General features: G+C 55.1%; 109 protein-coding genes and 2 tRNA genes (1 of these 111 running past the window's edge). 79 read left to right on the top strand and 32 right to left on the bottom strand.

Translation table 11 applies throughout. The features are described from left to right. Positions 1-103 precede the first annotated feature (103 nt). Positions 104-1393 carry an EAL domain-containing protein gene (locus tag GQE98_RS15895; RefSeq protein WP_161316690.1) on the top strand — a complete coding sequence of 430 codons (1290 nt, stop codon included), beginning with the start codon at positions 104-106 and terminating at the stop codon, positions 1391-1393. A gap of 4 nt (positions 1394-1397) precedes the next feature. Here the strand turns inward: GQE98_RS15895 and rlmD are convergent, their stop codons facing one another. The 6 genes from rlmD to GQE98_RS15865 are packed head-to-tail and all read right to left on the bottom strand — an operon-like array spanning position 1398 to position 7485. Then, positions 1398-2657 carry a 23S rRNA (uracil(1939)-C(5))-methyltransferase RlmD gene (gene rlmD, locus GQE98_RS15890; RefSeq protein WP_161316689.1) on the bottom strand — a complete coding sequence of 420 codons (1260 nt, stop codon included), beginning with the start codon at positions 2655-2657 and terminating at the stop codon, positions 1398-1400. Beyond that, positions 2647-3393 carry a TlyA family RNA methyltransferase gene (locus GQE98_RS15885; protein ID WP_161316688.1) on the bottom strand — a complete coding sequence of 249 codons (747 nt, stop codon included), beginning with the start codon at positions 3391-3393 and terminating at the stop codon, positions 2647-2649. The genes rlmD and GQE98_RS15885 overlap by 11 nt, the downstream gene beginning before the upstream one ends. Before the next feature lie 9 nt (positions 3394-3402). After that, on the bottom strand, positions 3403-5328 hold the full coding sequence (gene dxs, locus GQE98_RS15880; RefSeq protein WP_161316687.1) for a 1-deoxy-D-xylulose-5-phosphate synthase: 1926 nt from the start codon (positions 5326-5328) through the stop codon (positions 3403-3405). Between the two features lie 15 nt (positions 5329-5343). Next, positions 5344-6234 (bottom strand): polyprenyl synthetase family protein, encoded by an 891-nt coding sequence (locus GQE98_RS15875; RefSeq protein ID WP_161316686.1) that lies wholly within the window; start codon positions 6232-6234, stop codon positions 5344-5346. A 35-nt stretch (positions 6235-6269) separates the two neighbouring features. Further along, positions 6270-6527 (bottom strand): exodeoxyribonuclease VII small subunit, encoded by a 258-nt coding sequence (locus tag GQE98_RS15870; protein ID WP_161316685.1) that lies wholly within the window; start codon positions 6525-6527, stop codon positions 6270-6272. Positions 6528-6558: 31 nt separating this feature from the next. Next, on the bottom strand, positions 6559-7485 hold the full coding sequence (locus tag GQE98_RS15865) for a histone deacetylase family protein (protein ID WP_161316684.1): 927 nt from the start codon (positions 7483-7485) through the stop codon (positions 6559-6561). A 121-nt stretch (positions 7486-7606) separates the two neighbouring features. Here GQE98_RS15865 and GQE98_RS15860 point away from each other — a divergent pair, with 121 nt between their 5' ends. From GQE98_RS15860 to GQE98_RS15845, 4 genes are all read left to right on the top strand, one after another. Then, positions 7607-8704, top strand: a complete 1098-nt coding sequence (locus tag GQE98_RS15860) for an efflux RND transporter periplasmic adaptor subunit (RefSeq protein ID WP_161316683.1) — start codon at positions 7607-7609, stop codon at positions 8702-8704. Then, entirely contained in the window at positions 8704-11814 is a 3111-nt protein-coding gene (locus GQE98_RS15855) for an efflux RND transporter permease subunit (RefSeq protein ID WP_161316682.1), read from the top strand. The genes GQE98_RS15860 and GQE98_RS15855 overlap by 1 nt, the downstream gene beginning before the upstream one ends. A 127-nt stretch (positions 11815-11941) precedes the next feature. After that, positions 11942-12679: an SDR family NAD(P)-dependent oxidoreductase gene (locus GQE98_RS15850; RefSeq protein WP_161316681.1), complete on the top strand. Its 738-nt coding sequence runs from the start codon at positions 11942-11944 to the stop codon at positions 12677-12679. A gap of 12 nt (positions 12680-12691) precedes the next feature. Continuing rightward, on the top strand, positions 12692-13126 hold the full coding sequence (locus GQE98_RS15845) for an ester cyclase (RefSeq protein WP_161316680.1): 435 nt from the start codon (positions 12692-12694) through the stop codon (positions 13124-13126). Between the two features lie 23 nt (positions 13127-13149). On the opposite strand, the gene GQE98_RS15840 is transcribed toward GQE98_RS15845, so the two are convergent. From GQE98_RS15840 to GQE98_RS15830, 3 genes are all read right to left on the bottom strand, one after another. Further along, the gene (locus tag GQE98_RS15840) at positions 13150-13560 is read right to left on the bottom strand and encodes a BLUF domain-containing protein (RefSeq protein ID WP_161316679.1); all 411 of its coding nucleotides are present in this window, start codon (positions 13558-13560) and stop codon (positions 13150-13152) included. A gap of 113 nt (positions 13561-13673) precedes the next feature. Further along, positions 13674-14522, bottom strand: coding sequence for a DMT family transporter (locus tag GQE98_RS15835; RefSeq protein WP_161316678.1), 849 nt, complete (start codon positions 14520-14522; stop codon positions 13674-13676). Positions 14523-14611: 89 nt separating this feature from the next. Next, a complete protein-coding gene (locus tag GQE98_RS15830) occupies positions 14612-16015 on the bottom strand; it encodes an aspartate aminotransferase family protein (RefSeq protein ID WP_161316677.1) in 1404 nt (467 codons plus the stop codon). A gap of 142 nt (positions 16016-16157) precedes the next feature. Between GQE98_RS15830 and GQE98_RS15825 the strand changes: the two genes are divergently transcribed. Together GQE98_RS15825 and GQE98_RS15820 are read left to right on the top strand one after the other, a co-directional pair. Next, on the top strand, positions 16158-17081 hold the full coding sequence (locus tag GQE98_RS15825) for an alpha/beta hydrolase (RefSeq protein WP_202526348.1): 924 nt from the start codon (positions 16158-16160) through the stop codon (positions 17079-17081). A 94-nt stretch (positions 17082-17175) separates the two neighbouring features. Continuing rightward, positions 17176-18189 (top strand): glutathione S-transferase N-terminal domain-containing protein, encoded by a 1014-nt coding sequence (locus GQE98_RS15820; protein ID WP_161316676.1) that lies wholly within the window; start codon positions 17176-17178, stop codon positions 18187-18189. A gap of 3 nt (positions 18190-18192) precedes the next feature. On the opposite strand, the gene GQE98_RS15815 is transcribed toward GQE98_RS15820, so the two are convergent. The 3 genes from GQE98_RS15815 to GQE98_RS15805 all read right to left on the bottom strand — a co-directional run bounded on the left by GQE98_RS15815 (position 18193) and on the right by GQE98_RS15805 (position 21031). Further along, entirely contained in the window at positions 18193-19620 is a 1428-nt protein-coding gene (locus GQE98_RS15815; protein WP_161316675.1) for an NAD-dependent succinate-semialdehyde dehydrogenase, read from the bottom strand. 84 nt (positions 19621-19704) lie between these two features. Beyond that, entirely contained in the window at positions 19705-20616 is a 912-nt protein-coding gene (locus GQE98_RS15810; RefSeq protein ID WP_202526347.1) for a sterol desaturase family protein, read from the bottom strand. Next, positions 20603-21031 carry a hypothetical protein gene (locus tag GQE98_RS15805; protein WP_161316674.1) on the bottom strand — a complete coding sequence of 143 codons (429 nt, stop codon included), beginning with the start codon at positions 21029-21031 and terminating at the stop codon, positions 20603-20605. Before GQE98_RS15805 ends, GQE98_RS15810 begins: the two co-directional genes overlap by 14 nt. Before the next feature lie 224 nt (positions 21032-21255). On the opposite strand from GQE98_RS15805, the gene GQE98_RS15800 reads away from it, so the two are divergent. The 8 genes from GQE98_RS15800 (at position 21256) to GQE98_RS15765 (ending at position 30557) form a co-directional block, all read left to right on the top strand. Next, positions 21256-22884 (top strand): 3-(methylthio)propionyl-CoA ligase, encoded by a 1629-nt coding sequence (locus GQE98_RS15800; RefSeq protein ID WP_161316673.1) that lies wholly within the window; start codon positions 21256-21258, stop codon positions 22882-22884. Between the two features lie 144 nt (positions 22885-23028). Then, on the top strand, positions 23029-24096 hold the full coding sequence (locus GQE98_RS15795) for a hypothetical protein (protein ID WP_161316672.1): 1068 nt from the start codon (positions 23029-23031) through the stop codon (positions 24094-24096). Further along, complete coding sequence (locus tag GQE98_RS15790; RefSeq protein ID WP_161316671.1) at positions 24093-25259, top strand: M48 family metallopeptidase; 1167 nt, start codon at positions 24093-24095, stop codon at positions 25257-25259. The genes GQE98_RS15795 and GQE98_RS15790 overlap by 4 nt, the downstream gene beginning before the upstream one ends. Further along, positions 25256-25831, top strand: a complete 576-nt coding sequence (locus GQE98_RS15785; RefSeq protein WP_161316670.1) for a hypothetical protein — start codon at positions 25256-25258, stop codon at positions 25829-25831. Before GQE98_RS15790 ends, GQE98_RS15785 begins: the two co-directional genes overlap by 4 nt. Before the next feature lie 138 nt (positions 25832-25969). Next, the gene (locus GQE98_RS15780) at positions 25970-26980 is read left to right on the top strand and encodes an NADP-dependent oxidoreductase (RefSeq protein WP_161316669.1); all 1011 of its coding nucleotides are present in this window, start codon (positions 25970-25972) and stop codon (positions 26978-26980) included. A 103-nt stretch (positions 26981-27083) separates the two neighbouring features. Then, the gene (locus tag GQE98_RS15775) at positions 27084-28352 is read left to right on the top strand and encodes a potassium/proton antiporter (RefSeq protein ID WP_161316668.1); all 1269 of its coding nucleotides are present in this window, start codon (positions 27084-27086) and stop codon (positions 28350-28352) included. 113 nt (positions 28353-28465) lie between these two features. Beyond that, a complete protein-coding gene (locus tag GQE98_RS15770) occupies positions 28466-30055 on the top strand; it encodes a peptide chain release factor 3 (protein WP_161316667.1) in 1590 nt (529 codons plus the stop codon). Positions 30056-30071: 16 nt separating this feature from the next. Continuing rightward, positions 30072-30557: a YajQ family cyclic di-GMP-binding protein gene (locus GQE98_RS15765; RefSeq protein WP_161316666.1), complete on the top strand. Its 486-nt coding sequence runs from the start codon at positions 30072-30074 to the stop codon at positions 30555-30557. Between the two features lie 11 nt (positions 30558-30568). Here the strand turns inward: GQE98_RS15765 and GQE98_RS15760 are convergent, their stop codons facing one another. Beyond that, positions 30569-31084, bottom strand: a complete 516-nt coding sequence (locus GQE98_RS15760; RefSeq protein WP_161316665.1) for a histidine phosphatase family protein — start codon at positions 31082-31084, stop codon at positions 30569-30571. A 163-nt stretch (positions 31085-31247) separates the two neighbouring features. Here GQE98_RS15760 and GQE98_RS15755 point away from each other — a divergent pair, with 163 nt between their 5' ends. Continuing rightward, positions 31248-31868, top strand: coding sequence for a hypothetical protein (locus GQE98_RS15755; RefSeq protein ID WP_161316664.1), 621 nt, complete (start codon positions 31248-31250; stop codon positions 31866-31868). Between the two features lie 63 nt (positions 31869-31931). Here GQE98_RS15755 and GQE98_RS15750 read toward each other — a convergent pair whose 3' ends face one another. Further along, positions 31932-32828: an MBL fold metallo-hydrolase gene (locus GQE98_RS15750; protein ID WP_161316663.1), complete on the bottom strand. Its 897-nt coding sequence runs from the start codon at positions 32826-32828 to the stop codon at positions 31932-31934. A 412-nt stretch (positions 32829-33240) separates the two neighbouring features. Next, positions 33241-33678, bottom strand: coding sequence for a hypothetical protein (locus GQE98_RS15745; protein WP_161316662.1), 438 nt, complete (start codon positions 33676-33678; stop codon positions 33241-33243). Between the two features lie 312 nt (positions 33679-33990). On the opposite strand from GQE98_RS15745, the gene GQE98_RS15740 reads away from it, so the two are divergent. Genes GQE98_RS15740 through GQE98_RS15715 form a run of 6 tightly spaced genes read left to right on the top strand, consistent with a single transcriptional unit; the run spans position 33991 to position 41034 of the window. Next, positions 33991-34755: a Tll0287-like domain-containing protein gene (locus tag GQE98_RS15740; RefSeq protein WP_202526346.1), complete on the top strand. Its 765-nt coding sequence runs from the start codon at positions 33991-33993 to the stop codon at positions 34753-34755. 28 nt (positions 34756-34783) lie between these two features. Then, a complete protein-coding gene (locus tag GQE98_RS15735) occupies positions 34784-37534 on the top strand; it encodes an ATP-binding response regulator (RefSeq protein ID WP_161316661.1) in 2751 nt (916 codons plus the stop codon). Continuing rightward, entirely contained in the window at positions 37531-37908 is a 378-nt protein-coding gene (locus tag GQE98_RS15730) for a response regulator (protein ID WP_161316660.1), read from the top strand. The genes GQE98_RS15735 and GQE98_RS15730 overlap by 4 nt, the downstream gene beginning before the upstream one ends. Then, complete coding sequence (locus GQE98_RS15725; RefSeq protein WP_202526345.1) at positions 37905-38951, top strand: adenylate/guanylate cyclase domain-containing protein; 1047 nt, start codon at positions 37905-37907, stop codon at positions 38949-38951. Before GQE98_RS15730 ends, GQE98_RS15725 begins: the two co-directional genes overlap by 4 nt. Positions 38952-38997: 46 nt before the next feature. Continuing rightward, positions 38998-39417 (top strand): desulfoferrodoxin family protein, encoded by a 420-nt coding sequence (locus GQE98_RS15720; protein WP_161316659.1) that lies wholly within the window; start codon positions 38998-39000, stop codon positions 39415-39417. Positions 39418-39477: 60 nt separating this feature from the next. Continuing rightward, entirely contained in the window at positions 39478-41034 is a 1557-nt protein-coding gene (locus GQE98_RS15715) for a CYTH and CHAD domain-containing protein (RefSeq protein WP_161316658.1), read from the top strand. A gap of 44 nt (positions 41035-41078) precedes the next feature. On the opposite strand, the gene GQE98_RS15710 is transcribed toward GQE98_RS15715, so the two are convergent. The 5 genes from GQE98_RS15710 to GQE98_RS15690 form a co-directional block, all read right to left on the bottom strand. Continuing rightward, positions 41079-42398, bottom strand: coding sequence for a GAF domain-containing sensor histidine kinase (locus tag GQE98_RS15710; protein ID WP_161316657.1), 1320 nt, complete (start codon positions 42396-42398; stop codon positions 41079-41081). A gap of 281 nt (positions 42399-42679) precedes the next feature. Next, on the bottom strand, positions 42680-43657 hold the full coding sequence (locus tag GQE98_RS15705; protein WP_161316656.1) for a hypothetical protein: 978 nt from the start codon (positions 43655-43657) through the stop codon (positions 42680-42682). Between the two features lie 12 nt (positions 43658-43669). Further along, the gene (locus GQE98_RS15700) at positions 43670-44266 is read right to left on the bottom strand and encodes a hypothetical protein (protein ID WP_161316655.1); all 597 of its coding nucleotides are present in this window, start codon (positions 44264-44266) and stop codon (positions 43670-43672) included. Positions 44267-44576: 310 nt separating this feature from the next. Next, positions 44577-44653 (bottom strand) — tRNA-Pro (locus GQE98_RS15695). A gap of 112 nt (positions 44654-44765) precedes the next feature. Beyond that, a complete protein-coding gene (locus GQE98_RS15690; RefSeq protein WP_161316654.1) occupies positions 44766-45788 on the bottom strand; it encodes a polyprenyl synthetase family protein in 1023 nt (340 codons plus the stop codon). A gap of 116 nt (positions 45789-45904) precedes the next feature. Between GQE98_RS15690 and GQE98_RS15685 the strand changes: the two genes are divergently transcribed. The 7 genes from GQE98_RS15685 (at position 45905) to ppdK (ending at position 53893) form a co-directional block, all read left to right on the top strand. Next, positions 45905-46123: a putative signal transducing protein gene (locus tag GQE98_RS15685; RefSeq protein WP_161316653.1), complete on the top strand. Its 219-nt coding sequence runs from the start codon at positions 45905-45907 to the stop codon at positions 46121-46123. Then, a complete protein-coding gene (locus GQE98_RS15680; protein ID WP_161316652.1) occupies positions 46123-46935 on the top strand; it encodes a tRNA1(Val) (adenine(37)-N6)-methyltransferase in 813 nt (270 codons plus the stop codon). Before GQE98_RS15685 ends, GQE98_RS15680 begins: the two co-directional genes overlap by 1 nt. A gap of 44 nt (positions 46936-46979) precedes the next feature. Continuing rightward, positions 46980-47843: a S49 family peptidase gene (locus tag GQE98_RS15675; protein ID WP_161316651.1), complete on the top strand. Its 864-nt coding sequence runs from the start codon at positions 46980-46982 to the stop codon at positions 47841-47843. Positions 47844-47875: 32 nt separating this feature from the next. Then, on the top strand, positions 47876-48097 hold the full coding sequence (locus GQE98_RS15670) for a hypothetical protein (protein ID WP_161316650.1): 222 nt from the start codon (positions 47876-47878) through the stop codon (positions 48095-48097). 87 nt (positions 48098-48184) lie between these two features. After that, positions 48185-49078, top strand: coding sequence for a glycine--tRNA ligase subunit alpha (locus GQE98_RS15665; RefSeq protein ID WP_161316649.1), 894 nt, complete (start codon positions 48185-48187; stop codon positions 49076-49078). Beyond that, positions 49079-51136: a glycine--tRNA ligase subunit beta gene (gene glyS / locus GQE98_RS15660; RefSeq protein ID WP_161316648.1), complete on the top strand. Its 2058-nt coding sequence runs from the start codon at positions 49079-49081 to the stop codon at positions 51134-51136. Between the two features lie 78 nt (positions 51137-51214). Beyond that, positions 51215-53893 carry a pyruvate, phosphate dikinase gene (ppdK, locus tag GQE98_RS15655; RefSeq protein ID WP_161316647.1) on the top strand — a complete coding sequence of 893 codons (2679 nt, stop codon included), beginning with the start codon at positions 51215-51217 and terminating at the stop codon, positions 53891-53893. 51 nt (positions 53894-53944) lie between these two features. On the opposite strand, the gene apbC is transcribed toward ppdK, so the two are convergent. Further along, entirely contained in the window at positions 53945-55063 is a 1119-nt protein-coding gene (apbC, locus tag GQE98_RS15650) for an iron-sulfur cluster carrier protein ApbC (RefSeq protein WP_161316646.1), read from the bottom strand. Positions 55064-55253: 190 nt separating this feature from the next. Between apbC and hflK the strand changes: the two genes are divergently transcribed. The 4 genes from hflK (at position 55254) to GQE98_RS15630 (ending at position 59228) form a co-directional block, all read left to right on the top strand. Then, the gene (hflK, locus tag GQE98_RS15645; protein ID WP_161316645.1) at positions 55254-56348 is read left to right on the top strand and encodes an FtsH protease activity modulator HflK; all 1095 of its coding nucleotides are present in this window, start codon (positions 55254-55256) and stop codon (positions 56346-56348) included. After that, positions 56345-57229, top strand: a complete 885-nt coding sequence (hflC, locus tag GQE98_RS15640; RefSeq protein ID WP_161316644.1) for a protease modulator HflC — start codon at positions 56345-56347, stop codon at positions 57227-57229. Before hflK ends, hflC begins: the two co-directional genes overlap by 4 nt. A 55-nt stretch (positions 57230-57284) precedes the next feature. Beyond that, on the top strand, positions 57285-57473 hold the full coding sequence (locus tag GQE98_RS15635; protein WP_161316643.1) for a DUF2065 family protein: 189 nt from the start codon (positions 57285-57287) through the stop codon (positions 57471-57473). 354 nt (positions 57474-57827) lie between these two features. Then, the gene (locus tag GQE98_RS15630; protein ID WP_425501143.1) at positions 57828-59228 is read left to right on the top strand and encodes a DegQ family serine endoprotease; all 1401 of its coding nucleotides are present in this window, start codon (positions 57828-57830) and stop codon (positions 59226-59228) included. A gap of 55 nt (positions 59229-59283) precedes the next feature. On the opposite strand, the gene serB is transcribed toward GQE98_RS15630, so the two are convergent. After that, complete coding sequence (gene serB / locus GQE98_RS15625) at positions 59284-60192, bottom strand: phosphoserine phosphatase SerB (protein WP_161316641.1); 909 nt, start codon at positions 60190-60192, stop codon at positions 59284-59286. 18 nt (positions 60193-60210) lie between these two features. Between serB and miaA the strand changes: the two genes are divergently transcribed. The 10 genes from miaA to GQE98_RS15575 all read left to right on the top strand — a co-directional run bounded on the left by miaA (position 60211) and on the right by GQE98_RS15575 (position 70939). After that, positions 60211-61188 carry a tRNA (adenosine(37)-N6)-dimethylallyltransferase MiaA gene (miaA, locus tag GQE98_RS15620; RefSeq protein ID WP_202526344.1) on the top strand — a complete coding sequence of 326 codons (978 nt, stop codon included), beginning with the start codon at positions 60211-60213 and terminating at the stop codon, positions 61186-61188. A 127-nt stretch (positions 61189-61315) separates the two neighbouring features. After that, positions 61316-63079 (top strand): acetolactate synthase 3 large subunit, encoded by a 1764-nt coding sequence (locus GQE98_RS15615; protein WP_161316640.1) that lies wholly within the window; start codon positions 61316-61318, stop codon positions 63077-63079. 89 nt (positions 63080-63168) lie between these two features. After that, positions 63169-63681 carry an acetolactate synthase small subunit gene (ilvN, locus tag GQE98_RS15610; RefSeq protein WP_161316639.1) on the top strand — a complete coding sequence of 171 codons (513 nt, stop codon included), beginning with the start codon at positions 63169-63171 and terminating at the stop codon, positions 63679-63681. Positions 63682-63741: 60 nt separating this feature from the next. After that, complete coding sequence (gene ilvC / locus GQE98_RS15605; RefSeq protein ID WP_161316638.1) at positions 63742-64761, top strand: ketol-acid reductoisomerase; 1020 nt, start codon at positions 63742-63744, stop codon at positions 64759-64761. A 421-nt stretch (positions 64762-65182) separates the two neighbouring features. Beyond that, complete coding sequence (locus GQE98_RS15600; protein ID WP_161316637.1) at positions 65183-66223, top strand: rod shape-determining protein; 1041 nt, start codon at positions 65183-65185, stop codon at positions 66221-66223. 40 nt (positions 66224-66263) lie between these two features. After that, complete coding sequence (gene mreC, locus GQE98_RS15595) at positions 66264-67157, top strand: rod shape-determining protein MreC (RefSeq protein ID WP_161316636.1); 894 nt, start codon at positions 66264-66266, stop codon at positions 67155-67157. After that, on the top strand, positions 67154-67669 hold the full coding sequence (gene mreD / locus GQE98_RS15590; protein ID WP_161316635.1) for a rod shape-determining protein MreD: 516 nt from the start codon (positions 67154-67156) through the stop codon (positions 67667-67669). Before mreC ends, mreD begins: the two co-directional genes overlap by 4 nt. Then, positions 67669-69582, top strand: coding sequence for a penicillin-binding protein 2 (gene mrdA, locus GQE98_RS15585; RefSeq protein ID WP_161316634.1), 1914 nt, complete (start codon positions 67669-67671; stop codon positions 69580-69582). The genes mreD and mrdA overlap by 1 nt, the downstream gene beginning before the upstream one ends. Then, entirely contained in the window at positions 69575-70711 is a 1137-nt protein-coding gene (gene rodA / locus GQE98_RS15580) for a rod shape-determining protein RodA (protein WP_161316633.1), read from the top strand. Before mrdA ends, rodA begins: the two co-directional genes overlap by 8 nt. A gap of 152 nt (positions 70712-70863) precedes the next feature. Then, positions 70864-70939, top strand: a tRNA-Lys gene (locus GQE98_RS15575). 45 nt (positions 70940-70984) lie between these two features. Here the strand turns inward: GQE98_RS15575 and GQE98_RS15570 are convergent. Together GQE98_RS15570 and GQE98_RS15565 are read right to left on the bottom strand one after the other, a co-directional pair. Then, positions 70985-71293: a tyrosine-type recombinase/integrase gene (locus GQE98_RS15570; RefSeq protein WP_161316632.1), complete on the bottom strand. Its 309-nt coding sequence runs from the start codon at positions 71291-71293 to the stop codon at positions 70985-70987. Positions 71294-71361: 68 nt separating this feature from the next. Continuing rightward, the gene (locus GQE98_RS15565) at positions 71362-72207 is read right to left on the bottom strand and encodes a LysR family transcriptional regulator (RefSeq protein ID WP_161316631.1); all 846 of its coding nucleotides are present in this window, start codon (positions 72205-72207) and stop codon (positions 71362-71364) included. A 317-nt stretch (positions 72208-72524) separates the two neighbouring features. On the opposite strand from GQE98_RS15565, the gene GQE98_RS15560 reads away from it, so the two are divergent. The 15 genes from GQE98_RS15560 (at position 72525) to GQE98_RS15490 (ending at position 83518) form a co-directional block, all read left to right on the top strand. After that, the gene (locus tag GQE98_RS15560; RefSeq protein WP_161316630.1) at positions 72525-73034 is read left to right on the top strand and encodes a DUF6306 domain-containing protein; all 510 of its coding nucleotides are present in this window, start codon (positions 72525-72527) and stop codon (positions 73032-73034) included. A gap of 129 nt (positions 73035-73163) precedes the next feature. Next, the gene (locus GQE98_RS15555; RefSeq protein ID WP_161316629.1) at positions 73164-73382 is read left to right on the top strand and encodes a hypothetical protein; all 219 of its coding nucleotides are present in this window, start codon (positions 73164-73166) and stop codon (positions 73380-73382) included. A gap of 80 nt (positions 73383-73462) precedes the next feature. Continuing rightward, on the top strand, positions 73463-74209 hold the full coding sequence (locus GQE98_RS15550; protein ID WP_161316628.1) for a sulfite exporter TauE/SafE family protein: 747 nt from the start codon (positions 73463-73465) through the stop codon (positions 74207-74209). Between the two features lie 286 nt (positions 74210-74495). Beyond that, a complete protein-coding gene (gene ric / locus GQE98_RS15545) occupies positions 74496-75173 on the top strand; it encodes an iron-sulfur cluster repair di-iron protein (protein WP_202526343.1) in 678 nt (225 codons plus the stop codon). 65 nt (positions 75174-75238) lie between these two features. Next, positions 75239-75664 (top strand): RrF2 family transcriptional regulator, encoded by a 426-nt coding sequence (locus GQE98_RS15540; RefSeq protein WP_161316627.1) that lies wholly within the window; start codon positions 75239-75241, stop codon positions 75662-75664. A 32-nt stretch (positions 75665-75696) separates the two neighbouring features. After that, the gene (locus tag GQE98_RS15535; protein WP_161316626.1) at positions 75697-75984 is read left to right on the top strand and encodes a DUF6522 family protein; all 288 of its coding nucleotides are present in this window, start codon (positions 75697-75699) and stop codon (positions 75982-75984) included. A gap of 69 nt (positions 75985-76053) precedes the next feature. Continuing rightward, complete coding sequence (gene ccoN, locus GQE98_RS15530) at positions 76054-77712, top strand: cytochrome-c oxidase, cbb3-type subunit I (RefSeq protein WP_161316625.1); 1659 nt, start codon at positions 76054-76056, stop codon at positions 77710-77712. A 3-nt stretch (positions 77713-77715) separates the two neighbouring features. Then, the gene (ccoO, locus tag GQE98_RS15525; RefSeq protein ID WP_161316624.1) at positions 77716-78459 is read left to right on the top strand and encodes a cytochrome-c oxidase, cbb3-type subunit II; all 744 of its coding nucleotides are present in this window, start codon (positions 77716-77718) and stop codon (positions 78457-78459) included. Next, entirely contained in the window at positions 78456-78626 is a 171-nt protein-coding gene (locus GQE98_RS15520) for a cbb3-type cytochrome c oxidase subunit 3 (RefSeq protein WP_161316623.1), read from the top strand. The genes ccoO and GQE98_RS15520 overlap by 4 nt, the downstream gene beginning before the upstream one ends. Further along, positions 78617-79498, top strand: a complete 882-nt coding sequence (gene ccoP / locus GQE98_RS15515; RefSeq protein ID WP_161316622.1) for a cytochrome-c oxidase, cbb3-type subunit III — start codon at positions 78617-78619, stop codon at positions 79496-79498. The genes GQE98_RS15520 and ccoP overlap by 10 nt, the downstream gene beginning before the upstream one ends. After that, positions 79498-79713, top strand: a complete 216-nt coding sequence (locus GQE98_RS15510) for a hypothetical protein (protein WP_161316621.1) — start codon at positions 79498-79500, stop codon at positions 79711-79713. The genes ccoP and GQE98_RS15510 overlap by 1 nt, the downstream gene beginning before the upstream one ends. A 46-nt stretch (positions 79714-79759) precedes the next feature. After that, positions 79760-80539 (top strand): DUF2189 domain-containing protein, encoded by a 780-nt coding sequence (locus GQE98_RS15505; RefSeq protein ID WP_161316620.1) that lies wholly within the window; start codon positions 79760-79762, stop codon positions 80537-80539. A 72-nt stretch (positions 80540-80611) separates the two neighbouring features. After that, positions 80612-81793 (top strand): NnrS family protein, encoded by a 1182-nt coding sequence (locus tag GQE98_RS15500; RefSeq protein WP_161316619.1) that lies wholly within the window; start codon positions 80612-80614, stop codon positions 81791-81793. 353 nt (positions 81794-82146) lie between these two features. Further along, positions 82147-82683: a GTP cyclohydrolase I FolE gene (gene folE, locus GQE98_RS15495; protein WP_202526342.1), complete on the top strand. Its 537-nt coding sequence runs from the start codon at positions 82147-82149 to the stop codon at positions 82681-82683. Positions 82684-82726: 43 nt separating this feature from the next. Next, entirely contained in the window at positions 82727-83518 is a 792-nt protein-coding gene (locus GQE98_RS15490; RefSeq protein WP_161316617.1) for a metallophosphoesterase, read from the top strand. Between the two features lie 13 nt (positions 83519-83531). Here the strand turns inward: GQE98_RS15490 and GQE98_RS15485 are convergent, their stop codons facing one another. Further along, positions 83532-83975 (bottom strand): hypothetical protein, encoded by a 444-nt coding sequence (locus GQE98_RS15485; RefSeq protein ID WP_161316616.1) that lies wholly within the window; start codon positions 83973-83975, stop codon positions 83532-83534. Positions 83976-84238: 263 nt separating this feature from the next. Here GQE98_RS15485 and GQE98_RS15480 point away from each other — a divergent pair, with 263 nt between their 5' ends. Continuing rightward, positions 84239-85537 (top strand): DUF2254 domain-containing protein, encoded by a 1299-nt coding sequence (locus GQE98_RS15480; protein WP_161316615.1) that lies wholly within the window; start codon positions 84239-84241, stop codon positions 85535-85537. Positions 85538-85661: 124 nt separating this feature from the next. Then, positions 85662-86579 carry a ketopantoate reductase family protein gene (locus GQE98_RS15475; RefSeq protein ID WP_161316614.1) on the top strand — a complete coding sequence of 306 codons (918 nt, stop codon included), beginning with the start codon at positions 85662-85664 and terminating at the stop codon, positions 86577-86579. A gap of 54 nt (positions 86580-86633) precedes the next feature. Here the strand turns inward: GQE98_RS15475 and GQE98_RS15470 are convergent, their stop codons facing one another. Beyond that, the gene (locus GQE98_RS15470; protein ID WP_161316613.1) at positions 86634-87578 is read right to left on the bottom strand and encodes a cyclase family protein; all 945 of its coding nucleotides are present in this window, start codon (positions 87576-87578) and stop codon (positions 86634-86636) included. 160 nt (positions 87579-87738) lie between these two features. Between GQE98_RS15470 and GQE98_RS15465 the strand changes: the two genes are divergently transcribed. Further along, entirely contained in the window at positions 87739-88938 is a 1200-nt protein-coding gene (locus tag GQE98_RS15465) for an MFS transporter (protein WP_161316612.1), read from the top strand. Then, entirely contained in the window at positions 88938-90002 is a 1065-nt protein-coding gene (locus GQE98_RS15460) for a DUF2332 domain-containing protein (protein WP_161316611.1), read from the top strand. Before GQE98_RS15465 ends, GQE98_RS15460 begins: the two co-directional genes overlap by 1 nt. Here the strand turns inward: GQE98_RS15460 and GQE98_RS15455 are convergent. Then, positions 89999-90733 (bottom strand): SDR family oxidoreductase, encoded by a 735-nt coding sequence (locus GQE98_RS15455; RefSeq protein ID WP_161316610.1) that lies wholly within the window; start codon positions 90731-90733, stop codon positions 89999-90001. The genes GQE98_RS15460 and GQE98_RS15455 overlap by 4 nt on opposite strands. Before the next feature lie 154 nt (positions 90734-90887). Here GQE98_RS15455 and GQE98_RS15450 point away from each other — a divergent pair, with 154 nt between their 5' ends. Continuing rightward, positions 90888-93254, top strand: coding sequence for a glycine cleavage T C-terminal barrel domain-containing protein (locus GQE98_RS15450; protein ID WP_161316609.1), 2367 nt, complete (start codon positions 90888-90890; stop codon positions 93252-93254). Continuing rightward, on the top strand, positions 93247-93831 hold the full coding sequence (locus tag GQE98_RS15445) for an aminomethyltransferase family protein (protein ID WP_161316608.1): 585 nt from the start codon (positions 93247-93249) through the stop codon (positions 93829-93831). Before GQE98_RS15450 ends, GQE98_RS15445 begins: the two co-directional genes overlap by 8 nt. On the opposite strand, the gene GQE98_RS15440 is transcribed toward GQE98_RS15445, so the two are convergent. Beyond that, complete coding sequence (locus GQE98_RS15440) at positions 93826-94233, bottom strand: HIT domain-containing protein (protein WP_161316607.1); 408 nt, start codon at positions 94231-94233, stop codon at positions 93826-93828. The two genes, GQE98_RS15445 and GQE98_RS15440, sit on opposite strands and share 6 nt — an antisense overlap. A 59-nt stretch (positions 94234-94292) precedes the next feature. On the opposite strand from GQE98_RS15440, the gene GQE98_RS15435 reads away from it, so the two are divergent. From GQE98_RS15435 to GQE98_RS15400, 8 genes are all read left to right on the top strand, one after another. Beyond that, entirely contained in the window at positions 94293-95810 is a 1518-nt protein-coding gene (locus tag GQE98_RS15435) for a bifunctional metallophosphatase/5'-nucleotidase (RefSeq protein ID WP_161316606.1), read from the top strand. A 124-nt stretch (positions 95811-95934) separates the two neighbouring features. After that, positions 95935-97524 (top strand): class I adenylate-forming enzyme family protein, encoded by a 1590-nt coding sequence (locus tag GQE98_RS15430; RefSeq protein ID WP_161316605.1) that lies wholly within the window; start codon positions 95935-95937, stop codon positions 97522-97524. A 135-nt stretch (positions 97525-97659) separates the two neighbouring features. Then, positions 97660-98607 (top strand): class I SAM-dependent methyltransferase, encoded by a 948-nt coding sequence (locus tag GQE98_RS15425; protein WP_161316604.1) that lies wholly within the window; start codon positions 97660-97662, stop codon positions 98605-98607. A gap of 123 nt (positions 98608-98730) precedes the next feature. Beyond that, positions 98731-98856 (top strand): type B 50S ribosomal protein L36, encoded by a 126-nt coding sequence (ykgO, locus tag GQE98_RS15420; protein WP_161316603.1) that lies wholly within the window; start codon positions 98731-98733, stop codon positions 98854-98856. A 137-nt stretch (positions 98857-98993) separates the two neighbouring features. Then, positions 98994-100484 (top strand): FAD-linked oxidase C-terminal domain-containing protein, encoded by a 1491-nt coding sequence (locus GQE98_RS15415; RefSeq protein ID WP_161316602.1) that lies wholly within the window; start codon positions 98994-98996, stop codon positions 100482-100484. Positions 100485-100490: 6 nt separating this feature from the next. Beyond that, positions 100491-101729 carry an FAD-binding protein gene (locus tag GQE98_RS15410; RefSeq protein WP_161316601.1) on the top strand — a complete coding sequence of 413 codons (1239 nt, stop codon included), beginning with the start codon at positions 100491-100493 and terminating at the stop codon, positions 101727-101729. Between the two features lies 1 nt (position 101730). Continuing rightward, positions 101731-103032, top strand: coding sequence for a glycolate oxidase subunit GlcF (gene glcF / locus GQE98_RS15405; RefSeq protein WP_161316600.1), 1302 nt, complete (start codon positions 101731-101733; stop codon positions 103030-103032). Between the two features lie 69 nt (positions 103033-103101). Beyond that, the gene (locus GQE98_RS15400) at positions 103102-103659 is read left to right on the top strand and encodes a tetratricopeptide repeat protein (protein ID WP_161316599.1); all 558 of its coding nucleotides are present in this window, start codon (positions 103102-103104) and stop codon (positions 103657-103659) included. A gap of 15 nt (positions 103660-103674) precedes the next feature. Here GQE98_RS15400 and pyk read toward each other — a convergent pair whose 3' ends face one another. Beyond that, positions 103675-105096: a pyruvate kinase gene (pyk, locus tag GQE98_RS15395; protein WP_161316598.1), complete on the bottom strand. Its 1422-nt coding sequence runs from the start codon at positions 105094-105096 to the stop codon at positions 103675-103677. Positions 105097-105374: 278 nt separating this feature from the next. On the opposite strand from pyk, the gene GQE98_RS15390 reads away from it, so the two are divergent. The 4 genes from GQE98_RS15390 (at position 105375) to GQE98_RS15375 (ending at position 108042) form a co-directional block, all read left to right on the top strand. After that, positions 105375-106151 carry an N-formylglutamate amidohydrolase gene (locus GQE98_RS15390; protein WP_161316597.1) on the top strand — a complete coding sequence of 259 codons (777 nt, stop codon included), beginning with the start codon at positions 105375-105377 and terminating at the stop codon, positions 106149-106151. Positions 106152-106153: 2 nt separating this feature from the next. Continuing rightward, positions 106154-107293, top strand: a complete 1140-nt coding sequence (locus tag GQE98_RS15385; protein WP_161317362.1) for a carboxylate-amine ligase — start codon at positions 106154-106156, stop codon at positions 107291-107293. A 30-nt stretch (positions 107294-107323) separates the two neighbouring features. After that, positions 107324-107617 carry a DUF1244 domain-containing protein gene (locus GQE98_RS15380; RefSeq protein ID WP_161316596.1) on the top strand — a complete coding sequence of 98 codons (294 nt, stop codon included), beginning with the start codon at positions 107324-107326 and terminating at the stop codon, positions 107615-107617. Positions 107618-107739: 122 nt separating this feature from the next. After that, positions 107740-108042 (top strand): DUF2312 domain-containing protein, encoded by a 303-nt coding sequence (locus GQE98_RS15375; protein WP_161316595.1) that lies wholly within the window; start codon positions 107740-107742, stop codon positions 108040-108042. Positions 108043-108134: 92 nt separating this feature from the next. On the opposite strand, the gene GQE98_RS15370 is transcribed toward GQE98_RS15375, so the two are convergent. Further along, the gene (locus GQE98_RS15370; RefSeq protein WP_202526339.1) at positions 108135-108731 is read right to left on the bottom strand and encodes a HupE/UreJ family protein; all 597 of its coding nucleotides are present in this window, start codon (positions 108729-108731) and stop codon (positions 108135-108137) included. A 230-nt stretch (positions 108732-108961) separates the two neighbouring features. On the opposite strand from GQE98_RS15370, the gene GQE98_RS15365 reads away from it, so the two are divergent. Further along, positions 108962-109282, top strand: coding sequence for a hypothetical protein (locus GQE98_RS15365; RefSeq protein ID WP_161316594.1), 321 nt, complete (start codon positions 108962-108964; stop codon positions 109280-109282). Here the strand turns inward: GQE98_RS15365 and GQE98_RS18490 are convergent, their stop codons facing one another. Both GQE98_RS18490 and GQE98_RS15355 read right to left on the bottom strand, forming a co-directional pair. Next, positions 109283-109513 carry a DUF1272 domain-containing protein gene (locus tag GQE98_RS18490; protein WP_161316593.1) on the bottom strand — a complete coding sequence of 77 codons (231 nt, stop codon included), beginning with the start codon at positions 109511-109513 and terminating at the stop codon, positions 109283-109285. It abuts the gene before it with no gap. Positions 109514-109529: 16 nt separating this feature from the next. Beyond that, the gene (locus GQE98_RS15355; RefSeq protein ID WP_161316592.1) at positions 109530-113000 is read right to left on the bottom strand and encodes an indolepyruvate ferredoxin oxidoreductase family protein; all 3471 of its coding nucleotides are present in this window, start codon (positions 112998-113000) and stop codon (positions 109530-109532) included. Between the two features lie 197 nt (positions 113001-113197). Between GQE98_RS15355 and GQE98_RS15350 the strand changes: the two genes are divergently transcribed. After that, positions 113198-114178: an NAD-dependent epimerase/dehydratase family protein gene (locus tag GQE98_RS15350; RefSeq protein WP_161316591.1), complete on the top strand. Its 981-nt coding sequence runs from the start codon at positions 113198-113200 to the stop codon at positions 114176-114178. 6 nt (positions 114179-114184) lie between these two features. Next, a protein-coding gene (locus tag GQE98_RS15345; protein ID WP_161316590.1) for a PaaI family thioesterase crosses the window boundary here: on the top strand, positions 114185-114229 show its 5' portion. It continues 429 nt past the right edge of the window; only the first 45 of its 474 coding nucleotides appear in the window; it begins with the start codon at positions 114185-114187; the stop codon falls past the right edge of the window.

Raw genomic sequence — 114229 nt, 5'->3', positions numbered from 1 at the left:
CGGAATTAACCCTTTGTACACTCTATTTTGGCAGAATTAGGCACTTGGAGTGCACCCAGATAATTATTAGAAATCTAGTATTGTTGTTTAAGATAGAGTTGTGATGCGAATTCAGAACGGGCATCAGTCGGACAAAAAATCCGACTACTTTAACCAGGGAAGAACGGTGGAGATTAAAAAGCCGAATTCTGCCGCTGGAGAAGTAAAACATTATGAAATTGGGGAGGCGACAAGCTTCCTCAAGCCGTTTGGGAGTACTTATCAAGAAGCCCTGGAAAATCTGGTTACCGGCAGCATTCAAATTATTGGCCTTGATGAAGTCAAAGCGCAGTATGCCGAGCAATGGGGCAACATCAAGAAAAACGTCATGCAGATCACCGAGGCGTATATCAGCCGCAAGCTTGATCGCCACGATATTTTCGTTCCCCTTGATGAGGGGCAATTTGCCCTGTTGTTTGCCGACGCATCGCGACAGGAGGCGTTGGAACGGTCCAAAATAATTTCCAAGGATCTCGTCAACAAGCTGTTCGGTGAATTGCCGGGCGGGGAGCTGATTTCCGTCGAAGCTGCCATGCTGAAGGTTGAGGATTTTGACGGTTTAGGCAAAATCCGGTCTCTTGAAGGATTGGTTAAATGTTTTCGTGAGGCTATCGTCAAGGCGCAGACGCGTGAAAGTCGCGATTTCAAGGAGCGAGAAACCGAGCTAAGCGTTCGCTTTCGCCCGATGATTAACCGTCAGAAGGGCTTTGTTGGCATTTATGAGGCCGTGAGCATATCCGAGGCAAATGGTGCTCAGGCTGACATTGATGCCGATGATCCGCTTTTCAACGGCTCGCCCCGTCTTCGCGCCGAGATGGATTGCGTGATTTTGCGTGAAGCTGGCAAACTTATTGAAAATCTGGGTGATACGGGGAATAAGCCAGCAATTTTACTTTCTGTTCATTTCGAGACACTGGCGAACAGCTATTTCAGAAGCAAGTATGCTCGCCAACTCGCGGCCCTGCCGAAATATACCGAGCGTCGTCTGATCCTTAATGTTCAGGAGGTCACCACTGGGGTTCCAAACAGTCGCTATCGACAGATATTCACAGCAATGCGCCGCCTGGTTCTGGGCTTCACTTTCGAGGTTGGGCCGCATTGGTCGGACTTTGCGGCCATTCGTGATCTTCCCATTCTGGCGATCGTGCTCGCCGGGCATGAGAACCTGCATCTCAGGGAGGTTGAAGCGCTGTTCAATCGGGTCAAGAAAAATGGCAGAAAATGCATCTGGCGGTCTGTCGATAATGATACATTGGCGCGGGCAGCATTCAAAATGAAGATCGACTACGTAAGCGGGCCGATTTTCGGTGCCGTTCAGGCCGCTCCCGCCAAGCCTTTTTCCCTGCCGAAATAACCCGTCAATTCTGCCTGAGTACTGCCGCCATCTCGATATGTGGCGAGAAAAGAAACTGATCCACAGGCAAAACCTCGTCTAATCGGTATCCCCCATCTGTCAATATTCTGACATCCCGCGCGAAGGTGACCGGGTTGCAGGAGATTGCCACAACAACCGGAATATTGGATTTAGCAATTTCCTCAGCCTGTGCCTTGGCGCCGGCGCGCGGCGGATCGAAAAGGAGGCCGTCATAGCTGTTCAGCTCTGCCGTCAACAGCGGGCGTTGAAAAAGATCCCGCGTTTCGGAGGTAACAGGAAGGATAGCGCGGTTCGCTGCATTTTGCAGGCCGTTTACCAATTCCGCATCCCCTTCAACCGCATGCACAGGCGCATTGGCCGCAAGTGGAAAGGTGAAGCTGCCGACCCCGGCAAAGAGATCGGCGATATTTCGGGCATCGCCAAGAGCGCTTCGGGCAAAATCCGCCAACGCGGTCTCTCCTGCCTTGCTTGCCTGCAGAAAACTTCCGGGCGGCAGGGTGACGGGGACATTATTAAGCTTAACCTCAGCCAGTAAACGAGCGGCGATAACTTCTGGCGTCTCTTTGGCATTTTGTCGCCAGGCGATCCGGGCGAGGGCTTGCTCTGTAGCGAAGTTTGCCAGAGTTTCGCGGACCTCGAGATCAAGCTCCTTCTTCGCCGTGATCAGGATATCCGGCCCATTTTCCGTGACCGTCGCCAGGATCCTGGCTTCGCTGTTGCGAGGTAGAAGGGATGGTAGCAGGGCCCGAAGAGGTTTCACCAGGCCAAGCAACTGCGGATCAATCACGGGACAGTCGCCAACGTCGAATATCTGGTGACTGCGGCGCTGGTGAAAGCCGATCATCACGCCTTTCTTGCGCTTTGATGCGATAAACTCAACGCGCCGTCGGCTTCCGGGGGGGCAGGATATCGTCTTCAGAACCTCCGCCTTCTCAATTCCCGCCATCGACAGGCAGTCCACAATACGCTGGCGTTTCCAGGCTGCGGTGGTCGTAGGATCGAGATGTTGTAAACTACACCCGCCGCAAGTCCCGAAATGTCGGCAGGCGGGGGCGGTGCGGTCGGGGCCGGGGGTCATAATCTCCTCAACAGCCATGAGGAAACCATTCCCGTGCTCTTCCACGAGGGATGCTTTTACGCGATCTCCCGGGACGGTGAAGGGGATATAATAGCGCTTCCCGTCTTTTTCCGCGATGCCGTCCCCAGACGATCCGATGTGATCGATTGTTAAATCAACTGTCATGGCGCGCTCCCAGTAAAAATTCCTTGTTGCCGTCGCTGCCAAAAATAGGACTGTCTATCGTGCCAAGAGCTGTCCAGCCGGGCAGGGAGTTGATCCAGTTTTCGATTTTAACCGGAACGGCCGCGACTAACGCTTCGTCCCGAACGATGCCACCCTTACCGACATTGCCCTTGCCCACCTCAAACTGTGGCTTCACCAGCGCGAGGAGATACGCCCCGGGGGCCGCAAGGGCAAGCGCAGCGGGCAGCGCTTTTTGAAGCGAGATAAAGCTTACATCCGCGACGATGAGATCGAGCGGGTCGGGGATCAGGTCCGTATCCAGATCGCGGGAATTCGTCTTTTCAAGGTTGATAACACGATCATCCCCGGCAATTAGGGGGTCAAGCTGACCATGACCCACATCGACGGCATAGAGACGTGTGGCGCCGCGTTCCAGCAATACCTGGCAAAAGCCACCCGTTGAAGCGCCGATATCGGCGGCAATTCTGCCTTTTGGGTCAATTGCAAAATGGTCGAGTGCATGAAGGAGCTTATGCGCGCCGCGCCCGACCCAGTCGGTGTCCGGTATCGCAACAGTGAGTTCCATATCGGCAGTGACCTTCCGGGTTGGCTTTGTGGTGACGGTGCCATCGACGGAGACACGCCCCTCCGCAATCAGGCTCTGCGCTTTTGCACGGCTTTTCACCAAATCGCGGGCGACCAGCGCGAGATCAAGTCTTTGTCGGGATTCTGTCATTATTCCGGCCTAAAGGGCGGAGATAATATGCCGCTTCGCCTTGGGGGCGCCCAGCGCGGAAAGGGCCGCGTCGACAATTTGCCCGTGGTTAATCCCCGCCTCTTCATACATATCTTCAATTTTTTTCTGATCTATGTAAGCGTCTTTCATGCACAGCGGCCGGACCTTCAGCCCGTCATCAAGAAGGCCGTTCATGGCGAGGAACTGCATCACATGGCTGCCGAAACCGCCGATCGAGCCTTCTTCCACGGTAATCAGAACTTCATGGCGGTTGGCAAGGTCGCGGATCATTTCTTCATCCAGCGGTTTGCAGAAACGCGCATCGGCGACCGACGTGGAAATTCCCTTGGCGTCCAACTCTTCTGCTGCGATTACTGCCTCTTTCAGGCGTGTGCCGAAGGAAAGGATGGCGACCTTATCGCCTTGCTTGATCATCCGGCCCTTGCCGATTTCAAGAACTTCACCTTTTTCCGGCATTTCCACACCGACACCTTCACCGCGCGGATATCGGAAAGCACAGGGACCGTCATCATAGGCGGCGGCGGTCGCCACCATATGTTTCAGCTCCGCCTCGTCCGCCGGGGCCATGACCATCATGTTGGGCAGAGTGGCGAGATAGGTAATATCGAAGGAGCCCGCATGGGTCGCGCCATCCGCACCAACGAGCCCGGCTCTGTCCATGGCGAACCGAACCGGCAGGTTCTGGATCGAGACATCATGCACGACCTGGTCATAGGCGCGTTGGAGGAAGGTTGAGTAAATCGCCACGAAAGGTTTTAGTCCCTCCGTTGCCATTCCGGCGGCGAAGGTCACCGCATGTTGCTCGGCGATGCCCACATCGAAGCAACGACCTGCAAATTCCTTGGCAAACTGGTCAAGGCCCGTGCCGTCCGGCATTGCGGCGGTCACCGCGACGATTTTGTCATCCTGTTTTGCCTCCTCGATCAGGCTTTGGGCGAAGACCTTGGTGTAGGAGGGCGCGTTCGGTTTTGCTTTTGCTTGCGCGCCGGTGACGACATCGAATTTTGACACGCCATGATATTTGTCCGGCGCGGCCTCGGCGGGGGGATAACCCTTGCCCTTTTGTGTCACGCAATGAATCAGGATTGGCCCGTATTTTGATTCCCGCGCGTTTTTCAGGACCGGGATCAGATGTTCGAGATTATGCCCGTCAATCGGCCCGACATAATAAAAGCCGAGTTCCTCGAACAATGTGCCTCCGGTGACCATACCCCGCGCGAATTCCTCTGCGCGTCGCGCCGTCCGCTCCAGCGGGTCGGGGAGGAGGGAGGCAACCTGTTTCGCAAGTTCGCGCAAGTTGCGGTATGGCTTGCCCGACAGCAGCCGGGAGAGATAGGCACTCATCGCACCGACCGGTGGGGCAATGGACATGTCATTATCATTGAGGATAACGATCTGCCGTGCGTCCATGGCGCCAGCGTTGTTCATCGCCTCATAGGCCATGCCGGCGCTCAAGGCGCCATCGCCGATCACGGAGATAACATTGTTATGCCGCCCCTGGAGATCGCGTCCGACAGCCATGCCGAGTCCGGCGGAAATTGATGTTGAGGAATGGGCGGCACCGAAAGGATCATATTCGCTTTCCGCCCGTTTGGTGAAGCCGGAAAGGCCTTCCGGCTGGCGCAGGGTGCGGATACGATCGCGTCGCCCAGTCAGGATCTTGTGCGGATAGCATTGATGGCCAACATCCCAGATCAGGCGGTCCGTCGGGGTGTTGAAGACATGATGAAGCGCCACCGTCAGTTCGACAACACCGAGACCTGCCCCCAGATGGCCGCCGGTTACGGAAACGGCGCTGACTGTTTCCTGGCGCAGCTCATCGGCCAGTTGCTCCAGTTCCGGCAGGGTCAAATCCCGCATATCCCGAGGATACTCGATGGTGTCCAGTAATGGTGTTTCCGGTCTTGTCGTCAATATATTCACCCGTCTTCAGTTACGGCGCTCAATCGCGAAGCGCGCCGCATGTCTTAACAGATCAGCCTTCGGTCCGAAAGGCTCCAGATGCTCAATTGCCTGATCAACCAGCATACGGGCATGGATCTTGGCTTCATCAAGGCCCATGAGCGAGACAAAGGTGGCCTTGCCTGCGGCGTCATCCTTACCGGTCGCCTTGCCCAATTCTTCCGCGCTGCCTTCGGTATCCAATATGTCATCGGCGATCTGAAAGGCCAGCCCTAAATCATGTGCATAGGCTTTAAGGGCTTGCTGCTGTGGCGGAGATGCATGCCCGAGGATCGCACCCGCCTCGCAGGCGAAGGTGATGAGTGCGCCGGTTTTTAACTGTTGCAGCCGGGTAATGGTAACAATATCGATATCATCCCCTTCAGCATATATATCCATCGTCTGCCCGCCGACCATGCCGCGAACGCCGATGGCATAGGCAAGCTTTGAGACAAGCTGAACGCGCACCTCGGCCGAAGAATGGGTTTTTGCATCGCCGATAATCTCGAAAGCAAGGGATTGCAGGGCATCCCCCGCAAGCACGGCGGTTGCCTCATCAAATTCCTTATGCACCGTCGGTATTCCCCGGCGCAAATCATCATCGTCCATGCAAGGGAGATCATCATGGATAAGGGAATAGCTGTGGATAATCTCAAGCGCCGAGGCGACCCGCGTCGAATGCAGGCGCGGCACCCCAAAAAGATCCGCAGCCTGGATCACAAGAAACGCGCGCAATCGCTTGCCACCGGAGAGAACCGAATAGCGCATCGCGTTATAGAGTTGCTTTTCAAGTCCGTTATTGTCAGGCAGGAACTCGCGAAGCTCCCGGTCCATCAATTCCGCAGTCTGACGGAGGGCCTTGCCGAAATCATCTTCCATCTGAATGTCTCAACCCGTTACGTATACGTAAATGTCTATTCGACATTTGCCGGTTCGACCGATAGGTTGCCGTTCTTGCCGACGATCTTGTCGACCCGTTCTTGCGCATTCCTGAGCTTGGCATCGCAATGCTGCTTCAACAGGGAACCGCGTGTATAGATATCGATCGACTGATCAAGATCGACTTGGCCGGAATCGAGTTTTTCGACAATTTTTTCCAGCTCCTGCAAAGCCTCTTCGAAGCTCATCTTGGCGATATCTGCAGGGATTTCTTGGCTATTCGGATCAGACATGGTTTCTCCTTTGCCGTCTTATACCCTTCTCTTATGTCCGGAGCAATGCTTTCACATGGGCATCGACCCCTTCAGCCAAACCTTCGAGGTCATAGCCGCCTTCGAGGGCGGAGACAATGCGTCCGCCTGACTGACTGTCGGCAATTGCCACCAGTTTCTTCGTTATCCATCCAAAATCTGCAGCGGTTAGATTGAGGTTGGCGAGAGGGTCTTTTTCATGGCCATCAAACCCGGCAGAAATAATAATTAATTCCGGCCGGAAGGCTTCCAAGGCGGGGAGTATAACATTGTCGTAAGCCTCCCGAAAGGCGCGCGAACCCGATCCGGCCACGAGGGGAACATTCACGATATTACCGACGCCCGTTTCGCTGGCATCGCCTGTACCGGGATAAAAGTGCGCCTGATGGGTTGAGGCATAGAACATGCCCGGATCCCGCTCGAATATTGCCTGTGTCCCGTTTCCGTGATGGACGTCAAAATCGACAACTGCAATGCGTTCCAGGTTATACTTCTTTCGGGCGTAATAGGCGCCGATGGCAACATTGTTATAGAGGCAGAACCCCATGGCATGATCTGCTTCGGCGTGATGACCCGGCGGACGGATAGCGCAAAAGGCGTTGGTTTTTGCCTCGTCCATCACCACATCAATAGCAGCGATGACGGCACCGGCTGCGTACTGGGCCGCTGTCTGGGATCCCGGTGACATCTTCGTGTCGGGGTCAAGTTCGATTATACCGACCGAGGGCGCCCGCGTTACCAGATAATCCAAATGGGCTTTGTCATGCGCAAGCGCAAGTTGTTCTTGCGAGGCGAGGGGAGCGTCCCGCCGTTCCAGCATTGGGAAGTTTTCGAGATCAAGCTTGTGGAGTACAGCGCGTAAACGATCGGCACGCTCCGGGTGCCCGGTACCGGTATCATGAAAAAGACAATCACGATGGGTAAAAAGATAGGTTGTCATACGCGGTCAATCCAAGTTTTCCAGTTTGTTCAATTTTTAGTATGTGCTAATTTTTTTGTTGCTTTTCAAGCGATCCATCCTCAATCCTGTTAAAGTAGTTGCAGAACGAAATGTAAATCAAATGAATAAAACAGCACAATTGGCCATCATAGTGGTAATTGCCGCGTTGAGCTATGGTGTCTGGCACTATCAGGACCAGCTTCCCTTTATCGGAGGCGGTAACGGGGAAGCGCAGGACACCAAGAAGCCCCAGCGGCCGCCGCAGAATGTTATTGTTTCTGCCGTTATGAACATGGCTTTACCCCGCACCATTACGGCGATTGGCACGGCGAAGGCTAATGAATCTGTCGTGATTACGTCGAAGGTTTCCGGTAAAATCAGCAATCTGGATTTTGGCGAAGGGCAGAAAGTTAAGGTCGGCAAGCTGTTAGTGCAACTTGACGATACGGAACTTCGGGCCAATTTGACCGAATCGGAAGCCGCACGAGATAACGCGCAGAAGCTTTATGATCGCGCGCTTAAGCTTTACGCCACACGCAATGTAGCGAAGGCCCAGGTTGATTTGCTTCTTTCCGAATTGCAGGCGTCGGAGGCCGCAGTCTCGGCGAATAAGGCGCGGATCAGTGATTACCGGATCGTCGCACCCTTTTCCGGCGTTCTGGGATTTCGTGAAGTGAGTGTCGGCTCTCTTGTGCAGCCCGGGGACGTTATTACGACGCTCGACGATATGGATACAATTAAGGTCGATTTCGACTTGCCGGAGAGTTATATTGCCGATGCCAGCCCGGGGCAGAAGTTCTCGGCGAAAAATGTCGCCTATCGCGATCGGGTCTTTGAAGGCGTGGTCAATACAATTTCTACCCGGGTGAATGAATCCACACGCACCGTTCGTGTGCGCGGTGCTGTTCCTAATGACAAAGGTTTGCTCAAACCGGGCATGTTTCTCTCGGTTGAGCTGCAGGTCAGCGTCGATGAGGATGCGCTGGTGGTTTCCGAAGAAGCTATTACACTGACCATTTCCGGTCCGATTGTGTATCGGGTAGTTGATGGAAAGGCGGTGCGGACTCCTGTTGAAATTGGTCGGCGCATCAGAGGGTTTGCCGAAATTCTTAATGGCCTGGATGAAGGAAACGAGGTTATTGTTGAGGGGCTCCAGAAAGTTAAGGATGGTGCGCCGGTTCAAACCAGTGCTTCAATTAAAACTTCTGAGGCCTCGTAATGCGGTTACCTGATCTCGCCATCAAGCGTCCGGTTCTAGCGATCGTTTTTTCGGCGGTGCTGGTCCTCTTCGGTTTGTTTTCCTATCAGTCCCTGAGCGTGCGGGAATATCCGGATATCGACAAGCCGAATGTGTCAATTCAGACGGCTTACCGCGGGGCATCCGCGGAGATCATAGAAAGCCAGATCACCCAGGTTATCGAGGATGCGGTCGCCGGTATCAGCGGCGTGGAGCGGATTTCCTCAACCAGTCGCGAGGAGTTTTCGACAGTCAACGTGGAGTTCTCGCTGAGCCGGGATATTGAGTCAGCGACAAATGATGTGCGGGACCGTGTATCCCGCGTTGTCAACCAGCTCCCTGAGGAGGCGGATTCGCCCCGAATCTCCAAATCTGAAAGTGACGCGCGGCCGATCCTCTGGTTGTCGTTGACCAGCGATCTATACAACCAGCTGGAATTGACCGACTATGCAGAGCGGAACCTTGTCGACCCGCTGTCAACTGTGGATGGTGTGGCGCAAGTGCGTATCGGGGGCGCTCGTCGTTATGCCATGCGGATCTGGCTTAATACGCCAGCCATGGCCGCGCGGGGCATAACCATTTCCGATATCGAGTATGCCATCCGCGAGCAGAATGTCCAGATTCCATCCGGCCGGATCGAATCGAACATGCGTGAATTCAGTATCAAGACTCAATCCGACCTGAAGACGGCTGAGGATTTCCGCCAAATTATCGTTTACGATTATATTGATGGCCGGATCCGGCTCGGGGATGTGGCCGAAGTTGAAATAGCACCCGAAAATGACCGTACCAGTCTCCGCGTCAATGGACAGACGGCCATCGGCCTCGGTATCGTCCGGCAATCCGGTGCCAATGTGCTGGAAGTTGCTAATGGCGCCAAGGAGATTGTCGAGCGGCTTAAGACCAATCTTCCGCCCGGACTTAACATACGAGTTTCCTATGACCAGTCGGTCTTTATTAGCCAGTCAATCAAGGAGGTGTTCTTTGCCCTCGGCATTGCCATGGTGCTGGTTATTCTGGTTATTTTCTTCTTTCTGCGCTCCATTGCAGCGACATTCATTCCCGCCGTCGCCATACCGGTGTCGATCATCTCAACGCTTACGATCCTTGGGGCGCTTGACTATTCCGTGAACGTACTGACTTTGCTGGCGCTGGTGCTGGCAATCGGTCTTGTCGTGGATGACGCGATTGTCGTGCTGGAGAATATCCACCGGCGAATAGAGGAGGGGGAGCCGCCGCTTCTCGCCGCGAGCCGGGGGGCCAAGCAGGTTGGTTTCGCAGTTGTGGCGACGACGATTGTGCTGATCGCCGTCTTTATCCCGATTTCATTTCTGGAAGGCACGACGGGTCGTCTGTTCCGGGAGTTTGGCGTTGCTGTTGCCGCGGCCGTGATGTTCTCCTCCTTTGTTGCGCTGACATTGACGCCGATGCTCTGCTCGAAGCTACTGGTCGAGGCGAACAAGGAAGGTTGGTTCTATAGATCAACCGAACGGCTGTTTACCGGGCTTGCCTCCCTTTACGGGCGCGCGCTGAAATGGACGCTGAAGATCCCCTTGGTGGTCGTGGCGATTGCCATCGGCTTCTCGGCGCTGGCGTTTAATTTTTATGAGATTATCCCCAAGGAGTTTGCGCCAACGGAGGACCGTGGCGTCTTTTACATGCCGGTAAAAGGCCCTGAAGGGGCGACCTTGGATTATACGCGCAATAATGTCGACAAGGTTGAGAAGGTTCTGAAACCCCTTGAAGAAAGCGGGGAGGCGTCGCGGATCTTTGCTTTTCTCGGTACTTTCCGTCAGCCGGGACCAGTGAATGAAGCTTTCATGCTGGTCGGTCTTGTTCCGTGGGAGGAGCGGACACGCTCACAGCAGGAAATTGTCGATGAGGTGTTTCCCAAGCTGATCGCCATCCCAGGCGCCCGGGTTTTCGCGATAAATCCTGCCAGCCTCGGCCAGCGTGGATTTTCCGCACCGGTCCGGGTTATTGTGGGCGGCCCGTCCTATGACGTGATCAATGAATGGGTCGACCGGGTCATTGCGCGGGCACAGGAAAATCCGCAATTGCTTAACGTTGACAAGGATTTTCAGGAAACCCAGCCGCAGATCCATGTGGATATCGACCGGGCTCGTGCGTCCAATCTTGGCGTCACGATTGAAACCATTGGCCGGACACTGGAAACTTTGATGGGCGCGCGTAATGTCACTACCTATGATCAGGGTGGCAAGCAGTATGAGGTGATCGTACAGGCCCGAAAAGAGGATCGCAGCAGCCGTGACGACCTGTCGAATGTTTATGTGCGCTCTGAAATCGCCAACCAGCTCATTCCGATTTCGGGTTTCGTGACCTTGAGGGAAGAGGCTGGACCCGGCGAACTTAACCGTACAGATCGATTGCGCTCGGTTGAGATTTCCGCGTCGCTCGGGCCTGACTATACCCTGGAAGAGGCGCTTAATTATCTTGAGACGATTATTGCGGAGGAAGCGGGAGACGAGGCAAAAATCTCCTATGGCGGCCTCAGCCGGTCCTACAAGGATTCCAATCAGGCGCTTATCTTCACATTTGTTACCGCGCTGTTAGTGGTATTTCTCGCCCTTGCGGCACAGTTTGAAAGTTTCATCCATCCGATGATCATCATGACGACGGTGCCGCTGGCCATTACCGGGGCACTGGGCTCCATCCTGCTGGCCGGGCTGACGCTCAATATCTACAGCCAGATCGGGATGATCATGCTGATCGGGCTGACGGCGAAGAATGCCATTCTGATCGTGGAATTTGCGAACCAGCTACGGGATGAAGGCGCCGATATCCTCACCGCTATTCAGGACGCGGCGATTATCCGTCTTCGCCCAATTTTGATGACGACGATCTCAACCGCGCTGGGCGCCGTACCGCTGGCCATTGCGACGGGCGCCGGTGCGGAAAGCCGCGAGGCTATCGGGATCGTGATAATCGGCGGCATGATTTTCTCGACCATTCTATCACTGTTCGTGGTGCCGGTCGTTTATATCCTGCTGGCTCGGTTTAGCCGCCCCTCCGGTTATCTCGCGGCGAAACTGAATGAACTCGAGAACACGCATGTGAAAGTACATGAATAGGGCCCGAAAACGGGGCGGAAAATTCTTTTTTAGGGCTGACAGCAATCACTGTTCCATCATAGGGTTGGCGGGGCTATGATAGGCGCTGCTTTGAAATGAAAAGCTTTTTTTACAGGGAACAGGGGAAATGCCGGACAAAGGAAAGGTTCTTTTGCTGACGGGGGCAAGCCGGGGAATTGGGCATGCAACGGTCAAGCGGTTTAGCGCGGCGGGCTGGCGGGTGCTGACAGTCTCGCGGCAGGCTTTCTCCGAATATTGCCCCTGGGAGGGGGGCGAGAAGGACCATCTGCAGATTGATCTTTCGGATATCGAAAAGCTGCCAAAGGCCATTGATCATATACGTGAGAAGTTGGAAGGCGCTCCGCTGCATGCGTTGGTGAATAACGCTGGCGTTTCACCCAAGGGCCCGGACGGGGAGCGGTTCAGTACCCTTAATTCCAGTTATGCCGACTGGCTGCATGTCTATAATGTCAATCTTTTTGCGCCGTTGATGCTGGCACAAGGATTGTTCGCGGAACTGGTTGCGGCCAAGGGGGCAATCGTCAATGTCACCTCAATTGCCGGGGGGCGGGTGCATCCGTTTGCGGGCTCAGCTTATGGTACTTCGAAGGCCGCACTTTCCGCCCTCACGCGGGAGATGGCGGCGGATTTTGGCCCCCATGGTGTGCGGGTCAATGCCATCGCACCCGGCGAGATTGACACGTCGATCCTGTCTCCCGGCACGGAAGACATGATTCAGGATATTCCTCTTCGTCGTCTGGGAAAACCGGAGGAAGTCGCGTCCACCATTTATTTTCTTTGCGATGCACCATCGTCCTATGTGACGGGCGCGGAAGTCCATATCAACGGCGGCCAGCATGTGTAGTTGGATCGTGAAGTGAATGGTTCCGATAAATATCTGACGCGGCTGATTGAGCGGTTCTATCATGAGGCGTGGAACGCGAAGGATGAGGCCTGTGCCCGCGAGATTTTGCACAAGGATTTTGATTTCCGCGGGTCTCTGGGTCCGGTCCGGACCGGGCCGGAGGGGTTTATCCAGTATATGCGGGAGCTCTGGGTCGGTCTTCCCGATTTTCGGTGCGATATTGTGGAAGTGGTGGACACAGGCGACAGCGCTGCCGCAAGGATGAAATTTTCCGGTACCCACAAGGGCCTGTTCTATGGCGTCCCCGGCACAGGCAAGATGATTGAATGGGCAGGAGGGGCCTTCTTCAAGGGCGATGGCCGCCAGATTACCGAACTTTGGGTGCTGGGCGATATCGATGCCGTGAAGCGGCAACTTGGGCCTTCGGCAAGGTCCGATTTCGTCTGATCACCATGCGCCTGATGGCCGCGTTAATCGTTGAAGGCTTTCAAGGCGGTCATCGCGATATGGGGGTTGTCAACGATGGCTGGGTCCGTGAAGCGGCCGTCTTTTATATTCTGGAAACCTGGAATATTTTTCAAATCCTCGGCGTTTACAGAACGAAACCCCATGGACCAGCCGGGAAAGTAACGCTTTTCCGTTTTTCCCTTGCGGAGCAGGATAAGCCCTTCATGGCGCCGGTCCTTCGCAATCCGGGCATAGGTTCGCTCAATCGTGCTTTCCTCCCCCTCCAGCACCTGCATGAAGCTACCATCCTTATAAAGCAGCATTCCGGTGATATAATCATTGGTGTTGCTGGAACGGCTCGTCTCCAGGATTGCTAATAATTCCTCTTCATCCATGAGGTGTCGAGCCGAACTGACATATACGAGATAGTGCATGATAAACGCCCCTCCCGTGGCGGATTGAAATAACGGAAAATGTCGTCCCTTCAATCCGGTTTAGTTTAATCCAAAGCGATTTGGGCAGCAACAATCAAGCGGAATAGCCTGCTTCAGGATCTGTTCAGTTTCAGCAGCACGGTTCCAAGCATAGTGGTGAAAATCGCGAAATACTGCATCAGGCTCAGTCTTTCTTTCAGCAGTAATACACCGAACAGCAGCGCGAAAATGATACTCGTTTCCCGGACCGCCGCGACGAGGGCAATGGGGGCAACTGTCATCGCCCAGATTACCGCCCAGTAAGCCGCAAGACTCAGCATTCCGCCGAGAAATGCCGTTTTCAAGAGAGGGCGGGACTGAGAGAAGATTTTCGATCCCCGTTTCACGAAGAGATAGGCCAGTATGGGATAACCATCCAGAGCCATCATCCAGGCAGCATAGCTATGGGCACTTCCGGCAAGGCGCGCGCCCACACCGTCTGTTACCGTATAGCCCGCGATGAATAGCCCGGTCCCGATTGCAAAAAATACAGCGGTTGGGTTTCGAAGTTTCTGGGTATTGCGGGTGATGGACAGGCTCATTATCCCGATCGCCATGATGACAATGGCGATCCAGGCAATCTGGCTGAGTTGTTCTCCGATCAAAAGGATTGAAAGGAGGGCCACGATTAAAGGCGCGGAACCTCTGGATAGCGGATAAACATGGCTTAAATCCCCGTATTTATAGGCGGAGAGGAAAAACACCAGATAACCGATATGAATGAGGACGGACAGAGCAAGATAAGGCCAGCTTTCCGGCGCTGGGAAATCAAAAAATGGCAGGGTAACCAACGCACCGGTCGCACTTGAAGCCATCAACAACGCCATGAACAGGACACGGTCTTCATTTTTTTTAACAAATGTATTCCAGGCAGCATGAAATAACGCCGCAATCAGGACGATACCAAATACAGATAACTCCAACTCACTCTCCGTCGTTGATGGAAATCAACAGACTTGCGACTGCAGGAAGGTTGTTTGTTTCCTGCAGTCGCAGGCAGCTGATGGGTTGCTTAGTCTTCGCGCCAGTTTTCCCTGAATGCCATCGCGGCGACGTCGTCCAGACCCTTGGTAAAGCGATCAAACATCTCGTCGATCTCGCTTTCCGTAATGATCAGTGGCGGACAGAGCGCGAGATTATCACCGGCGACCGCCCGGCTGATAACGCCGGCGTCTTGCATGGCCTGCGCCGTTTTCGGCCCCGCCTTGAATTTAGGATCGAAGGAACGTTTTGTTTTCTTGTCGGCCACCAGCTCGATCGCGCCAATCAATCCCATCGTCCGGACTTCGCCGACAAGGGGATGATCGGCGAGAGCATTGAACCGTTCGTTAAAGCGTTTGGAAACATGGCGCACATGGCCAAGGATATTGCGTTCCTCCATGAGCTCCATTGTTCGCATGCCGACGGCCGCCGGCACCGGATGGCCGGAGTAGGTGAAGCCATGAGCAAAGGCGCCATGCTTCTCGCTCTGTTTAACCATTCCATCGAATATATCTTGTGACACCATCACTGCCGAGATTGGCAGGTAAGCACTGGAAAGGGCCTTTGCGCAGGACAGGATATCCGGCTGGATATCAAAGGTCTGCGATCCCCACATCTGTCCTGTCCGGCCAAAGCCGCAGATCACTTCATCGGCGATCATCAGGACGTCATACTTCCGGAGAACAGCTTGTATCTTCTCGAAATAGGTGGCGGGCGGGATGATCACGCCACCCGCGCCCATGATCGGCTCGGCGATAAAGGCGGCAACTGTGTCCGGCCCTTCCTTCAGGATCAGTTTCTCCAGATCATCGGCGCAACGGGCGGCAAACTCCTCCTCCGTCTCGCCATCCTTGCTATAGCGGTAGTAATGCGGGCAGGAGGTATGCAGGATATTCTGGATTGGCAGGTCAAAGTCATTATGCAGCGGTGGCAGACCGGTGAGGCTCGCCGCGGCGACCGTGACACCGTGATAGGCTTTCTGGCGGGAGATGATCTTCTTTTTCTCCGGCCGGCCAAGGCTGTTGTTGTAATACCAGACCAGCTTGACGACCGTATCGTTTGCTTCCGATCCGGAATTGGCGAAGAACACCTTGGAGAAGGGCGCCGGGGCGATTTCGAGCAGCTTTTCTGCAAGACGGATACCCGGTTCTGTAGATTTGCTGGCGAAGGAATGGTAGAAGGGCAGCTTGCGCATCTGGTCAATTGCGGCCTCGATCAGTTCCTCCTCGCCGAAGCCGAAGGAGGCGCACCACAGGCCGGCCAGCCCCTCGATATATTCCTTACCATTTTCATCAAAGACATTGATGCCCTTGCCGGTCTCTATAATCAGTGGACCCTCGGTCAGATGGGTTGAAAGGTTGGTATAGGCATGTATCACGCTTTTTGCATCGCGTGCGGCAAGGGAATTTCCCTGAAGTAGGCTCGGGCTGGTCATCGCAAATTCCTTGGTTAAGAATTGGGAACGTTTCTTTATTAGTAGAGCGAAAATCAAGCTGCTGTCAAAGCCCGTTTATAACTATCTTGTCTGACCTCTCAGTTCATGGCTAAATAGCTGAAATAATCGGGGAAGTGGTCGTATGAGTGAGTGTTTTACCTATTCCGGCGCCGATAGTATGGCAATCCATCTTTACCAGTGGCTTGGCGAGAAGAAACCCAAGGCGATTATACAGATCACACATGGTATGGCCGAACATGCAGCCCGCTATGACCGCTTCGCACAAACCCTGAATGAGTTTGGCTATATTGTTTATGCCAATGACCATCGCGGGCATGGCCAGACAATCCCTGCGGGTGAGGTTCCCGGCCATATGGGGGATCGCGATGGCTGGAATAAGGCGGTCGAGGATCTCTATCTGCTTAATCGGGAAATTGCGGTGGAGCATCCGGGTTTGCCAATCCTCATGCTCGGTCATTCGATGGGCTCCTTCATGGTGCAGCAATATATGGCGCGGCATGGTGAGACAATTGCTGGCGCCGCGCTCTCCGCCACCAACGGGCCGCCGGGCACGCTGGGACGGATCGGTCAGCTCATGATCCGCTTTGAAAAGCTGCGCTTCGGGGCTAAGGGGCATAGCCCGCTGATCGCCGGCATGACGTTCAAGACCTTCAACAAGCAGTTCGCCCCCAACAGGACGGAATTCGACTGGCTTTCCCGGGACGAAGCAGAGGTGGACAAATATGTCGCCGATCCGCTTTGCGGGTTCGACTGTTCCGTCGCCACCTGGACCGGATTGCTGGACGCCTTACCAAAAATCGCGAGTCGGTCAGCGCTCAAGAAGATGAACAAGCAGATGCCGATTTTTATCTTCAGCGGAACTGAGGATCCGGTAGGCGAAAATACCAAGGGCGTCAAGCGACTGCTCGCCGCCTATCATCGCCATCACTTCACGCGGGTCACCCATAAATTCTATATTGGCGGGCGGCATGAGATGTTGAACGAGATCAACTGTGACGAGGTCACGACGGATTTTATTGCCTGGGCTAACAGCGTCATCGGCTAGGATTACTGGTCTTCTTCGATTGGTTGCTTGTGCTGGACAAGCTATTGTTGTTGCCATAATGTTTTTCCGCTCTCAATAAACAAGGAAAAACAATATGAGCGGACAGGCACAGGATCGATACACCCTCATTGGCGGCAACGCCTCTCCCTATTCGCTGAAAATGCGCTCCCATATGCATTACCGGCGGTTGCCCTATAACTGGATCCTTCGTTCAGAAGCGAATGATCATCTGCTGGCGGTATTGCGGCCGGTTCTGGTGCCAGTTTTAAAACTTCCTGAAGACGGCAGCCTACATATCGACAGCACACGGCTGATCTACATGCTGGAGGAGCGGCATCCGGATGGCCGCTCGGTCATTCCCGATCATCCTGCCCATGCCTTCCTTGCGCATCTGGTCGAGGATATGGCCGACGAATGGGTCACCAAGATGATGTTCCATTACCGCTGGACCTATGACGCGGATATCCATTACGCCAGCCGCTGGATCGCCGATGATCGTTCGTCTGATGCCACGGATGAGGAACGCGAGAAATTTGCCCAGTATTTCGCCGACCGCCAGATCGGTCGTATGCCGCTTGTCGGCTGCACCCCGGAAAATGCCCCGGTCATCGAGGCGGGCTTCCGTCATATCCTGGCGCTGCTGCATGCGGATGTGGGCCAGTATAAATATTTGTTCGGGACGCGGCCTTCCATTGCCGATTTCGGGCTCTATGGGCAGCTAAGAACCCTTTCCATCGATCCGACGCCTATGTCGATCATGCGAAAAGAGGCACAGCGCGCGGAAAGCTGGCTCCGGCAGCTTGATGATGCGTCGGGCATTGAAGGGGACTGGTATGCTGTCGGGGACCTGCCGCCGATGACGAAGGGGCTGATCACTTGTAGCGCGGAGGTTTATCTTCCGTTCCTTGCGGCCAATGCGGCGGCGGTCGAAAACGGAGAGGAGACCTTTTCCGTCGAACTTGACGGCAGGGCATACTCGCAAGGGGTCTTCAGGTATCAGGTCAAATGCCTGGGCGAATTGAAGGCACGCTATAAAGCGCTCCCCGAGGAGGCCAAAGACATTGTGGGTGACCTGATCGGGGAGGCGGGAGTTAAAATCCTCAGCTAGGCTCTAGATCGAGAAGCCGCCGAGCTTGGTTTCAAGATATTCCATGATCCCTTCCTTGGCGCCTTCACGGCCGAGACCGCTGTCCTTCATGCCGCCGAAGGGGGCGGCGGCGCTGGTCGGGTTGATATCATTGATGCCGATGATGCCGAAGCGAAGCCCTTCAAACATCCGCATGGCGCGGGAGATATCGCGGGTATAGACATAGGCCGCGAGGCCATATTCTGTATCATTCGCTTTTTCCAGCACTTCGGCCTCATTGTCGAAGCGGATGACCGGGGCGACGGGACCGAAGGTTTCCTCGCGATAGATCAGCATGTCCTCCGTAACATTGGCGAGCACGGTGGGTGCGTAGAAATAGCCCTTGTCGAGCCCGTTGGATTTAAGCGCAACGCCGCCGGTCACCAGTTCCGCGCCCTTGGAGAGAGCGTCCTGAACCTGCCGGTCCACCTTGTCGATGGCGGCCTGATTGACGAGCGGGCCGATGGCGACGCCGTCCTCAAACCCGCTGCCCGCCTTCATTTTGGAGACGCGCTCCTCGAATGTGGCGACGAACTGATCGTAGGAACCATTCTGCACGAAGAAGCGGTTTGGGCTGATGCAGGCCTGACCGGTGTTGAGGAACTTGACGAGCGATCCGCCCTTGGCCGCATGGGCCGGATCCACATCCTCGAACACCACGAAGGGCGCATGGCCGCCAAGCTCCGCCGAGACGCGCTTCATATTGGCGCTGGCCTGCCCGGCGAGCATCTTGCCGACATTGGTGGAACCGGTAAAGGTAAGCTTGCGGACGGACGGATGGCTGGTGAACACTTCGCCAACCGGTTTCGGGTCCGCTGCCGTGACCATATTGACGACCCCCGGCGGGATGCCCGCGGCCTCGAAAATCTCGAACATGGCGACGGCGCAGAGCGGTGTCGCTTCGGCAGGCTTCAGCACGACCGTGCAGCCGGCGGCAAGCGCCGGGCCGACTTTCCGCGTGATCATCGAGATCGGATAGTTCCAGGGGGTAACCGCCGCGACCACACCGACGGGCTGATGTAGCACCATGAACCGCTGATCCCCGCGACCGGAGGGGAGGATTTCCCCGTTTATGCGTTTCGCTTCCTCCGCATACCAGAGCAGGAAGTCTGCGCCGTACTGCACCTCATTGCGGGCGGCTTTCAGTGGCTTGCCCTGTTCCTCGGTCATGGTGCGGGCGAGATCCTCTTTCCGCTCGATCATGATCTGGTATGCTTTATAGAGATAGGCGCTGCGCTGATAAGCGGTAGTTTTCGACCAATCGCGGAAGGCGGCATCGGCGGCCTCGATCGCGCGGGTAGCCTCTGCTGCGCCGCCATCGGCAACGGATTTGATCACATCTCCCGTTGCTGGATTGAGAACATCGAAGCTGTTGCCGCTATCCGCAGCAATCCATTTTCCGTCAATATACATTTTTTGAAACCTTTCGCGTCGGCGGGAAGTCTATATTCTTGATTTTCGCGCAGTCTAATGATTTATCCGCGCCAGTAAAGCATATCAATCTGCGGCATCTGCGGTCTGGCCCGCAAGACGTGTCCGTTCCCGCTCCTTGATCATCCGGGAGGTGAGGCGGGAGCCATCCTCGCTCCAGCCGGGCGGACCAAAGATATACATGAAGGCTGCCTTGAAGCTCTTTGCATGGAAAAGATCAGTAAAGATCCCGGCCCATTCATGAAAGGCGATGATCAGTGGATTAAAGCTCGCGATCTGCTTGACGATACCATAGCGGCAGGGCTCGGCCTTGTCTTCGGGGACGAAGGTGCCGAACAGCTTGTCCCAGATGATAAAAATCCCGGCGTAGTTGGCATCGAGATATCTGGGGTTGGTCGCATGATGCACCCGGTGATGGGACGGGGTGTTCATCACCGCCTCAACCGGTTTCCACATTCTGTCGATGGCCTCGGTATGGATCCAGAACTGGTAGACGAGGCTGACCCCCTTCTGGAAAAGGATCAGCGCAAGTGGAAAGCCGATGAAGGATAGCAGCAGCCAGGGTATCCAGGTGCCGATAAATGCGCCGGTCCAAGTCTGGCGTAGTGCGGTGGTCAGGTTATAATATTGCGAGGAGTGATGATTGATATGCGCCGCCCACCAGATGCGATGCTCATGGCTGAGGCGGTGGAACCAGTAATAGACGAAATCCTCGGCGAACAGGATCAGGACAAAGGCCCACCATGTGTAGCCGATGTCAAACAGGCGGTACTGATAAACCCAGAGAGAGACCCCGCCGACAATCCCGAAATTGATCAGGCCGATGGCAAAATTACCAAGCCCCATCAACAGGGAGGCGGCGCTGTCCCGCATCTCGTAATTGGATTTCTTCGGCGCATAGCGGCCGATAACCGCCTCGATCAGGATCAAAAGGACAAAGGCCGGGATAGCGAAAGTGACCGGATCAGGTAGCTGCATTATTCTCTCCGTCCAGATACTGTTCCAGTGTTCCCAGATCTGACGGATCACAGGCGAACTTGACGGCCGGGAAGGCGAACCCCTGACGCGGGATATAGAGGACAGTAGCGTTATCGCGCCATGTACATTTTTCCAGCATCTCTCTTCCCAGCATTTGCAGCACCAACTTGTTCCCGAAACTCCGCACCAGTCCGATCCCTTTACCGTTCTGCCAGTGGACCAGAGCATATCTTTTATCGCCGCTGATGACGGAACTGACGATTTTGTCGTCCGGCTCCTGATCGCTCAGGAATGCAGCCAGCCTCTCCGGTGTAAGGTATGCCTCGCGCGGGCCAGCAACCAGCCGGATAAAAAGGATCACAAACAGCACTGCGAGCGCGGACGCGGGCAGGAGGATCAGCGGATCAATAGCCATTCCCGGTGTTCCTTGATTCTTTGTTTTCTGCGCTATTGATACAAAAATTACCGCGGTTTAACAAATTTCAGGGTATTCAATCGCGTTAACTTCGCCAATCCCCTACGTAAAGGTCTTGATCGCGCAGTAAATTATCACGAATCTCAAAGGGTCTTTACGTGACGCGAGTGCAGTTTTATGCTGACTTTAATAGTCTAACAAATAACCAAAATGGGATGAACTTAATGCTAGGTCTTATGCAGGATCGGCCGTTGCTGATCTCTTCTTTAATCGAATATTCTGGTCTTAATCATGGCGATGTGGAGATTGTCTCGCGCACCGTTGAGGGGCCAATCCACCGTACTAATTATCGCAACGTAAACTTGCGTGCGAAAAAGCTGGCGCAGGCACTGGGCAGGCTTGGCGTTGAGTTGGGCGACCGGATCGGCACGATTGCGTGGAACGGTTACCGGCATATGGAGATTTATTTCGGTGTGTCTGGCATGGGCGCCGTCTGCCATACAATCAACCCGCGGCTTTTCCCTGAGCAGATCGCCTACATCGTCAATCACGCTGAAGATAAGTACATCTTTGTTGATCTGACATTTGTGCCACTGATCGAGGCATTGAAGGATCACCTCACGAATGTGAAGGGCTTTATCATCATGACGGATGAGGCCCATATGCCCGACAGCAGCCTTGACAATCTGCTCTGCTACGAAACCCTGGTGGAGGCGGAAGATGGCGATTATGCCTGGCCGCAGTTCGATGAAATGACGGCCTGCTCCCTCTGTTATACCTCCGGTACGACGGGCAACCCAAAGGGCGTGCTCTATGCCAACCGTTCAACGGTCCTGCATAGTTTCTGCGTCTGCACCAATGACGGCCTTGGCGTAAGCAACCGGGATTCCATCCTTGCTGTGGTGCCGATGTTCCATGCCAATGCCTGGGGCCTGCCTTACGCAGCCGCTATGTGTGGTGCGAAAATGGTGATGCCGGGCGCGGCAATGGACGGTGCCTCGCTCTATGAACTGATGGAAGCAGAAGGCGTGACGCTCTCTGCCGGTGTGCCAACAATCTGGATGATGCTGCTTGGCTATGTGAAGGAGAATAACCTTAAATTCTCAACCATGCAGCGGACAGTGATTGGCGGCTCCGCGGCGCCACGTTCGATGATTGATACCTTTGTCGAGGGACATGGGGTTGAGGTGATCCACGCCTGGGGCATGACGGAGACCAGTCCCCTTGGCACCACCGGCAACCTCCTCAAAAAGCACGAAAACCTTTCCGAGAAGCAAAGAACAGATATCCGTGTCAAACAGGGACGGACTGTTTACGGGGTTGAACTAAAAATCACCGGGGATGATGGAAAGGAACTGCCACGCGACGGTGTTGCCTTTGGCGACCTGAAGGTCCGGGGTCCCTGGATTACTAACGGTTATTTCAAGGGTGAGGGCGGTGAGGTTCTGGATGAAGATGGCTGGTTCACCACCGGAGATGTGGGCACCATAGATCCGGACGGTTATATGCAGATCACCGACCGTTCCAAGGATGTGATCAAGTCCGGCGGTGAATGGATCTCCTCCATTGATGTCGAGAACGAGGCTTTGGGTTGCCCCGGTATAGTCGAGGCCGCCGTAATTGCCATTCCTCATCCGAAATGGGATGAACGGCCACTTGTCATAGCGGTGAAGGAAAAGGACCATTCTGTATCCCGCGACGACGTGATCAAGCATCTGGAAAGCACACTCGCCAAATGGCAGCTCCCGGATGATGTCGTCTTCGTTGAAGAGCTCCCGCATACGGCGACAGGCAAGCTCTTGAAGACCAAGCTCCGTGAGGACTTCAAGGACTACAAACTGCCAACAGCCTGATCGGGCATTAACTGCAAGGAAAGCCGGGTCCAGCCCGGCTTTCTTTTCTACTCAATGGCCACGAGAAAATTCACACATTCAAAGTGTTGATTGTTTACGCAGGACGTTTTAAAATCCCTAAAAAATAGATTTAGGTGTCGTCCAATGTTACTTTCTCGGGTTTCCTCTCTTTTTACAATTTCCACTCTTCTAGTCATGTTATCCGCTTGCGCGCCTACCTTTACCGAAAGCATGACCGCGAATAGCGGTGGTGCAGGTAAGGTCGCCACGTCGTCCGGTGGAGAAACGCTGACCCTCTCTGAGGTTCGGGATATGAATGAAGGCTCCGCACCAACAAATCGGCCTGTAAAAGAAGTGACGGAAGGTGAAATAGGAGCCGGAAACGAAGTTCGCATCAAGATGCTGCCAGGATTTGGTAAAGAGATCTGGCTATGTGAAACGGACACAGACTGTGTTCCGGTTCGTATAAATGCTGCGACAAATGCCAATAACATATCTGGTGAAAGCAGGCCCGGGACCAGTGCCAGTCCAGCAGAAAATATTATTGGGGAAGTAGAACTTAGCGATGAGACATTAAAGCTTGTTGGCAAAAAGATAGACGGCGGGTTAGACGGGAAAAAGATCCTGATCATGACGCCGGATGTGGAGTTGAGTCTGCTTACAGCCGGCGGGCTGACGGAGCCGAATGCCCTTTGGACATCGACGGCCAAGGGCTACGTCACCGAATTCATGGCGCAGTACTTCACGGATATGGGCTATGGCGTGGCCATCCACTCCGACGACGCGCAACTTGTCCCGACAGAGACAGCGCAGGATCTGATAGATCTGCATGAGGATGTTGGAAAATCAATCTTTCTGTATCAGTACAACACGCTCTTTCAACTGCCGACAAAAAAGGACGGTAGTTTTAACTGGAAGCTGGGTAAAACGGCGCAGGACCTGAAAAAGGCGTATGGGGCAGATCTTGGGGTCTTCGTTTATATGCGCGATTCCTATTCAAGCGGATCGCGCGTTGCTGCCCAGTTTCTGGCTGCCGCAATTCTGGGGGTTGGAATACCGGGCGGTCAACAGGTCGGATTTATCTCGCTGGTAGATCTCGAGACCGGGAATATCCTGTGGTATAACCGTCTGGTCTCGGGCGGCGGTGATCTTCGCACCTTTGAGCCCGCTTTCGATGCAACAGAAAATCTATTGGAAGATATTCCTTTATGAAGCTTGGCAAGGCCGTCATTGGGTTGGGTTTACTGGTTTCGGCCTGTGCGGGCACTGGTCCGATCGGTGATGTGAAGCCGGGTGACGAACCGGAGCTGAACACCGTAGAGGCCGGCCTGCGCATGAAGATGGACGAGGCGGAACGAAGTTTCGCCGCCAGCGCCTTGATTATCAAGGATCCTGAACTGCATGACTATCTTGATGGTATTGTCTGCCGCCTGGCAGAGAAAATATGCCCGGATATACGTCTCTATATTGTCAAAATCCCCCATTTCAACGCATCCATGGCGCCGAATGGTGTTATGCAGGTCTGGACGGGATTATTGTTGCGGGTGGAGAACGAGGCGCAACTCGCAACGGTCCTCGCGCATGAGTTGGCCCATTACAAGAAACGCCATTCCATCAAGATGTGGAACAGCGCGCGGAATACAACAGATTTTCTAGCCTTTTTCTCGATCGCCACGGGCGGTATCGGATATGGCTTTGTTGGCCTTGCTGCGGGTCTTAGCGCCGCGGGCTCCATTCAGGCATATTCGCGAGAACTGGAAAATGAAGCAGATGAAATCGGGCAGGATTACATTTATGGCGCCGGTTATGATCCGGCGGAGGCCGGGCGGCTTTGGGAGAAGATAAAAGGCGAGGCGGAAGCGGGAGATCGTGAGTCTACGGCCATCTTTTTTGCGTCACACCCGCCGGCCGAGGATCGGGTTGAGAACCTGAAGTCAAGAGCGGAAGCCTATCCGGAACGCACGCTTCAGGCGCAGCAAAGAGGTGACGAAAAATTTCGCGAACTTGTTGATGCCCGATGGCAAGGCTGGGTTGAGGACCTGATCGATACAGGATCATATGAAGAGACGCTATTTGTCATCGACAACCTGGAAAAGCGGGAGTTTAACCCGGCGGCACTCGATTTTTATCGCGGCGATGTATACCGGAGACGAAGCAAAGAGGGCGATCTCGATAAGGCAAAGGACGCCTATCTCAAGGCGGCGGAGTCCGCGGGGGCGCCCGCCAGAACATATAAGAACCTTGGTCTTGTCGCCAAGCGCCAGAAAGAAGACGACAAGGCTATTGAGTATTTCGAAATTTACCTCGCTCGCTATCCGGAGGCGTCAGATCGTTTCCTGGTCGAGTCCTACATCAAGCAATTGAGGCAATCATGAGACATATTATCATCCTGCTGCTTACCCTGACGATAGCCAGCTGTGCACCGACCTTCCAGCTTAAGCAAACGGGTCATAGCTCTATGTGGAACAGCTATTCGGTGGTGACATCGGAATATATCAATGAGTTGAAGACCGATAAATCCGTCATGTGGACGCAGGACGGGCCCATACTGGAAAGAGTGGAGTTCTGGGCCCCGATATCGGATGGGGAGAAATTGCCATTCGTCTTTCCTGCCGGGAATGAGGAACGCGCGGGAACTTTCCGTTCCGACATGACACCGGAAGAAATTGTCGAGTTGGTTCGGAACGGCTTCTCCCTGACGCCGGCAACGCCGACTTTCATCGGTAATCTCCAACCGGCGTCGTTTGGCAATAGGGAGGGATATCTGATTGATCTCAATCTGTCGTCCAAAGAAGGATCGGATTTCAAGGGCAATCTCCTGTTCGCGACCATAAACGGCAAGTTAATGGCGGTCTTTTTCGCGGCCCGGGAAACTCATTACTATGAAGAACGGCGGCCTTATTTTGACAGCGTTGTCCAATCCATAAAAGTTAGCGGCGACGCTTAACCATCCAGATGCGGTCAAGCAAGAAAGCCGGGTTCAGCCCGGCTTTTCTTTTTCGGGGCGACGTTGCTTGTTTTCCGTGGTTGTATCCATATCTGTTAGAGGCGCAGATTACACATACAGAGAATGACGGAAAATGACATGTCAACTATGAACAAGCAATATCGTCTTGCCGCCCGCCCGGTTGGTGTGCCGAAAGATAGCGACTGGGAGTTTACGACCGAAGCGCTGCCGGAAATCGGTGCCGATGAAGTACTTGTGAAAATTCACTATGCCTCCCTCGATCCCGCCATGCGCGGCTGGATGAACGAAGGGCGGTCCTATATCCCGCCGGTCAAGATCGGCGAGGTGATGCGCGCCGGCACGGTGGGCGAGGTGGTTGCCTCTAACAGCCCCGACTTCAAAGCCGGTGATTTCGTGAGTGGCATGCTCGGTATTCAACAATATGGCAAGGCGCTTGCCAAGGACCTGACCAAGGTCGATCCAAAGCTGGCACCGATTGAAACTTATCTGGGCGGCCTTGGCATGCCGGGTCTCACTGCCTATTTCGGCTTGCTCGACGTCGGTGCGGTGAAGGAAGGGGACACGGTCCTTGTCTCTGGTGCCGCCGGTGCCGTTGGCTCTCTTGTCGGTCAGATCGCCAAGATCAAGGGCGCACGCGCTGTCGGTATCGCGGGCGGGCCAGATAAATGCGCCTATGTCGTCGATGAACTCGGCTTCGATGCCTGTCTCGATTACAAGTCGGACAGTTTCCTGCAGGATTTGAAAGAGCCGCTTAAAGCCGGTGTTGATGTCTATTTCGATAATGTGGGTGGCGAAATTCTCGATATAGCGCTCGCCCGGATCAACCGCCATGCCCGAATCGTTATATGCGGCGCCATTTCGCAGTATAACAACACGACACCAATGCGCGGGCCGCAGAATTATATCAACCTCCTGGTCCATCATGCCCGCATGGAAGGCTTCGTCGTCTTTGACTATGTCACGCGTTATGGCGAGGGTGTAAAGGAACTGGCGACCTGGTATGGGCAAGGCAACCTTAAGTTCCGTACGCAGGTGGAAACAGGCATAGAGAATTTTCCCGCGGTCCTGCTCAAGCTTTTCAAGGGAGAGAATACCGGGAAATTGGTCCTAAAAATCATTGAAGACTAGATTTTATAATAAATACTGACATTTAGAGGGCGTCGCTGATTTACGGCGGCGCCTTTTTTCTGTAATCTGCTATTATCGGATTTTTCTAAGAAATGGAGTGTTAATGGAGTTACTCACGTCGATTGAGGTAATACTGGTATTTGTCTCTTTTCTCTTTCTTGTTGGGTGCCTGTTAACTCCTGTCGCCGATCGGTTAGGGGCACCGTTTTTGCTCCTCTTCCTCTTCATTGGAATGATGATGGGGGAGAACGGAATTGGTGGAGTTCAGTTCGATGATTTCACTTTTGCCTATGACATCGGGTCGATCGCGCTGGCTCTGATCCTGTTTTCCGGCGGACTGGATACCACGCGGGCAAGTTTCAAGAAGGCGGGGATGCCCTCCCTGATGCTGGCAGTCGTTGGGGTGATTGCCACAACCTTTATCGTTGGCCTGTTGATTAACTTCCTGTTTTCTGTACCGCTCGCCCTCAGTCTGCTGCTCGGGGCGGTTGTTGGCTCCACCGATGCCGCGGCAACCTTTTTGCTACTGCGCCAGCGTAATATCCAATTGAAGGACGGGCTTGGCGAGACGTTGATGGTTGAGGCGGGGATCAATGATCCCATGGCCATTTTCCTGACCATAACAATGGTAACGATTGTCGACAATGAACTGGCGATGGATGCGGCGACCTTTATTTCCTTCCTGCCGCAGTTGGCGCAGCAGCTGGGCCTTGGGTTGGTGGCCGGTATCCTGGGTGGCTTTATCACGGCACTGCTGATCAATCGGGTTAAAATGCCGGTCAGCCTTTTTGCACCTTTCGCCATGGCAGCTTGCTTGCTGATATTTAACCTGACCGCCCTGAGCGGTGGAAGTGGCTTTCTCGCGGTCTTTATCGGCGGGGCCATCCTCCGTGATCGCATGACACACCAGACCGAGCGGGTCAGCCAGTTTCATGACGGCCTTTCCTGGATCAGTCAGATTGTGCTTTTCCTGATGCTTGGCCTTCTGGTCACGCCGCAGGAACTTCTAAATCATGTGCCTCTTGGTCTCGGGGTTGCGGCAGTCCTGATCTTTATCGCGCGCCCTTTGGCCACTGTTATATCTCTTGCCCCCTTCGGTATCGGCTGGCGGCAACAGGCGTTTATCGGCTGGGTGGGTTTGCGCGGGGCGGTGCCAATTTTCCTCGCCATCATCCCGGTGATCAGTCCGGGGCCGGTCTCCAGTGGGTTTTTTGACGTTGTCTTTGTTGTGGTTGTCGCCTCCCTTTTGCTGCAAGGCTGGACTATCTCGCTTGCGGCGCGGTGGCTCAGGTTGATTGCCGACCCGGAAGACGGGCCGAAGCTACCGCTTGGCAAAGGTAAGGCTAAGGCGCGTGCCAAAGGCAAGGATTGATTTTTACCCGAAAAAGCCTTATTTAAGCGCGAGCCCGCGATGGGAAAATTCCCTTCAGCTGGCTCTTTTTTAATCCCGCTGCGGACAAATCCGGACGGGGATCAGGACATACCATGACGATGCTGGAAGAACGGGTTGCCAACCGGCGGACCTTCGCGATTATTGCCCATCCGGACGCGGGCAAGACAACACTGACCGAGAAGCTGCTGTTGTTCGGCGGCGCCATTCAGCTTGCCGGCGCGGTAAAGACGCGCGGAGAGCAGCGGCGTGCGCATTCGGACTGGATGAAGGTGGAGCGGGAAAGGGGTATCTCCGTTGCTTCCTCCGTCATGACGTTTGACTACCGGGAGAAAACCTTCAACCTGCTCGATACCCCGGGCCATGAGGATTTCAGCGAGGATACCTACCGCACGCTGACCGCGGTAGACAGCGCCGTTATGGTGCTCGACGGGGCGAAGGGTATTGAAAGCCAGACCCGAAAACTATTCGAGGTGTGCCGCCTGCGCGACATGCCCATCACCACCTTTATCAATAAATTCGACCGGGAGGCGCTGGATCCGTTTGACCTCCTTGATGATATTGAGCAGACCCTCGCGCTCGACGTGGTGCCGGCAAGTTGGCCGATTGGCATGGGACGGAACTTTCTCGGTTGCTATGACTTGTTCAATGATAAGCTGGTGCTGGTTTCCAAGGGTAAGAACAATCATATGGATGAGGGTGTCACCTGCGACGGTCTGGATGATCCGAAGCTCGATGAACTCTTGCCTGCCGATGCGGTGCAGAAACTCCGCGAGGATGTGGAGATGGCGCGTGGCCTCTGCCCCGAATTTGACATGCAGGCCTTTCTTGAAGGCACCATGACCCCGGTCTATTTTGGCAGTGCGATTAATAATTTCGGTGTGGAAACCCTGCTGAACGGCTTGACAGAAGCAGCTCCATCCCCGCGTGCAGCCCCGGCTGCCGGGCGTGAGATTTCCCCATTTGAAAGCAAGGTCAGCGGCTTTATCTTCAAGATACAGGCCAACATGGACCCGAAACACCGTGACCGCATTGCGTTCATGCGCCTTGTTTCCGGCCATTTCAAGCGCGGCGCCAAGCTGAAACATGTGCGCAGCGAGAAAACGTTGAATATCCATAATCCGGTACTTTTCCTTGCGCAGGATCGTGAACTGGCGGAGGAGGCTTGGCCCGGCGATATCATTGGTATTCCCAACCATGGCAACCTGCGCATTGGCGACGCCCTGACGGAAGGGGAGGAAATTCGCTTTACCGGTATTCCGAGCTTTGCGCCGGAACTTCTGCAGAAGGTACGGCCCGTCGATCCGATGCGGGCGAAGCATCTCGGTCGCGCGCTAATCCAGCTTGCGGAGGAGGGGGCAGCCCGAACTTTCAAGACACGCATGGGCTCCGACTGGGTGGTCGGGGTTGTCGGTGCGCTGCAGTTCGAGGTCTTGGCGGACCGTATCCGCACGGAATATGATATCCCGGTCAATTTTGAGCAGACGGAGCTTTATACTGCCCGCTGGGTTGAATGCGAGGATACGCGGGAGATGAAGAAATTTCTCGATGCCAACCAGGCTTCTCTCGCCGAGGATCATGACGACGCGCCGGTATTCCTTGCGCGTAATAGCTGGCATTTGGAGCGGGCTGAAAAAGATTGGCCGAATATCACATTCCTTAAAACAAAAGAACAATCATCTTGAATAGAGGAGAAACCCCATGCCCTCATTTGACATAGTCTCAAAAACCGAAATGGCCGAAGTTGATAACGCGCTGAATAACATCCGCCGTGAAATCGAGACGCGTTACGACTTCAAGGGCAGCAACTGCACGCTCGAACGCGCTGAGCAGGCCATCACCATCCATGCGGATGACGATTTGAAGCTCAAGCAGATGCATGAATTGCTGGCGACGCATTTTACCCGCCGCAAGATCGATGCGGGTGTTCTCGATTACCAGACGCCAGAAAAGTCAGCCGGCCAGAGCGTCCGGCAGGTGGTTGTTGTTCGTGAGGGCATTGACAAGGACCTTGCGAAAAAGCTGGTGAAGGAAATCAAGGGCTCCAAGATCAAGGTGCAGGTATCGATTCAGGGTGATGAGCTACGTGTGACCGGCAAGAAGCGCGACGACCTGCAGGAAACCATTGCCTTCTGCAAGGGGCTAAAGCAGGACCTGCCGCTGCAATATGTGAATTTCCGCGACTAGGCCAGGGGCGCTTACAGCGTCCCCTTACCGCCGAAATTGCGAAGCTCGATATCCGGCGGCCCGCTGTCATGGATACGCATGATGGCAATCTCGCCATATATATTAGGTTCACGGTCACGGCCGCCAAGCTGCCCGTAGATGCTCTGCAGGTTATCCGTATTGCCGACCCACATCACCGTCTTGCCGGGATTTTCCGTTATCAGTCGTTCGGCGACATTGCTGACATCAATTACCCGAAGCTCGATCCCGCGCTGCTCAATCAGCGGCTTGACCGTATCGAGATTGCGCTTCTTGTCGGGGCTGTAGATCACGTCGATATCAAGGTCGGCGACCGCGGCGGGCAGGGCCTGGGCCCGCGCCTTGCCCTTTTCATTGAGCTCGGTATGAAGCGGCGTCCGATCCGCATGGCGGAGGAGGATAACCGTCGTTGTCGTGCCTGGCGGTGAATTGTAGGTACTGCAGGCTGTCAGCAGTAAAACTCCAATAAACGCGACCAGCGCCCCGCGTACAAATCCTCTTTGTTGCATGACAACCCCTCTCCCATAAATTCTAGTTCTCACGATAATACTCAATATCCCTCCGAAATGGCAAATAAAGGTCATTTTGCGGCGACCACATTACCGCCAGATTGTGTCTTTAGGGCTGTATTTTTTCAATAATAGACTCTCTTACTTGAACGGGACGATTGTTATGATTGATTTACTGCATACTATTTTAAAGTTTACTCATATAGGAAGCCTTGCACTTGGAGTAGGCGGAGCGATTATTTCCGATCTGTTTGTTCTTGGGATACTCAACAAAGCTATTACAAAAGGTGACCTCAGGCTGCTGGAGAATCTGGAAAAAATTATTTTTCTTGGACTGATGATGCTGTGGATTTCGGGAGTCGGCTTTTTTGTCGAGTATCAGCTGTTTTCACCGGAAAAGCTGGGTAACCCGAAGATCATGGCGAAACTGACTATTGTCATGATTGTGACTTTGAACGGACTGCTGTTTCACATGTTTTTTCACAACCGGGTTTTCCGGGAGGGGATGGTTATCATCAAGCTGCCGGTGGTGACCTATTACTCTTTGATCCTTTTTGGCACGCTTAGCTGCTTTAGCTGGATCGGCGCGATGACCCTTGGTGCAGTCTCGCAGCTCAACTATACGTTTCCATATCTGCATATCATGGCGGGATATCTTGCCATTGTTGCCTTTGGTATGGCGTGCGGATGTGCTTTCGCCTCTTTCAAGCGCTGGAATGCAAGGCGCAAGCCCGAGTTCCTGCGGGGTGATGTCACGGAGACGCTCTTCCAGAAACCCGCGTAACTCTTCCGAATGTATGAGGGGTAAAAGCCGATCTGGAAATTTTCTTTCCGGGTCGGCTGATTTTTACACCAGCCTATAGAGGTCCAGCACATCACCATTGCCATCCGCGCGAAGTTCTCCCGTATCCAGCATATGCAGGATATGGGCATAGACCGAGCGGGCCGCCGCCGGATGCAGGTTCTCCGGCACATCCACATACATCCGCTTCACCATATCCTTGATGGTCATGGGGCCGGAGCCCAGGCAGCTGCGGATCTGGTCCATGCGTTCCTGGCGATGGGCAATCAGGGCCTCGACAAAGGGTTTGGTTTCCGTGATTGCGGGGCCATGCGTCGGCCAGTAGGTGTGGTAATCAAAGCCCAGCAGTTTCTCGAGGCTCTGCATGTAGGAACTCATGTTCCCGTCCGGAGGGGAGACGACGGTCGTTGACCAGCCCATAACATGATCGCCGGTAAAGAGGGTATTTTCCTCCCGCAGGCCAAAGCAGACATGATTGGAAAGATGTCCCGGAGTGTGAATCGCATCGACGGTCCATCCGTTTCCGAGGATCACATCGCCGTCCTCCAGCTTTACATCGGGCATAAAGTCGGTATCGCCACCTTCCTCAATTTTGAAGTCGGATACACCGCCGCCATGCGGACCAAAGCCATAGGTTTTTGCTCCGGTCAGCTGCTTCAAGGGTTCTGCGGCGGGGGAGTGATCATGATGGGTGTGAGTGATCAGGATATGGGTGACCATTTCGCCCTTCAGCGCCGCCATCAGCGCGCCGACATGCGCGCCGTCGAGCGGGCCCGGATCAACAACCGCCACTTCTCCCTTGCCGATGATATAGGTGCCGGTGCCGTGAAAGGTGAAGGCGCTCGGGTTTTGGGCAATCACCCGCCGGATCAGCGGGCTAAGCTCCTCTGATACGCCATATTCAAACTCCAAGTCTCTTTTGAAGGGGACTTTAACTGCCATGTTTCTACTTTCCGGTTTTTGGCAATTGTACTGATAAGAACTGAGGCGGCAACAGGAATGTGTCTTTACATACGATTCAACTGGCATCTTTTAAAATAAGAATACACTAATATGGAAAGCATGCGAGTTCTTCAATTTATACGCTCCGTCCGGGATCTGGAGGCAAGACAAAACAGGGGTTTCATCTGGGATAACGAAGGCCGGTTCAAGATGACCCTATTGCAAATGGTCTTCTATTCAATCTGTTTGTGAACAGGATACCTAGAATTCCCCCTCATCTTGCAAGGTAGAAAAGTTTTCCGATACTCCCGCAATCCATGCTTATTATAACGGATTATGCGGAGATCGCAAAAGAGAGCCAAGTCGATCTCAGCAATGCACAGGCCCGGGAAGGTCCAAAGTCCGTGACCGGTTAGCTTGCATTTACAAAATTTTTCATCCGCGTCAGCATAAAACTCTCCGCAGTTGCGAAATCGGCGGTCGACATTGCTTCAACCTCCATATCTTTTGTGATCGCGATCGCTTTAATCAACTTGATGATTTTATCATAGGCAGGATCGTTGGTTACGACCGCATAGAAAAACCGCTTGATTCCTTTATCAATGAGTCGGTCTGCAAAATAGGACATATCTGCTATGGAAAGGAAGCTTTCCTTTCCTTTGCGATTATCCAGAATGCAGAAATAATTTTCTGATTTATTAAGGTCCAGTGTTTCCTTCAGGATCGGCGCGCGATCTTCTAAGTCTAAAGTGCCGACCTGCGTTACAATATGCAGGAATTCGCCGCCATATTCCTTCGTTTCAAAACGAATGTTCGTGAAAGAGCCGGACGATACTTGGCGCCACTTCATACTTCAACTCCGCTCAGTACTAAATTGCCGCCTTCCAGCAACTTTAATAAACTTCAACCTATATGCTCCGAACTTAACGGCAATATGAAGGAGTATCAAGCATTCTGAAGAAACTCTTTTTGCAGATTTCCCCTTTTCAGGGACAGTTATTTTTGCTTTTTCAGGAATGGTTTACCCCATACATGCGAAGTGAAGCTTTACGGATTGCTTGTGACTCGCTAGGATCGAATATGAAGACTTCTGCATATATGGCTGCAGTTGGTAGTCTGGAGATTTCTTTTACAAAATTGACTTCAAAATAGGGAGAGCGGGATGGCTCGGATAGGACAGCTGATACAGTTAGCGATCCTGATGTGCGGCTTGTCTCTTGTAGTGCCCCCGTCTTCAGTCCTTGCTGATGAAACAGTCAGTGAGTATGACATTGCGATAGACCTAGCAACAATGCTGCAATCCGCCCGGTCAATTATTGGCGGAAATCAAGATCTTATCAATGACCCTACTCTTGGTGACAAGGGGCTGAGCGCTGCGGTCGTCCGAGAGCGGGCACTCGAGAAATTCAGTGCGGCCAAAGGGGGCGCAATGCCGGATTTATCGGGGGACAGCCTTAAAAGCCGTCTTTTAAAAGCACAGGTTGATGCTATTTCCAAGGTTATGACCGAGCATCAGGAGACGATTAACCAGCCCGGTATTGCCTTTAAGGGATTCGTACCAGCGGTTTTCGCTCGGCTGGTGAATGAAGAATTCAAGCGGACAATGGGCGAAGAGGCGGAGGTCAAGGTTACCGCGCCGCCCGAACTGATCCGCAACCGCAAGGCCCGCCCCGATGAATGGGAGGTTGAGGCCATTCGGAACAAGCTCTCTGCGCCGGATTGGGAAAAAGGCGCAATATTCTCCGCCGAAGCGACTGGCAACGGTCGCCCGGCCTTTCGTGTTCTCGTACCGGAATATTACAGTCAGGGATGTCTCGCCTGTCATGGATCGCCGAAAGGCGAGCTTGATATAACGGGCTACCCGAAAGAGGGCGGCAACCTGGGTGATCTTGGCGGCGTTATCAGCGTAACGCTGTTTCGCAAATAACGGTGTTACGCTATAGGCGGATATCGCGATGAGTAACTTTTCCATCCTTACACGGTTATCGATCCTGAGTGTGGCACTGCTGGCTATTCTAATTGGATCTAATCTGTTTCTTGATAACCGCCTGACGCAAAATGCCAATACGATTGCCAATGAAGCGGCGCTTGTCAGCCGAATAACGACGGCCAATGCCGCCAGTAAATCCTTCGGGGATTTGAAATTCTGGCTTGCCGATCTTGCCGTTAGTCTGCTTACCCTGTCGGAGCGGAACGCGGATGCGGCGTTGAAGACCCTGAACGCCAGGCTTGACGAAATGAAAGAATACGACCCTGAGCGGGTGGCTGTGATCAATCAGGAGCTTGACCTGCTGATGAACGAGGCCCTGCTCGCTGTCGATGCCTATACGGATGAGCGGCGCGTGATCGGCAATTCCCTGATGGCCAAGGCGCGTGTGCATATCCAAATGATTGATGAACAGCTCTCCAGTATCGTTGATGAGCTGGAGGAGGAATCGCGGGTGCGCAGCAGTGCCGGCCTTGCCTCGGCGCGAGAGGCGGTTAGTCTCTCCCATATCATTATTATCGTTGGCGCGTTTATCGGACTGTTGCTGACGATCCTCGTCCTGCGTTCGATCCGCACGCCGCTGTCGCGACTCGTGACGGCCATGCGCTCGATCTCCAAGGGCGATCTGACAGTAGAGATTCCGGCCGCCGGACGTGATGAAATCGGAGAGATGACACGCACCCTGACCCTGTTTCGCGACAGCCTGATCGAGCGGGACCGTCTCGCCCAGGAGCGGGAGGAAGCACAAGCTGAGGCGAGGGGGGCACAGGAAAAGCTGCTTGAAGCGATTGAGGCCGTGACCGATGCGTTCGCCCTCTATGACGCGGAGGACCGGCTCGTCATCAGTAACAGTAAATACCGGGAAATGTATGAACACCTCGGGTTGCCCATTGAACCGGGCATCAGCTACGAGGAAATTATCTCGGAGGCGGTTGATAAGAAAATGATTGTCGCCGCGCAGGACAATTCAGAGCAGTGGCTGAAAGAACGGATCATCCGCCACCGAAACCCGACCGGACCATATGAGCATCTTCGCGCTGATGGAAAATGGCTCCGTATTAACGAACAGAAAACGGCTGATGGCGGTATTGTTGGTGTCTTTACCGACATTACCGAAGCCAAGGCGCGCGAGACGGAACTGGGTGAAATGGTGGACCGACTGGCAGAGGCACGGGATGTCGCGATGAAGGCGACACGCACCAAGAGCCAGTTTCTGGCCAATATGAGTCATGAACTCCGGACTCCGCTCAACGCCGTGATCGGCATAACTGAGATGCTGGAAGAGGATGCAATTGAGGATGGCGATGAAGACCTGATTGAACCCTTGCAACGTATCAGCCGGGCGGGCAAGCATCTTCTCAAGCTGATTAATGATATTCTGGATCTCTCCAAGATCGAGGCCGGGAAGATGGAACTGCATGTGGAGAGTTTCGACCTGGCGACTGTTATTCGCGATTGCGTGGATATGGCCGGACCACTTGCAACGCCCAATAACAATAACATCGATATCAAGCTACCAGAGAACCTGCCGCCGATGACGTCCGATGTCACGCGGGTGCGACAGGTTATTTTCAACCTTCTCAGTAATGCCTGTAAATTCACGGAGAACGGTACGGTCGGCATAGCTGTGACGCATACAGACCGGGATATTATAGAAATCGATGTGACCGACACAGGGATCGGCATGTCCCCCGAGCAGCTCGATCGTCTTTTCAGTGATTTCTCACAGGCCGATTCATCGACGACCCGCAAATATGGCGGCACCGGGTTGGGTCTGGCAATTTCCCAGCGGTTCTGCCGAATGATGGGTGGGGATGTCACGGTGCAAAGCACGCCCGGAACGGGATCTGTTTTCCACGTCAGCCTGCCGCGTGAAATCCCCGCGGAGCATGAGGTCGAGCCGATGGAACCGGCGGCGATTTCGCCGGTCGCCGTGGATGGGAGGCCGGGAGGAAACGTCGTGCTGGTCGTGGATGACGATCCGGTCGCCCGCGATATCCTGCGCCGCTTTCTTGGCGCCGAAGGCTATGAGGTGGTGACCGCTATCAATGGGGAGGAGGGGCTTCAGCAGGCCCGCGCCCTCCGGCCTGCCGTTATCACGCTGGATGTGGTGATGCCGGGAATGGATGGCTGGACACTGTTGCAGGCACTTAAAGATGACCCTGATCTCAAGGATATTCCGGTGCTGATGGTCTCCATTGTTGATGACAAGCACAAGGGCTTTTCGCTTGGGGTTGCCGACTATATGACCAAGCCGGTTGATCGCAAGCGCCTGTTGACCCTGCTGGAGCGGTATAAGCTTAATGGCAGCGGCGGCAATGTCCTTATTGTTGAAGATGACGGCGCCACCCGCCAGCAGATGCGCCGGGTTTTTGTGAGTGAAGGCTGGCGTGTGCGTGAGGCCGTGAACGGACGGGCCGGGCTGCAACTCGTACAGGACGCCATTCCCGACCTGATCCTGCTCGATCTGATCATGCCGGAAATGGATGGCTTCGAATTTGTCGACTCCCTGAAAACGCTCCCCGAGGCAAAGGGCGTGCCGGTCGTGGTGATAACCGGCGCCGATCTCACTGATGACGACCGTAAACGTCTTAATGGTGGGGTTGAGCAAATTATCAAGAAATCCGCTGACGGGACGCCGGCATTCCTGGAGGAGGTCCGCCACTATGTCGGCCAGCATTTGGCCGTCCGTGCCGAAACATCTGGAGAATCTGAATGACAAAAATCCTCTATGTCGAAGACAATGAGGACAATATCTATATGTTGTCTCGCCGCCTCAAGCGCAAAGGCTTCGAGGTATTGATCGCGGGGGACGGTGTTGCCGGAGTTGATACCGCGCGCCGTGAGCAGCCCGCCTTGATCCTGATGGATCTCAGTCTGCCGAAGATGGATGGCTGGGAGGCGACCCGGCAGCTCAAGGCAGCGGAGGAAACGAAAGCCATTCCGATTATCGCGCTGTCGGCCCACGCCCTGGAAGGGGAGAGGGAGAAGGCGATGGAGGCCGGCTGTAATGATTTTGACACCAAGCCGGTCGAATTTACGCGCCTGATGGCCAAGATAGAAGGCTTTCTGAAGACGGGAGAGGCACCGTGAATCTGGAAGACGCCCGCATTCTGGTCGTCGATGATAATGAGGATAACCGCTTTACACTGGTGCGGCGGCTAAAAAAGCTCGGCTACCAGAAGCCGGAAATTGCGGTCAATGGGCGCGATGCATTGGAGAAATTGGCGGCGCAGCCCTTCGACCTCGTGCTGCTTGATATCATGATGCCCGAAATGGATGGATATGAGGTGCTGGAAACGGTCAAGAAGGACATGCGGCTCCGTCATATCCCGATCATCATGATCTCGGCGGCTGACCAGCTTGAAAGTGTCGTTAAATGTATCGAGCTGGGCGCAGAGGATTTTCTGCCCAAACCCTTTAACGCGACGCTGTTGCGCGCGCGCGTTTCCGCCTCGCTTGAAAAAAAGACGCTACGGGATCAGGAAACGGCTTACCGCGCCCAGATCGTCGCCGAGAAAAAGCGCACCGATGATCTGCTGCATGCGATCATTCCGGCACTGGCTGTGCAAGAACTAAAGCAAACCGGCGTGGTGCGCCCGCGCACGTTTAATGCTGTCGGGATCCTGTTCTGCGATATCGTGGGATTTACGGCCTATTGCGACCGTAATTTGCCTGAAACGGTTGTTGCGCATCTGCAGGCGCTCATAGAGGCGTTTGAGAAGATTGTCGATAATCATCAGATGGAGAAAATCAAGACTATCGGAGATGCCTTCATGGCGACGAGCGGCCTGCTGCGACCGGTGGATGCACCGCTTTTGACAGCGGTACGTTGCGGGCTGGAGATGTCCCGTGCCGCCCGGGAAATGGAGCCGAACTGGGAGGTGCGCATTGGCCTGCATTTCGGCCCTGTTGTTGCGGGCATTGTCGGTAAGCAGCAATTCCTTTTTGATGTCTGGGGGGATACGGTGAACATTGCGGCGCGGCTTGTGGAACATAGCTCGCCCGGAGCGGTCGCCATGACCGCCGCGGCCTGGCAGGAAATCCAGGATGAATGCGACGCCCGTTCCCTCGGCATCATCGATATCAAGGGCAAGGGAAAGCTGGATATTGTTGAGGCGTATGCGCTCAGATAAGGGACGGGCGGACTGGTCCTGATATAACGCATGGAAGGATGGCAGAATGCAGAGACGTTTATTTATAAAGGGCCTGGTTGGCATTGCGGCGTCATTGAGCAGCCCGGGGATCGCCATGGCGGGCGGCAAGCTTGAGCCAATGCAGTCAAGATTTGCAGGATCGTTATTTTATACGATGGAGGCGCCGGGCCGCTGGGCCGGGAAAGAAGCCGGCCACGTCCCCATGATCGAGCGGAGCGGAAATATGATCGAGGTGACAACCGGCCACGAAATGGACGGTTACACACATTACATCGTCAAGCATATCCTGCTCGATGAAAATCTCGACTTTGTTGCCGAGACGATGTTTAACCCCGAGACCGACGCGCCGATCTCCACATATGATATCTCCGGCATGACAAGTGTTCTTTATGCTGTATCCTTGTGCAACAAGCATGACGCCTGGCTGAACAGGTTGGTGCTTTAAGGATTGGTCACCGCGGTTAAAAGAACGGGCGCGGCATCGATGAGTATGAGATAAAGTCTTATGTCTGCACAAGAAATTGAATTGAAACTGACCCTGTCGGAAGAGGACATTCGCAGGCTGGCGTCAAGTCCGGAATTTACCGACCTGACTGGTGGTATCGCATCGACCCGGCTGTTACGTTCCGTCTATTACGATACGCCTGATGCCGCTCTTGGCCGTGAGAAAATATCCTTGCGCATTCGGGATAATGGCAAGACCCGGGTCCAGACGGCCAAGCTGGATGGTGGTTTGAATAAAGGGCTTTCACAGACGCTGGAATATGAAGATGAGATTACCACAGAGGTGCCGGATATTGGCCTGATCAAGGATGAAACAGCGAGACGCCGAATTGAAATTGCTCTTGCTGATCAGCTTCTTGTCCCGCTTTTTGAGACATATATCAACCGCACCGCCGCCCTTATTGACATTGCCGGTGAGGGGACGGTTGAACTTGCCCTTGATATAGGCGAGGTCCGGGCTGGAGATAAACGCGCGCCATTGAGTGAAGTGGAGCTGGAGCTTAAATCAGGCGCCCCATACACTATGCTAAGCGCGGCAGAGAAACTCTTTGCGGGTGTGGTGGTTGCGCCGGGCACACTGCACAAGGCGAGGCGGGGTTTTATCCTGATTGGGCTTGCCGATGCGGAGGAAGAGAAGCAGGCCACTCTTACATCCTCTGGGAAAACGGAAATCACCCATGGCATGTCGGGGGCGGAGGCACTTCGATTTGTGGGGAACGAGGCAACAGAGCAGATCTTAAAAAACTGGGAGCTCATGCTCAAGAGTCCGTCAGCCGAGGGGGCGCATCACTTGCGCATCGGGTTGCGGCGCCTGCGCATTGCCCTGCATATGCTGAGCGCGAAGAAACTGGGACCAGAGTTTGCGGTGCTGGAAAAAAGGGCGCAAGGACTGGCCCGGATAGTTGGCGAATTGCGTGACGCAGATGTCTTGCTCAGCGATATTTTCAACTCCGCCGCCAATCATCTTGAGGGGATTCCCGAAGGCGGCGCATTTCGCGATGTTCTCAACGCTCATATTGAGGAGAAAAGACGCCTTGTGCAGGATAGCCTGCAAAGTGCCGACTGGGCAGAGCTGAAGCTACACTGTTTGTTCTTTGATTTCCTGATGGATCGGGCAATCGCACGGGCGGGTAGCGATTTGAAGGATGCCAATGTCCTGAAATATGCGAATAAGGCCCTTAAAAAGGCATGGCGCCGCGTGAATAAATGGGGGAAGCGGATAGATGAGCTAAGCCCTGAAGAGCGCCATAGCATGCGCAAGAAACTGAAATCGCTTCGCTATGTTACTGAATTTTTCCTGCCCCTCTATTCGGCAAAGACGGCGAAACCGTTCCTGAAGAAGCTGCAACGCCTGCAGGATGTCTTTGGTTATCTCAACGATGTCGAAACAAGTCGAAAGCTGTTTGCGATCGTCGCAAAAAGCAAGGACACGGGAGAGGATATCACCTCCCAGGCCACTCTTATCTACAACTGGCATCAAGGCCGTGCCGACGTTGCCTGGCAGGATGCCAGAAAACGTTGGCAAAAGCTCCAGAAGACGGACCGCTTCTGGGAATGATCCGGCTTGAACGGTCGCGAGGCTCAGGTCGGGTGGAAAATGGCTCAGGCTGCAATTGGCAGGGTAAAGTGAAAAGTCGTCCCTTTTTCCTTTTCAGTTTCCAGCCGGATGTTGCCCCGATTAAGCTCAACCATCTCCTTGCAAAGCGGCAGGCCAAGGCCTGTTCCGATCTCTCCTTCAGTGCCGGGGGTAGTTGTTTTCTTGTCGATGGCAAAGCTATCCGTTGCGATATGTGGCGCGATGCCCACACCGGTATCCGAGACCGAGATTTCGACCATATCGTTCTGGAGCTCCGCACTCACCTCGATGCGCCCGCCCGCGGGCGTGAACTTGATGGCATTGGATAATAAGTTCCGGATTACCAGAAGGATCATGTTGCGATCGGCAACGACAGTCAGTTCGGGAATTTTGCTGGAGAACGTAATATTCTTGTCGTCCGCGCAGGTTCGCAGGGGAGACATGCTTTCCTCAACCAATTCTGGAAGGCTGAGTGAAACGGGCTGGTGATTGCCTTTTTCCATCTGAAAGCGTCCCCACTCAAGAAGATTTTCCAACAAGGTAAAGAGGGTTTGGCTGGAGATATTAATCATCGAGGCATACTCGATGATCTCTTCCGGCGTTAGTTTGTCGGCCCGTTTAGACAGAAAATCGGAAAACCCCAGAAGGGAGTTGAACGGGCTTTTTAGATCATGGGCGATAATGGAAAAGAATCGATCCTTAATAGCGATTTCTTTCGTCAGCTTGGTTTTCAGCCGGGCTTCATTTTCCGCAAGGTCGACCAGTACAGTGCTCTGGGTTTCCAGTCGTTCCTGTGTATCCATCAACTCCGCAATCTTGTTTTGCAGATCCTCGTTAATACGAAGGGCATCCTCACGGGTTTTGCGCAATTCCAACTCGTCAATGACGATGCCGGCAAGCTCTGTCAGCAGCTGCTGGTGATCTTCGCTCAATTCCCGTGGCTTGCGGTCAATGGCGCAGAGAGTGCCGATCTTGAATCCATCAGGTGTGATCAGCGGTGCCCCTGCATAGAAGCGAAAGGACGGGCCAGCCGCGACAATCGGATTGTCATGGAAGCGTATATCCTCCAGGGCATTATTAACGACAAAAACTTCCTCTTGGAGAATGGCATGGGCGCAGAACGCCATGTCGCGCGGTGTTTCCCGGACATTTATACCATAATGTGATTTGAACCATTGGCGATGTTCGTCGATCAGGCTGACAAGGGAAATGGGAACCCCGATGGTTTTGGAAATTATCCGGGTTATACTGTCGAAGCTGGTTTCAGTCTCTGTATCGAGGATGTTATATCCCCGTAAACGCTCAAGCCGATTTGCCTCGTCTGCTGGCAGTTTGGCAATTTCCATGGAGCCTCCTTGTGCCGATCTCCCACGAGCAGGATCAATTAAATCTGCTCGCCCTGTTGTCCCTAAAGATTCCGAGCAAAGTGACTGTTCGGAGATCATTTATGTTGCGATCGATTCTATTGCCGGAAAGGCTAATTTTTCGTTAATTTTTGGTTTCAAAAACAGCGGACAACCGCAGATTATATAGGGTTTCAGGCTCTTCTATGCGGGGCTGGTCGAAGCTATGCCCGGGCGGAAATTCCGATTTTTCCAGGATAGTTTGCCTGCTCGCCAAGACAGAGTTAACTCGCTGACTCTGAAAGGTTTGCCGTATTATAAAGCCCGATCAGCCTTTCATTCGTCAGCAGTTTTCCGAAAAATCCGCCATCCTCCTCCTCTTTTGGGGTGTAAACTGCCTTCACCCAGAAAGACTTCTCGCCGGCAAGGGAAAACCTGCCCGGGACAATGCCGGTAACCCACCCGTTATCATGAAGGATATAGCGGCTTGCATCGGGAAAACCCTCGGTTCCGTCCTTAACAGCGCTGAGGCGGACTTCAAATTTGTCACCGTCAAGAATACGGTCCATGACGAAAGTGACAACCGTATAGTCGGCTATATCCGCCGAGGCCGTTGGATCGCCGGTCGGCGCGGCATTTGAAAGGATATGGCTCCGGAATGTTTGATAGTCGCGCACACTCGCTTCATCGAGTTCCTCGATTGCCGCCGTACGGACAATATAGGTCTCCACCGCGGGGGTTTCGGCGCGGCTATATCCCCACTGATGACCCTTGAGAATGACCTGGTCCTCGGCCAGTTCATAATCGGCCACGAAGGATACGCCGAGACGCCGTCCGGTCGGGTCCACAAGGATTAGCCGTGCCCCGAGACGGTTAATCTCCGGAGCTTCCTGAGGGCGAAAGAAGTCATTAATCTGGACATTTTCAACGCCGAAACCTGCAAGACTGCTGTTCTCGTCAGTCGCTATCCCGCCGCTGCCGACAAGGCTGAATTTCTCGTCTATGGCATCTGGATCCTCATCCTTGAGCCGTAACACCGTTGCGGCAACGGTTGCCTGTATGTGCCAGGGGACTTCTTGTGGAGTGAGAGCAACAACGTTAATGACTTCTTCCTCTTCGTCACTCGAACCGAAGGGGTTTGTCAGGAGATCACCAACCGTCTCGGATACATTTCCCTGACAGCCCGCCAGCAACAACGACAGTGACAAGGCTGCAGCACTAAGGAAGCGGCTAATGGTGATGGATTGCAGTGTCTTTTTCATATCATTGCCCCCTTAAAAACGCGCCCGGTCGGCGGCCTGATTTTCAAGCGCCTTGGTAACGGCTGCCTTCACCTCCGGTGTTGAGTATTCCAGATATTTCCGGGCAATTTCCGGATCGCGCAGGGCGGCCTGGACCGCCTTATTGATCAGTTCCTGTTTTTCCTTTTCCTCATTCTGTGCAACGGCATTTGTCATCACGTCTGGATTGGAGGCACTCCAAAGCCCTTCTTGGGCCTTCTCAGGCGTAGCCACAGAACGGCTGTCAGGATTTTCTTGAAAATAGAATCCGGGGGAAAACAGGGCATAGAGGAAGTAGCGGGTAAATTCCAGCATAGCATATCTAAAATAATTCAGGGTCAATACGGCTGTTAACGTCAACGCATACTTACTCCGCACCGCTGGCGGTAACTGGGAAATTATCGGTGAGAAAGCAGTGTTGACGATGAAAAAATTGGTCAAGACAACCAACGTAAAAACCTCTGGTTTTGCAAAGGCTGAAATTGTATTGAGGATTACCATCCCGCCGCCGTCACCGCCACTTGCCGCAGCAAATCTTGCTGGCATGGAAAGCATTATAAATATCAACAAGACAGTAACAAATTTTTGCATTTGTAACCCCTCTCTATGATGCATTTATAATATAAGTCAGAGAGAGAATTAGAGTCAAACTTTCATATTAGTATTATTAAATTTTATAATAGAAATGATTCTCTACTGATTATTGGAAATATAATACTTCCTAAGCGGGAATTATAACGGGAAATATTCTAGAAAGTTCGCTTCGATGCTGAAACTATTTTATAGGAAATGATAGGTTTTGCCGCTGGTAAATGGGGTGATAATATTGGCGCCGAAGGAAGAAGGGCACGCTTCTTCTCGAGATCTCATGCTCGCCGAAAAATCAATATCTTAGAAGAAATGGTCGGGGTGAGAGGATTCGAACCTCCGACCCCGTCGTCCCGAACGACGTGCGCTACCAGGCTGCGCCACACCCCGACCGTGCCGGCCCGTGGTAAGTTGGGCTCGGCGAGAGCAGAAGCGTTATAATCGGGTTTGGACGGGTTCCGCAAGGACGAAATGAGCCCGTCGCCAATTTTCCCTTAAATAATCAGAACGCCCGCTCGATAGAGAAATCAACGGCCTCCAGAAGGGACTCCTTGATCTCGCTGTCCTCAAAAATGCCGAGCGCATCTTTCGCCATCGCGCCATAATGGCGGGCTCGCTCGATTGTGTCCTCAAGCGCGGAATGTTTGCCGATGATCTCGAGCGCCTGCTCCAGGTCGCCGTCCTGCTGATCCCCGTCCTCAACCACCCGTTTCCAGAAGGCGCGCTCTTCCGCATTGCCGCGGCGGAAGGCGAGGAGGATGGGCAGCGTCACTTTCCCTTCGCGGAAATCATCGCCGATGGCCTTGCCGAGCGCTTGCTGTTCCGCAGAATAGTCAAGCGCGTCATCGACAAGCTGGAAGGCGATGCCGAGATTGCGGCCATAGCTCTCGAGCGCCTGCGCCTCCGCTTTCGGACGTTCAGCAACCACGGCGCCCACCTCGCAGGCCGCCGCAAAAAGCGCCGCCGTCTTGGAGGCGATCACCTGAAGATAGCTGTCTTCGGTGGTATTGGTATTGCCCACATTCATGAGCTGCATGACTTCGCCCTCCGCAATCACGGCGGAGGCGTTGGACAGGATCGCCAGAACCTCAAGTGAGCCATCCTCGACCATCAGCTGGAAGGAGCGGCTAAACAGGAAGTCCCCGACCAGCACGCTCGCCTGATTACCCCAGAGGACGTTCGCCGTTTCATTGCCGCGGCGCAGATCGCTCTCGTCCACCACATCATCATGCAACAGGGTGGCGGTATGGATGAACTCGACACAGGCTGCGAGCTTCTTCGCGCGGTCGCCTTCATAGCCGCAGAGCTTTGCCGCCCCTAGGGTCAGAACCGGGCGCAATCGCTTGCCGCCCGCTGCGATCAGGTGACGCGCCAGGGTCGGGATCAACTCCACCTCGCTATGCATCCGTTCCAGAATGATATCGTTGGTGTCGGCCAGATCCGCTTCGACGATATTCAACAGGCGTTTCAGGGTTGCTTTTGCGGGCTGTTCTTTTCTTTTATCCAGGTTTACGATGATGGCCAATGGTGCCTCGTTTAAAGGGTGGCGGGATCGTTCAAATATTTCGCCTGAGCATAGCTTAAGATGGCGACGGGTCAAGTGACGGCGGTCATATCCGGGTAAGGAACAAGGGGAATTTTGTGAAAGAGCTGATTAGGTGTAATGATCCGGTGCTGATCTCCTATATTCTGGCCTTGTTGGAGGATGAACGGATTGAGGCAATCGTGCTTGATGAGCATACCTCGATTCTGGAAGGGAGTATCGGTGCGATCCCGCGCCGGATCATGGTGACCGAAGAAGATCATGACCGGGCAAAGCAGATTCTGGTGGATATCGGTGAGGGGGAGACACAGGCCTGATGGTGGGGACGCGGCAATTAAATGTTTCCGCCGGGGATGAGACACCCTGCACGGAAGACCAGTTTCTGGGCAGTGCCCTCAAGATTACTCAGCCAAAGGATGGTTTTCGCGCTGGCTCCGATGCGGTATTGCTTGGCGCGGCGGTCGATGCCAAGGCGGGGGAGACACTTCTTGACGTTGGCGCGGGGGTTGGAACGGCAGGCCTCTGTGCGTTGCACCGGATACCGGACTGCCAGCTTTGGGGGATTGAACTGCAACCGGAACTGGCCGCGCTCGCCCGCCTGAATGCGGAAAAGAATGGTTTCGCCGAGCAGACGTCAATAATAGAAGCGGATATCGGCATGCGGGCATCTTTTGCGGGGGAGGTGGGGCCAAAGAAAAAACCATTTTTGGAGGCCGGCTTCGATCATGTCTTCACCAATCCGCCCTTTTACGGAAAGGGCCGGGCGCGAGTCGCCAAGTCGGACATTAAGACGCTCGCCCATATCGAGGGAAGCGTCGCATTACCCGAATGGTTGCTGTTTTGTGTTGCGCGGGCGAAATCGAAGGGAACCGTCACGGTCATTCATCGTGCGGACCGGCTGGGTGATATCCTTGCCGTTCTTCAGAAAGGCTGCGGCCGACTGAAGGTCATTCCTCTCTGGCCTGCTCAGGACCAGTCGGCGAAGCGCGTTATCGTGCAGGGAATCAAGGGGGATAAAGGCCCGCTGGAGCTCACACGTGGTCTGGTGTTACATGAAAAAGACGGCAGGCCCACGGCCGTTGCCAATACCATCGCCCGGGAGGGAGCCGCCCTCAAATCCGTGATGTAACAAAAAGACTTGTACAGAGCGGTTAAATCCTTACCTTTACGCCCATGAAAATAGTAAATCTTCTCAAGAAAACACCGCTTAAGCGGTTTCTGGAAAAATCGCCGCAAGTGGCTGTATTGCCGCTTTACGGTGTCATCGCGCCGGGGGGCAACAAGCTCCGCGGCGAGCATCTCAATCTGGCAAATCTTGCAAGCCAGATTGAATCTGCTTTCGAAACCAAGAATTTAAGTGCTGTGGCACTGGCCATTAACTCGCCGGGCGGGTCGCCGGTGCAGTCATCGTTGATCTTTGACCGTATCCGTCAGCTCGCCGATGAGAAGGAAATTCCCGTTTATGCCTTTGCCGAGGATGTAATGGCCTCGGGCGGATATTGGCTCGGCCTCTGTGCAGATGAGATCTATATAAACAAGAACACTGTCGTTGGTTCCATCGGCGTTGTGTCCGCGGGTTTTGGCTTTCCGGGACTTCTTGAGAAACTCGGCGTCGACCGGCGGCTTTATTCGGCGGGAGAGAATAAGGTCAAGCTAGACCCGTTCAGCGCCGAAAAAGAGGATGATATTCTCTGGCTCAAAAAAATTCAGGGCGATATTCATGACAATTTCAAGGAATTGGTGAAGACCCGGCGCGGCGAGCGACTTAAAAAACGCAAAGACAAGGAACTGTTTTCCGGCGATGTCTGGATCGGGGAAAAAGCCGTTGATCTCGGCCTTGTCGATGGCATCGCGGATTTGCGCTCCTTCTGTCGTGAAAAATACGGCGACAAGGTTAAATTCAAGCAGATCGAGGGGCGGCAGGGCTTCCTTGCCAAGAAGCTGGGTCTCGGGCAACAGATAATCGGCGCCGATGCGGTTGAGGCCCTGATCACGACAATCCGCAATCGGTCCGTCTGGGGCCGATTTGGCCTGTGATTCGGGCGCGATGGAAAGGGTAGGACCACAGGATGTTCTCGCCAGTTAAAATCATTCTGATCGTGCTTGTGCTGGTTGGTGTCTTCTTCGCCCATCGCTTTTATCGCAACACCATTGCCCCGTCTCTTGATAAAGCAAGGAAGAACGGGGAATTCAAGGGACAGTCGTCCGATAAAATGCTGGATCTTGAGGAATGTCCGCGCTGTGGTGCGTTCGTTGCTGACCTCAATGAGCATAGCTGCAAGGATAAATAGCGCAAAGCTGGCTGAGGCCGGTTGACCCATCCGGTGCGGCGCTTTATGTTGCACCGCGAATTCTCTCAAGCAGTGTGGTCTGTAATTATGGCGGGTAACCTGGCCTCCGCGCCGTCCAACTCCTTTCAGGACTTGATCCTGACCCTACAACATTTCTGGTCTTCGAAAGGCTGCGTGATTTTGCAGCCCTATGATATGGAAGTAGGTGCCGGTACGTTTCACCCGGCGACGACCCTGCGCGCGCTCGGTCCGGAGCCATGGAAAGCCGCCTATGTGCAGCCCTCGCGCCGCCCGACCGACGGCCGCTATGGCGAGAACCCCAACCGCACGCAGCATTACTATCAGTTTCAGGTTCTTTTGAAGCCATCCCCGGAAAATATTCAGGAACTTTACCTTGAGAGCATCTATGCCCTCGGAATTGACCCTAAAAATCACGACATCCGCTTTGTCGAGGATGACTGGGAAAGCCCGACGCTGGGCGCCTGGGGCCTTGGCTGGGAAGTCTGGTGCGACGGGATGGAAGTGAGCCAGTTCACCTTCTTCCAGCAAGTCGGCGGCTATGAATGCAGCCCGGTTTCGGGTGAGCTGACCTACGGGCTTGAACGTCTCGCCATGTATGTGCAGGGCGTCGATCGCATGTTTGACCTGAAATGGAACAGCGAAGGCGTCACCTATGGCGATGTCTTCCTGCAGAACGAGAAGGAATTCTCCGCCTATAACTTTGAACATTCGAATGTGGATATCCTGCTGCGTCATTTCGAGGATGCGGAAATCCAGTGTCAGGAGATTCTGGCCGAGGGGCTTGCGCTTCCGGCCTATGACCAATGCATGAAGGCGAGCCATCTGTTTAACCTTCTCGATGCCCGCGGCGTCATCAGCGTGACGGAGCGCGCCGCCTATATCGGGCGCGTGCGGGCGCTGGCCAAGGGCTGTGCGACGGCGTGGCTCAAGAGTCGCGGACATTTGGCGGAGGAAGCGTAAATGGCAGAACTGTTGCTGGAGCTTTTCTCCGAGGAAATCCCTGCGCGTATGCAAAACAAGGCGGCGGATGATCTGGTCCGGCTGGTCAGTGCCGGACTGAAAGACGCCGGGCTCGCATTCGAAAGCGCCCGTGGCTTTGCGACGGCGCGGCGCCTTGCGCTGGTCATCGACGGCTTGCCGGTGGCGCAAGAGGACACATCGGAGGAACGGCGTGGCCCCCGTGTTGGCGCGCCGGACAAGGCGGTGGAAGGGTTCCTGAAATCCGCCGGGCTCTCCCGCGACCAACTGGAGGAACGGGAAACCGAGAAGGGCAGCTTTTACTACGCCGTGATCGAGTCCAAGGGCCGCCCGACGATTGAGGTCTTGCCGGCGCTTCTGAATGCGGCAATCTCCGCCGTGCCCTGGCCAAAGCCGATGAAATGGGGCAGCTATTCCGCGCGCTGGGTGCGTCCGCTCCACAATATTCTCTGCCTGTTTGACGGCAAGACAGTCCCCATGAGCTGGGAGCATCTGACGGCGAATGACCAGACCTTCGGTCATCGTTTTATGGCGCCGGAGGCGATAACGGTGAAAGATTTCGCTGATTATCAGGCGCGTCTTAAAACCGCCCTTGTCGTGCTGGATGCGACAGAGCGAGAGAGAATTATCGCGGCAGATGCCGGTCGACTCGCAGAAAACGAGGGGCTGACGCTCATTGATGATCCGGCATTGCTCACGGAAGTGGCCGGTCTTGTTGAATGGCCGGAAAGCCTGATCGGCTCGATCGATACCAGCTTCCTTGAGGTGCCGCAGGAGGCCCTGATCTCCGCTATGCGCAGCCACCAGAAATATTTCTCGCTGGCTGGGAAAGACGGCAAGATGGCGCCGCGCTTTATCGTGGTTGCAAACCTTCGCGCCGAGGATGGTGGCAAGCTGATCACCGCCGGGAACGAGCGGGTGCTGAGCGCGCGTCTTTCGGACGCCAAGTTCTTCTGGGACAAGGACCGGGAGAAAACCCTCGAAAGCCGTGTGCCGGATCTCGAAAAAATCATCTTCCATGCCAAGCTCGGCACCGTCCGCGAGAAAGTGGAGCGGGTTATCAAGCTGACCGCTGAGATTGCGCCCTTTGTGCCGAATGCCGATGCCGATCTGGCAGCGCGGGCAGCCTTGCTTGCAAAAGCCGACCTGACCACCGAGATGGTCGGTGAGTTTGCCGATCTGCAAGGGCTGATGGGCCGCTATTACGCATCGCATGACGGGGAGAATGCCGCCGTCGCCACAGCGATTGAGGAGCATTATTCCCCCCTCGGACCGAAGGATACCTGCCCGTCCGAACCGACAAGCGTTATCGTCGCGCTCGCCGACAAGATTGATACCCTGACGGGATTCTATGCGATCAACGAAAAGCCGACGGGATCGAAAGACCCTTATGCGCTTCGTCGCGCGGCGCTGGGTGTAATCCGGCTGGTGCTGGAGAATAATCTCCGCCTGCCGCTTCTGGAGATTTTCGAAAAGGCCGGCGCGTTGCAATCGGTGTCCGAAATACTGGATGCCAACGAGCTGCTTGATTTCTTTGCCGACCGGTTGAAAGTCCACTTGAAGGAACAGAACGTCCGCCATGATTATATCAGTGCCGCGTTTGGGCAGGGCGGGGAGGATGACCTTGTCCGTCTGATGGCGCGGGTTGGGGCTTTGTCTAACTTCCTCGGTTCCGATGACGGGGCGAACCTTTTGATCGCATACCGTCGCGCCGCCAACATCCTCCGGATTGAGGAGAAGAAGGACGGCGTTTCCTACGGCCAGCCAGTGGAGGAGGGGCTTCTTGACAATGCTGCCGAGACTGCGCTTCACGAGCGGATCACGGAAGTTTCCGGCCTTGTTTCCGGCGCACTCGCCCATGACGGGTTTGAGGCAGCGGGAACGGCTGCGGCGACATTGCGAAAGCCTGTTGATGCGTTCTTTGACAAGGTCACCGTGAATGCCGAAGACGCGGCACTCCGGGCCAATCGACTACGGCTTCTCTCCACCATCCGTAACCTGTTGGACCAATTCGCGGATTTTTCGAAAATAGAAGGCTAATTTTTACTTTTTGCAGGTATGAGCATCTGTATGACACTGAAAAGTGAAAGAATTTAACATCAGAAGGGCGATATCGAGATGACGAAGTGGGTATATTCTTTTGGCGATGGCAAGGCGGATGGTACTGCGGATATGCGCAATCTGCTGGGCGGCAAGGGCGCGAACCTGGCGGAGATGAGCAATCTCGGCCTGCCGGTGCCATCGGGCTTTACCATCACCACGGAAGTCTGTACGGAATATCTTGAGAATAACGAGACGTATCCGGATACCCTTGCAGCGCAGGTCGATGCGGCGATTGCCGATATTGAAGTCTCCGTCGGTGGCGGCTTCGGCAGTGCGGATAAACCGCTTCTTGTGTCGGTACGTTCCGGCGCGCGGGCCTCGATGCCGGGCATGATGGACACCGTCCTCAACCTCGGCCTCAATGATGAAACCGTAAAAGGGCTGGAGGCCCAGAGCGGCGACAAGCGTTTCGCCTATGACAGCTACCGCCGTTTTATCCAGATGTATTCCGATGTCGTGCTCGGCGTCGATCATTACCATTTCGAGGAACTGCTCGAAATCCTGAAAGAGGAAAACGGGTATCATCTTGATACCGATCTTTCCGCCGACGATTGGGAAAATCTCGTCGGGCAGTATAAGGAAAAGGTCCAGGAAGAACTCGGTCGGCCCTTCCCGCAGGATGTGCAGGATCAGCTCTGGGGCGCCATCGGCGCGGTGTTCAGTTCCTGGACAAACCAGCGAGCCATCACCTACCGCCGCCTGCATGATATCCCGGCCAGCTGGGGCACGGCGGTTAATGTTCAGGCCATGGTGTTCGGCAATATGGGCGATGATAGCGCGACCGGCGTTGCCTTCACCCGTGACCCCTCTACGGGTCAGAAGATTTTCTATGGTGAGTTCCTGGTGAATGCACAGGGTGAGGACGTGGTGGCCGGTATTCGCACGCCGCAGAACCTGACAAAGCAGTCTCGCCTTGACGCGGGCTCTGAGGCTCCCTCAATGGAGGAAGTCTTCCCGGATGTCTTCGCCCAGCTTGTCGAGGTCTATAAAAAGCTCGAAGCCCATTACCGCGATATGCAGGATATCGAGTTCACTGTCCAGCAGGGCAAACTCTGGATGCTGCAAACCCGCTCCGGCAAGCGTACGGCAAAGGCCGCCCTTAAAATTGCCATCGATATGGTGAATGAAGGGCTGATCGACAAGAATGAGGCGATCAAGCGTATCGATCCTGCCTCTCTTGACCAGCTTCTGCATCCGACCCTTGATCCCGCCGCCGAGCGAAATGTCATCGCTCGTGGTCTGCCGGCAAGTCCCGGTGCGGCCTCTGGCCAGATCGTCTTCAACAGTGACGAGGCGGAAACGCTTGCTGGCGAGGGGAAATCGGTCATTCTGGTCCGTGTTGAAACCAGCCCCGAGGATATCCACGGCATGCATGCGGCGAAGGGCATTCTGACCAGCCGCGGCGGCATGACCAGTCATGCGGCCGTTGTTGCGCGCGGCATGGGTCGGGCCTGTGTGTCCGGTGCCGGATCTCTCAATATTGATTACAAGAATGAAACCCTCAGTGTGCTGGGCGAGACCTACAAGAAGGGCGAGACTGTTACCATCGATGGCGGCAGCGGCGAGGTGATGCACGGCGCGGTCGACATGATTATGCCGGAACTCTCCGGCGAATTTGGCGAGTTGATGTCCTGGGCCGATGAAATCCGGCGGATGAAGGTGCGCGCCAATGCAGAAACACCGCTCGATGCGGAAACCGCACGGAAATTCGGCGCGGAAGGCGTCGGCCTCTGCCGGACCGAGCATATGTTCTTTGATGCGGAGAGGATTGTCTCCGTACGCCAGATGATTTTGGCCGAAACCAGCGAGGAGCGGCGCGAGGCTCTGGCCAAGCTGCTGCCCTATCAGCGTGGCGACTTTATCGAGCTGTTCCGCATCATGGCGGGCCTGCCGGTCACTATCCGGCTGCTTGATCCGCCGCTGCATGAGTTCCTCCCCAAGACGGATGAGGAAATTGACGAGCTTGCCGAGGCACTCGGCGCGGAACCGGCAAAGTTGCGTCACCGCGCATTGCAGCTCCATGAGTTTAACCCGATGCTTGGTCATCGCGGCTGTCGTCTCGGCATTTCCTTCCCGGAAATTTACGAGATGCAGGCACGTGCCATTCTGGAAGCGGCCGCTGAGGTCAGCAAGGAGCTTGGTGACACCGTGATCCCCGAGATCATGATCCCGCTGGTTGCAACAGACCGGGAACTGGAAATCCTGAAAGACAAGATCAAGGCCGTTGCAAGCGCGATCCATGACGAGACCGGCAAGGATATCGAGTATCTGATCGGTACGATGATCGAGCTGCCGCGCGCCGCCCTTCGGGCCGGTGACATCGCGCGGGAGGCGGAGTTCTTCTCCTTCGGCACCAACGACCTGACCCAGACGACCTACGGCATCAGCCGGGACGACAGCGGCTCCTTCCTGGAGGATTATGTCGGACAGGGCATCTATGAAACAGACCCCTTTGTCTCCCTCGATCAGGAAGGGGTGGGCGAACTGGTGCAGATTGCCGCTGACCGTGGCCGCGAAACCCGCGCCGATATCAAGCTCGGGATCTGCGGTGAGCATGGCGGCGACCCGTCCAGTATCGATTTCTGCGAGCGGGTCGGCCTCGATTACGTTTCCTGCTCACCTTACCGCGTGCCGATCGCCCGACTTGCGGCGGCACAGGCCGCCCTCGGCCTGAAACGGGTCTCCGAAGCCTGAACGGCAGCTTGAAACAATAAAAGAAAAGCCCGGATCGCTCCGGGCTTTTTTTTACTCGATGATGATCTTGGGGCCGGAGGCGCCGAGATTAGCCTCGATCTTGTCCTGCACCTTCGCGGCAAGATCGCGATAGATTTTGGCGTGGGCGCTGTCCGGCTCGGTGGCGGTGATCGGCGTTCCCGCATCTGAGGTTTTGCGGATATCCATATGCAGCGGCACTTCACCGAGGAAATCGACCCCCAGTTCATTGGCTGTTTCATGCGCGCCGCCATGACCGAAAATATCTGATCGGTCGCCACAGGACGGGCAGAGGAAGTAGCTCATATTCTCGATAATGCCAAATACCGGCACATCGACTTTCCGGAACATATTCAATCCCTTACGGGCATCAATTAAGGCGATATCCTGCGGTGTCGAAACGATCACCGCGCCGGTCAGCGGGACCCGCTGCGCCAGCGTCAATTGGGCATCGCCGGTGCCGGGCGGCATGTCGACGACAAGCACGTCCAATTCTCCCCAATCTACATCGAACACCATCTGCTGTAGCGCACTCATGATCATCGGACCGCGCCAGATCATTGGCGTGTCCTCCTCAACCAGGAAGCCCATGGACATGACCTTGAGGCCCCATTTCTCCATCGGGATCAGCTTCTTGCCATCTTTGGAGTCAGGTTTGCCTTTCAGACCCAGCATCCGCGGGAGGGAAGGGCCATACACATCCGCGTCCAGCATCCCGACTTTAAGGCCAAGAGCGGAAAGACCGAGCGCGAGATTAACGGCGCAGGTTGATTTGCCAACGCCGCCCTTGCCGGAGGCAACGGCGACAATGGCGGCAACGCCCGGTACGTCGGGCTTTTGTGCCGGCTGTTGCTGCTGCTGTTGTGGCTGGGCGCGGGACGGTGCCTGCGTCTGCGCTTGGGCCTGTTCGGCCGTGAGCACAACGCTGGCCGACTTGACGCCGGGCAGGGCAAAGACAGCGTCCTCGCATTTTTTACGCAGAATTTCCATCTCGCCCGCGTCTTTTGGATTGATTTCAAGCGCGAAACCAACATTCCCGTCCTTGATCATCAGGCCGGCAACCAGGCCGAGCGTTACCACGCTTTTGCCCGACTTTTCGTCAATGATCTGCTCGAGACAATTGAGGATGGTTTGCTCATTTATCGATGACATGCTTGAAAACTCCGCTTTCGACACAAAATGGTAGGCATAGACTAAAAAATCTGCCGGATCGCGGAATAAGAGAAATAAAGCCGTTCTCTAGTCCGTGTTCCGTTGCAGAATGTTGCAGGGTGTCATATAACGCGACTAGTTGAAGTTAGCAAACGCGCAAAATAGCGCATGAATGAAGGAGAGGCGATCAATGCCTTGGAGTAATCAGGGTGGTAATGACGGAGGCTGGCAAGGCGGCGGTGGAAATCGTGGGCCTTGGGGGCAGGGACCAAGTGGTCAACAGCCCCCCAACCTCGAAGACATTATCAAAAAGGGCCAGGACCGGCTGAAAGATATCATCCCCGGCGGCGGTGGCGGTCGGATTGGACTCATTATACTAATACTGGTTATTCTGGTAGCGTGGCTGATCAGTGGCTTTTACAAGGTTGAGACCACGGAACAGGGCGTCGTGCTTCGCTTCGGTAAATGGTCGGAAACGACCCAGCCGGGCCTGAACTATCATTTGCCCTATCCGATTGAAACCGTGTTGACGCCTGAAGTCACCAAGGTCAACAGTGTCGAAATTGGTTTCCGGCCAACGCGCGGCGGCGGCTCTACCCCGGTAGAGGCGGAAAGCCTGATGTTGACCGGGGACGAGAATATCGTCGATGTTGGTTTTACGGTGCTATGGCGTATCAATGATGCGGGCAAGTACCTGTTTAATGTTGATCAGCCGGAATTGACCATCAAGGCAGTCGCCGAGAGCGCGATGCGTGAAGTGATCGGTCGTACGGACCTGACGGCAGCGATTACGGAAGGTCGTTTGCTGGTTGAGACGGAAGTTTTGAAACGTCTTCAGCAAGTGCTTGATGAATATAGCGCGGGCGTCAGTATCCTGCAGGTGCAGCTGAAGAATGCGGAACCGCCAAGTCAGGTTATCGCGGCTTTCCGGGATGTGCAGGCGGCGGAAGCCGACAAGGAACGGGCACAGAACGAGGCCTTGTCCTATTCAAATGACATTATTCCCCGGGCTCGTGGCCAGGCGGAAATGATCCGTCAGGAGGCCGAAGGCTACAAGCAGAGAGTCATTGCAGAAGCCGAGGGTGAAGCCGCGCGCTTTCTCTCCATCTATAACGAATATGCGAAGGCACCTTACGTGACGCGTCAACGCATCTATCTCGAAACCCTGCAGGAAGTCTTCGCCGGAAAGAACAAGGTCATCATTGATGGCGGGAAGGACGGTACGCAAGGTGTCGTTCCCTACCTGCCACTTAATGAACTGCAGAAAGGGGCGACCAACAAATGAATAAAACATTCCTGACAGTTATCGCCGTTATTCTGGTGGCCGCCGGTGTCGTCGCCTCCAGTGCACTTTTCACTGTTTACCAGACAGAGCAGGCTATCGTCATGCAGTTTGGTAAGCCGCAGAAGGTTATCCAGGAGCCGGGACTTAATGTTAAGCTGCCGTTTGTGCAGGATGTTGTCTATGTGGACAAGCGTGTCCTCTCCGTCAGCACCCAGCGTGAAGAGGTTGTTACTCTCGACCAGAAACGTTTGATGGTGGACAGCTTTGCCCGTTTCCGCATCGCCAACCCACTGCAATATTATCAGTCTTATGGTAATATTCAGATCGCCTATGCGCGTCTTGAAACGATCCTGAACTCGCAGCTCCGGCAAAATCTTGGCCGACAGATCCTGAATAACATTGTCTCCGGTGAACGTTCAAATCTCATGAACTCGATCCGGGAACAGGTGAACAAGGAAGCCAAGGCCTCCGGTATCGACGTGATCGATGTGCGCATCGTCCGCGCGGACCTGCCAACAGAAAACAGTGAAAAGGTTTTTGATCGTATGCGGTCGCAGCGTGAGCAGGAAGCAAAGGAAATCCGGGCAACGGGTGCAGAAATCGCCCAGCGTATCCGGGCCAATGCGGACAAGGAACGTACGGTGCTTATCGCCAATGCGCAGAAGGATTCTGAAATCCTCCGCGGTGAAGGCGACGGGGAAAAGAACCGTATCTTCGCCGAGGCTTTCGGCAAGGATGAAGATTTCTTTTCCTTTTACCGGTCCATGCAGGCGTATCGGGAATCCATGTCGGATACTGATACCTCCATGGTGCTGTCCCCGACATCGGAATTCTTCCGCTTTTTCAATCAGCAGGATGTCCAGTCGAAACAAGGTAACTAAAAACACAGACGGCCCGTATATTACTTACGGGCCGTTTTCGTAAGAGGCGATAGTTGTGGTAACTGATTTCCTGCTGGCGGCTGCGCTGGTTTTGTTTTTTGAAGGTGCGCTTTATGCCCTGTTCCCTGACGGCATGAAGCGAATGATGGTTTCGGCGCTCAATACACCAAGCCATATTCTGCGCATTTTTGGTTTGGTGTTCGCGATCCTTGGTGTCATTTTTGTTTGGCTGATCCGGATATAACGGGAAGTTGCGCATTGAAGTTAAAGGAATTTTGTCTTAACCAACAAAATTTATAAAACGGGTTTCATTTGCACATTTCTGCCTTAATTGATTTCTAGGTACATACAGCGCAATGCATCTTTCGGTATCTCGGTGGATGTATACAAGAGGGGAAAATATAGTCAGTTGATCCTCTGCTCGCGATCTTTGGACCCCGGCAGAGAATCGAATTATAGAAGGAAGATGGACTTGTATAACCGATACTCAGCACTGCCAAAATCGGCGGAGATTATTGCTCAGCCAAAGGTAAATTCTGCGGCGAGCACACGTAAATTTGGCGTAATCGCCATTTCAACCCTGACGGTTTTTACACTGATGATGGTTTTTGCGGTGGGTGCAAAGGCACGGGGTGCTCCCGATAGCTTTGCCGATCTCGTGGAGACACTCTCTCCGGCGGTTGTCAATATCTCGACAACCCAGACCGTCAAAAGTCCGAGCGGCGGATTCCCGAAACTTCCCGAAGGCCATCCTTTCGAGGATTTCTTCAAGGAATTCGGCAATCGTGACAAGAATGGCGAGCAGCGCGAACGCAAGGCGACATCGCTTGGCTCCGGTTTCGTGATCGATGCCAAGGATGGTTATGTGATTACCAATAATCACGTGATTGACGGCGCCGAAGAAATCAAGGTTATCTTCAAGGATGGCGAGAGCGTGGCGGCGACTCTGGTTGGAACCGACCCGAAAACAGATATTGCCGTTCTGAAAGTCGACCCTGAGGAATATCCACTGGTTGATGTTGGCTGGGGCGATAGCGACAAATCCCGCGTCGGTGACTGGGTGCTCGCGATCGGGAACCCGTATGGTCTTGGTGGCACGGTAACGGCGGGCATTATCTCGGCGCGCGGCCGCGATATCCGTTCTGGCCCCTATGATGATTACATCCAGACAGACGCCTCCATCAACAAGGGTAACTCAGGCGGTCCATTGTTTAACATGGACGGCGAAGTTATCGGCATCAACACTGCGATCTTCTCGCAGTCAGGTGGCAGCATCGGCATTGGTTTCTCGGTTCCTTCCGAGCTGGCGATACCGGTCGTTGAGCAGCTGATTGAATTCGGCAAGACCAGCCGTGGCTGGCTCGGCGTCGTTATTCAGCCGGTCACCGAAGAAATTGCCGAGGGGCTTGACCTGAAAGATACTGACGGCGTTCTTGTTGCGGGCGTTCCTGAAGATGGCCCTGCGTTCAAGGCCGGGATCAAGGCTGGTGACGTTATCCTGAAATTCAACGGCGAAACGGTAAGTGAGCCGCGTGAACTGTCCCGTCTGGTGGCGGAATCAAAGGTTGGTTCCAAGGTAACCGTTGATCTGTGGCGGAGTGGTAAGACCGTGACCAAGGAAGTCACCCTGGGCGAGCTTGAAAAAGCGGAAACCGCCATGGCCAATGGGTCATCGACACCAAGCAGCACGGACAAGGTGGAACTGTTGGGGATGGAACTGGCCTTAGTCAATGATCGCATGCGGGAGCAATTCAACATGGGGCCGGATGCCAGCGGTGTTGTGGTGACGGATGTTGATCCAAACTCCGAAGCGGCGGAGAAGGGGATCCGTCCCGGCGATATCGTAGCCGAGGCACAGCTTGAACCCGTTAGCAGCCCGGAACAGATGAAGGACCGTATTGCGGAAATTCAGGAGACGGACAAGAAATCGGTCCTGCTGCTTCTGAAGCGTGGCGATAATTCCCGCTTTATCGCCTTGAAGCTGAACAAGGAAAGCTAACTTTTAGCTGCTCTGACAGAATGATGGCGCCCCTCGGATGAGGTGGCGCCATTTTTTATGCCTGGACGAACTCGCTTTCTCGATAGCCTTGATAGTAGAGCAGGGTCGTCAGGTCGCCGAAGCGGATCGTCGCATCCGCCGCTGCCGCAGCTTTCTCCTTGGCGTGATAGGCGACACCAAGGCCCGCCGCCTCAATCATCGGGATGTCATTGGCGCCGTCGCCAATTGCTGCCGTTTCCTCCCGCCGCAGGGAATATTCATGACGCAAGGATTCCAACGTATTCAGCTTGGCGCTTGAATTCAGTATTGGCTCTGCCGCGACACCGGTCAGCGCGCCATTCTCGAACAACAACTCGTTGCTCATATCCATATGAAAACCAACCACTTCGCGGACCCGGTTAGTGAAAAAGGTGAAGCCACCGGAGACAAGAGCCGTATAAGTACCGCCTGCCCGCATGGTCTGGACCAGGGTGCGCGCGCCGGGGGTGAGGGTGACATGTTCGTCAAACACCTGCTGCAGAATTTCCTCTCGCAGGCCCTTCAGCATTCCGACACGGGCGCGGAACGCCTCGTTGAAGTCCAGTTCCCCGTTCATCGCCCGTTCGGTGATTGCCGAGACTTCCTCGCGAAAGCCTGCGAAATCGGCTAGCTCATCAATGCACTCGACGGTGATGATGGTACTATCCATGTCCGCGAGGAACAGCTTCTTGCGGCGGAAGTCCGCCGGTTGCAGGCAGTAGTCGATTGCCGACAGGAGGCCGGCCGCCTCAAGCCGCATTTTCGCCGCGTCCCGTGCCAGCTTGCTGAAGGGGATATCGACGGCGTGCTCCTCGCTGAGCCAGTCTGGTTCGGCGCAGTCGGCACCGGCCTCGACCAGGACCTTTCGGGCGGCGTCGGCGATATTGCGAATTGAACCATGCGCTGTATGATCAGCGACGAGAGTAAGAACAGAATTTTCTATCATCGTTAGGGGCAACATTCCTTGAAGGACGAAAATGCATCGCCGATCCAACGCCAAACGGGGGCGATCCTTTTGGCCGGACCGACCGCCAGCGGTAAATCCGCGTTGGCCATTGCCATAGCAGAGGAATTTGATGGTGTCATCATCAATGCAGACAGCATGCAGGTTTATGACGGCCTGCGTGTGCTGACCGCCCGCCCGAGCGCAGAGGAGGAAGCCCGTGCTCCACATCGGCTCTATGGGGTGCTTGACCCGACCGACTATTGTAATGCCGCGCGCTGGAGGGATATGGCGCTCGCGGAGATCGAACGCGTGCGCGCTGATGGCAAGTTGCCCATCGTTGTCGGCGGGACCGGCCTTTATTTCGATATCCTGACCAAGGGCATCGCCGATATCCCGCCTATCTCCGACGCCGTGCGGGATCGTCTTCGTGACCTTCACAAGCGAGAGGGGAACGCTGTCATCCACAAGATGCTGGCAGCGAAGGACCCGGACATGGCCGCCCGCCTCAATGAAGGGGATAGTCAGCGGCTTCTCCGGGCGCTGGAGGTGGTGGAGGAAACGGGCGTTCCGCTTGGGGACTGGCAGAAACGGAGCCCCTCGGGCGCTATTTTGCAAGGGCCTCGGCTCTGGCTCGCCCTTACACCGGATCGCGCCTGGTTGTATGAGCGTTGCGACCGTCGTCTTGACTGGATGGTGGCAGAGGGCGGTGCGCTGGAGGAAGTGAAATCGCTTATGAAGCGCAACCTTGATCCCGCACTTCCTGTGATGAAAGCCCTCGGTGTACCGGAACTCATGGCGGTACTGAATGGCACGATGGAGCGGGATATGGCACTGGCGCGAATCAAAATGCTCACCCGGCGCTATGCGAAACGGCAATTGACATGGGTGCGGAATAAGATGTGCGAAGCAAATCGATCTTCTGCGCAAGATTTGGAAAGTTTAAAGTCCGATTTCTTTCCATTTATTCGCCGATTTTTGTTGACGGCAGAGGCCTGAAGGTCTAGTTTTCACCGCTGTAGCCATGGGTTCATGGCATGAAAGTGACGCCCGGTATTGCGCCGGGCGCTTTTTTTCTATTGGAACGAAACATAGACGGCCAAGCAAAAAGATTAGGATTAGGCAAATGGCGAACCAGGAGATGACAGGAGCAGGAATTGTAATCAAAGCGCTCAAGGATCAGGGCGTGGAGGTGATTTTCGGGTATCCTGGGGGCGCTGTGCTTCCGCTTTATGATGAAATTTTCAAGCAGAACAGCATTCGTCATATTCTTGTCCGTCAGGAAGGCGGCGCGGTGCATGCGGCGGAGGGCTATGCGCGCTCGACCGGCAAGCCCGGCGTTGTTCTGGTGACATCAGGTCCCGGCGCGACCAATGCGGTAACCGGCCTGGCCGACGCGCTTATGGACAGTATCCCCATTATCTGCCTGACCGGGCAGGTGGCCACCCATATGATCGGCAACGACGCATTTCAGGAGGCGGATACCGTCGGCATCACGCGCCCCGTCACCAAGCATAACTACCTGGTGAAGGATGTGAATGATCTGGCCCGCACCATGCATGAGGCCTTTCATGTCGCAACAAATGGCCGTCCCGGCCCAATCGTGATCGACCTCCCGAAGGATGTTCAACTGGCGTCGGGTAAATATATCCCGCCGTCGATGGTCAAGCACAAGAGCTACCAGCCGCAGGTCAAGGGCGACCTGAAGGCGATCAAGGCAGCAATCAAGCTGATCGCGAACGCCAAGCGGCCGATCTTCTATACCGGCGGCGGTGTCATCAACTCGGGCCCGAAGGCGTCGAAACTGTTGACGCAGCTGGTCCGGCTGACCGGCTATCCGATCACCAATACCCTGATGGGGCTCGGTGCCTATCCGGCGTCTGACAAGCAGTTCCTCGGAATGCTCGGGATGCATGGCACTTATGAAGCCAACAACGCCATGCATGACTGCGATGTGATGGTTTGTATCGGCGCGCGTTTCGATGACCGGATTACGGGGCGGCTCGATGCCTTCTCGCCGAATTCAAAGAAAATTCATGTCGATATCGATCCGTCCTCGATCAACAAGAACATACGGGTGGATATCCCGATTGTCGGCGACGTTGCCCATGTGCTTGAAGACATGATCAAGGTCTGGAAAACAGAAGTTCACAAGCCTGACAATCCGGCCCTCAAGAAATGGTGGGCAAAAATTGGCGAATGGCGCAAGAGAGACTGCCTCAAGTTTGAACAGAAGGGCAAGGCGATCAAGCCGCAATACGCGCTTGAGAGACTGAACGAACTGACCAAGGGCATGGATCGCTATTTCACCACCGAGGTGGGGCAGCACCAGATGTGGGCGGCGCAGTATCTTCAGTTTGAGGAACCGAACCGCTGGCTGACCTCGGGAGGGCTTGGCACCATGGGTTACGGCCTGCCAGCCGCCATGGGCGTACAGATCGGCCATCCCGACTCGCTGGTGATCGATGTCGCCGGTGAAGCCTCGACCATGATGAATATCCAGGAACTTTCCACCATCCTGCAATACCGCCTGCCGGTGAAGGTGTTTATCCTCAATAACGAGTATATGGGGATGGTGCGCCAGTGGCAGGAGCTGCTGCATGGCGGCCGCTATTCCGAGAGCTATATGGAGAGCCTGCCTGATTTCGTGAAACTGGCGGAAGCGTTCGGTTCAACGGGTCTTCGTTGTTCTGATCCGGACAAGGTTGACGATTGCATCAAGGAGATGCTCTCCATCAAGGGGCCGGTCGTTGTCGACATGATCGTTGATAAGTCGGAAAATGTCTTCCCGATGGTGCCCTCTGGCGCAGCACATAATGAAATGCTGCTTGGGGATGAAACGGAAGGCAGCGGACCGAAAGTCACCTCCGACGGTTTGTCGCTGGTCTAGTTCCTGCCGAATTTCATTCGAAAAGCTATGGATTTAACGCTTATGCTGGTTTACAAGAGACCCGCGCTTGCAAAGGGGTTGTCTGAACAATGACTGAAGATACCGAAATATTCCGCCATACCATCTCCGTTCTCGTCGATAATGAGTTCGGTGTACTGGCGCGCGTGGTCGGCCTGTTCTCCGGTCGCGGGTATAATATCGAAAGCCTGACAGTGGCCCGCGTGGATGAGTCGGAAAACCTTTCGCGGATTACCATAGTCACAACCGGCACGCTTATGGTTATTGAGCAAATCAAGGCGCAATTGGGCCGTCTGGTGCCGGTTCACAAGATTGCCGACCTGACCATCGACGGACCAAGCGTTGAACGTGAAATGGCCCTCGTGAAGGTTGTCAGCAAGGGGGAGAAGCGGGTTGAAGCTCTCCGCATGGCGGATATTTTTCGCGCCCGCGCTGTCGACACGACAGAGGATTCCTTTGTCTTCGAGGTGACAGGGGTTCCCGAGAAGGTGAAGGCATTTATCGGGCTGATGGAACCGCTCGGTAAGGCCGAGGTTTGCCGGACAGGTGTTGTCGCGGTGCATCGCGGCACCGAGGTCATCTAGGGCGGGTTACCACAGAATTAGAATGAATACGGAAGTTTATAATCGAGAAGGAATGATATAATGCGCGTTTACTACGACAGCGATGCCGATGTTAATCTGATCAAAGGCAAAAAAGTTGTCATCGTCGGCTATGGCAGCCAGGGTCATGCCCATGCCAATAACCTGAAAGATTCCGGTGCCAAGGAAATCGCTGTCGCGCTTCGCGCGGGCTCCAGTTCCGCTTCTAAGGCGGAAGGGGCTGGCCTTAAGGTCATGACACCGGCTGATGCTGCCAAATGGGGCGACGTGATTATGATGCTGACGCCGGACGAGCTGCAGGCGGACATCTATGAAGAAGAGCTGGCATCGAACATGAAGGAAGGCGCGGCGCTTGTCTTCGCCCATGGCCTGAATGTTCATTTCAACCTGATCGTTCCGCGCGCCGACATGGACGTTTTCATGATTGCACCGAAGGGCCCTGGCCATACGGTTCGCTCTGAATATCAGCGTGGCGGCGGCGTACCTTGCCTTGTTGCTGTTCATCAGGACGCCTCTGGTAACGCGCTTGATATCGCGCTCTCCTACGCCTCTGCGATTGGCGGCGGCCGTGCGGGTATCATCGAGACGACCTTCAAGGAAGAATGCGAAACTGACCTCTTCGGTGAACAGGCTGTTCTCTGCGGTGGCCTTGTTGAGCTGATCCGCGCGGGCTTCGAAACACTGGTCGAGGGCGGCTATGCGCCGGAAATGGCCTATTTCGAGTGCCTGCATGAAGTGAAGCTGATTGTTGACCTGATCTATGAAGGCGGCATCGCCAACATGAACTACTCCATCTCCAATACGGCGGAATATGGCGAGTATGTCACCGGTCCGCGCATTGTAACATCGGAAACCAAGGCGGAAATGAAACGTGTTCTGGATGATATCCAGACCGGTAAATTTACCCGCGACTGGATGCTGGAGAACAAGGCACGCCAGACCAGCTTCAAGGCAATCCGTGCCCGCAACGACGCCCACCAGATCGAGGAAGTCGGCGAGCGTCTGCGCGCCATGATGCCCTGGATCGCGGAAGGCCGTCTGGTCGACAAATCAAAGAACTAGAGGCTCTTTACAGCCTAAGAGTGAAAAGCCGGCCTTCGTGCCGGCTTTTTTTATTTGGCTATGGATGGGCCGGATGTGGGGCAAACGATAAAATTTTTCGAATATCCTGCCGGTAATATGGTTAATGTCGTTTGCGTAATTTTATCATCTGCTTTACAAATCAGTTGCCGGAAAGCGTGAAGAAATCATATTTGTCTGCGTATGGTGGGAAAAAATTAACTATCTTCTGCAATAATTGTCCTGTGCTACCAATATCTGTCTCAACAGGCTTCATTGGGGGCGCATGGGCGCGGGTGTCGGCACCGCAGGCAGGAGATTGTTTGGATTGGTCTGCGGCTGGTATGGGATGTTGGTACGCGTTGTGTGGTAATTGCGGGGCCCGAAGGCCGGGCTTCATGAAATGAGTGTGTGAGGCAGCTTAATGTTAAACGGATTACTCGGCTGGATGTCAGCTGATATGGCCATCGATCTAGGAACCGCGAATACGCTGGTTTATGTCAAGGGCCGCGGTATCGTACTGAATGAGCCTTCAGTAGTGGCAATCCTGCATACCAAGGGTAAGAAACAGGTTCTGGCCGTTGGGGATGAAGCGAAAATGATGTTGGGCCGGACGCCGGGCAATATCGAGGCCATTCGTCCACTTCGCGATGGGGTCATCGCTGACTTCGAGATTGCCGAGGAAATGATCCGGCATTTTATTCAGAAAGTTCATCACCGCCGCAGCTTTGCGCGCCCGCTGATCATTATCTGTGTCCCGTCGGGGTCCACTGCTGTTGAACGCAAGGCGATCAAGGAAGCCGCGGAGAATGCCGGCGCACGCCAGGCGATCCTGATTGACGAGCCGATGGCTGCCGCAATTGGCGCCGGGCTCCCCGTGACCGAGCCGACCGGCTCCATGGTGGTTGATATCGGGGGCGGGACGACAGAAGTTGCCGTTCTCTCCCTTGGCGGTATTGTCTATTCGAAAAGTGTCCGCGTTGGCGGCGACAAGATGGATGAGGCGATCATCGCCTATATCCGCCGCAATCATAACCTGCTCGTCGGTGAAAGCTCGGCGGAGCGGATCAAGAAACTGATCGGATCGGCTTGCGCGCCAGAGGACGGCGAAGGCGAGACCATGGAAATCCGCGGCCGCGACCTGATGAACGGCGTACCAAAGGAACTGGTCATCAGCCAGCGGCAGATTGCCGAAAGCCTCGCCGAACCGGTGGGCGCGATTATCGAGGCGGTGAAGGTCGCCCTTGAACATACCGCGCCGGAACTGGCGGCGGATATTGTCGATAAGGGCATTATCCTGACGGGTGGCGGCTCGCTTCTTGGTAATTTTGATCATGTACTACGTCAGGCGACGGGTCTTCCCGTTTCCATTGCGGAAGAGCCGCTTTCCTGCGTCGCAATCGGTACAGGCCGCGCACTGGAGGAAATTAAAACGCTACGTCACGTACTTAGCGGAGAAAACTAAACTCTTGGGCAAACGTAATTTTGGTCCGGAGGGCAGATAGATGGCACCTCGACAGGGTAAGGTATTCAAGCTTGCATGGCCGCTGAAGACAATTATTCAGCGTTCAGCTTTTCTTGCGCTGATTTCCCTCGCCATCGCGCTTCTTTTTATCGGCAAGGCCAATATCGGCGTTGTAGAGAAAATGCGCACGTCAGCGACCGACTTTCTTGCCCCGATCCTAGCAACAATCTCCGAGCCAGTGGACGCCTTTCACAAGGGCGTCGCCCGTGTTCAGAAGTTCACCAGCCTGATCGAGGAAAATGAACGCCTGCGAGAAGAGAACGCACGCTTGTTGAAATGGCAGGCTGCGGGCCGCACGCTGGAGCAGGAAAACGAGAATTTCCGTCAGCTCCTGAATGCCCTTTCCGATCCGCTGGTACTGCCGATCACGGCGCGTGTGGTTGGGGACGCCGGCGGACCCTTTGTTCGCACGTTGCTTTTGAATTCCGGACGGCGGGACGGGGTCCGGGTCGGGCAGGCGGTCGTCGCGCCGCTTGGTCTTGTCGGTCGTATCGCCGACGTGGGGGAACGTTCGGCGCGGGTCCTGCTGCTGACCGACCTCAACTCCCGCATTCCCGTGGTGATGGAAAAATCGCGCCATAAAGGCATCCTGATCGGGGATAACTCCTCTATGCCGCTACTCGACTTCCTGCCAACCAATGCGAAAGTTGCGCCGGGCGATCGCGTGGTGACGTCTGGCGATGGCGGTATGTTACCGGCCGGGCGGCCTATCGGTTTTGTCTCCTCAATCAGTGACCGGGGTATCCGGGTGCAGGCGTTCGCCGACTGGACCCGTCTGGAATATGTCAGCGTATTGCGCTATGATCTGCCGGGGATGAGCAGCCCGGATATGAATCCCGGCGATCTTGGCGAAAGCAGATTGGATGCAAAGTGAGCCCGACACTCGCCTACCAGTTTAACCGGTTACTCCGCGGCAGTGTGCCGTTTGCGATAACGGTATTGCTGGCGTTGATGAGTGTGGTCCCTATCGGGATTGCGGGCTATGCCATTGTGACGCCATCCTTTGTGGCCATATCCGTTTTTTACTGGAGCATTCACCGGCCCTATCTGATGGCGCCGCCGATTTGCTTTGTGCTGGGCCTTCTGTCCGATTGCCTGACTGGTGCGCCGCTCGGCCTCTCTTCATTCCTGTATCTGATGATCCATGCTATCGCGGTATCACAGCGACGAATCTTTATCGGCAAAGCCTTTGTTCTCACCTGGTTTGGTTTTTTCCTGATCGGCTTTCTCATCGCCATACTGAGCTGGATCATCGTCTGCCTCTATTCGCTGGCCTTGCTGCCGCTGACGCCGATCCTTGTACAATACGCCCTGTCATTGCTGGTGTTCCCGCTGTTCGCATGGGGGTTCGGCCTGCTCCAGAATAATCTGCTGAGGCTGACCTGATGGCCGGTGACCAGCATAAGGAGAAGGGAAGGGTCTTCTCCCGCCGATCCCTGATGATGGCGGGCAGTCAGGCAGTCCTGATGTCAGCGCTGGCGGGCCGGCTTTACTATCTGCAGGTTATTCATTCCGATGAATATTCGACAATGGCCGATGAAAACCGGATGAACCTGCAATTGCTGCCCCCGCTCAGGGGCCGGATTGTTGATCGGTTCGGGCTTGAGGTTGCCAGTAACCGCCATAATTATCGTGTTGTCCTGATTCCGGAACAGACCAAGAGTGTTGAGGCGACGCTCGATGCGCTGGAACATTATGTTCCGCCCGGTTCAATCGATCGCGAACGGGTATTGAAAGACGTCAAGCGCAAACGGAGTTTCGTGCCTATTCCCGTTGTCGATAACCTGACCTGGGAACAGTTCGCCAAGATCAATGTCAATAGTCCGGACCTACCCGGTATCCAGATGGATGTCGGCTCGACCCGGGATTATCCCTACGGCCCTCTCTTTGCCCATATCGTCGGCTATGTCGGCGCGGTATCCGAGCGGGATCTGCAAACCCAGGAGTATGATCCGCTTCTGGAACTGCCTGAATTTCGCATCGGCAAGAGCGGGATCGAGAAATATTACGACAAGACTCTCCGCGGCAAGGCCGGACTTAGCCGGTTGGAGGCCAACGCATTTGGTCGTATCATCCGTGAATTGAACCGTCAGGAAGGCATTCCCGGCAATGACGCGGTGCTGACCATCGACAAGCAATTACAGGAGTTCACGGTCCGTCGCATGGGCACGGAAAGCGCGGCGGCGGTTATCATGGATATTCACTCCGGCGATGTGCTGTCGATGGTGTCCGTACCCTCCTTTGATCCCAATGCCTTTGCGAGCGGCATCAGCTCTGCCGACTGGAAGGCGCTGATTGAGGATCCGAAACGACCGTTGGGCAACAAGGCGATCGGTGGGCAATATCCGCCGGGCTCCACCTTCAAGATGATTGTCGCGCTTGCGGCGCTGGAGGCGGGCGTCATCAACGCCGGCCACCAGGTTTTCTGCAGCGGCCATACCCAGCTCGGCAAGCATCGCTTTCATTGCTGGAAGCGCGGCGGACATGGCAAGCTTGATCTGGAAGATGCGATTTCCCAGTCCTGCGATATCTATTTCTATGATATTGCACGCAAAGTCGGCGTCGACAAGATCGCCGAAATGGCACATCGTTTCGGCCTCGGGGAAGAGCTGGACATCGATATGTTGGGCGAACGTGATGGTCTGATCCCGACCAAGGCCTGGAAACTAGCCGTGCAGGGTGTGCCGTGGCAATTGGGGGAAACCTATAACACCGGGATTGGCCAGGGCTATGTTCTGGCGACACCCTTGCAACTTGCCGTAATGACAGCGCGGCTGGCCAATGGCGGGAAGAAAGTGTCACCGCGCCTTGTTCGCTCTATCAACGGCGAAGCCCTGGAGGGGGCCATGCAGCCCCATCCGCAACTGAATCTCGAAGATCTCGATTTAGGCATTAGCCAGAACTCCTTAAAGTATGTTCTTAACGGAATGTATAAGGTCGTGAATGGTCCGCGCGGCTCCGCACGGGCGGCGAAAATCCGGGTCGAGGGCTGGGAAATGGCAGGCAAGACCGGCACAGCGCAGGTTCGCCGTATTTCCCGGAAGGAACGCATCGAAGGTGTTCGTAAATCGGATGAAAAACCGTGGGAGGAGCGGGACCACGCGCTCTTTGTCGGCTATGCGCCCTTTGATGATCCGCGCTATGCCGTTTCCGTGATCGTCGAACATGGCGGGAGCGGATCCGGTGCGGCGGCACCGATTGCGCGTGACCTGTTGCAGGAAACACTGCGTCTCGATCCGTTGCGCAAGCCGAGCTACGACATCGCCATCCGCCGCCAGAAAGGAGGCGGGGATGCTTAGGGAGCTTGGCGCAAAGAATGTTCAACTGCCGCTGTCGCGGAAAATCTGGGAAATCAACTGGGGCTTTGTCCTGCTGATCTGTGCGACAGCTTCCATCGGTTTCCTGATGCTCTACTCGGCGGCCAACGGTAATCTGGAACCCTGGGCCTCGCGGCAGATGATGCGCTTTGGGGTCGGACTGATCCTGATGTTCGTGGTCGCCCTCGTTGATATACGTATCTGGCTTAACCTGGCCTATCCGCTGTATGCCGTCGCGTTGATATTGCTTGGTGCCGTGGAGGTGATGGGCGTCATCGGCATGGGCGCGCGGCGCTGGATTGATTTTGGCCCGTTCCAGCTGCAACCGTCCGAAGTGATGAAAATTGCGATTATTCTGGCACTAGCCCGCTATTTCCACAATATTGGCCTCGAGGATGTGCGCCGGATCCGCTGGTTGATCCCGCCGCTCCTACTGGTGCTGGCACCGGTCGCGCTGGTCTTGCGCCAGCCTGACCTTGGCACCGCGCTTCTGCTCGCGGCAGGGGCGGGGATTGTCTTTTTTGTCGCGGGGGTGCGGCTCTGGAAGTTCGCTGTTGTTATCGGGACGGCTATTCCGGCCGGCTTTTTCGCCTTTCAGTTCCTGCATGAGTATCAGAAAAAGCGCGTTCTCACCTTCCTCAACCCAGAGAATGACCCGCTTGGCGCGGGCTATCATATCCTTCAGTCCAAGATTGCGCTCGGCTCGGGCGGGGTGTTTGGCAAGGGGTTGCTGCAGGGCACGCAGAGCCATCTTAATTACCTGCCTGAAATGCGGACCGACTTTATTTTCAGTATGCTGGCGGAGGAATTCGGCATGGTCGGCGGGCTGTTGCTGTTTGCGCTGTATATCCTGCTGATTGCCTATGGCTATGCCATCGCCTACCGGTCGCGCAATCATTTCGGCAAGCTGCTGGCCATTGGTATGACCGGCATCTTCTTCCTCTATATCTTTATCAATGTCGCCATGGTCATGGGGATGGTGCCGGTGGTCGGTGTGCCGCTGCCGCTTATATCCTACGGCGGGACGGCGATGTTGACCCTGCTCATCGGCTTCGGCCTGATTATGAGTGTCTATATCCACCGCGACATCGACATTCCGGGCAAGCGTTAAGGACCGGAGAAATCGCTAAACTCCCCTCTTGTCGGGGTGGAATTCCTGTGCTAAATAGTCGCTCCCGGTCTGGAAGCTTACGGTTTCCGGCACTCGGTCCCCATCGAAAGGGTCATGCTCTTTTGATTTATCACGATAGAATATCCTATTGTGGGCGCTTAGCTCAGTTGGTAGAGCAGCTGACTCTTAATCAGCGGGTCACAGGTTCGAACCCTGTAGCGCCCACCATATAACCGGTTGATAATACTACATTTTCCGGGATATTGCAAAACATTACTCAACGGGTTTTGCACTTTCATCAGTCGTGTTTTGCAATTCCGACGCATCCAGCATCGCGATTGATCGTGCAACGCGCCGTCTTTTCTCCGTGTAAAGCCGCACCATTTCCGCCGTCTTATGCCCGGTAATATCGCCGATGGTTTCCCAATCAAGGCCAAGCTCTTTCAGAATCGTTGCTGAGGTATAGCGCAAGCCGTGGGTTGTTACCTCTAGTAAGCCTGCCGCGTTAAACGCGTCGCGCATGAAGTGCCTGAAATAATCCGCCTTGAAGGCCTTGCCGCTCTGTGTCGTCGCCAGCATCATCGCCCCCGTCTCCTCGTGGGCATCTCCAGTTCAATAAAACCCCATTGGTTTCTCTGATGGGTGACTTGCTATTTTTCTGCCGTAACTGTCCGAACCGCTTCCACAGCTAAAGCGAGGTAATTTTTCTCACTTTTGGAGGGGTAGACAATGAAAGCGGGCAGATTAAATTCCGGAGCGCCCTCAATGTGCGTCATATGGCCATCGTCAATTATCGAGCGAACTAAACGCTCCGGAAAATAACCGGAGCCGCCATGCCTGAGTATTTGATTGAGGCCCAGCCAACCTATGTTGGCAGATAGCGCCGCCCCGGTGAAATCAGGAAAACTTGCGCTATGCTGGACATAAAATTCTGGCCCCCAGTCAATATAGACATATCGAGAACCCGGTTCAGGAGGGTCATCTGGGGTGGTTGAAACCAGGATAAGCCGATCTTCCAGCAATGGCTCGACAGTTAGTCCAGGCCGGTTTTGCGGCGAATACATGACGCCAATATCCATTCGGCCTTCAATAAGACCCTGCATGAGATCCGGCTCGAAACCTATTTCGGCGCGGATAGATATTCTGGGTGCCTGTTCTTGTATCAGCGGTATCCAGTCCAGAAGAAACTGATCCCAGAGGCCGAACCTGCCGCCAATTGTTATTGCACCGGTAAACCCGCTTGGAATACCCACATCCTGACGTGCCTGCTCGACGGTACGTACCAGTGTGGAGGCATGTTTATGGAATTGTGCGCCAGCAAGGGTAAGCGTCGTGCCCGCCTTGTTTCTGATGAATAAAGTACATCCGAGCTGCTCTTCGAGTGAGTGAATGCGCGCACTAACGGTGGATTGTGTCACATGGAGCCTGTCCGCCGCATTGATAAAGCTGCCGGTGGCGATTACCGTCAGGAAAGTCCGGGCTAACTCAGTATCCAAAATCTCATCCCTTCATACCGAAACTGGGTATTTTATATTTATAATATCGATTTTATAAACCATTTAATATCGTTTGTTAAATATTAGAATTATATGTATATCAAATCAGGTTAGGCGACGGTCACATCGACCTGTTTCGAGGCTCTGGCAGATTGGAAGTTTGACGTGCTGAGCCGGACTCCGCCTACGCACGCTCCGGGAAACCGCAATTAAATTGGGTAAAGATCAATTTAACCGGTTTCTCCGCTTCATAGGCGTGCTTTCCAGAAGATGCTTTGGTGCAATGTTAAATGAAAAATAAAAAGGCAGTATCACAGATGAGGAATTTAGAAGGTCCCGGAAAAGAGGATAATTACAAGGGTATCGTTCGCGATATGCCTCCGTCTCCGGATGAGAACGCGGAAAACCAATTATTATCCAGAGATGAAATACTGGAGCTGTTGAATTCCTTACTGGAGGCGGAACGGGCGGGCGCGCGTGCAGTTTCGTCGCTCAGCCATCAGTGCAACGATACTGTAGATAAAGAGACACTGCATGGTATTGCCGTAGACGAAGGGCGGTTTTGTGCCATGTTAACGCACCATATTGTTCGTTTCGATGGTCTCCCTAGCTTGAGAGCCGGCGAATTTCTTGAAAAAATTCTGGCATTGGAAAGCTTCGATGAGAAGCTGGCATTACTCGATCGTGGTCAGTCCTGGGTCGTTCGTAAACTGCAGGGTGTGCTGCCGCGCATTGGCGATGAAAAACTGCAGGGTGACTTGCTGGATATGCTCAAAGTTCATGAACGGAATATAGAAGATGCGGCGTTGTTACGGCACACTAGATGAAGGTCGCAAACATGTTCAATAAGCGAGAGTGAATCATAGTATTTTTTCCACAAGCTAATGATATTTCAATGGATTTCACGGTTTGTGGGAAACGGCATTTACTTAACTTCCATGAAAAGGAGACCAAATATGTCGAATTCTTCAGCCCATGAGCATACCCAGCTGGTTATAAACGGGGCTTTTGTCTCTGTGATTGGTTTGATCTCTTGCTTGATTGCGTCTTACCTCACGGAAACGGGACAACGAGAGATATTAACAATCCGGGATAGTCTGAATCTGATCTGCCTTGGCACGATATTCTGGGTTGTTGGGTTCATTCAGTTTCTGGATAAAATCATTAATCGGTAATGTATCGCTTTTCTAATATCTGGCTTTTCAAATAAAGCAACCTATAGTTCCATTATCAGTTGTATTTGAAGGGTTGTAAGTTGGAAATAGCTTTAATTCTGTCTGCAGCGTTCGGGGCCGGTATCTTGAACACGATTGCAGGGGGCGGAACATTCTTGACCTTTCCCGCTTTGGTTTTTTCGGGCGTACCGCCGGTTGCGGCAAATGCGACAAGCGCTGTCGCTGTGTTCCCGGGGTATCTAGGCGGGGCGGTTGGGTTTCGGCAAGAGCTGGCGAAATTCGATCGAAAAACATTAATACGCTTGACTATGGTGACTTTGGCCGGAGGTCTCGCCGGGTCTCTTCTGTTGACCGTTTCCTCAAACAAAGCGTTCTCTGTCGTTGTTCCTTTTTTATTGTTCGGGGCCACACTGGCCTTTCTTTATGGTGACAATTTCAGGAGGTGGGCGGCGAGAAGAAGTCGTTCTGTAAAGCCGTTTGGATCCGTCGGGCTTTTCTTTGTAAGTGTCTATGGCGGTTACTTCAATGGGGGTCTTGGCATTGTCCTGCTGGCGATATTCACCCTCTGGGGGATGTCTAATCTTTTGGAAATGAATGGGCTGAAAAACGGGCTTTCATTTGCGCTTTCTGCAATTTCTGTTGTGATTTTCTCAATGAGCGGCCTGGTTGAATGGTATCAGGCTGTATTGATGATGATCGCATCTACCATAGGCGGATATTTGGGGGCGCCAATTTCGAGAATTCTCCCCAGACCGTTGATACGGTTGGTCATTGCTTTTGTCGGTTTTTCAATGAGCGCTGTCTTCTTTTGGCGTGTGATTGTTTAACACCTTCAGGGTTATGCCCTGAAGGCATAGTTGATGGTTGATGCAACCATACGCCGCCCATCATTTTCCGTCTGGATAAATTAGTGTTTGAAATACTAATTAAACTGCTGTAATTAGTATTTTAGATGCTAGTTATTTAGATTTCTCAATAGTCAGATGTAAATTGGATGCCTGCTACTCGGCAGGCCGGAATATTTACAGCTAGGGCTTTTCGCGGAAACAGGTCTGGAGTTAGCAGTTTACTTTCCGCCTAGGTTCCAGTCGAAACTATCCAGGACGGAGGTTCATGATGACGGTTCAGATTACCAATCCTTCCCTGCAGGACCAGACGGTCGGGGTTATTGCGACGTCCCTTCCTGGGGCGGCGGCAATTTTCAGAAAATTCAAGATTGACTTCTGTTGTCATGGAGACGTTACGCTGGATAGGGCGGCTAAAGATCTAGGTCTTGATGCCGACTTTGTTGAACAAGCTTTATCAGAATTGAAAACAGATGACTTGCCAGGTTTGACCAAATTGTCTTCGGGTGATTTGACAGAGTATATTCAGAGCCGGTTTCACGATATTCATCGGCGGGAAATTCCTGAATTAATATTGCTTGCCCGCAAGGTAGAGGCTGTCCACAGGGAAAACCCCAAGGTCCCGGCTGGTACCGCTGTGCTCCTGAAGGAACTGGAACGAGAATTAGAAGGCCATATGAAAAAGGAAGATCTCATTCTTTTTCCGGCAATGCGCTGGTCAGATACGACTTTAGACGCGCCCATCTCCCAAATGCGCAAGGATCACGCCGATCTTGGCGTCTATCTTCAGCGATTGGCGGACTTGACTGACAATTTCACTTTGCCAGAAGGCGCCTGTCGCTCCTGGCAGGCATTGTATATTGGCCTTTCAAAGTTGAACGAGGACCTGCGGGAAGAAATTCATTTGGAGAATAATGTTCTTTTCCCCCGTTTTGAAACGGTTTGATGGAGGATGTCATCGCATTACCATATAAAACCAACATCGGATTTTATAAAGATACAGGATAGATCATGCGATTAGCGGCGTTCTCAGACTTTGGATTAAGGGTTATGATGCGGTTGGCTGATAATCCGGATACCTTGCTTACAACCGGTGAAATAGCGAAAGAATTCAATATTTCCTATCATCACCTGACCAAGGTGGTACAGGATCTTGTGCGCGGCGGATTTCTGCAAACCAAGCATGGCGCTGGCGGCGGTATATGCCTTGCCAGATCCCCGAACTCCATCACATTGGGAGAGGTCGTTCGGTATCTGGAGCAAAAACACGCTCTTGTAGAGTGCTTTCGTCAGGACGGTGGAAATTGTCGATTGATGCCTAAATGCCGCTTGAAATCCCGCTTACATAAGGCGAGGGAGGCATTCTTTGCTTCTTTGGATACCTCAACAATTGCCGATTGCGCCTATCCGGGTGATCATCAGAAAATGTCGCGTTAGAGGCAGGAACGTCAGGGGAAGAGGGAATAGATATGGTGAATGGCGTCCTCCTTAAGGGACTGGATAACGACATAGAAATCGACGCGGAGGTTATTGCCAATGGGCTCGGTCTGTCAGTAACAAAGCTTCAGGCTGAAATGCGCAATAGAAGAGTTACAAGTCGCTTTGAGCGGGGCGTGGATGAAGATCAGGGCCGCCTTCGATTGACATTTTCCTTTGATCGCCGCCAGTTTCAGATGATCACTGATGAAAAGGGCAGCCTCATCAAGAGTTCGTCCATTAACTTTGGAAAACACCCACCAGTAAAAGATAATCCGTAGGTCAGGTCTGTTCCCTGACTTAGTAGAAGTAACAAATACTGACTGACCTAAATATTAGAGGAGCTGTTAATGGTTGGACAATTGACTGTTAATGAGCGGAAACTAGCATTTATAATACTTGTTTTGATTACCATTTTTGGCATGGTCATGGTCATTACGGGCGCAGATAGCCTCTTCATGATTCATGGGCTGATTTTCTTCCTGTCGGGAGTTGGCGGGATATTTCTCGTTATTTCCGGCTTTTTCCTGCCACCACCAGATGCTGATACTATCCATCATTATTATGATGACCCGACGCGGGCCGGAATTATTCTTGCGATGGTCTGGGCGGTTTTCGCCATGTTTATCGGGGATTGGGTTGCGTGGTTACTTGCCTACCCTGAACTGACATTCGATGCGGCATGGGCCAGTTTTGGGCGTTTGCGGCCCGTTCATACCACAGGCATTATTTTTGGATTTGGCGGGAACGCCCTGATCGCAACATCTTTTCATGTTGTTCAACGGACCTGCCGGGCAAGAATGCCGGACAACCTGAGCCCGTGGATCGTGATTTTCGGTTACAACCTGTTCTGTCTTCTGGCGGTGTCGGGTTATTTCCTCGGGATCACGCAATCGAAGGAATATGCGGAGCCGGAGTGGTATGCCGATATCTGGCTGGTCATCGTATGGAGCATTTATTTCCTGCTTTATCTGAGGGTTCTCGCTCGCCGGAAAGAGCCTCATATTTACGTCGCCAACTGGTATTATATGGCCTTTATTCTGGTGGTTGCCATTCTTCATATCGTGAATAACCTGGCGATCCCGATTTCATTGGTGCATGTCAAGAGTTACTCCGCTTTCGCCGGGGTTCAGGATGCTATGACCCAATGGTGGTATGGCCATAATGCCGTCGCCTTTTTCCTGACAGCCGGCTTTTTGGGGATGCTCTATTATTTTCTGCCAAAGCGGGCGGGCAGGCCCATTTATTCATACCGGATGTCGATCGTCGGATTCTGGGGAATTACGTTTTTCTATATGTGGGTGGGGTCGCATCATTTGCATTATACCGCATTGCCGACATGGGTTCAGACTCTCGGTATGACCTTTTCCGCGATGCTTCTGATCCCGTCCTGGATCGCCGCCGGGAATGCACTGCTGACGCTGAACGGTGCCTGGCACAAGGTGCGCGACGATGCGACGCTCAGGTTCATGATGGTTGCCGCCGTATTCTATGGGCTTTCCACGTTCGAGGGCTCCTTCATGGCGATCCGGCCAGTCAACGCCCTGTCGCATTATACGGATTGGACGATTGGTCATGTCCATGCGGGGGCGTTGGGCTGGGTTGCATTGATAACGTTCGGGGCGATTTACGCGCTGGTCCCGTGGCTTTGGAAACAGAAGAGCATGTATTCGCCAAAGCTGGTTGAAGTTCATTTCTGGCTCGCGCTATCGGGTACGCTCATCTACGTCTTCGCTATGTGGAACTCCGGTATTATTCAGGGGCTTATGTGGCGGACTTATAATGAAAGCGGAACGCTGGCCTATTCCTTTGTTCAATCCATGGTCGAGATGCATCCCTATTATATAGCTCGTGCAATCGGCGGATTGTTCTTCCTCACCGGGGCGATTGTGGGTTGCTACAATATCTGGATGACAGCCCGTTCAGCCCGATTGCTAATGACAAAAGCTGAATTTGAAACGCCAGATCTCGGCATAGCGTCGGGTCAGGATATCAGGGCGGGGGAATAGGTCATGTTCAATTTTCACTACCGCCTGGAACGGTATTCAATCCGATTTGCAATAATGGTCGTCATCGTTGCGAGCATTGGCGGGTTTGTTGAGATTGCGCCGCTTTTTACGATTGATGAAACGGTCGAGCCAGCGCCGGATATGCGCGTCTATACACCGCTAGAGCTTGCCGGGCGGAACATTTACATTCGTGAGGGATGTTATGCCTGCCATTCGCAGATGATCCGTTCCTTGCGGGATGAAGTGGAGCGTTATGGCCCTTATTCCCTGGCGGCTGAATCCCAATATGACCATCCGATGTTGTGGGGCTCAAAGCGAACGGGCCCGGATTTGGCGCGGATCGGGGGCAAATACTCTGACTACTGGCATGTTGTCCACATGAATAATCCCCGCGATGTGGTGCCAGAGTCAGTCATGCCTTCCTATCGCTGGCTGGGCCGGAATGAACTGGACGGGAAAGACTTTGCCCTACACTTGCGGGCGCAGCAGAAGGTGGGCGTGCCTTATACTGATGAGATGGTGGAGAATGCCATTAATGACCTCCTCGGACAGGCAAAACCAGACAGCGATGTCATGGAAGGGGTTCTGGACCGTTATGGGGAGGCAACCAACCTACGCGACTTTGATGGCGACCCAACCAGGGTGACCGAACTGGATGCACTGATCGCCTATCTCCAGATTTTGGGCCGTCTGACTGACGTTGCCCATCAAAATCCGGTTATGAAAAAATTGGGAGGCCAGGAATGAATATCGATCATGAAATGCTGGTTGGTTTTGCAAAATCCTATGGGCTGTTTTATCTGCTGGGCCTCTCCATTCTGGTGCTTGTCTATAGCTTCTGGCCATCCAACAAAAAGCCGTTTGATCATGCCGCCAAAAGCATCATCGAAGATGAGGATCGGCCATGGAAATAGAGGAGCGGGATAAATACACGGGCCACATGACAACGGGTCATGACTGGAACGGCATCAAGGAGCTGAATACCGGGGTTCCGAATGCGGTCTGGATATTCCTTTTTATTTCATTCGTGTTTTCGGTCATCTGCTGGATCCTTTGGCCCGCCTGGCCGTTAGGCGATACCTATACAAAGGGACTACTTCAGACCGATCAACTAAAGCGGGTTGATCAGGTGGTCGAGCGGGCGATTGATGAGAGGGTGGTTTGGACCAACAGAATAACGGGTCTGGACTATGGCGAAATCCAGTCGGATCCGGGGTTAATGCAGATCGTGCGGGAGAATGGTGGCCGTCTCTTTCTTGACAACTGTGCAGCCTGTCATGGGGAAAAGGGGGAGGGCGGACCGGGTTTTCCGGCCCTGAAGGATGGGGCCTGGCTCTGGGGCGGCACGCCGGAGGCCATTTCTGACACAATTCGTTTTGGTATCAATTCTGAACATGAAAACAGTAGGACCAGTGAAATGCTGGCCTTCGGTCGCGATCAAATGCTCGCTCGGGGTGAGATCATCAAGTTAACTGACTATGTGCAGTCATTGTCGCACGCCTCTCCTGATCAGGAGGCCAGGAAAGACGATATTGCGTCTGGAAAAGCACTGTTTCTTGAAAATTGCAGCGCTTGCCACGGCGAAAATGCAAAGGGGAACATAGAAATGGGGGCCCCGGATCTGACCGACAGCCACTGGATATACGGCGGGACCCGGGAGACGATTTTCAAGTCCATATGGAACGGGCGCAAAGGGCATATGCCATCATGGCAGGGGCGCATTTCAGAAGTGGATCAAAAAATACTGACGCTCTATTTGCTGGATATTTCGGTGGAGGAGCGTTGATGGAAAGCCGGAACACGCAGGCGGTTGAAAGGCCGGAAAGGTCTGGCAAACGGTCGCTGGTGATTTTGGGTGTATTGGTGGGGCTGGCCATCATCCTGGCTGCGAATGCCCATCTTGTCTATGTCGCGATGACATCTGATCCGGAGTGCATTGTCACGAATTCAGATGTCGAGCTGGCAGGCAAAATCTATCGGCCAGTAAAGTCCGGTTGTTGAAGATGTCTTTTCAAATACAGAAACAACCCCGTAAGGAGTGGGTGTAATGACAAGGATACCTAAACCAGTTCCTCCATTGCCGCGGGAGGTGTCATTGGACCGTCATCTGGATCGCGACGTTGCTTTTCGCTGGCTGAAAGCTGGGTGGGAAGACATGGTGACGAACCCGGTAACAAGTCTGGCCTATGGTGTCGCGGTCTTTATTGTCTCCCTTCTTGTGGTGGCCAGCCTTTATACGCTTTCTCTGGATTATATTCTGTTTCCGGCGTTGGCAGGATTTATGGTCATCGGTCCCGCACTCGCAATCGGCCTTTATGAAAAGAGCCGCCGGATTGCCGAGGGAACGACCGCGTCGTTGTTCAATATGATCTTTGTCCGGCCGAGATCCGGCGCCCAGATTCTTTTTATCGGCGTCATGCTCTGTCTGCTGATGTTGCTGTGGATGCGCGCGGCTGTCCTGCTGTATGCGCTGTTCTTTGGGTTGCTGCCATTTCCGGGGCTGGATCATATTTTACAAATTTTAATGACGCCGGAAGGCATTCTTCTACTGGTCGTCGGCAGCCTGGTCGGAGGGCTTTTTGCCTCCTTCTCCTTTGCCATAAGCGTGTTCGCCGTTCCGATGCTGCTGAATGAACCAACGGATGCCTTGACCGCAATGGGCCTCAGTATGGCCATTGTCTGGAACAACCTGTCGGTTATGGTGGTTTGGGGAGCTATTGTTCTGGTTTCATTTATAATTTGCCTGCTGACAGGACTTTTGGGCCTGATCCTGATTTTTCCGGTTTTGGGTCATGCTACCTGGCATGCCTATAAGGACTTACGCTGATACTTTTTAACCGTCGGGGCGGTGCTTTTAAAATCACCAGAGTTTTTCATCTTGTTTCCAAAGGATTGAGTTATGGCAATACCCAGATTGCGCGACTTTCAGGGCCCGGCAATTTTAAGCTACGGATTTCGACCCTTTTTCTTTTTTGGCTCTCTTTTCTCCGCTCTTGCAATGATGGCCTGGTTGCCGGTGTTCTACGGAAGCCTGGAAATATCGAGCTTGTTCGGCCCCATTGATTGGCATGTTCACGAAATCTTTTTCGGGTATCTGGCGGCGATCATCTCCGGTTTCCTGTTTACGGCAGTTCCAAACTGGACAGGGCGCTTACCTATTCAGGGACTCCCTTTGCTCTTCCTTGTCCTGATCTGGGCTGCGGGGCGCATCGCCGTCACATTTTCTGCCTATATTGGCTGGCTGCCAGCCCTGATTATTGATCTCGCCTTTCTGACAGCCATTGTCGCAGTTATTGGAAATGAAGTGATTGCCGGGAAAAACTGGCGCAACCTGAAGGTCCTGATACCGGTTTCACTTTTTTGGCTGGCTAACCTCGGGTTTCATCTCGAGGCGAATTTCACTGGAGTGACCGATTACAGTCAGCGACTTGCCATGGCCGTTGCCATTACATTGATCATGCTTATTGGTGGGCGAATTGTTCCAAGCTTTACACGGAATTATCTCGTTCGCAAGAATCCCGGGCGACTCCCGGCGCCCTTCAGTCGGTTCGATGCCGTGTCAATTGCTGCGGGTGTTGTGGCCTTTGCCGTTTGGATCATCCAAGTCGATGGATTGATCGTTGCCGGGTTCATGGCGGTTGCCGGAATTTTGCAATTCATAAGGCTCGCCCGCTGGGCCGGGGATCGGACAAGCGGTGATTTCCTCGTTGTCGTCTTACATATTAGCTATCTTTTCATTCCTGTCGGATTTGTTTTGATCGCCCTTGCCAGCCTCTGGCCGGAACATTTTTCTTCGGTTGCCGGAATGCATGCATTTGGCATCGGGGCAATCGGGTCGATGACACTTTCCGTGATGACCCGCGCAACATTTGGACACACCGGCAGACCCCTGAAGGCTGATGTCTATACCAAGCTGATTTTTTCCATGATCTGGGTATCTGTCGCTAGCCGGATTGCTGCCGTATATTACCCCTCCGGTCAGCAGATATTGCTTGATATCGCGGCGATAGGTTGGGTGCTGGCGTTCCTTGGCTTCAGCGTGGCTTTCGCTCATTTGCTATTCAAGCCAAAAGGTTCCTGACACCATTTAACAATAATGCGGGGAACCTTTTTCGCTGCCTGCCGTCTAATGGGATAAAGAGACCGTAAAGATGCCGCAGAGGAAAACAGTGGTTTGTCATCAATGCTGGGATTGTTCTTCATTTGATAAATTCAGACAGATGAAAGTTATCCTTTCACATCCTGTTTCCCTTAACTGACGCCAGATCCTGATGTTCGGCGCGAGAGTTGGAGTTAATTGTAAATCTGTAACTGATAGGAAAGCAGCCCGTGTCGAGTGTTAATCTGAGTCAACCTACTTCCAGAAATATTCGCAGTTCAATTCTATCTCCCGGAAAAGTCAGTAGAGAGGAGGCCGAGGAAGCCGTTCGAACAATGATATTGTGGCTTGGAGATGATCCCTTGCGGGAAGGGTTGCTGGATACACCGGCGCGCGTCGTTCGGGCATTCGAAGAATGGTTCTCCGGCTATCGCCTGAAGCCAGAGGAAATTCTTTCAATGACGTTTGAAGAGGTCGAGGGTTACGCGGAGCCCGTTACTTTGCGCGGCATCCAGTTCGAAAGTTATTGTGAGCATCATATGGCGCCCATAATTGGGGTGGTTCACATCTCCTATATTCCAGATCGGAAGGTTGTCGGATTATCGAAACTGGCGCGCATTGTCGATCTATATGCCAAGCGTCTGCAGGTTCAGGAGAAATTGACAGCGCAGATCGCCAATACAGTTCAGGCCGTGCTTAACCCGAAGGGCGTGGCTGTCATGATCTCCGCAGAACATCAGTGCATGTCCACACGAGGTGTGTTGAAACACGGTGTTGATACAATTACGACCCAGTACACAGGAGAGTTCAGTCTGGATAAATCACGGCAAAGCCAATTTGTAAAGCTGGTGACGAGCGGGATATCGCGTTAAGATTGTGTGCGGAGAAGACCCGTGGAATGAAGGGAGTGTATCCTTGAAAATTGCCTATGGAAGCGACCTGCATCTGGAACTTGGAATTTCAGAACCGGAATTGGAGAATATTCGTGATGCGGATGTTCTTGTTCTTGCGGGGGATATTTTTAAGGGGCGGTGCGAAGAAACCGGGTGGCCAAAGATTCTGAAATATGCCGAGGAATGCTATCAGAAACTGGAAATACCTGTCGTGACGGTCTGTGGCAATCATGAGTTATATGGCGAGGAAATTCAGCAATATATCCGCGATTGCCGCGACATCTCTCAGGCAATAGAGGGTATCTATTTCCTGGAGAATGAAGCTCTGGATATAGATGGGGTTCGGTTCTTAGGCTGCACGCTGTGGTCTGATTTTGCAATGGCAGATGACATGCCGCAGGCAAAGGACACCGTACGAGAGATTATATATGATTACAGGCGAATAAAGCTGATGGATGCGGGTGAGGGGGAAAGAGATATTATCCCCGATGATACCTGTCGGTGGAATGCTGAGAGCAAGCAGTTTTTGAAGAACATGCTGTTGGAACCATATGATGGCCCGACTGTCATTGTGACGCATTTTCCGCCAGTGCCCATGAGTGCACCTGAATTTGCCGATAGTCCTCTAACGCCTTATTTCAACAATGAATGGACTGCTGAAATACAATCCGGTGCGTTATCCCCGGACATCTGGATCGCGGGTCACACCCATTTCATGGACGAGAAGAGGGTGGGGCGAACGCGTATATGCTCCCGGCAAGGCGGATATCCCGGAGAGTTGGGCCCTTTTAGTTGGGGAGAGGTTACAATCTGAGTTGATTGAAGTGTCAGTTCTGCTTGACTTTCAGCAGTTCCAGCAGTTTCGATGTCACGAACTCCTCTCCCTCCGCAAAGGTCGGGGTTGAGATCAGCTCAACCTCAAAACTCTCGGCCCTTGCCTTCGCCTTGGCCATGGAGACCAGAATGTTGTAAGCAACATCCAGAGTGATGACGCTGCCGCGTATATAGCGGATGCCGCCGTCATACAGCAGGCCGTTGAGAAAGGTCATGTCGGCGAAGGACAGCTCAATCTCAAAGCCTCCCCGATTGTCGAGGATGTAGAAGAAGTTTTCGGATTGATTGCCTTTCAGCACTTCTTTGAAAACCGCAGCCCGCTGTGAGCGACCAATTGCCCCGGTGGCTGTGATCTGATGCAGCTTTTCGTCGCCATAGTCGCGTGTCTGGAGAGTGCAGTTTTCGAATGACTGTTCCAGTGTTATCCGATATTTCATCTTGGTCGTGCTTCAGCCGTAAATTGTATAGTTTAGGTAATTATAATATTACTTAAATTCTTCGCCTTCGCAACAGCTCTTGACGCGCGGGCAAAATTAATATGCGGTGAACTGAACTATCTGTGCATATTCCGGTGACTTATCTAACCGGCCAACAGTAAAAAACAAGAGGCGTTGCGCAAAAACGCTCAATCTTCGTGAAGGCGTGACCAGGATAACACAAGGGATACCCTGGGCGCGCTGCCAAACAAGCGGGAAACAAGATGAATTTTACCTTTCTGCGCCATCCATTTATTATGCTGCAAACTGTTCCGGCGGGCATAGCCTTATCGATCGGTGCCATGGCCCTGGTGATCGGCTATCTGGAGACCTATTGGGAGCCTGCGATACTCAAGCCGTATTTGCAGGAACTCGCACCGGAGACAGCGCGGACACTCCTCTCCATTATTGCCGGCGGGGCGATGTCGGCACTGACACTGACCTACTCGATTGTTCTGGTTGTTTTTGCTCTTGCCGCCGGGACCCTTGCCCCACGCATGCTGAAACGGTTCACGTCGGATTTCGTCAACCAGATGACAGCGGGCATATTTGGCGGAACATTTCTGTATGCCCTGTTTTCCCTCACTTTCATCGAGCCGGACTTTGTGCCGGACATTACCATTCTGGGGGCGGAAATACTGGCGGCGCTATGCGTCATGCAGCTTATCTATTTTGTTCGCAATGTCTCCCAAAGTGTTGCCATAGATGAGGAAATTGCCGGGATAACGAGCAGTCTGAAATCCGCGCTTGAAGATCGACGGAAGCGGCGCGAAGAGCAGGAGGGTGTGCAAAAACTCAAGGAAAAGAAAATCGACAAGCTGGATTTCGAGATAATGGCGGGAAAACCCGGCTATCTGGGCATGATCAATGAACGCAAGCTGATCGAGATAGCAGCGGAGAAGGATATCACCTTGCAGATCCGAAAGCCGATGGGCGCCTATACCCTGGCGGAGGAAGTACTGATCAAGGCGACCGCAGAGCTCGATGAAGACACGGTCGAAACTATCCAGAAGCAGGTGACAATCCGCCCGGCGCGCTCCGCCGACAGCCCGGTCGAGTTCTCCATTAATCTGCTGCTGGAGATTGCGCTGCGGGCCTTGTCGCCGGGCGTCAACGATACCTATACTGCTATTGCCGCCATTGACAGCCTGTCTGATGCCCTGTCGCAGGCGGCGACGCAGGATGATGCCGAGGCTTTTGTCCGCAAGGATGAAGAGGGAAATATCCGCCTGCTGGTACAGGAGTTGTCGCTTGCAAACCTGATTAACCAGGCGTTTCATCCGCTACGTCAAGCCTCGGGGAGCAATATCCTGATGGCGATCTGCCTGGCGCGCGTATACTCGCGGCTCTGTGCGACCTGCGGCAAGAATGTGCAGGATTTGTTGACGAAACATGCCCTGCTGTTGATTCGGGAGGTTGAAAAGACTGATCATCTTCCGGAGGATATAGAAAGCGTGGTCGAAGTCCTTCCGCCCTTCATTCGCAAGGCCAACCGTGAACGGCTGGAGGAGGCCGGGAAATAACCCGGCGATTTGTCGCCTTAACAATGATTTAGGGTATATTTTCCCGGACGGCATTGTCATAATGGGGAAACGCCGCAGGGCCAGACCTTGGCCTTTCAACGTGGCATTCTAGAGGGTAAACATCATGAAGATACTGATCGTAGGCGCCGGTGGCGTGGGCGGATATTTTGGCGCGAAACTGATGGAGGCGGGAGCTGATATTACCTTCCTGCTGCGGGAGAAACGCCATAAGCTCATCTCCGAGAACGGCCTCACCATCGAGAATGACGACGGCAGTTTCACCGTCCATCCGAAATCCGTGACCGCCGATCAGCTCACCCCTGACTATGACCTGATCATGCTGGCGCCGAAATCCTATGATTTGCGGGACTCGCTGGGCTCTCTTGAAAAGGCAGGCGGGAAGGGGTTGTTCCTGCCGTTCCTGAATGGTTTTAACCATCTCGAGTTCCTGGATGAGAAATATGGCAAGGACCGGGTGATGGGCGGCGTCGCCCATATCGCGGCGATGATCACCGAGACCGGCGCGGTCAAGCGCATGGGCGATCTTGCCGGGCTCATCGCCGGTCATCGGACGCCAGCGCAGGAGGCAACCGCGCGGGAATTCGCAGGGCTCTGCGAGAAGGCTGATTTCAAGTTTACCTATAGTGAGGATATCGAGCAGTCGCTCTGGGAGAAATGGGTGATGCTGGCGACGCTGGCCGCGATGACAACGCTCTGCCTCGGGTCCGTCGGGGAGATCGTCGCGACCCGCCATGGGGAGGAGATGGCCCGTCGCACCCACGGCGAGGCCTGCGCCATTGCCGCCGCGAATGGCCACCCGATCCCGGAAAAAGTGAAGGAAGGGCAACTCGCCATGCTGACCCGGGAAGGCTCTCCCTTCACCGCCTCGATGATGCGCGATCTTGTCGGCGGCCTCCGCACGGAGCATGAACATATCCTCGGCGATCTCGTCGAGAAAGGCGCGCCCCATAATATCGACTGCCCCCTCCTCAAAATCGCCTACACCCATATGGCCGTGGCGGCAGGACAGAAGCAAGGTTAAGCCCAAAAAAAAGGGACCGGTTTTCCGATCCCTTTTGCAGGTTGTTGGTGTCGTCTAGTAGAGCGCGACCGGGTTGATGATCATCTGCACCGTGCCGCGTATGCGGGCCTGTCCGAGGACGAACATGAACTCCTTCACGCCGTCACGCACCAGCGGGCCGGTGTTCATGGTCTCCAGTAGATATATCCCGTTCTTTTGCAGCAAGGTGACATGGCCGTAGAAGGGCCGGCCCTCTTTTTCCGGCGGGATAACGTCAATGCCCCAGGTGTCCGAACCCACGGCCATCACATTCTGTGCGGCGAGCCATTCAGCCGCATCCTCTGATGTGCCGGGTTCCGCGCTGGCCCAGGCCATGGGATCGCTCTCCAATTTTGCGTCTGTCCAGCCGGTGTAGAACAGCACCACGTCACCCTCGCGGATTTCAACCTCTTGTGCCTTGGCCGCAGCCTGAATATCGGCGGCGGTGAAGAACTGCCCGGCCTCCATCGCGGTGACGCCGAAATGCTTCGCCATATCAATGATGACGCCGCGGCTGACCAGCGGCGGGATATTATGGGTCCCGAGCTTGGTGAGGCCCGTGATCTGCGAGATTTCCTTCTCGTCATTGCAGTTGTAGTAGAGGCCATTCTCGCCAAGATGGCCGAGCCCGTCGATCTGCGACCCGATGCCGAGCCAGAGCTGCACCAGATCGTCGTTATAGTTACCGTTAAAGGCAAACAGCTTCTGTCCGCCCTGCTGGCTCGGCTGCACCACCTGAAGGCTGAGTCCGCGCGGCGGGAAGGCGGGTGTTTTTGAATCGATCACGATGCCAAGCGGGACGCTCTTGCCCTGCTTGATCAGCTTGGTGGCGGCGAGGGTCCGTTCCGGTGTGACCAGGTTGGCGGACCCGATTTCGTCATCCGCGCCCCATTTTGACGGGGTACAATCCGCCGCGAACGCCGTGCCTGCAAGAAAAGTCATTCCCACCGCCGTCGCGGTGAGTATTTTCCAGAATGCCATGATTATCCTCCCAGGGGTTATTTATATATGAGAGAATAATAATATTATAAATAGCGTAATATGCAAGCTACTACAGCGCGGGAGGGAATTGACCGTCTGGCGATTGCCGGTTGTATTTGGGACTAGGTGAAGGCGTCGACATTTGCTAATGTTCCTTCAAATGGAAACAAAAATAATAAAAAAACCCTTTCCGCTCTGGGCGCTTGTGTCGCTCAGTTCCGCTTATTTCATGGTCGGTACGTCCAGCCTGTCCGTTATTGCCCTGACATGGCAGATATCGGATGGGCTTCAGGTGCCGCCGTCGGATATCGCCTTTCTGGTGACCGTATTCGCGCTCGCTTTCGCCATCGCCGCACCGCTCACCCAGGTGATCTTCAGCGGCTATGCGCGCATTAAAATACTATGCACCGGGCTTGGCCTGCTGGCGCTGGCGCTGATTCTGGGCGCGGCCTCGACCAGCTATGAGATGCTGTTCATCTCGCGCGGCCTGATGGGCCTTAGCGCGGCGGCGATCAGCCCGATGTGCTCCGCCATTGGGGCCGGGCTCGCCCCGCCGGAACAGCAGGGCCGCGCCATGGGGATCGTCTTCGCCGGGCTGACCTTCGCCTCCGTTCTCGGGACGCCGATTTCCGCCTATCTTGGCACCTTGATGAGCTGGCGGTTGGTCTTCCTGCTGCTGGCTCTGGTGGCGCTCAGCTCGATGGCCGCGATCCTCTATTTTGTGAAGGATCGGCAGGCCGGCGCACCGATTTCCTTCTCCCATATCTTTGAGGCGCTGACGCGGGTGCGTTCCTCCTTCGCCGTGCTCACCACCTTCGTGCAGATGACGGCGATCTTCTGCACCTACGCCCTGATCGCACCCTTTATGTCGCACAAGTTCGGCCTTGCCGAGGACTTGATCGTGCTGGTGCTGCTCGCCTACGGGTTCACCGGTGTGCTGGGCAATGTCTTCGCCGGACGGCTTAGCGATCGGTTCGGTCCGGATAAGGTTATCTTCGTTACGCTGATCGGTCTTGGCACGGGCTTTTTTATGATCTGGGCAATTGGCCCGAACTTGTGGCTGGCGTTTGTTGCCATTATGATCTGGTCGACTTTCGGCATGATGTTCCATTCGCCACAGCAGCAACGCATTGCCAATATCGATCCCGAAAGACGCAGTCTGCTGCTCGCGCTGAATGCGGCGGCGCTTTATCTCGGTATCTCCGTCGGCTCCTGGATATCAAATTTTGTTTCCGTGCACTGGGGATATGACGTTTTGCCGCTGGTCTCGCTTGCCGTGCTGACTTGCTGCACCGTCATATTCTGCAGCTCCGTATTCGCCATGAGGCGGCGGAAAAATGACGCCGAAGGGGCGGAGTGATGAAAAAACAGATACGCGATATTTTCGCCGATCAGGGGGAGGCCTGCGAGAAACTCGGCTCACCCTTTACGGCGCGGGTGTGCCGCCTTGCGGGCGTCCGGCTTACAGGCGGGGGCGCGGTTGCCGATATGATTCTTGGCTGGCCGGGCGATGCCTCCGCGCGTGGGGATTCAGTGCCGCTCCGGCTCTGCGGGGCGCTGCATGCGCTTGTTCTCGCAGGCAAAAATGCGGCGCTCGCGTCTGTTTATCCGCCGCATCATGAAGCCGCTTCAGACGAGGATCTTTGGGCGGCCATCGCCGCCGCGCTTGTCGAGGACGAGGGCTTTATCCTGCACCGCCTGAAAGGCCCACCGCAAACCAACGAGGTGCGGCGCGTAAGCGCGACCCTGCCGATGTTTCTGGAGGTGATGGAGCAGACCGGCCTGCCGCTGATGATTTCGGAAGTCGGGGCGAGTGCAGGGCTTAATCTCTATCCCGATCATTTTCACATCACTCTGGGTGCGAAAAGCTATGGCGATTCTTCCTCCGCCGTACAGATCGAGCCGAAATGGATCGGCAATCCGCCTTTGAACATATCACTTGATATTCGGGAGAGGGCGGGATGTGACCTCTTGCCCGTCGATCCGGGTCATGCCGCCGATCGGGAGCGGATGCTGTCCTTCATCTGGCCGGATCAGGCGGATCGGTTGCAACGCACGCGCGCCGCATTCGATATTGCCGCCGGGCAAGGCGAGCGGGTGGAGAAGGCCGATGCCCTCGATTGGCTTAAAACGCGGACGGCCAGGCCAAGGGAGGGAGTCGCCCATGTTATCTACAGCACGATTGCCTGGCAGTATCTGCCGGAGGAGGCCCGTGCAAGGGGAGAGAAAATTATCCGCGCCGCCGGGGCCCGCGCAACCGAGGCGGCCCCGCTCGCCTGGGCGCGGATGGAGATTGACGGCAACTCCCCCGGCACCGGCCTGACCCTCATACTCTGGCCGTCAGGGGAGGAGCATCTGGTCGGGCGTGCCGATTTCCACGGTCGCTGGATCGACTGGCAGGGCTGGCCGAAAAAGGGAGGTTAGGCCATTTTCTCCATCCAGGGGCGCAGGTCCATCTCATGGGTCCAGGCAGAGGGGTTCTGGGCATGCAGATGCCAGTAATTCTCGGCGATATCCTCGGGCTGCAAGATGCCGTCCTTCTCGCGTAAGGCATAACGCTCCGGGAATCTCTCTTTCACATAGGCGGTGTCGATCGCCCCGTCGATAATGACATGGGCGACATGAATGCCCTGTGGCCCCAATTCCCGTGCGAGGCTCTGGGCGAGGGCGCGCAGCGAATGTTTGGCGCCAGCAAAGGCGGAATAGCCCGCGCCGCCCCGGATCGAGGCCGTTGCGCCGGTAAACAAAATCGTGCCTTTTCCGCGCGGCAGCATGACTCTCGCGGCCTCCCGCCCGGTGAGGAACCCGGCAAAACAGCTCATCTCCCAGACTTTGCGATATACACGGCTGGTCATCTCGGTAATCGGGAAATTGACATTGCCACCGATATTGAAGATGACGGCGCCAAGCGGGGCGATATCCTTTTCGATCTTCGCAAAGAGATCGACAATTTCCTCCTCCTCGCGGGCATCAGCGCCAAAGGCATGGGCACTGCCGCCCTCCTTCTTGATATCCTCGGCGAGGGCGTTCAGACTATCGATATGCCGCGCGCGGCGCACGATGCAGGTCTCGAACCCTTCTCGGGCAAATCTTCTGGCAATGGCGCCGCCGGTCGCATCCCCCGCACCGACGACGAGACAGGATTGCTTGGTCATGTTTTTATCCTTTTTCTGACAATACTGCGCTGTAAAAGGCTAGGCCCAGAAAAGGGGCAAGTCAATTGGCAGCGGGCCTAAAAAGAAACATAATCCTGTGTAGCTTTAAGGAGGTCGTTTCTGCTAGATAGAAGGCGATGAGGGGATAGTAACAATGGCGCGTATCTGGCCGTTTAAATTTGCATCAGGAAAGGGGCGCAGTACGCCCGATTACCGGATCGCGGGCGGGCTGATCGATCGTGCGCGGCCTTTGCATTTCCGTTTCAACGGATTGGCGTTTGAGGGGTTTGGCGGGGATACGCTGGCCTCGGCACTTCTCGCGCAGGGCGTCGACGTCCCGGATAGCGTCCTTGTCACGCGGGACGGGCAGGAGCACGCCACCGCCATTACCGCGGCACAGGAACTTTATGAAGGTATTGCAGCGAAAAGCCAGTATCCCTGGCTCCACCGGCTCCTGAGGCTTGCCCGCATATCGACAACCGATAAGGAGCCGCCATTTAGTTCCGACGGGCTGGTCGAGACGGAGCATGTCTATGACTATGTGGATTATCTTGTTGTCGGCAGTGGCCCCGCGGGCCTGAAGGCTGTGCTTGAGCAGGCGGAGACGGGGGCGGATGTCCTTTTGATTGAGCGGGATTTCGAGTTTGGCGGCAGCCTGCTGAATACCGAGGAGTGGATTGACGGGCAGGCTCCCGACGAATGGCGGGACAACATGCTGGCCAAGCTCGCAGAGATGCCGAATGTCCGGATGCTGAACCGGACCACGGCCGTTGCGCGGGAGGGGGAAACCCTTCTGCATGTGGAAGAGCAGCCTCAGAACCATCTGGCGGCGGCTGATCCGCATTTGCCCTTCCTCCGGCTGCGTCATGTCCAGGCTCGGGAAATAGTTTTTTCGATGGGTAAAGAAGACCAGATATTTCCTTTTGAAAACAATGGACTGTCCGGTGTTTTTAATCTTGAATATGCGCTTACCTTGATTAATCGTCAGGCAGTCCTGCCGGGGCATAAAATGATACTTTATGTTGGTCATACCGGCGGCTACCGATTGGCCGCGTCCTGCCTTGCTCGGGGCATCCAGCTCGCCGCGATTATTGATGCCCGCGACGAGGTGCCGACGCACTGTCATCAGTTTGCCCGCCATGCCGGTATCCCGCTTTATCCCGGCCACCGGATTGTCCGGGCGCAAGGGTTCCGGCGTCTTCGGCGGATCGCGGTTCAAAAATCCGGAAATGCCCCGCTCCAGCGGAATATATTTCTCGAATGTGACAGCCTGATCCAGTCGGCGGGCGTTTTCCCGCGCAGCCTTCCCGAGATCGGGGAGGAAAGTACAGCCGTCGGGCCCGCGGGAAAGATGCGCGCCGAAGCGCTGCCGAAAACACGGCGCGGCCCCCTTTGCGAGGCGCAATCGCGCGCGGGCGCGGTGCCGCAGAACCTTTGTAAATGGCGGCTTGCCGCAGCCTATCCCGCGACGGGAGAGGATGCCCTGGCGGCGGGCTCCCGCGAGGCGCTGGCGGTACATAATACTGTCGGTATGGCGGACCTTTCCCATCTCGGCAAGATCGATATTCAGGGCCCGGATGCGGCCGGTTTTCTGGAGCAGGTGTTCGGCGGTGATGTGGCGGCCCTGAACGAGGGCCTTATGCGGCAGGTCCTGCTCTGCAAGGAAAGTGGGGGTGTTATTGCTCCGGTGATTTGCTGGCGAATTGCCCGGCATCACTTCCTGCTGACAATGGCAGCGACATCTTTCAACGCCGTCCAGGACCGCCTTTTGCGGCTGTCGGAGGCGGAGGATACGACGCGTCGCCTGCGAATGACGGATGTCACTGATGAATGGGGCGGCCTTGCCGTGATGGGCCCCGGGTCAGAGGCCTTGCTCGCGGATACCCTGCCGATGTCGGTGATGGCCGAGATCCTCCCGCCAATGGGATTTCGCGATTTTTCACAGGATGAATTCCCGGTCCGCCTTGCCCGGATCAGCCTTGCCACCGGACCGGGCTACGAAATTTTCACCCGTGCAGGCTTTGTGGATAATCTCTGGACCCTTTTGACGGAAAAGGGAAAAGCGCATGGGCTGACCCTTGTCGGCACAAGAGCGAGAGAGATTTTGCGGATCGAGACGGGCCGACCGGGACCGCAGGAATTGAACGGAGAGACCACCGCGGACGATCTTGGCTTCCCGGTATCTCGAGAGACCAACCCGGATCATAAGATCCGGGCGCAACTTGTTGGCCTGAAAGCCGTTTCAAGTGGCCCGGAAGGGCAAAAGACGCCGCCACTTTCCGTGGGGATGACCCTGTTCGAGGGGGATGGAACAGCGCCGACGGGACCGGGCATCGGCCATATTACCTCTGCCTGCCATAGCCCGTTCCTAGGCCGCGAGATTGCACTTGCCCTGCTGAATGAGGGCCGGGAACGCGAAGGAACCCTGATCCGCGCCGTGAGCAAGGACAGGGAGACAATTGTCGATGTAAAGGTCGGCCGGCCCGGATTTATGGCACATAAGGAGGCCCGCCATGCCTGATCGCAACTCAGCACTCCGCGGACAGCGGATTCACGGCCGCTTTGGGGCGGCAGGTGAGCATCCGGGCGTAACTTTTCAGGAAATAAGGGAATTCTCCTATCTTGAAATATCCCTGTGGGATTGGCGGCGGGCCAGCCTTCGTTCCAAACTGGCGGAACTGCTCGGTATCAGTGAACTGCCGGAAAGCGGGAAAATCCAGCGGCTGAAAGAGGGGCATTTGCTGCATCTTCAAACCGGGTCATTCGCCTATCTTGGCGCGGCGGCACCGGCGGAAATACTGGAGGTTGCGATCACGCCGGAAGAGGGCGCCGTTGTTCCCCTCGGCCATGCCCGTTGCCTGTTGCGTCTCAGTGGAGCGATGGCGGTTGCGGTTCTCAAACGGGGCATCCGGCAGGATCTCCGCGATACCTCTGTCGCCGCAGGGACGGTGTTGACGGCAGATATCGGCGGGATTGATATCCTGCTTCTCAGGCCAGATGCGACGCATTACGATCTTCTCGTCCCGCGCTCGCATGCGCAGGAACTTTGGCGCTGGCTGACCCTCCGCGCCGCCCAGTTCGGCTATAAGGTGCTATAAACTCTCCAGCATCTTGCGAATGTCAGTGATCCGCGCTTCCGCCACGCCCTTTTCGTAGGGAACAGCTTCGCCCTTCCCCCAGACCGGCGCGGGCCAGGCGGCATCACTTCGATAACGGGCAATTACATGGATATGTAGTTGCGGCACCATGTTTCCGAGCGTTGCGACATTCATCTTGTCCGCCGAGAAAAGCTGTGCCATCGCCTTGGAGGCGGCACGTATTTCCCGCGTCAGGGTATTATATTCGGCATGCTTTAAATCGTGGAGATCGACGAGGCCCGGCTTCTCCGGTACCAGGATGATCCAGGGAAAGCGGGCGTCATTCATCAGCAGAACGCGCGAGAGCGGTAGTGTCAGGACGGGGAAGGTGTCTTTGGCAAGCTGCGAATGAAGCTGGAACATCGTTATAATTCCTGCGATAATAATGAAACTGATAGCTCAATCAGGGTAGGGGATTTCTCATGAAACATAAATCGCTTTTTAATCGCGTTCTTCTGTTGTTGGCGCCGGTGTTCCTGTTGCTTACCGCGTCTGTATCGGCGGAGCCAACGAAACTCACTTTCCTGCATTTTAACGACATCTATCAATTATCCGGGGTCAAGGGCAATGGTGGCTTTGCCGAGCTTTCGACTTTGATCAAGGCGGAAAAAGCGCGCTCTCCCAACACTGTTGTGACTTTCGGGGGTGACCTGATTTCTCCGTCCATCATGTCGGGCCTCAGCAAGGGGACGGAGATGATCGCCCTGATGAATGCGGTCGGCACCGATATTGCGGTGCTCGGCAATCATGAGTTTGATTTCGGCCCCGAGGTAACGGCAGAACGGATCTCCGAATCAACTTTCCCCTGGCTCGGCACCAACATATTCGACGGGGCGGGCAATGTGGCACTCGGGGCGCAGTCGGCCATGATTATGGAAGTCGGCGGCTTCAAGGTGGGCTTCTTCGGGATTCTGACGCCGGAGACCGTCTTTTTGTCCCAGCCGGGCAAGGATATCCGCTTCGGTGATGTGGTCGGTACGGCCAATGCGGCGGTTAAGGCGCTGACGGAAAGCGGGGCGGAGATTATCATCGCGCTCACCCATCTTGATCTTGCAAAAGATGAGGACCTGACCGAACAGGTGGAGGGGTTGCACGCGGTGCTGGCTGGTCATGACCATGTGGCGGCGACCTTTGTGAAAAACGATGTTCCCGTGATGCAGTCCGGGGCAGACGGGATTTATCTCGGGGTGCTGGATCTCGATGTGGAGTGGATTGAGAGCCGCGGCAAGAAACGTCTTTCCGTCCTGCCAAGCTGGAAGATGGTGGCGACGAGAGGGGTGACCCCTGATCCGGAAATCAAGGCGATTATCGATAATTATGAAGCGGCCCTTGATAAGGAACTTAGCGTCCCCATTGGCAAGACGGCGATATTGCTGGATTCGACGCGCGGCACGGTTCGCAGTACCGAGGCGGCAATCGGGAGCCTGATTTCAGATGCCATGCGCGCCGAGGTCAAGGCGGATATCGGCTTTACCAACGGCGGCGGCATTCGCGGTGACCGCCTGTATGATCCGGGCACAGTCCTGACGCGCAAGGATATCCTGACCGAGCTGCCGTTTGGCAATGTCACGGTGCTGCTGGAACTCTCTGGCGCGGATGTAAAGGAGATGCTGGAGACGGGGGTCTCCAAGGTGGAGGATGTCGCGGGCCGTTTCGGGCAGGTATCCGGCGTGGCCTTTACCTATGACAAAGCCCTGCCATCCGGCGCGCGGATTACCGAAGTGACGGTCGGCGGTGCACCGCTGGAAATGGACAAGATCTACACCGTCGCGACCAATGACTATATCGCGGATGGCGGCGATGGCTATGCGGTGCTGAAAGGCAAGAAGCAGCTGATTGATGCCTCGGGTGGCACGTTGATGGCGACAACGGTGATGAATTATATCCGGGATATGGACGGGATTAACAAGGTCCCCGGCGGCCGCATCACGGAAAAGTAACGCCTGTCCTATCCTAAAACTGCCCTTCCGCCTTAATTCTTTGCTTTTCTTGGCGGGGGGCAGAGGCTAGTCTGCGATAAAAATATTGCCACGGCCCCTGGGGCTGAAAGAAAATGGAGAAAAAATGAGCCAGTCAAATCCCGCCGATACGACCAGTGAGAACTTTCCTTTTGTGCATTATGCGGAGCGTATCCGAGCTGCCGCGGCGGCGCACCCGTCGTTGGAGGCAATCAAATGCGAGGGAGAGACGCGCACTTGGGCCGAATTCCTGCCCCGCACGAACATGGTTGCTAACATGCTGGCCAGCCGTGGTCTCGGCCGCGGTGACATGGTGGCGGTGCTGGCAAAAAGCAGCATCGAGTATCTCGAAGTATTCCTCGGCGCGTTGCAGGCCGGACTCTGCATCGTGCCGCTCTCGGGTATGGCCTCCAGTGAGCAGCTGGAAGTGATGGTCCGCGATTCCGGCTCGAAGCTGGTGTTTGCGTCCCAATCGACGCGGGACCTGATCGAACCCTTCCGGGGCCGGGTTGACGGCGTGGCGGACGATGGCTATGTCGCGTTCGACTTTGAAGGTGAGGGCTGGACCGCCTATGAAGACCTGATCAAGGGGGCTTCGACGGACCATCTCTATGTCGATGTGCAGGAGACGGACCCGTTTAACCTGATCTACTCATCGGGCACCACGGGGGTTCCCAAGGGGATTGAGCAGAGCCATAAAATGCGCAGCCAGCACATCCTTCGGTTTGAAGGGATGGGCATTCGCGAAGGCGCAGTGACGCTGGTTTCCACGGCGATGTACTCGAACACCACGCTTGTCGCGCTGTTGCCAACGCTCGCGCTGGGCGGACGGGTCATTATCATGCCCAAGTTCGATACCGAGAAATTCCTGCAGATTGCGGCGGCCGAGAAAGTCACCCATGCGATGTTGGTGCCGGTACAGTATCAGCGCATTCTTGCCCATCCGGATTTTGAGTCCTATGACCTCAGCAGTTTCGAGGTGAAACTCTCCACCAGCGCGCCGCTGCGTGAGGGGGTAAAGCGCGAGATTATCAGCCGCTGGCCCGGCAAGATGGTCGAGATTTACGGCCTGACCGAAGGCGGGATCGGCACGGCGCTGTCCTGCACGGAATTCCCGGACAAGTTGGCCTCCGTCGGCAAGCCGGGTGAGGGGGTCGAGCTGCGCATCCTCAGTGAAGCGGGCGTGGAATTGCCACAAGGCGAAATTGGCGAAATTGTCGGCCGGTCTGATGCAATGATGACGGGTTATCATGGCCGTCCGGACCTGACCGACGACATGATCTGGCGCTCTCCCGACGGGAAGATTTTTTATAAAAGTGGGGACATGGGCCGCTTTGATGAGGATGGCTTCCTGTTCCTGCTGGATCGCAAGAAGGACATGATCATTTCCGGCGGTTTCAACATATATGCCGCCGATATTGAAGTGGAACTCACCAAGAATGAGGATGTCGCTGATGTCGCCGTGATCGGCATCCCGAGCGAGGAGTGGGGGGAAACACCCCTAGCGCTGGTCGTGCCGAAGGAAGGCTCCACGCTGACCGAGGAGACGCTTAAGGACTGGGTCAATGACCGCCTTGGCAAGACCCAGCGGATCAGCGGGGTTGAATTTCGCGATTCCCTGCCGCGCAGCACGATCGGCAAGGTGATGAAGCGCGAACTCCGGGTTCCTTATTGGGAGGCGGTGAACGCCACCTGATTGGCGTATCTCCGTCTCGGCGTGCCCCGTTTCGGCGGGGTAACACGCTTTACGAACGGTTAATTTCTTTCTGCCATACTCCCGAATCTGGTCGAGATGACTGGACCGGACTGAGAGTGATTTCAGGAATATTGGATGAGAGCAGAAACTGCGAGCCCAGATGACGAGATCAAAACGTCCTTCAAGCACCGCTTGAAGGCGTGGTGGAATGGCGTTGATGTGGCAGGCGATAACGCCAATGAAGAGTCTTTCGATGATCTTTCGGAAGAAGAGAAGATTGTCATCAAGGATGGTCCGCCCTCTGTCAATGGATGGAGTCTTAGTCGCCAGAGATCGGTTGTCACCCTGTTTGGCGAGGGGATGACCCGATGTATTCCTGACGATACCAAGGGAAAGCTGACCAAGCCGCTTTGCATCAACAAGGCATTAAGTGTTTCCGAACTGGGTAGTGGCCTGGGCGGATTTACGCGCTGGGTTTCTAGTGAGTATGACGCCTATGTAACCGGCTATGAGGCAGATGAGGCCCTGCGGGATTCTGCGGCGGTGATGACCAAGGATGCGGGCCTGCATCGCAAGGTTAAATTCCTGCACTGCGATTTCAACAATCTGGATCCGAAGCCACGTTCGGCGGATGTGGTTTATGCCTCCGAAGCGCTGTTTACGGTGAAGGACAAGGCGGCCTGTTTTGCCGCAATCTTCAAGATGCTGAAGCCCGCGGGCCAGTTCATGATGTCCGATTATATGCTGGAGGGGATAGAACCGACGGCGCCAGAGCTAAAACCCTGGCAGGACGCGGAACCGATTCCGGCGAATCCGATCGATGTAGAGGAAACGCGGAGGCTGCTGACGGAAGTAGGGTTCGAGATCAGCATCGCCGAAAATGTGACGGCTGAATATAAATCGAATGTACTCAAGTCCTTCGCTGATTATGCGACCCGGACCGGCAATGGCGAGAAAAGCGGCCATCTGCATGAATGGATTCTCAATGAGGGAGAGCTGTGGATGCGGCGGATCAAGATGATGGATGCCGGTAATCTCAAGGTTTTCCGGATCTATGCGCGTAAACCCTTTGATATCAAGTGAGTGAGGGTGTTTGCGCCCCCTCGACAATTTCTTCCCTAAAACAGGCTTTTTGGTCATTGACAGGGCGCGCAGGGGTCAGTATGTTCCGGCCTTCAAATTCACCAAGTTGTTAGGATCTGGACAATGAAAGTCTTGAACTCGCTCAAGTCCGCGAAAAAACGTCATCGCGATTGTCGCGTGGTACGCCGTAAAGGTCGCGTTTACGTTATCAACAAAACCAACCGCCGTTTCAAGGCGCGTCAGGGCTAACCTGCCTTCGACGCTTAAGGTTCTGTAATGTGGAAAAAACCGTGATGCTCCGGCATTAACGGTTTTTTTGTTTGCATCATGTCGGCGTTCCGCCCTATGTCAAGGGATCAGGGAGTAAACCCAAAAGGGGAGCCGTCATGTTAATGCCAAAACCGAACGCCGATGTGCTGGCCAAGCGCGATGCGCTGGTGGCGGGTTTGCGGCGGATCGTCGCCGATCCTGAAGGTGTTATCGACGACAAGGACGATTTGCGCGCTTTTGAATGCGATGGCCTCAGCGCCTATCGCCAGCTTCCCATGATCGCCGTCCTGCCCGCCACTGTGCGGGAAATTTCCGATATCCTCAAATATTGCCAGGCCGAAGGGGTCAATGTAGTGCCGCGCGGCGCCGGCACCTCGCTTTCCGGCGGCGCCCTGCCGCTCGCGGACGGTGTACTGCTCGGCCTTGGCAAGTTCAACAAGATCCTTGAGATCGATTATGACAACCGCTGTGTCGTCGCGCAGCCCGGCGTCACCAACCTCGCTATTACCGATGCGGTGAAGGGCGACGGCTTTTACTATGCGCCGGACCCGTCGAGCCAGATTGCCTGCTCCATCGGCGGCAATGTGGCGGAGAATTCGGGCGGCGTGCATTGCCTGAAATACGGCCTGACCACCCACAACCTCCTCGGGATCGAGATGGTGACCATGGACGGCGAGATCATCCGCCTTGGCGGTAAGCATCTCGATGCGGAGGGGTATGACCTCCTCGGCGTGATGACCGGCTCTGAGGGGCTCTTGGGCGTGATTACCGAGGTAACGGTACGCATTCTCCGCAGCCCGGAACATATCTCCGCGCAGTTGATCGGTTTTCCCTCCAGCGAGCAGGCGGGCGATTGCGTGGGGAAAATCATCGGCGCGGGCATCATTCCGGCGGGCATGGAGATGATGGATCGCTATGCCATTCACGCGGCGGAGGAATTCTGTCACGCGGGTTACCCGCTGGATGTGGAAGCGCTGCTGATTGTCGAGCTGGATGGGCCGGAAGTCGAGATTGCCCATTACCAGACCCAGATTGACGCCATCGCCAAGGACTGCGGCGCGACCGTCAGCCGGATCAGCGAGACCGAAGAGGAACGCATGACCTTCTGGGCCGGGCGCAAGGCGGCCTTCCCGGCGGTCGGGCGTATTTCCCCGGATTACATGTGCATGGACGGCACCATCCCGCGCAGCCAGCTCCCGAAGGTGCTCAAGCGCATGAACGAGCTGTCGAAACAGTATGGCCTGCGCGTCGCCAATGTCTTTCACGCCGGCGACGGCAACCTGCATCCGCTGATACTGTTCGATGCGAATAATCCCGGCGAGCTTGAGAAATGCGAAGCCTTTGGCGCGGATATCCTGAAACTCTGTGTTGAGGTGGGCGGCGTGCTGACCGGCGAACATGGCGTCGGGATCGAGAAGCGCGACCTGATGGGGGAGATGTTCTCGGAAGAGGACCTCAAGCAGCAGCAGCGGCTTAAATGCGCGTTTGACCCGGATGGGCGGCTTAACCCGGGGAAAGTCTTCCCTGTGCTGCATCGCTGCGCCGAGCTGGGCAAGATGCATGTTCACAATGGCGAATTGCCGTTCCCCGACATCCCGAGATTCTAGGCCGATATGCAAATCAGTAAAATCACCGAAGAACAGCAAATTGCCGATATGCTCGACTGGGCGCTCGCGGGCAAGCATGGCCTCACGATCCAGGGCGCGGGCAGCAAGGCCGGGATCGGCCGTCCCGTCACGACAGAGCAGGGGCTTGATCTCTCCGGCCTCACCGGGGTTGAGATGTATGAACCGGCCGAGCTGGTGATGAAGGCGAAGGCGGGCACGAAGGTTTCCGAGATCCAGTCGCTCCTCCGCCAGAGCGAGCAGCGCCTTGCTTTTGATCCCCCGGATTACGGGCCCTTGCTCGGCGGAGCCGCGGAGGCGGGGACACTTGGTGGTATTTTCAGTGCCAATCTCTCCGGTGCCGCGCGCATCAAGGCGGGTAGCGCCCGTGATCATCTACTGGGGGTTCAGGGCTTCACCGGCCGCGCGCAAGCGTTCCAGACCGGCAGCCGGGTGATGAAAAATGTCACAGGCTATGACCTTTGCAAGCTGGTCGCGGGGAGCTACGGCACCCTCGCCATCGCCACCTCGCTCACCTTCAAGGTGCTGCCACGCCCGGAAAAGACCCGAACGGTCCTGCTTTATGATGTACCGCTGGAGAAGGCGCAGCCGATCATGAACCGGGGGCTATCCTCCGTCCATGATATAGCCGCCGCGGCGTATCTGCCCGCCGATATCGCCGCCACATGCGATATTGACTATATCCGGGGTCCGGGAAAGTCGGTGCTGGCCCTTAAAATAGAGGGGCCGGGCCCGTCTGCTGAATTCCGTTGCACCGCCATCCGCGAAATGTTCGAGGGGGAGGGCGCGCAGGAGGAATTGCACGGCCATAATTCGGAAAGCTTCTGGCGTTTTGTCAGCAATGCGAGCGCCTTTGCAGGGTCGGAGCGGCCACTCTGGAAGGTCTCGCTGCCACCTGCGAATGCCGCAACAGTAATTGCCGCCATTCGCGATAAGGCGGAGGAGGCAGACTATTTCCTCGACTGGGGCGGCGGTCTTGTCTGGGTGCAGATGCCCGACGGGCTGGCGGATGGCGGTGAAGGCCTCGTCCGGGGCGCGCTTGACGGGGCAGGTCATGCGACCCTCATTCGCGGATCGGAAGCCTTGCGGGGAAAGATTGCGCCGTTCCAGCCGCAGCCGACGGCCATCCAGAAAATAAATGCGCGCATCAAGGATGGCTTTGATCCGGAAAACATTCTCAACCCCGGGCGCATGTACGAACATGAAGATGTGAAGGTAAGTAGCTGAGATGAAAACAGAATTTTCCATCCTTCAGCTTGCCGATCCGAAGTTCGCCCGCTCTAACGATATCTTGCGGAACTGCGTCCATTGCGGCTTCTGCACCGCGACCTGCCCGACCTATCTTGAACTCGGGGATGAGCGCGACAGTCCGCGCGGGCGCATTTACCTGATGCAGCAGATGCTGGAAAGCGGGGAACCCGCCCCGGCCTCCACGGTGCAGCATCTCGATCGCTGCCTGTCCTGTCTGTCCTGCATGACGACCTGCCCGTCGGGTGTGGATTACATGCATCTGGTGGAGCATGGCCGCGACTATATCGAGGAAACCTATAAGCGCCCGCTGTTTGACCGGCTGCTCCGCGGTGTGCTCGGCATCGTGCTGCCGCGCCCCACGCTGTTCCGTCTCGCGCTCTTCGGGGCGAAGCTGGCGCGCCCGGCAAAGGATCTCTTTAGCGGGCCGTTGAAGGCGATGCTGGACATGGCGCCGACAAAGCTGCCGCCTGCCTCCCGCCTGGATAGCCGCCGTGTTAATCCGGCGGGCGGGAAACGAAAGATGCGCGTTGTCCTGATGACTGGCTGCGCGCAAAAGGTGCTCGCGCCCGAGATTAATGACGCGACCATCCGCCTGCTCAACCGCCACGGGGTCGAGGTGATCATCCCGAAGGGGGCTGGCTGCTGCGGCGCGCTGCCGCTGCATATGGGGAAAGAGAAGGACGCGCAAGGCTTCGCTCAGGCCAATATCCGCGCCTGGGACCGCGAGATGGAGGGGGACGGGCTGGACGCCATCATCATTAACACCTCCGGCTGTGGGACCACGGTGAAGGATTACGGCGAACTGTTCGCCCATCACAAGGACAAGAAGCTTGCCCAACAGGCCGGGAAGGTCGCCGCGATTGCCTGCGATATCACGGAATTTTTGAGCCGCATTGAGCTAACGCCGCCGAAAGTGACAACCGGGCTGAAGGTTGCCTATCATTCCGCCTGCTCGCTCCAGCATGGCCAGCAAATCCGCAAGGAGCCGAAAGACCTCCTTGCCCAGATGGGCTTTGAGGTGGCGGATATCCCGGAATCCCATATCTGCTGCGGCTCTGCGGGCACCTATAACCTGTTGCAGCCGGAACTTTCGGCCAAGCTGAAGGCACGGAAAGTCGCAAATATCGCGAAAACCACGCCGGACCTCGTCGCGGCGGGCAATATCGGCTGTATCGCGCAGATCGCCTCCGGCATGGACCTTCCCGTGGTGCATACGGTGGAGCTTCTTGACTGGGTGACGGGCGGACCGAAGCCGTCTGCGTTACAAAAAGGCGGCTGAGCGTCCGCTCACAAATTTGTGTATTTTTGTGGCGTTACCAAAATCGCCAAAACGCCCTATACTTATTGTATGGGACGACAAATTCTAAAGCTTATCCTGATTGCGGGGCTCCTTTTCTGGGGCAACCCGGCGTTTGCCCGGCAGGATGACCCGAAGCTGGATGAGCTGTTCGAGCAGCTCGCCGAGACGGAGGACTTCCAGAAAGCAAAGGTGATCGAGGGGAGTATCTGGAAAATCTGGCTGACCTCGGGCAGCGACACGGTGGATTTCCTGATGCTTCAGGGGATCAGCTATATGAGCCGGGGGGAGTTCGGCAAGGCCCTTTCTCTTTTCTCCACTGTTATCAAGGTCGACCCGGAATTCTCCGAAGGATGGAACAAGCGGGCGACGGTGCTGTTCCTGATCGGGGAGTATGACAGCTCGATCGAGGATATCGGCCGGACGCTGGAGCTGGAACCCCGCCATTTCGGCGCGCTGTCCGGACTAGGCCAGATTTATGATCTGCAGGACATTGAGGAGGGTGCGCTCTCGGCCTATGAAAAGGCGGTCAACCTCAACCCCCATATGCCCGGCGTGAAGGCGCGGCTCGACCAGCTTATTGTCGAGAGGGACAAGAAGCGAATCTGATCCTTCACATCTGACTTACTGTTCCCCAACCCAGGCGATACGCAGGATATTGGTTGATCCCGGTGTGCCAAATGGTACGCCTGCCATGATCACGACCCGGTCTCCGGGCCTTGTGAAGCCTTCGGCAAAGGATATTTTGCATGCCTTATCCACCATTTCCGCGAAATTCTTGGCGTCAGAGGTGTGAACGCAATGCAGGCCCCAGACGAGGGCGAGCATACGGGCGGTCTTGAGTGCTGGGGTCAGCACCAGAACCGAGGTTTCCCCGCGTTCCCGCGCAGCGCGTAAAGCGGTGGAGCCGGAGGTGGTGTAGGTGACGATGGCCGCCGCACCGATGGTGCTGGCGACCTGTGAGGCGGCGGCGCTGATCGCATCGGCGGTGGTTGCCTCCAGCTCGCCATGCTTGGCGTCGATAATACTCCGGTACATGGGGTCACGCTCGGTCACCTCGGCGATATCGCTCATCATTGAGACCGCTTCCAGCGGGAACTCTCCCGCGGCACTCTCCGCCGAGAGCATGACCGCGTCCGTTCCGTCATAGATGGCGTTGGCGACATCGGTCACCTCGGCGCGGGTCGGCACGGGCGCGGAAACCATGCTTTCCAGCATCTGCGTTGCGACGACGACGGGTTTACCAGCCTCGCGCGCGCGGGCGATGATTTTCTTCTGGATGGAGGGAACCTCCTGGATGGGCATCTCGACGCCCAGATCCCCCCGTGCCACCATGATCGCATCGGCAAGGTCGATAATTCCGTCCAGCGCCTCAACGGCGGCGGGCTTTTCGATTTTCGCCATGACGGCGGCGCGCCCGGCAGCGATTTTCTTGACCTCGGCGATATCCTCGGGCCGCTGCACGAAGGACAGCGCAATCCAGTCAACACCAAGACTGAGGGCGAAATCGAGATCGCGGCGGTCCTTGTCGGTGAGCGGACTCATTCGCACGAGAGCATTCGGGATATTGACCCCCTTGCGGTCGGAAATCTTGCCGCCGACGGTGACCTCGCACTCCACAAAATCCTTGCCCGCCGTGACCACCGTGAGCTTGAGCTTGCCGTCATCGAGTAGAAGAATGCTGCCATTCTCAAGGCTTTCAAGGACAGCCGGATGGGGGAGCGAGACACGATTCTTGTCGCCGGGTGTATCATCAAGGTCAAGGCGGAATTTCGCGCCATTGTCCAGCATGACCGGTCCATTGCCGAAAGTGCCGATGCGGATTTTCGGACCCTGCAGGTCGGCGAGGATGCCGATAGGACGGCCAACCTGCATCTCCAGCTTGCGGATGGCGGTATAGCGTTCCTCATGATCCTTATGGTCGCCATGGCTGAAATTGAGACGGAAAACATCCGCACCTGCCAGATGCAAGGCCTCAATGCTGTCGGCGCTGGAGCTTGCCGGGCCGAGGGTGGCTATGATCTTTGTTTTCCTAAGTCGTCGCATTGATTTACTACTCGTTACTGGAGGTTGCTCTATGCATGGTGACTTATACTACTCTTTTTATGACACTCATGTGAGGGGCATTATCGGTTTTTTCACAAGCCGGAATAGAAGGGACCCCAAACATTGAATAGCATCAGGCCTTTTGCGGTGTGAATGCAGTGGCAGGAACAGAAAACAACAGCTTTATTCTAAAATTGGACCTTTCAGATTCCCGTCGTTGTAAGTCGCGCCGCGATTGGGATAGTATCATCCGGTTCCGTAATTTATGATTGAGACCCATGACAGACAGCACTTCACCCGTATTTGACATTCAGCATCCCGACAGCGACAGCGCCCTGTTGCTGACCGTCGATCATGCAAGCCGCCATATCCCGGAAGACTATAACAATCTGGGCCTGGCTGATCACTCCGTGCTGGCGCGGCATATTGCCTGGGATATCGGGATCGAGGATGTGACCCGCAGGCTGTCCGACAAGTTGAAGGCGACGGCGATCTATGCGCGCTTTTCACGCCTGCTGCTGGATGCCAACCGCTACCCGCACGATCCGGCAAGTACGCCCGTGATCAGCGATGGCGTTGAAATCCCGGCAAATCAGGATATGACCGAGGCGGAGAAATCCCGGCGGGTCGAGACGTATTTCACGCCCTACCAAGGCGCCATTACTGACCTGATCGGGAAGAAGCGAGAGACGCATGAGGTGCCGCTGCTGATCTCCATGCACAGCTTCACCCCGGTGATGAATGATTTCGAGCGGCCGTGGCATATCGGCGTGCTGTGGGACAGGGACCCGCGTATTGCCCTGCCGCTGCTGAAGATATTGCGCGAGAACAGTTCCCTCGTGGTGGGCGATAACGAGCCCTATTCGGCGCGAGAGCCCCTCGGCTACACCATGAATGAACATGGCATGAAGCGGGGTATTCCCAATGTCGCCATCGAAATCCGGCAGGACCTGATCGACACCCATCAAGGGGCCGAGAAATGGGCATCCATCATGGCCGATGCGTTGACCCGTCTGGGGCCGCTTGAACCCTATGAACCGGGAGAGACAGGATGAGTATCAAGGAGCCGACCTTCACCATCGGGATTGAGGAGGAGTATCTGCTCGTCGATCTGGAGACCCGCGACCTTGCCATCGAGCCGAGCGAGGATATTCTCGCCGAATGCGAAAAGCGGCTGCCCAAGCATCTGGTGACACCGGAATTTCTCCGCTCCCAGCTGGAGGTCGGCACCTGTATCTGCAGTAATATTTCCGAGGCAAGGGACGCGCTGAAAGAACTGCGCGGTACCACGGCGGAGGTCGCGAAGAAGCATGGCCTTGGGGTGATGGCGGCGTCGATCCATCCTTTCGCGGACTGGCATCAGCTCAAGCACACCCCGAAGGAGCGCTACGATACGATCGCCCGCGATCTGCAGGCGACGGTACGGCGGATGATGATCTGCGGGATGCATGTGCATTGCGCGATCGAGGACCCCGAGCTCCGCATCGACCTGATGAACCAGGCGAGTTATTTCCTGCCGCATTTACTGGCGCTCAGTTCCTCGTCGCCCTTCTGGCGGGGGGAGGAGAGCGGCCTCAAATCCTATCGTGTCACGGTATTCGATGCGCTGCCGCGGACGGGGCTGCCGGACCGGTTCGAGAGCTTTGGCGAATATACCCGGCTGGTCGATACGCTGGTCGAGGCCGGCACGATCGAGGATGGCACGAAGCTCTGGTGGGACATGCGTCCGTCGGCGAAATTCCCGACACTGGAGATGCGGCTTGCCGATGTCTGCCCGCTGCTTGAGGATGCGCTGACCGTCGCCGCGCTTTATTCCTGCATCCTTCGCATGCTGTACCGGCTGCGCCGCAATAACCAGCGCTGGCGCATTTATCCGCAGACACTGGTGGAGGAGAACCGCTGGATTGCGCAGCGCTTCGGCGTTGAGGGGAAGTTGATCGATTTCGGCATTCCCGCGCCGGTGCCGCTCGCTGACCTGATCGAGGAGATTATCGAGCTGACCGCGGAGGATGCGGCCGCACTTGGCTGCGAGGCGGAGGTGCAGCATGCACGCGAGATTATCCGCCGCGGCTCTTCTGCCGATCGACAGATCGCCTGCTACCGGGCGGCGGTTGCGGCTGGGGACAGCAAGGAGGCAGCACTGATAAAAGTTGTCGATCAGGTCTTGAACGAAACCGTTTCCGGCATAGACTCATAAACAATGGCGCATTGATAAAGGGAGAAGAAAATGGACCAGGAAACACTGGAACTTGAAGCCGCGGCCTATCGTCGCCTGCGCGATCACTTGCGCGGACGCACCGATGTACAGAATATAGACCTGATGAACCTCGGCGGCTTCTGCCGCAACTGCCTCGCCAACTGGTATATGGAGGCGGCGAACGAGAAGGGCATCGAGATGGACAAGATGCAGGCGCGCGAGATTGTCTACGGCATGCCGTTTGACGAATGGAAGGCGAAATACCAGAACGAGGCGACGCCGGAGCAGAAGGCCGCGTTTGCACAGAGTCACAAGGACCACTAGACGGCGCGGGGGCAAAAAATTTGCCGAAAGGCATGTACTTGCCCTGCCCATAAATGCTAGAAAGCCCGTCCGGAAATATTTCCGGTCAGTTCGCATATATATATTCACGGAGAAGGTAAGTTATGGCTGACGTCGGCGGTGTCGCAGCGGATCATTTGCGGTCCTATATCGAGAGAATTGAGCGTCTGGAAGAAGAGAAAAAGGGTATCGCGGACGATATCAAGGAAATCTTCGCCGAGGCCAAGGGCACGGGCTTTGACGTGAAGGCCATGCGCGCCGTAATCCGCCTTCGCAAGATGGACAAGGCCGACGTGCAGGAACAGGAATATATGATTGACCTGTACAAGCATGCGCTTGGCATGGCCGCCGAGGAAAATCCGGCGGAAGAGGACGCGGGGAACGAAGCCGAAGCGGCCGCGTTCTAGACTAAATCGTTTTTACGATGACAGGACAGGCTGATGCAGTTTCCATATGAACCGCATCAGCCAGATTCTTTAATTTCCTTGCGGAAACGGTGTTAAACAGCGCCGATCAGGAACACCCCACCAACGACGGAGATTGCGCCGCCACCGATGCGGATGGCGATATTCCCGGCCCGGGAGTTGCCAAGCGCTCCAATCCCGATCCCGCAGAGATGCAGAAGACCCGTGGCCAGCACAAACCCGACGCCATAGGCAACCGCATTGGCCGCCGCCGGCAATTCCGCGCCGTGCGCATGACCATGGAACATGGCAAAGAAGGCAACGACAACCCCGGCAATCCATACCGGTGGGCGGACCATAAAGACAATCAACAGCCCCAGAACGATCGCGGAGGCGGCGATGCCGGCCTCAACAGCGGGAAAAGCGATACCCATGAAGCCAAGAAGGGCCCCCAAGGCCATCACGAGCGGGAAAACGACAGGCAGGACCCAGATCCCGGGCTTGCCAAGAAAGGCGCACCAAAGTCCAACGGCAACCATGGCAACAACGTGATCCCAACCCAACACTGGATGGGCAAAACCGCTGCTGAACCCTCCGGCAATACCCGCACCGGTATGGGCGAAGGCTGGACTGGCCAACAGAAGACTGGTGGCGGCGACGGCAATCGCTGTTGTAAAGGATTTAGACATCATATCTCTTATTTTCCGTTTCTCTTTGATTATGTTTCTAAGGTTTGGGATTTCCGGCAACGGTAACGCAGGCGTCTCCTGCTTGCAAGCCTGACAGGATTTTCGGTCACTCCGGATATGGAAATATATCTCCGCCGCAGCCGGCCTGTCACGGATTGCTGCCTCTTGTATTCGAGGGTGCAATAATTAAGTGCATAAAGAGCCTGTTATAAATCCACAGGTGGTTAGGAGCCATGACGAAATTTTCCACAGATGCGGCGGGCTTTGCGGCCCTCACCATCTCCGAGCTGATGTTGCAGCAATGTGTGCTGTCCGGCCTGTTCACGGCGGAGGAGGCACGTCGTCTGCTGGTTTCCGCCGCGCGCCGCCATGAGGATGCGGCGGATGGTCCGGAGGAGAAAATCGCCCTCAATATGGAGGCGGCGCATTTGATCCGCGCGCTTGGAGGTGGCCTTGAGCCGCTATTTCGCGAACAGCGGGACAGCGCGAAGGCTACCCCGTCCAGTAATTCCAGCCCGAAAAGCCGCCCCAACTGGGTCCGCTTTCCCGACTGACTATGTTTTCTTGAGCACCCGCCTGGTGCTCTGCGGGTATTTTTCCATCAGCGCGGCGGGTCGAACGGGACGGTGGGTGAAATTCCCGCCGCAATTGGGGCAGACGGCCTGATGTACCCCCTGCGCGCAAGTCTCGCAGAAGGTGCATTCAAAGCTGCAGATATAGGCATCGACCTCGCCATTTGGCAGGTCCGTGTTACAGGTCTCGCAGTTGGGCCTCAGCTCCAGCATCGTCGCACCTTTTCCTTTATTCCGCCGCCTGCTTTTGTGGCTCGGGGCTCTTGAAGCTGGCGAGCAGGTTATCGAGATCGCCGCGATAGACTGTAATCGCCTTGTCCTTCACATGGCCGTAGCCGCGGATCTGCTGGGGCAGGGCCGCAATCTCGACCGCGATGGCGTGATTGGCGGCGGTCAGGCCGGAGAGAAGCTCATTGACGATACTTTCAAACTCCTTGATCAGCGCACGCTCGATCTTGCGGTCCTCCTGATAGCCGAAGATATCAAGTGGGGTACCGCGCAATCCCTTGAACTTTGCGAGGAAGCCAAAGGCCTTCATCATATACTGGCCGTATTCCTTCTTTTTCAGCTCCCCGGTATCCGGGTCGCGTTTCGCGAACAGCGGCGGGGCGAGATGGAATTTGAGGTGGTAATCCCCGTCCATCATCCGCTCCACCCGTTTCATGAAGCTGGTGTCGGTGTAGAGGCGGGCAACCTCATACTCATCCTTATAGGCGAGCAGCTTGAAGTAGGAACGGACCACCGCCTCGGTGAGGGCCGTGCTGCCCGGCAATACTTCGCTTTCCCGGTCGCGGACACGGCCAATCAAGTCGCTGTAGCGACGGGCGTAGCGGGCGTTCTGGTATCCGGTCAGGAACTCGACCCGGCGGGAGATCATTTCCTCCAGATCCTCCGTCGGTGCCGTCCGCAACTTCGGACCCTTCAACTCCTCAACCTCTTTCAGCACCCGGTCCGGATCATGGGCCATCACGCGGCCCCAGCCGAACGCCTTCTTGTTGAACGGAACGGCGACGCCGTTCAGTTCCACTGCGCGCAAGATCGCTTCCTCGGTGAGCGGGATCAGCCCTTTCTGGAAGGCAAAGCCCAGCATAAAGAGGTTGGTGGCGATGGAGTCGCCGAGCAGCGTGGTCGCAATCTCGCTCGCCTCGATCAGGTCGCATTGATCGGGGCCGATGGCCTCCCGGATATGATCGAGCGTGTCCTTCACCGGGAAGGGCGCGTCGGGATTGAGAGTGAAATCCATGGTCGGGGAGGGATGCGCATTGATCACCGCATGGGCGACATTCACATCGAATTTCGCAAGGCTGTCATAGGAGCCCGAGACAACCATGTCGCAGCCGATGAGAAGGTCTGCGCGGCCCGCAGGGATGCGGACAGCGTTGATGTCTTCCGGTTTCGGAGCGATATGCACATGGCTGGTGACGGCGCCGCCCTTCTGGGCGAGGCCTGCCTGATCAAGGACGGAAATGCCCTTGTCCTCCAGATGGGCGGCCATACCGAGAAGCGCGCCGATAGTGACAACGCCGGTGCCGCCGATCCCGGTGATCAGGATGCGGTAGGGGGCGTTCAACTCCCGCATCGCCGGCATGGGAATACCGTCCGCCGGGTTTTCCGCCGCATGGGGGGCGGCCTTGCGCAGCTCACCACCCTCGATGGTGACGAAGCTCGGGCAGAAGCCGTTGACGCAGGAATAGTCCTTGTTGCAGGTGGACTGGTTGATGGTCCGCTTGCGGCCGAATTCTGTCTCGATCGGCTCGACCGACAGGCAGTTCGACTTGACAGAACAATCGCCGCAGCCTTCACAGACGAGATCGTTGATAATCACGCGCTTGGCCGGGTCGGGGAAGGTACCGCGCTTGCGGCGGCGCCGTTTCTCGGCGGCGCAGGTCTGGTCATAGATGAGGATGGAGACGCCCTTTTCCTCCCGCAGGTGACGCTGGATCTTGTCGAGGTCATCGCGATGATGAATGGTCGTGCCTTTTGGCCAAGGCGTGCCTTCGGGATATTTTTCGGGCTCGTCCGTCACCACGCGGATGACAGAAACACCTTCGCCCTCCAACTGCTGGGCAATCTGCCAGGGCGTGAAGTTATCGCCGAGCGATTGTCCGCCGGTCATGGCGACAGCGTCGTTATAGAGAATCTTGTAGGTCATGTTGGCCTTCGCCGCGACTGCCTGCCGGATCGCGAGAATGCCGGAATGGTGATAGGTCCCGTCGCCCAAGTTGGCGAAGATATGCTGCTCGTCCGTGAAATGCATCTGCCCGACCCACGGCACGCCTTCACCGCCCATCTGGGTAAAAGTGTCCGTGTTGCGGTTCATCCAGGTGACCATGAAATGACAGCCAATCCCGGCAACGGCGCGGCTCCCCTCCGGCACGACGGTGGAGGTGTTATGCGGACAACCGGAGCAGTAGAACGGGGTGCGCACCAGCTTGGCCGGTTTTGCGTCGAGCTGCTTTTCCTTGCGGTCGAGGAAGGCGAGACGGTTCTCAATCGAGTCCGAGGTGTAGAAGCGACGGATGCGGGCGGCGATCACGCGGGCGACCATGGCCGGGGTCAGTTCCCCGGTGGAGGGTTGCAGCGGTTTCTTGTTCTCGTCAAATTTGCCAAGGATACGCGGGCGAATGCCGGTATCCCAGTTATAGAGCTGCTCCTTCATCTGGTTTTCGATGACCGCGCGCTTTTCCTCGATCACCAGCACTTCCTCAAGCCCTTCGGCGAACTGGCGGATTCCGTCTGGCTCCAAAGGCCAAGGCATACCGACCTTGTAGACGGTCAGGCCGATATCTGCGGCGAGCTCGTCCGTAATGCCAAGATCGCGGAGCGCCTGCCGCACGTCATAATAGGATTTGCCGACCGTCACGATACCGAAGCGGCGCTTGGGGCTGTCCATGGTCACCCGGTCGATATTGTTGGCCCGGGCGAAGGCGCGGGCGGCGTAAATTTTATGCTGGTTGAGGCGCACTTCCTGATCAAAGCGGTTGTCATGGGGCTGGATATTGAGGCCCCCCTCCGGCATCTCGATATTCGGGCGGATGAAATTACCGCGGGTCGGGGAGACATAGACGGAGGCGCCACCCTCCACCGTCTCGGAGATACATTTGAAACCGATCCAGAGACCGGAGAAGCGCGACATTTCAAAGCCGAGCATGCCATAATCGAGAATCTCCTGCACATTGGCGGGATGCAGCACCGGCATCATCCAGCCAGCAAAGCTATGCTCGCTCTGATGCGCGATAGAGGAGGAGACAATGCCGTGGTCATCACCCGCAAGCGCGAGAACCCCGCCATATTTTGAGGTGCCGGCGCTATTTGCATGGCGGAAGACGTCGCCGGTCCGGTCAACGCCCGGACCCTTGCCGTACCACAGCCCAAACACGCCGTCATAGCGCGCGCCTTTAAACAAATTAAGCTGCTGGCTGCCCCAGACGGCTGTTGCCGCGAGGTCCTCATTGACGCCCGGTTCAAACTCGATGTCATTTTCTTTGAGAATTTTGGAGGCTTTCCAGAGAGACTGGTCATAACCCGCGAGCGGAGAGCCGCGATAGCCTGAGATAAATCCCGCCGTATTCAACCCGGCCGCGCGGTCGCGCTCCTTCTGCATTAGCGGCAGGCGCACCAGCGCCTGAATACCGGTCAGGAATACACGGCCCTCTTCGAGCGTATATTTGTCATCCAGCGACACATTGGCTAACGTCATCTCTTGCCTCACTCCCATTAGAAAAAGACGGTTACTTTGAATGATATAAGGAGTTTATCATGAAAGGCAAAAAAGGTCAATAATGCTGACTTAAATATTTTTTCATGGATATTTCATCGGATTTTTTTTGACTTTTCCGGGGCAAAGGTGCTTTTGAAGAGGCAATTAAATTCAACTGATTTTTCAAAAGGTTTGTCATGACCATTCTGGTGACAGGGGCGGCAGGTTTTATTGGCATGCATGTTGCCGAGGCACTTTTAGGTGCGGGCAGGCGGGTGGTCGGTATCGACAATATGAACGACTATTATGAGGTCGGCCTGAAGGAGGCCCGGCTCGCACGGCTGACAGACTACGAGAACTTCACCTTCCACAAGGTCGATATCGCTGATCGCGCGGCTTTTGCGGCGGCGCTGGAGGTTTATACGGATATTACCGAGGTGGTGCATCTGGCGGCGCAGGCCGGGGTCCGCCACAGCCTGACCCATCCGTTTGACTATGCGGACGCGAATGTCACGGGATTCCTTACCATCCTTGAATATTGCCGCAGCCTCAGAAAGCTGGATCATCTGGTTTATGCCAGTTCCAGCTCCGTCTATGGCGCAAATAACGAGCTTCCTTATTCGGTGTCTCAGGCGACGGACCGGCCCGTTTCCCTCTACGCGGCGACGAAAAAGGCGAATGAGCTGATGGCGTACAGTTATGCCCATCTCTATGGGCTGCCGCTGACGGGGCTGCGCTTCTTCACTGTTTATGGCCCTTGGGGTCGCCCGGATATGGCCTACTGGCTGTTTACCGATAAAATCGTCAAGGGGGAGCCGGTGCAGATCTATAATCATGGCGATATGATGCGGGATTTCACCTATATCGACGATGTGGTGTCCGGCGTTCTCTCGGTGCTGGCGCATCCGCCGGTTGAAACTGCGGCAGGACCGGCCCACCGGGTCTATAACATCGGCAATAACAAGCCGGAAAAACTTCTTGATTTCGTCGCGGTTATCGAGAAGTCTCTCGGCCTTGAGGCGCAACGGGAACTTCTTCCGATGCAGCCGGGCGATGTGAAGGAAACCTTCGCCGATATTGACCCGATCCGTCGGGATGTGGGATATGAACCCGTAACATCCCTGAAGGAGGGACTGCCGAAATTCGTCGAATGGTACCAGGATTACAGCAAGGATTAACGATTTATGTCGGCAGAGTTCGATATCAGCCAGATACAGAATATTATCGAT

Source organism: Sneathiella litorea (assembly GCF_009882915.1).
Classification (GTDB): Bacteria; Pseudomonadota; Alphaproteobacteria; order Sneathiellales; family Sneathiellaceae; genus Sneathiella; species Sneathiella litorea.
Note: the sequence above shows the minus strand (reverse complement) of the source record. Positions and strands in the feature narration are given on the sequence as shown.

What these genes read in the sequence shown, in the direction of transcription:
- GQE98_RS15895 (WP_161316690.1), top strand. Translation starts at nt 104, where the DNA reads ATGCGAATTCAGAACGGGCATCAGTCGGACAAAAAATCCGACTACTTT.
- rlmD (WP_161316689.1), bottom strand. Translation starts at nt 2,657, where the DNA reads ATGACAGTTGATTTAACAATCGATCACATCGGATCGTCTGGGGACGGC.
- GQE98_RS15885 (WP_161316688.1), bottom strand. Translation starts at nt 3,393, where the DNA reads ATGACAGAATCCCGACAAAGACTTGATCTCGCGCTGGTCGCCCGCGAT.
- GQE98_RS15875 (WP_161316686.1), bottom strand. Translation starts at nt 6,234, where the DNA reads ATGGAAGATGATTTCGGCAAGGCCCTCCGTCAGACTGCGGAATTGATG.
- GQE98_RS15870 (WP_161316685.1), bottom strand. Translation starts at nt 6,527, where the DNA reads ATGTCTGATCCGAATAGCCAAGAAATCCCTGCAGATATCGCCAAGATG.
- GQE98_RS15865 (WP_161316684.1), bottom strand. Translation starts at nt 7,485, where the DNA reads ATGACAACCTATCTTTTTACCCATCGTGATTGTCTTTTTCATGATACC.
- GQE98_RS15860 (WP_161316683.1), top strand. Translation starts at nt 7,607, where the DNA reads ATGAATAAAACAGCACAATTGGCCATCATAGTGGTAATTGCCGCGTTG.
- GQE98_RS15855 (WP_161316682.1), top strand. Translation starts at nt 8,704, where the DNA reads ATGCGGTTACCTGATCTCGCCATCAAGCGTCCGGTTCTAGCGATCGTT.
- GQE98_RS15850 (WP_161316681.1), top strand. Translation starts at nt 11,942, where the DNA reads ATGCCGGACAAAGGAAAGGTTCTTTTGCTGACGGGGGCAAGCCGGGGA.
- GQE98_RS15840 (WP_161316679.1), bottom strand. Translation starts at nt 13,560, where the DNA reads ATGCACTATCTCGTATATGTCAGTTCGGCTCGACACCTCATGGATGAA.
- GQE98_RS15830 (WP_161316677.1), bottom strand. Translation starts at nt 16,015, where the DNA reads ATGACCAGCCCGAGCCTACTTCAGGGAAATTCCCTTGCCGCACGCGAT.
- GQE98_RS15825 (WP_202526348.1), top strand. Translation starts at nt 16,158, where the DNA reads ATGAGTGAGTGTTTTACCTATTCCGGCGCCGATAGTATGGCAATCCAT.
- GQE98_RS15820 (WP_161316676.1), top strand. Translation starts at nt 17,176, where the DNA reads ATGAGCGGACAGGCACAGGATCGATACACCCTCATTGGCGGCAACGCC.
- GQE98_RS15815 (WP_161316675.1), bottom strand. Translation starts at nt 19,620, where the DNA reads ATGTATATTGACGGAAAATGGATTGCTGCGGATAGCGGCAACAGCTTC.
- GQE98_RS15810 (WP_202526347.1), bottom strand. Translation starts at nt 20,616, where the DNA reads ATGCAGCTACCTGATCCGGTCACTTTCGCTATCCCGGCCTTTGTCCTT.
- GQE98_RS15805 (WP_161316674.1), bottom strand. Translation starts at nt 21,031, where the DNA reads ATGGCTATTGATCCGCTGATCCTCCTGCCCGCGTCCGCGCTCGCAGTG.
- GQE98_RS15800 (WP_161316673.1), top strand. Translation starts at nt 21,256, where the DNA reads ATGCTAGGTCTTATGCAGGATCGGCCGTTGCTGATCTCTTCTTTAATC.
- GQE98_RS15795 (WP_161316672.1), top strand. Translation starts at nt 23,029, where the DNA reads ATGTTACTTTCTCGGGTTTCCTCTCTTTTTACAATTTCCACTCTTCTA.
- GQE98_RS15790 (WP_161316671.1), top strand. Translation starts at nt 24,093, where the DNA reads ATGAAGCTTGGCAAGGCCGTCATTGGGTTGGGTTTACTGGTTTCGGCC.
- GQE98_RS15785 (WP_161316670.1), top strand. Translation starts at nt 25,256, where the DNA reads ATGAGACATATTATCATCCTGCTGCTTACCCTGACGATAGCCAGCTGT.
- GQE98_RS15780 (WP_161316669.1), top strand. Translation starts at nt 25,970, where the DNA reads ATGTCAACTATGAACAAGCAATATCGTCTTGCCGCCCGCCCGGTTGGT.
- GQE98_RS15775 (WP_161316668.1), top strand. Translation starts at nt 27,084, where the DNA reads ATGGAGTTACTCACGTCGATTGAGGTAATACTGGTATTTGTCTCTTTT.
- GQE98_RS15770 (WP_161316667.1), top strand. Translation starts at nt 28,466, where the DNA reads ATGACGATGCTGGAAGAACGGGTTGCCAACCGGCGGACCTTCGCGATT.
- GQE98_RS15765 (WP_161316666.1), top strand. Translation starts at nt 30,072, where the DNA reads ATGCCCTCATTTGACATAGTCTCAAAAACCGAAATGGCCGAAGTTGAT.
- GQE98_RS15760 (WP_161316665.1), bottom strand. Translation starts at nt 31,084, where the DNA reads ATGCAACAAAGAGGATTTGTACGCGGGGCGCTGGTCGCGTTTATTGGA.
- GQE98_RS15755 (WP_161316664.1), top strand. Translation starts at nt 31,248, where the DNA reads ATGATTGATTTACTGCATACTATTTTAAAGTTTACTCATATAGGAAGC.
- GQE98_RS15750 (WP_161316663.1), bottom strand. Translation starts at nt 32,828, where the DNA reads ATGGCAGTTAAAGTCCCCTTCAAAAGAGACTTGGAGTTTGAATATGGC.
- GQE98_RS15745 (WP_161316662.1), bottom strand. Translation starts at nt 33,678, where the DNA reads ATGAAGTGGCGCCAAGTATCGTCCGGCTCTTTCACGAACATTCGTTTT.
- GQE98_RS15740 (WP_202526346.1), top strand. Translation starts at nt 33,991, where the DNA reads ATGGCTCGGATAGGACAGCTGATACAGTTAGCGATCCTGATGTGCGGC.
- GQE98_RS15735 (WP_161316661.1), top strand. Translation starts at nt 34,784, where the DNA reads ATGAGTAACTTTTCCATCCTTACACGGTTATCGATCCTGAGTGTGGCA.
- GQE98_RS15730 (WP_161316660.1), top strand. Translation starts at nt 37,531, where the DNA reads ATGACAAAAATCCTCTATGTCGAAGACAATGAGGACAATATCTATATG.
- GQE98_RS15720 (WP_161316659.1), top strand. Translation starts at nt 38,998, where the DNA reads ATGCAGAGACGTTTATTTATAAAGGGCCTGGTTGGCATTGCGGCGTCA.
- GQE98_RS15715 (WP_161316658.1), top strand. Translation starts at nt 39,478, where the DNA reads ATGTCTGCACAAGAAATTGAATTGAAACTGACCCTGTCGGAAGAGGAC.
- GQE98_RS15710 (WP_161316657.1), bottom strand. Translation starts at nt 42,398, where the DNA reads ATGGAAATTGCCAAACTGCCAGCAGACGAGGCAAATCGGCTTGAGCGT.
- GQE98_RS15705 (WP_161316656.1), bottom strand. Translation starts at nt 43,657, where the DNA reads ATGAAAAAGACACTGCAATCCATCACCATTAGCCGCTTCCTTAGTGCT.
- GQE98_RS15700 (WP_161316655.1), bottom strand. Translation starts at nt 44,266, where the DNA reads ATGCAAAAATTTGTTACTGTCTTGTTGATATTTATAATGCTTTCCATG.
- GQE98_RS15680 (WP_161316652.1), top strand. Translation starts at nt 46,123, where the DNA reads ATGGTGGGGACGCGGCAATTAAATGTTTCCGCCGGGGATGAGACACCC.
- GQE98_RS15675 (WP_161316651.1), top strand. Translation starts at nt 46,980, where the DNA reads ATGAAAATAGTAAATCTTCTCAAGAAAACACCGCTTAAGCGGTTTCTG.
- GQE98_RS15670 (WP_161316650.1), top strand. Translation starts at nt 47,876, where the DNA reads ATGTTCTCGCCAGTTAAAATCATTCTGATCGTGCTTGTGCTGGTTGGT.
- GQE98_RS15665 (WP_161316649.1), top strand. Translation starts at nt 48,185, where the DNA reads ATGGCGGGTAACCTGGCCTCCGCGCCGTCCAACTCCTTTCAGGACTTG.
- glyS (WP_161316648.1), top strand. Translation starts at nt 49,079, where the DNA reads ATGGCAGAACTGTTGCTGGAGCTTTTCTCCGAGGAAATCCCTGCGCGT.
- ppdK (WP_161316647.1), top strand. Translation starts at nt 51,215, where the DNA reads ATGACGAAGTGGGTATATTCTTTTGGCGATGGCAAGGCGGATGGTACT.
- apbC (WP_161316646.1), bottom strand. Translation starts at nt 55,063, where the DNA reads ATGTCATCGATAAATGAGCAAACCATCCTCAATTGTCTCGAGCAGATC.
- hflK (WP_161316645.1), top strand. Translation starts at nt 55,254, where the DNA reads ATGCCTTGGAGTAATCAGGGTGGTAATGACGGAGGCTGGCAAGGCGGC.
- hflC (WP_161316644.1), top strand. Translation starts at nt 56,345, where the DNA reads ATGAATAAAACATTCCTGACAGTTATCGCCGTTATTCTGGTGGCCGCC.
- GQE98_RS15630 (WP_425501143.1), top strand. Translation starts at nt 57,828, where the DNA reads ATGATGGTTTTTGCGGTGGGTGCAAAGGCACGGGGTGCTCCCGATAGC.
- serB (WP_161316641.1), bottom strand. Translation starts at nt 60,192, where the DNA reads ATGATAGAAAATTCTGTTCTTACTCTCGTCGCTGATCATACAGCGCAT.
- GQE98_RS15615 (WP_161316640.1), top strand. Translation starts at nt 61,316, where the DNA reads ATGGCGAACCAGGAGATGACAGGAGCAGGAATTGTAATCAAAGCGCTC.
- ilvN (WP_161316639.1), top strand. Translation starts at nt 63,169, where the DNA reads ATGACTGAAGATACCGAAATATTCCGCCATACCATCTCCGTTCTCGTC.
- ilvC (WP_161316638.1), top strand. Translation starts at nt 63,742, where the DNA reads ATGCGCGTTTACTACGACAGCGATGCCGATGTTAATCTGATCAAAGGC.
- GQE98_RS15600 (WP_161316637.1), top strand. Translation starts at nt 65,183, where the DNA reads ATGTTAAACGGATTACTCGGCTGGATGTCAGCTGATATGGCCATCGAT.
- mreC (WP_161316636.1), top strand. Translation starts at nt 66,264, where the DNA reads ATGGCACCTCGACAGGGTAAGGTATTCAAGCTTGCATGGCCGCTGAAG.
- mrdA (WP_161316634.1), top strand. Translation starts at nt 67,669, where the DNA reads ATGGCCGGTGACCAGCATAAGGAGAAGGGAAGGGTCTTCTCCCGCCGA.
- rodA (WP_161316633.1), top strand. Translation starts at nt 69,575, where the DNA reads ATGCTTAGGGAGCTTGGCGCAAAGAATGTTCAACTGCCGCTGTCGCGG.
- GQE98_RS15570 (WP_161316632.1), bottom strand. Translation starts at nt 71,293, where the DNA reads ATGATGCTGGCGACGACACAGAGCGGCAAGGCCTTCAAGGCGGATTAT.
- GQE98_RS15560 (WP_161316630.1), top strand. Translation starts at nt 72,525, where the DNA reads ATGAGGAATTTAGAAGGTCCCGGAAAAGAGGATAATTACAAGGGTATC.
- GQE98_RS15555 (WP_161316629.1), top strand. Translation starts at nt 73,164, where the DNA reads ATGTCGAATTCTTCAGCCCATGAGCATACCCAGCTGGTTATAAACGGG.
- ric (WP_202526343.1), top strand. Translation starts at nt 74,496, where the DNA reads ATGATGACGGTTCAGATTACCAATCCTTCCCTGCAGGACCAGACGGTC.
- GQE98_RS15540 (WP_161316627.1), top strand. Translation starts at nt 75,239, where the DNA reads ATGCGATTAGCGGCGTTCTCAGACTTTGGATTAAGGGTTATGATGCGG.
- GQE98_RS15535 (WP_161316626.1), top strand. Translation starts at nt 75,697, where the DNA reads ATGGTGAATGGCGTCCTCCTTAAGGGACTGGATAACGACATAGAAATC.
- ccoN (WP_161316625.1), top strand. Translation starts at nt 76,054, where the DNA reads ATGGTTGGACAATTGACTGTTAATGAGCGGAAACTAGCATTTATAATA.
- ccoO (WP_161316624.1), top strand. Translation starts at nt 77,716, where the DNA reads ATGTTCAATTTTCACTACCGCCTGGAACGGTATTCAATCCGATTTGCA.
- GQE98_RS15520 (WP_161316623.1), top strand. Translation starts at nt 78,456, where the DNA reads ATGAATATCGATCATGAAATGCTGGTTGGTTTTGCAAAATCCTATGGG.
- ccoP (WP_161316622.1), top strand. Translation starts at nt 78,617, where the DNA reads ATGGAAATAGAGGAGCGGGATAAATACACGGGCCACATGACAACGGGT.
- GQE98_RS15510 (WP_161316621.1), top strand. Translation starts at nt 79,498, where the DNA reads ATGGAAAGCCGGAACACGCAGGCGGTTGAAAGGCCGGAAAGGTCTGGC.
- GQE98_RS15505 (WP_161316620.1), top strand. Translation starts at nt 79,760, where the DNA reads ATGACAAGGATACCTAAACCAGTTCCTCCATTGCCGCGGGAGGTGTCA.
- GQE98_RS15500 (WP_161316619.1), top strand. Translation starts at nt 80,612, where the DNA reads ATGGCAATACCCAGATTGCGCGACTTTCAGGGCCCGGCAATTTTAAGC.
- folE (WP_202526342.1), top strand. Translation starts at nt 82,147, where the DNA reads ATGATATTGTGGCTTGGAGATGATCCCTTGCGGGAAGGGTTGCTGGAT.
- GQE98_RS15485 (WP_161316616.1), bottom strand. Translation starts at nt 83,975, where the DNA reads ATGAAATATCGGATAACACTGGAACAGTCATTCGAAAACTGCACTCTC.
- GQE98_RS15480 (WP_161316615.1), top strand. Translation starts at nt 84,239, where the DNA reads ATGAATTTTACCTTTCTGCGCCATCCATTTATTATGCTGCAAACTGTT.
- GQE98_RS15475 (WP_161316614.1), top strand. Translation starts at nt 85,662, where the DNA reads ATGAAGATACTGATCGTAGGCGCCGGTGGCGTGGGCGGATATTTTGGC.
- GQE98_RS15470 (WP_161316613.1), bottom strand. Translation starts at nt 87,578, where the DNA reads ATGGCATTCTGGAAAATACTCACCGCGACGGCGGTGGGAATGACTTTT.
- GQE98_RS15465 (WP_161316612.1), top strand. Translation starts at nt 87,739, where the DNA reads ATGGAAACAAAAATAATAAAAAAACCCTTTCCGCTCTGGGCGCTTGTG.
- GQE98_RS15460 (WP_161316611.1), top strand. Translation starts at nt 88,938, where the DNA reads ATGAAAAAACAGATACGCGATATTTTCGCCGATCAGGGGGAGGCCTGC.
- GQE98_RS15455 (WP_161316610.1), bottom strand. Translation starts at nt 90,733, where the DNA reads ATGACCAAGCAATCCTGTCTCGTCGTCGGTGCGGGGGATGCGACCGGC.
- GQE98_RS15450 (WP_161316609.1), top strand. Translation starts at nt 90,888, where the DNA reads ATGGCGCGTATCTGGCCGTTTAAATTTGCATCAGGAAAGGGGCGCAGT.
- GQE98_RS15445 (WP_161316608.1), top strand. Translation starts at nt 93,247, where the DNA reads ATGCCTGATCGCAACTCAGCACTCCGCGGACAGCGGATTCACGGCCGC.
- GQE98_RS15440 (WP_161316607.1), bottom strand. Translation starts at nt 94,233, where the DNA reads ATGTTCCAGCTTCATTCGCAGCTTGCCAAAGACACCTTCCCCGTCCTG.
- GQE98_RS15435 (WP_161316606.1), top strand. Translation starts at nt 94,293, where the DNA reads ATGAAACATAAATCGCTTTTTAATCGCGTTCTTCTGTTGTTGGCGCCG.
- GQE98_RS15430 (WP_161316605.1), top strand. Translation starts at nt 95,935, where the DNA reads ATGAGCCAGTCAAATCCCGCCGATACGACCAGTGAGAACTTTCCTTTT.
- GQE98_RS15425 (WP_161316604.1), top strand. Translation starts at nt 97,660, where the DNA reads ATGAGAGCAGAAACTGCGAGCCCAGATGACGAGATCAAAACGTCCTTC.
- ykgO (WP_161316603.1), top strand. Translation starts at nt 98,731, where the DNA reads ATGAAAGTCTTGAACTCGCTCAAGTCCGCGAAAAAACGTCATCGCGAT.
- GQE98_RS15415 (WP_161316602.1), top strand. Translation starts at nt 98,994, where the DNA reads ATGTTAATGCCAAAACCGAACGCCGATGTGCTGGCCAAGCGCGATGCG.
- GQE98_RS15410 (WP_161316601.1), top strand. Translation starts at nt 100,491, where the DNA reads ATGCAAATCAGTAAAATCACCGAAGAACAGCAAATTGCCGATATGCTC.
- glcF (WP_161316600.1), top strand. Translation starts at nt 101,731, where the DNA reads ATGAAAACAGAATTTTCCATCCTTCAGCTTGCCGATCCGAAGTTCGCC.
- GQE98_RS15400 (WP_161316599.1), top strand. Translation starts at nt 103,102, where the DNA reads ATGGGACGACAAATTCTAAAGCTTATCCTGATTGCGGGGCTCCTTTTC.
- pyk (WP_161316598.1), bottom strand. Translation starts at nt 105,096, where the DNA reads ATGCGACGACTTAGGAAAACAAAGATCATAGCCACCCTCGGCCCGGCA.
- GQE98_RS15390 (WP_161316597.1), top strand. Translation starts at nt 105,375, where the DNA reads ATGACAGACAGCACTTCACCCGTATTTGACATTCAGCATCCCGACAGC.
- GQE98_RS15380 (WP_161316596.1), top strand. Translation starts at nt 107,324, where the DNA reads ATGGACCAGGAAACACTGGAACTTGAAGCCGCGGCCTATCGTCGCCTG.
- GQE98_RS15375 (WP_161316595.1), top strand. Translation starts at nt 107,740, where the DNA reads ATGGCTGACGTCGGCGGTGTCGCAGCGGATCATTTGCGGTCCTATATC.
- GQE98_RS15370 (WP_202526339.1), bottom strand. Translation starts at nt 108,731, where the DNA reads ATGATGTCTAAATCCTTTACAACAGCGATTGCCGTCGCCGCCACCAGT.
- GQE98_RS15365 (WP_161316594.1), top strand. Translation starts at nt 108,962, where the DNA reads ATGACGAAATTTTCCACAGATGCGGCGGGCTTTGCGGCCCTCACCATC.
- GQE98_RS18490 (WP_161316593.1), bottom strand. Translation starts at nt 109,513, where the DNA reads ATGCTGGAGCTGAGGCCCAACTGCGAGACCTGTAACACGGACCTGCCA.
- GQE98_RS15355 (WP_161316592.1), bottom strand. Translation starts at nt 113,000, where the DNA reads ATGACGTTAGCCAATGTGTCGCTGGATGACAAATATACGCTCGAAGAG.
- GQE98_RS15350 (WP_161316591.1), top strand. Translation starts at nt 113,198, where the DNA reads ATGACCATTCTGGTGACAGGGGCGGCAGGTTTTATTGGCATGCATGTT.